102 protein-coding genes and 1 pseudogene (2 of these 103 cut by a window edge) are annotated in these 115,343 nt (G+C 55.4%); 54 read left to right on the top strand and 49 right to left on the bottom strand.

Annotation, left to right across the window (positions count from 1 at the left end; translation table 11 throughout):
- The 6 genes from HED22_RS04310 to HED22_RS04285 form a co-directional block, all read left to right on the top strand.
- On the top strand, positions 1-790 hold the 3' portion of the coding sequence (locus HED22_RS04310) for an ABC transporter substrate-binding protein (protein ID WP_167719492.1). The gene continues 764 nt to the left of window position 1, outside the view; the window shows 790 of its 1,554 coding nt (coding positions 765-1,554); its start codon lies off the left edge, out of view; its stop codon occupies positions 788-790.
- A gap of 85 nt (positions 791-875) precedes the next feature.
- Complete coding sequence (locus HED22_RS04305) at positions 876-1,853, top strand: ABC transporter permease (protein ID WP_167719489.1); 978 nt, start codon at positions 876-878, stop codon at positions 1,851-1,853.
- A 1-nt stretch (position 1,854) separates the two neighbouring features.
- A complete protein-coding gene (locus HED22_RS04300) occupies positions 1,855-2,688 on the top strand; it encodes an ABC transporter permease (protein WP_167719486.1) in 834 nt (277 codons plus the stop codon).
- On the top strand, positions 2,685-4,304 hold the full coding sequence (locus HED22_RS04295) for an ABC transporter ATP-binding protein (protein WP_167719483.1): 1,620 nt from the start codon (positions 2,685-2,687) through the stop codon (positions 4,302-4,304). The genes HED22_RS04300 and HED22_RS04295 overlap by 4 nt, the downstream gene beginning before the upstream one ends.
- Positions 4,301-5,206 carry a glyoxylate/hydroxypyruvate reductase A gene (locus HED22_RS04290; RefSeq protein ID WP_167719480.1) on the top strand — a complete coding sequence of 302 codons (906 nt, stop codon included), beginning with the start codon at positions 4,301-4,303 and terminating at the stop codon, positions 5,204-5,206. Before HED22_RS04295 ends, HED22_RS04290 begins: the two co-directional genes overlap by 4 nt.
- Positions 5,207-5,231: 25 nt before the next feature.
- Positions 5,232-6,623, top strand: a complete 1,392-nt coding sequence (locus HED22_RS04285) for an amidase family protein (protein ID WP_167719477.1) — start codon at positions 5,232-5,234, stop codon at positions 6,621-6,623.
- Positions 6,624-6,744: 121 nt separating this feature from the next.
- Here the strand turns inward: HED22_RS04285 and HED22_RS04280 are convergent, their stop codons facing one another.
- Genes HED22_RS04280 through HED22_RS04270 form a run of 3 tightly spaced genes read right to left on the bottom strand, consistent with a single transcriptional unit; the run spans position 6,745 to position 9,937 of the window.
- On the bottom strand, positions 6,745-7,932 hold the full coding sequence (locus HED22_RS04280) for a Xaa-Pro peptidase family protein (protein ID WP_167719474.1): 1,188 nt from the start codon (positions 7,930-7,932) through the stop codon (positions 6,745-6,747).
- A gap of 42 nt (positions 7,933-7,974) precedes the next feature.
- On the bottom strand, positions 7,975-9,135 hold the full coding sequence (locus tag HED22_RS04275) for a M20 aminoacylase family protein (protein ID WP_217701854.1): 1,161 nt from the start codon (positions 9,133-9,135) through the stop codon (positions 7,975-7,977).
- Between the two features lie 16 nt (positions 9,136-9,151).
- On the bottom strand, positions 9,152-9,937 hold the full coding sequence (locus HED22_RS04270) for an aspartate/glutamate racemase family protein (protein WP_167719471.1): 786 nt from the start codon (positions 9,935-9,937) through the stop codon (positions 9,152-9,154).
- 237 nt (positions 9,938-10,174) lie between these two features.
- On the opposite strand from HED22_RS04270, the gene HED22_RS04265 reads away from it, so the two are divergent.
- A complete protein-coding gene (locus tag HED22_RS04265) occupies positions 10,175-10,660 on the top strand; it encodes an Lrp/AsnC family transcriptional regulator (protein WP_167719468.1) in 486 nt (161 codons plus the stop codon).
- Here the strand turns inward: HED22_RS04265 and HED22_RS04260 are convergent.
- Both HED22_RS04260 and HED22_RS04255 read right to left on the bottom strand, forming a co-directional pair.
- Positions 10,657-11,868 carry a diaminopropionate ammonia-lyase gene (locus HED22_RS04260; RefSeq protein WP_217701853.1) on the bottom strand — a complete coding sequence of 404 codons (1,212 nt, stop codon included), beginning with the start codon at positions 11,866-11,868 and terminating at the stop codon, positions 10,657-10,659. The two genes, HED22_RS04265 and HED22_RS04260, sit on opposite strands and share 4 nt — an antisense overlap.
- 164 nt (positions 11,869-12,032) lie before the next feature.
- Positions 12,033-12,689 carry a TetR/AcrR family transcriptional regulator gene (locus HED22_RS04255; protein ID WP_167719465.1) on the bottom strand — a complete coding sequence of 219 codons (657 nt, stop codon included), beginning with the start codon at positions 12,687-12,689 and terminating at the stop codon, positions 12,033-12,035.
- A gap of 148 nt (positions 12,690-12,837) precedes the next feature.
- On the opposite strand from HED22_RS04255, the gene HED22_RS04250 reads away from it, so the two are divergent.
- Positions 12,838-14,874, top strand: a complete 2,037-nt coding sequence (locus tag HED22_RS04250; protein ID WP_167719462.1) for an NADH:flavin oxidoreductase — start codon at positions 12,838-12,840, stop codon at positions 14,872-14,874.
- Between the two features lie 50 nt (positions 14,875-14,924).
- Here HED22_RS04250 and HED22_RS04245 read toward each other — a convergent pair whose 3' ends face one another.
- Entirely contained in the window at positions 14,925-15,803 is an 879-nt protein-coding gene (locus HED22_RS04245) for a LysR substrate-binding domain-containing protein (protein WP_167719458.1), read from the bottom strand.
- Positions 15,804-15,951: 148 nt separating this feature from the next.
- Between HED22_RS04245 and HED22_RS04240 the strand changes: the two genes are divergently transcribed.
- The gene (locus HED22_RS04240; protein ID WP_167719455.1) at positions 15,952-17,193 is read left to right on the top strand and encodes an aromatic ring-hydroxylating dioxygenase subunit alpha; all 1,242 of its coding nucleotides are present in this window, start codon (positions 15,952-15,954) and stop codon (positions 17,191-17,193) included.
- Between the two features lie 4 nt (positions 17,194-17,197).
- Positions 17,198-18,265 carry a hybrid-cluster NAD(P)-dependent oxidoreductase gene (locus HED22_RS04235; protein WP_167719452.1) on the top strand — a complete coding sequence of 356 codons (1,068 nt, stop codon included), beginning with the start codon at positions 17,198-17,200 and terminating at the stop codon, positions 18,263-18,265.
- 24 nt (positions 18,266-18,289) lie between these two features.
- On the opposite strand, the gene HED22_RS04230 is transcribed toward HED22_RS04235, so the two are convergent.
- Positions 18,290-19,315, bottom strand: coding sequence for a GlxA family transcriptional regulator (locus HED22_RS04230; RefSeq protein ID WP_167719449.1), 1,026 nt, complete (start codon positions 19,313-19,315; stop codon positions 18,290-18,292).
- Positions 19,316-19,412: 97 nt separating this feature from the next.
- Here HED22_RS04230 and HED22_RS04225 point away from each other — a divergent pair, with 97 nt between their 5' ends.
- The 4 genes from HED22_RS04225 to HED22_RS04210 are packed head-to-tail and all read left to right on the top strand — an operon-like array spanning position 19,413 to position 24,537.
- Entirely contained in the window at positions 19,413-20,666 is a 1,254-nt protein-coding gene (locus HED22_RS04225; RefSeq protein WP_167719446.1) for a sarcosine oxidase subunit beta family protein, read from the top strand.
- Positions 20,667-20,677: 11 nt separating this feature from the next.
- The gene (locus HED22_RS04220) at positions 20,678-20,980 is read left to right on the top strand and encodes a sarcosine oxidase subunit delta (protein ID WP_167719443.1); all 303 of its coding nucleotides are present in this window, start codon (positions 20,678-20,680) and stop codon (positions 20,978-20,980) included.
- The gene (locus tag HED22_RS04215) at positions 20,977-23,970 is read left to right on the top strand and encodes a sarcosine oxidase subunit alpha (RefSeq protein ID WP_167719440.1); all 2,994 of its coding nucleotides are present in this window, start codon (positions 20,977-20,979) and stop codon (positions 23,968-23,970) included. The genes HED22_RS04220 and HED22_RS04215 overlap by 4 nt, the downstream gene beginning before the upstream one ends.
- Before the next feature lie 15 nt (positions 23,971-23,985).
- On the top strand, positions 23,986-24,537 hold the full coding sequence (locus tag HED22_RS04210; RefSeq protein ID WP_167719437.1) for a sarcosine oxidase subunit gamma: 552 nt from the start codon (positions 23,986-23,988) through the stop codon (positions 24,535-24,537).
- Between the two features lie 87 nt (positions 24,538-24,624).
- Here HED22_RS04210 and HED22_RS04205 read toward each other — a convergent pair whose 3' ends face one another.
- Complete coding sequence (locus HED22_RS04205; protein WP_167719433.1) at positions 24,625-25,827, bottom strand: M24 family metallopeptidase; 1,203 nt, start codon at positions 25,825-25,827, stop codon at positions 24,625-24,627.
- Positions 25,828-26,221: 394 nt separating this feature from the next.
- Between HED22_RS04205 and HED22_RS04200 the strand changes: the two genes are divergently transcribed.
- From HED22_RS04200 to HED22_RS04180, 5 genes are all read left to right on the top strand, one after another.
- Entirely contained in the window at positions 26,222-28,159 is a 1,938-nt protein-coding gene (locus HED22_RS04200) for a transglycosylase domain-containing protein (protein WP_167719430.1), read from the top strand.
- Between the two features lie 308 nt (positions 28,160-28,467).
- A complete protein-coding gene (locus tag HED22_RS04195; protein WP_254869752.1) occupies positions 28,468-30,348 on the top strand; it encodes a transglycosylase domain-containing protein in 1,881 nt (626 codons plus the stop codon).
- Positions 30,349-30,417: 69 nt separating this feature from the next.
- On the top strand, positions 30,418-31,686 hold the full coding sequence (locus HED22_RS04190) for an APC family permease (RefSeq protein WP_167719424.1): 1,269 nt from the start codon (positions 30,418-30,420) through the stop codon (positions 31,684-31,686).
- 252 nt (positions 31,687-31,938) lie between these two features.
- Positions 31,939-32,565, top strand: coding sequence for a hypothetical protein (locus HED22_RS04185; RefSeq protein WP_167719421.1), 627 nt, complete (start codon positions 31,939-31,941; stop codon positions 32,563-32,565).
- An 848-nt stretch (positions 32,566-33,413) separates the two neighbouring features.
- Complete coding sequence (locus HED22_RS04180; protein ID WP_167719418.1) at positions 33,414-33,842, top strand: hypothetical protein; 429 nt, start codon at positions 33,414-33,416, stop codon at positions 33,840-33,842.
- Positions 33,843-33,892: 50 nt separating this feature from the next.
- Here the strand turns inward: HED22_RS04180 and HED22_RS04175 are convergent, their stop codons facing one another.
- The 5 genes from HED22_RS04175 to HED22_RS04155 form a co-directional block, all read right to left on the bottom strand.
- Positions 33,893-34,261, bottom strand: coding sequence for a hypothetical protein (locus tag HED22_RS04175; RefSeq protein WP_167719416.1), 369 nt, complete (start codon positions 34,259-34,261; stop codon positions 33,893-33,895).
- 276 nt (positions 34,262-34,537) lie between these two features.
- Positions 34,538-35,716 (bottom strand): acetylornithine deacetylase, encoded by a 1,179-nt coding sequence (gene argE / locus HED22_RS04170; protein WP_167719413.1) that lies wholly within the window; start codon positions 35,714-35,716, stop codon positions 34,538-34,540.
- Positions 35,717-35,737: 21 nt separating this feature from the next.
- Positions 35,738-37,240 (bottom strand): tripartite tricarboxylate transporter permease, encoded by a 1,503-nt coding sequence (locus HED22_RS04165; RefSeq protein ID WP_167719410.1) that lies wholly within the window; start codon positions 37,238-37,240, stop codon positions 35,738-35,740.
- A gap of 18 nt (positions 37,241-37,258) precedes the next feature.
- Entirely contained in the window at positions 37,259-37,786 is a 528-nt protein-coding gene (locus HED22_RS04160; protein ID WP_167719407.1) for a tripartite tricarboxylate transporter TctB family protein, read from the bottom strand.
- Positions 37,787-37,838: 52 nt separating this feature from the next.
- On the bottom strand, positions 37,839-38,828 hold the full coding sequence (locus tag HED22_RS04155; protein ID WP_167719404.1) for a tripartite tricarboxylate transporter substrate binding protein: 990 nt from the start codon (positions 38,826-38,828) through the stop codon (positions 37,839-37,841).
- 189 nt (positions 38,829-39,017) lie between these two features.
- Here HED22_RS04155 and HED22_RS04150 point away from each other — a divergent pair, with 189 nt between their 5' ends.
- A complete protein-coding gene (locus tag HED22_RS04150) occupies positions 39,018-39,923 on the top strand; it encodes a LysR family transcriptional regulator (RefSeq protein WP_167719401.1) in 906 nt (301 codons plus the stop codon).
- Between the two features lie 83 nt (positions 39,924-40,006).
- Here HED22_RS04150 and HED22_RS04145 read toward each other — a convergent pair whose 3' ends face one another.
- Together HED22_RS04145 and HED22_RS04140 are read right to left on the bottom strand one after the other, a co-directional pair.
- Positions 40,007-40,636 (bottom strand): LysE family translocator, encoded by a 630-nt coding sequence (locus tag HED22_RS04145; protein ID WP_167719398.1) that lies wholly within the window; start codon positions 40,634-40,636, stop codon positions 40,007-40,009.
- A 27-nt stretch (positions 40,637-40,663) separates the two neighbouring features.
- A complete protein-coding gene (locus HED22_RS04140; protein ID WP_167719395.1) occupies positions 40,664-41,380 on the bottom strand; it encodes a M48 family metallopeptidase in 717 nt (238 codons plus the stop codon).
- Between the two features lie 218 nt (positions 41,381-41,598).
- Between HED22_RS04140 and HED22_RS04135 the strand changes: the two genes are divergently transcribed.
- Entirely contained in the window at positions 41,599-42,819 is a 1,221-nt protein-coding gene (locus HED22_RS04135; RefSeq protein WP_062953614.1) for an argininosuccinate synthase, read from the top strand.
- A 93-nt stretch (positions 42,820-42,912) separates the two neighbouring features.
- Positions 42,913-43,659 carry a tRNA pseudouridine(38-40) synthase TruA gene (gene truA / locus HED22_RS04130; RefSeq protein WP_167719391.1) on the top strand — a complete coding sequence of 249 codons (747 nt, stop codon included), beginning with the start codon at positions 42,913-42,915 and terminating at the stop codon, positions 43,657-43,659.
- A gap of 23 nt (positions 43,660-43,682) precedes the next feature.
- Here truA and HED22_RS04125 read toward each other — a convergent pair whose 3' ends face one another.
- Complete coding sequence (locus HED22_RS04125; RefSeq protein ID WP_254869751.1) at positions 43,683-44,132, bottom strand: MarR family winged helix-turn-helix transcriptional regulator; 450 nt, start codon at positions 44,130-44,132, stop codon at positions 43,683-43,685.
- 111 nt (positions 44,133-44,243) lie between these two features.
- Between HED22_RS04125 and HED22_RS04120 the strand changes: the two genes are divergently transcribed.
- Together HED22_RS04120 and HED22_RS04115 are read left to right on the top strand one after the other, a co-directional pair.
- Positions 44,244-44,711, top strand: coding sequence for a hypothetical protein (locus HED22_RS04120; RefSeq protein WP_167719389.1), 468 nt, complete (start codon positions 44,244-44,246; stop codon positions 44,709-44,711).
- A 342-nt stretch (positions 44,712-45,053) separates the two neighbouring features.
- A complete protein-coding gene (locus tag HED22_RS04115; protein WP_167719385.1) occupies positions 45,054-46,757 on the top strand; it encodes a methyl-accepting chemotaxis protein in 1,704 nt (567 codons plus the stop codon).
- A 97-nt stretch (positions 46,758-46,854) separates the two neighbouring features.
- Here HED22_RS04115 and HED22_RS04110 read toward each other — a convergent pair whose 3' ends face one another.
- From HED22_RS04110 to HED22_RS04100, 3 genes are all read right to left on the bottom strand, one after another.
- Positions 46,855-47,607, bottom strand: coding sequence for a hypothetical protein (locus HED22_RS04110; RefSeq protein WP_167719382.1), 753 nt, complete (start codon positions 47,605-47,607; stop codon positions 46,855-46,857).
- Positions 47,608-47,706: 99 nt separating this feature from the next.
- Entirely contained in the window at positions 47,707-48,432 is a 726-nt protein-coding gene (locus HED22_RS04105; protein WP_044830159.1) for an LrgB family protein, read from the bottom strand.
- On the bottom strand, positions 48,429-48,797 hold the full coding sequence (locus tag HED22_RS04100; RefSeq protein WP_167719379.1) for a CidA/LrgA family protein: 369 nt from the start codon (positions 48,795-48,797) through the stop codon (positions 48,429-48,431). Before HED22_RS04100 ends, HED22_RS04105 begins: the two co-directional genes overlap by 4 nt.
- Positions 48,798-49,049: 252 nt before the next feature.
- On the opposite strand from HED22_RS04100, the gene HED22_RS04095 reads away from it, so the two are divergent.
- A complete protein-coding gene (locus HED22_RS04095; protein ID WP_167719378.1) occupies positions 49,050-49,730 on the top strand; it encodes a DUF5343 domain-containing protein in 681 nt (226 codons plus the stop codon).
- A gap of 427 nt (positions 49,731-50,157) precedes the next feature.
- On the opposite strand, the gene arsC is transcribed toward HED22_RS04095, so the two are convergent.
- Both arsC and HED22_RS04085 read right to left on the bottom strand, forming a co-directional pair.
- Positions 50,158-50,493, bottom strand: coding sequence for an arsenate reductase (glutaredoxin) (gene arsC / locus HED22_RS04090; RefSeq protein ID WP_167719375.1), 336 nt, complete (start codon positions 50,491-50,493; stop codon positions 50,158-50,160).
- A 69-nt stretch (positions 50,494-50,562) separates the two neighbouring features.
- Positions 50,563-51,276, bottom strand: coding sequence for a regulatory protein RecX (locus tag HED22_RS04085; protein ID WP_167719372.1), 714 nt, complete (start codon positions 51,274-51,276; stop codon positions 50,563-50,565).
- A gap of 94 nt (positions 51,277-51,370) precedes the next feature.
- Here HED22_RS04085 and HED22_RS04080 point away from each other — a divergent pair, with 94 nt between their 5' ends.
- The 6 genes from HED22_RS04080 to HED22_RS19630 all read left to right on the top strand — a co-directional run bounded on the left by HED22_RS04080 (position 51,371) and on the right by HED22_RS19630 (position 57,630).
- A complete protein-coding gene (locus tag HED22_RS04080; RefSeq protein ID WP_167719369.1) occupies positions 51,371-52,180 on the top strand; it encodes an ABC transporter permease in 810 nt (269 codons plus the stop codon).
- A gap of 231 nt (positions 52,181-52,411) precedes the next feature.
- On the top strand, positions 52,412-53,569 hold the full coding sequence (locus HED22_RS04075) for an aspartate aminotransferase family protein (RefSeq protein WP_167720359.1): 1,158 nt from the start codon (positions 52,412-52,414) through the stop codon (positions 53,567-53,569).
- A gap of 33 nt (positions 53,570-53,602) precedes the next feature.
- Positions 53,603-54,520 (top strand): ornithine carbamoyltransferase, encoded by a 918-nt coding sequence (gene argF, locus HED22_RS04070; RefSeq protein ID WP_167719365.1) that lies wholly within the window; start codon positions 53,603-53,605, stop codon positions 54,518-54,520.
- 152 nt (positions 54,521-54,672) lie between these two features.
- Positions 54,673-55,644 (top strand): Hsp33 family molecular chaperone HslO, encoded by a 972-nt coding sequence (locus HED22_RS04065; protein WP_167719362.1) that lies wholly within the window; start codon positions 54,673-54,675, stop codon positions 55,642-55,644.
- Between the two features lie 125 nt (positions 55,645-55,769).
- Positions 55,770-56,366 (top strand): hypothetical protein, encoded by a 597-nt coding sequence (locus HED22_RS04060; protein WP_167719360.1) that lies wholly within the window; start codon positions 55,770-55,772, stop codon positions 56,364-56,366.
- 139 nt (positions 56,367-56,505) lie between these two features.
- Positions 56,506-57,630 (top strand): AraC family transcriptional regulator, encoded by a 1,125-nt coding sequence (locus tag HED22_RS19630; RefSeq protein WP_167719357.1) that lies wholly within the window; start codon positions 56,506-56,508, stop codon positions 57,628-57,630.
- Here HED22_RS19630 and HED22_RS04050 read toward each other — a convergent pair.
- The 7 genes from HED22_RS04050 to acs all read right to left on the bottom strand — a co-directional run bounded on the left by HED22_RS04050 (position 57,590) and on the right by acs (position 67,352).
- Complete coding sequence (locus HED22_RS04050) at positions 57,590-58,666, bottom strand: alpha/beta fold hydrolase (RefSeq protein ID WP_167719354.1); 1,077 nt, start codon at positions 58,664-58,666, stop codon at positions 57,590-57,592. The genes HED22_RS19630 and HED22_RS04050 overlap by 41 nt on opposite strands.
- A gap of 86 nt (positions 58,667-58,752) precedes the next feature.
- Positions 58,753-59,070 carry a hypothetical protein gene (locus tag HED22_RS04045; RefSeq protein WP_167719351.1) on the bottom strand — a complete coding sequence of 106 codons (318 nt, stop codon included), beginning with the start codon at positions 59,068-59,070 and terminating at the stop codon, positions 58,753-58,755.
- A gap of 14 nt (positions 59,071-59,084) precedes the next feature.
- A complete protein-coding gene (locus tag HED22_RS04040) occupies positions 59,085-59,939 on the bottom strand; it encodes a universal stress protein (protein ID WP_167719347.1) in 855 nt (284 codons plus the stop codon).
- A 17-nt stretch (positions 59,940-59,956) separates the two neighbouring features.
- Positions 59,957-61,447, bottom strand: a complete 1,491-nt coding sequence (locus HED22_RS04035) for a SulP family inorganic anion transporter (protein WP_167719344.1) — start codon at positions 61,445-61,447, stop codon at positions 59,957-59,959.
- Between the two features lie 311 nt (positions 61,448-61,758).
- Positions 61,759-63,924 (bottom strand): methyl-accepting chemotaxis protein, encoded by a 2,166-nt coding sequence (locus HED22_RS04030; protein ID WP_167719341.1) that lies wholly within the window; start codon positions 63,922-63,924, stop codon positions 61,759-61,761.
- 184 nt (positions 63,925-64,108) lie between these two features.
- Positions 64,109-65,191: a tartrate dehydrogenase gene (locus tag HED22_RS04025; RefSeq protein WP_167719337.1), complete on the bottom strand. Its 1,083-nt coding sequence runs from the start codon at positions 65,189-65,191 to the stop codon at positions 64,109-64,111.
- Positions 65,192-65,408: 217 nt separating this feature from the next.
- Positions 65,409-67,352, bottom strand: a complete 1,944-nt coding sequence (acs, locus tag HED22_RS04020; RefSeq protein WP_167719334.1) for an acetate--CoA ligase — start codon at positions 67,350-67,352, stop codon at positions 65,409-65,411.
- 535 nt (positions 67,353-67,887) lie between these two features.
- Between acs and rmuC the strand changes: the two genes are divergently transcribed.
- Both rmuC and def read left to right on the top strand, forming a co-directional pair.
- Positions 67,888-69,435: a DNA recombination protein RmuC gene (rmuC, locus tag HED22_RS04015; protein WP_167719331.1), complete on the top strand. Its 1,548-nt coding sequence runs from the start codon at positions 67,888-67,890 to the stop codon at positions 69,433-69,435.
- A gap of 315 nt (positions 69,436-69,750) precedes the next feature.
- On the top strand, positions 69,751-70,269 hold the full coding sequence (gene def / locus HED22_RS04010; RefSeq protein ID WP_167719326.1) for a peptide deformylase: 519 nt from the start codon (positions 69,751-69,753) through the stop codon (positions 70,267-70,269).
- Between the two features lie 61 nt (positions 70,270-70,330).
- Here def and HED22_RS04005 read toward each other — a convergent pair whose 3' ends face one another.
- Complete coding sequence (locus tag HED22_RS04005; RefSeq protein ID WP_254869748.1) at positions 70,331-71,251, bottom strand: methyltransferase type 12; 921 nt, start codon at positions 71,249-71,251, stop codon at positions 70,331-70,333.
- 128 nt (positions 71,252-71,379) lie between these two features.
- On the opposite strand from HED22_RS04005, the gene fmt reads away from it, so the two are divergent.
- On the top strand, positions 71,380-72,306 hold the full coding sequence (gene fmt, locus HED22_RS04000) for a methionyl-tRNA formyltransferase (RefSeq protein WP_167719320.1): 927 nt from the start codon (positions 71,380-71,382) through the stop codon (positions 72,304-72,306).
- Entirely contained in the window at positions 72,306-72,848 is a 543-nt protein-coding gene (locus tag HED22_RS03995) for a GNAT family N-acetyltransferase (protein WP_167719316.1), read from the top strand. The genes fmt and HED22_RS03995 overlap by 1 nt, the downstream gene beginning before the upstream one ends.
- A 3-nt stretch (positions 72,849-72,851) precedes the next feature.
- Here the strand turns inward: HED22_RS03995 and HED22_RS03990 are convergent, their stop codons facing one another.
- Entirely contained in the window at positions 72,852-73,835 is a 984-nt protein-coding gene (locus HED22_RS03990) for a LysR family transcriptional regulator (RefSeq protein WP_167719313.1), read from the bottom strand.
- A gap of 140 nt (positions 73,836-73,975) precedes the next feature.
- Here HED22_RS03990 and HED22_RS03985 point away from each other — a divergent pair, with 140 nt between their 5' ends.
- Entirely contained in the window at positions 73,976-74,158 is a 183-nt protein-coding gene (locus HED22_RS03985) for a hypothetical protein (RefSeq protein WP_167719310.1), read from the top strand.
- Between the two features lie 184 nt (positions 74,159-74,342).
- On the opposite strand, the gene HED22_RS03980 is transcribed toward HED22_RS03985, so the two are convergent.
- The 7 genes from HED22_RS03980 to HED22_RS03950 all read right to left on the bottom strand — a co-directional run bounded on the left by HED22_RS03980 (position 74,343) and on the right by HED22_RS03950 (position 83,632).
- Positions 74,343-75,632, bottom strand: coding sequence for an MFS transporter (locus HED22_RS03980; RefSeq protein ID WP_167719307.1), 1,290 nt, complete (start codon positions 75,630-75,632; stop codon positions 74,343-74,345).
- A 75-nt stretch (positions 75,633-75,707) separates the two neighbouring features.
- Positions 75,708-76,343 (bottom strand): hypothetical protein, encoded by a 636-nt coding sequence (locus tag HED22_RS03975; protein WP_167719304.1) that lies wholly within the window; start codon positions 76,341-76,343, stop codon positions 75,708-75,710.
- Positions 76,344-76,577: 234 nt separating this feature from the next.
- Positions 76,578-78,593: a TRAP transporter permease gene (locus HED22_RS03970; RefSeq protein WP_167719301.1), complete on the bottom strand. Its 2,016-nt coding sequence runs from the start codon at positions 78,591-78,593 to the stop codon at positions 76,578-76,580.
- Positions 78,594-78,598: 5 nt separating this feature from the next.
- Positions 78,599-79,105 (bottom strand): DUF1850 domain-containing protein, encoded by a 507-nt coding sequence (locus HED22_RS03965; protein ID WP_167719299.1) that lies wholly within the window; start codon positions 79,103-79,105, stop codon positions 78,599-78,601.
- Positions 79,102-80,067: a TAXI family TRAP transporter solute-binding subunit gene (locus HED22_RS03960; protein WP_167719296.1), complete on the bottom strand. Its 966-nt coding sequence runs from the start codon at positions 80,065-80,067 to the stop codon at positions 79,102-79,104. The genes HED22_RS03965 and HED22_RS03960 overlap by 4 nt, the downstream gene beginning before the upstream one ends.
- Before the next feature lie 458 nt (positions 80,068-80,525).
- Positions 80,526-81,935: a sigma-54-dependent transcriptional regulator gene (locus HED22_RS03955; RefSeq protein WP_368484470.1), complete on the bottom strand. Its 1,410-nt coding sequence runs from the start codon at positions 81,933-81,935 to the stop codon at positions 80,526-80,528.
- A complete protein-coding gene (locus tag HED22_RS03950; protein WP_368484469.1) occupies positions 81,932-83,632 on the bottom strand; it encodes an ATP-binding protein in 1,701 nt (566 codons plus the stop codon). The genes HED22_RS03955 and HED22_RS03950 overlap by 4 nt, the downstream gene beginning before the upstream one ends.
- 344 nt (positions 83,633-83,976) lie before the next feature.
- On the opposite strand from HED22_RS03950, the gene HED22_RS03945 reads away from it, so the two are divergent.
- The 9 genes from HED22_RS03945 to HED22_RS03905 all read left to right on the top strand — a co-directional run bounded on the left by HED22_RS03945 (position 83,977) and on the right by HED22_RS03905 (position 92,628).
- Complete coding sequence (locus HED22_RS03945; RefSeq protein ID WP_167719291.1) at positions 83,977-84,693, top strand: response regulator transcription factor; 717 nt, start codon at positions 83,977-83,979, stop codon at positions 84,691-84,693.
- Positions 84,694-84,784: 91 nt separating this feature from the next.
- Positions 84,785-86,434, top strand: coding sequence for a stimulus-sensing domain-containing protein (locus tag HED22_RS03940; protein ID WP_254869747.1), 1,650 nt, complete (start codon positions 84,785-84,787; stop codon positions 86,432-86,434).
- A 109-nt stretch (positions 86,435-86,543) separates the two neighbouring features.
- Positions 86,544-86,984 (top strand): HPr kinase/phosphorylase, encoded by a 441-nt coding sequence (locus HED22_RS03935; RefSeq protein ID WP_167719289.1) that lies wholly within the window; start codon positions 86,544-86,546, stop codon positions 86,982-86,984.
- A 31-nt stretch (positions 86,985-87,015) separates the two neighbouring features.
- On the top strand, positions 87,016-87,933 hold the full coding sequence (gene rapZ, locus HED22_RS03930; protein WP_368484468.1) for an RNase adapter RapZ: 918 nt from the start codon (positions 87,016-87,018) through the stop codon (positions 87,931-87,933).
- A gap of 18 nt (positions 87,934-87,951) precedes the next feature.
- Positions 87,952-88,356, top strand: coding sequence for a PTS sugar transporter subunit IIA (locus HED22_RS03925; protein WP_101246919.1), 405 nt, complete (start codon positions 87,952-87,954; stop codon positions 88,354-88,356).
- Positions 88,357-88,420: 64 nt separating this feature from the next.
- Positions 88,421-88,696, top strand: coding sequence for an HPr family phosphocarrier protein (locus tag HED22_RS03920; protein ID WP_167719282.1), 276 nt, complete (start codon positions 88,421-88,423; stop codon positions 88,694-88,696).
- A gap of 39 nt (positions 88,697-88,735) precedes the next feature.
- Positions 88,736-90,532 (top strand): phosphoenolpyruvate--protein phosphotransferase, encoded by a 1,797-nt coding sequence (ptsP, locus tag HED22_RS03915; protein WP_254869745.1) that lies wholly within the window; start codon positions 88,736-88,738, stop codon positions 90,530-90,532.
- Between the two features lie 306 nt (positions 90,533-90,838).
- Positions 90,839-92,134: an adenosylhomocysteinase gene (gene ahcY, locus HED22_RS03910; protein WP_167719279.1), complete on the top strand. Its 1,296-nt coding sequence runs from the start codon at positions 90,839-90,841 to the stop codon at positions 92,132-92,134.
- A 113-nt stretch (positions 92,135-92,247) separates the two neighbouring features.
- Positions 92,248-92,628, top strand: coding sequence for a 5-carboxymethyl-2-hydroxymuconate Delta-isomerase (locus tag HED22_RS03905; protein WP_167719276.1), 381 nt, complete (start codon positions 92,248-92,250; stop codon positions 92,626-92,628).
- 24 nt (positions 92,629-92,652) lie between these two features.
- Here HED22_RS03905 and HED22_RS03900 read toward each other — a convergent pair.
- Positions 92,653-93,597: pseudogene (locus tag HED22_RS03900) on the bottom strand (DUF294 nucleotidyltransferase-like domain-containing protein); the annotation flags it as partial.
- Positions 93,598-93,754: 157 nt separating this feature from the next.
- The gene (locus tag HED22_RS03895; protein ID WP_167719273.1) at positions 93,755-95,011 is read right to left on the bottom strand and encodes an HD domain-containing protein; all 1,257 of its coding nucleotides are present in this window, start codon (positions 95,009-95,011) and stop codon (positions 93,755-93,757) included.
- A gap of 294 nt (positions 95,012-95,305) precedes the next feature.
- On the opposite strand from HED22_RS03895, the gene HED22_RS03890 reads away from it, so the two are divergent.
- Positions 95,306-97,834 (top strand): PAS domain-containing sensor histidine kinase, encoded by a 2,529-nt coding sequence (locus HED22_RS03890; protein ID WP_254869744.1) that lies wholly within the window; start codon positions 95,306-95,308, stop codon positions 97,832-97,834.
- 72 nt (positions 97,835-97,906) lie between these two features.
- On the opposite strand, the gene HED22_RS03885 is transcribed toward HED22_RS03890, so the two are convergent.
- Both HED22_RS03885 and HED22_RS03880 read right to left on the bottom strand, forming a co-directional pair.
- The gene (locus tag HED22_RS03885) at positions 97,907-98,863 is read right to left on the bottom strand and encodes a D-glycerate dehydrogenase (RefSeq protein WP_167719270.1); all 957 of its coding nucleotides are present in this window, start codon (positions 98,861-98,863) and stop codon (positions 97,907-97,909) included.
- A 47-nt stretch (positions 98,864-98,910) separates the two neighbouring features.
- Positions 98,911-99,486 carry a hypothetical protein gene (locus tag HED22_RS03880; protein WP_167719266.1) on the bottom strand — a complete coding sequence of 192 codons (576 nt, stop codon included), beginning with the start codon at positions 99,484-99,486 and terminating at the stop codon, positions 98,911-98,913.
- Positions 99,487-99,662: 176 nt separating this feature from the next.
- Here HED22_RS03880 and HED22_RS03875 point away from each other — a divergent pair, with 176 nt between their 5' ends.
- Positions 99,663-100,274 (top strand): hypothetical protein, encoded by a 612-nt coding sequence (locus HED22_RS03875; RefSeq protein WP_167719263.1) that lies wholly within the window; start codon positions 99,663-99,665, stop codon positions 100,272-100,274.
- A gap of 81 nt (positions 100,275-100,355) precedes the next feature.
- Here the strand turns inward: HED22_RS03875 and HED22_RS03870 are convergent, their stop codons facing one another.
- The 4 genes from HED22_RS03870 to HED22_RS03855 all read right to left on the bottom strand — a co-directional run bounded on the left by HED22_RS03870 (position 100,356) and on the right by HED22_RS03855 (position 104,679).
- Complete coding sequence (locus HED22_RS03870) at positions 100,356-101,813, bottom strand: DUF4139 domain-containing protein (RefSeq protein ID WP_167719260.1); 1,458 nt, start codon at positions 101,811-101,813, stop codon at positions 100,356-100,358.
- Positions 101,814-101,993: 180 nt separating this feature from the next.
- Positions 101,994-102,479: a flagellar assembly protein FliW gene (fliW, locus tag HED22_RS03865; protein WP_167719256.1), complete on the bottom strand. Its 486-nt coding sequence runs from the start codon at positions 102,477-102,479 to the stop codon at positions 101,994-101,996.
- 117 nt (positions 102,480-102,596) lie between these two features.
- A complete protein-coding gene (locus tag HED22_RS03860) occupies positions 102,597-103,961 on the bottom strand; it encodes an adenylate/guanylate cyclase domain-containing protein (protein WP_167719253.1) in 1,365 nt (454 codons plus the stop codon).
- Positions 103,945-104,679, bottom strand: a complete 735-nt coding sequence (locus HED22_RS03855; RefSeq protein WP_167719250.1) for a Crp/Fnr family transcriptional regulator — start codon at positions 104,677-104,679, stop codon at positions 103,945-103,947. The genes HED22_RS03860 and HED22_RS03855 overlap by 17 nt, the downstream gene beginning before the upstream one ends.
- A 395-nt stretch (positions 104,680-105,074) precedes the next feature.
- On the opposite strand from HED22_RS03855, the gene HED22_RS03850 reads away from it, so the two are divergent.
- The 7 genes from HED22_RS03850 (at position 105,075) to aroQ (ending at position 111,921) form a co-directional block, all read left to right on the top strand.
- Complete coding sequence (locus tag HED22_RS03850; protein ID WP_167719247.1) at positions 105,075-106,100, top strand: DctP family TRAP transporter solute-binding subunit; 1,026 nt, start codon at positions 105,075-105,077, stop codon at positions 106,098-106,100.
- A 109-nt stretch (positions 106,101-106,209) separates the two neighbouring features.
- Positions 106,210-106,692 carry a TRAP transporter small permease gene (locus HED22_RS03845; protein ID WP_167719244.1) on the top strand — a complete coding sequence of 161 codons (483 nt, stop codon included), beginning with the start codon at positions 106,210-106,212 and terminating at the stop codon, positions 106,690-106,692.
- Entirely contained in the window at positions 106,689-107,957 is a 1,269-nt protein-coding gene (locus tag HED22_RS03840; RefSeq protein ID WP_167719241.1) for a TRAP transporter large permease, read from the top strand. The genes HED22_RS03845 and HED22_RS03840 overlap by 4 nt, the downstream gene beginning before the upstream one ends.
- Before the next feature lie 11 nt (positions 107,958-107,968).
- A complete protein-coding gene (locus tag HED22_RS03835) occupies positions 107,969-108,817 on the top strand; it encodes a shikimate dehydrogenase (RefSeq protein WP_167719239.1) in 849 nt (282 codons plus the stop codon).
- Positions 108,818-108,826: 9 nt separating this feature from the next.
- Positions 108,827-109,480 carry a GntR family transcriptional regulator gene (locus tag HED22_RS03830; RefSeq protein ID WP_167719236.1) on the top strand — a complete coding sequence of 218 codons (654 nt, stop codon included), beginning with the start codon at positions 108,827-108,829 and terminating at the stop codon, positions 109,478-109,480.
- Positions 109,481-109,561: 81 nt separating this feature from the next.
- Positions 109,562-111,433 carry a bifunctional sugar phosphate isomerase/epimerase/4-hydroxyphenylpyruvate dioxygenase family protein gene (locus HED22_RS03825; protein ID WP_167719233.1) on the top strand — a complete coding sequence of 624 codons (1,872 nt, stop codon included), beginning with the start codon at positions 109,562-109,564 and terminating at the stop codon, positions 111,431-111,433.
- A gap of 38 nt (positions 111,434-111,471) precedes the next feature.
- On the top strand, positions 111,472-111,921 hold the full coding sequence (gene aroQ, locus HED22_RS03820; RefSeq protein WP_167719230.1) for a type II 3-dehydroquinate dehydratase: 450 nt from the start codon (positions 111,472-111,474) through the stop codon (positions 111,919-111,921).
- A 121-nt stretch (positions 111,922-112,042) separates the two neighbouring features.
- Here aroQ and recR read toward each other — a convergent pair whose 3' ends face one another.
- The 4 genes from recR to HED22_RS03800 all read right to left on the bottom strand — a co-directional run.
- Positions 112,043-112,636: a recombination mediator RecR gene (gene recR, locus HED22_RS03815; protein WP_167719227.1), complete on the bottom strand. Its 594-nt coding sequence runs from the start codon at positions 112,634-112,636 to the stop codon at positions 112,043-112,045.
- Between the two features lie 86 nt (positions 112,637-112,722).
- On the bottom strand, positions 112,723-113,631 hold the full coding sequence (locus HED22_RS03810; protein WP_167719224.1) for an NAD-dependent epimerase/dehydratase family protein: 909 nt from the start codon (positions 113,629-113,631) through the stop codon (positions 112,723-112,725).
- A 374-nt stretch (positions 113,632-114,005) separates the two neighbouring features.
- A complete protein-coding gene (locus HED22_RS03805) occupies positions 114,006-114,329 on the bottom strand; it encodes a YbaB/EbfC family nucleoid-associated protein (RefSeq protein ID WP_167719221.1) in 324 nt (107 codons plus the stop codon).
- Positions 114,326-115,343, bottom strand: partial view of a DNA polymerase III subunit gamma/tau gene (locus tag HED22_RS03800; protein ID WP_167719217.1) — the 3' portion only. It continues 881 nt past the right edge of the window; 1,018 of the gene's 1,899 nt are visible here — the last part of the coding sequence; its start codon lies off the right edge, out of view; it ends in the stop codon at positions 114,326-114,328. The genes HED22_RS03805 and HED22_RS03800 overlap by 4 nt, the downstream gene beginning before the upstream one ends.

Here is a 115,343-nt window from a genome sequence, read left to right as displayed (position 1 = left end):
TCTGGCCGAAATGGATGGCGTCTGTGTGACTGAAAAAGGCTGGGAATTCCTCGCGCCGCTCGCATGGATGTGGATGAACAACCGCGAAGGTCCGACCGCAAACGTGAAGTTCCGTCAGGCTGTCATGTACGCCATGGATCGCAAATTCATGCGTGATGTCGTCTGGAACGGCTTTGGTACGGTCGCGACCGGTCCGATCGCATCGAGCACCAATTTCTATTCTGACGACGTCACCATCTACGATCATAACCCGGACAAGGCCAAGGAACTGCTGGCCGAGATGGGCTATGACGGTGAACCGGTCCGCATTCTGCCGCTGCCATACGGCGAAACCTGGCAGCGCTGGGCCGAGGCTGTGCGTCAGAACCTCAGCGAAGTCGGCATCAATGCCGAAATCGACAGCTCCGATGTCGCGGGCTGGAACGAAAAAACGTCCCAGTGGGATTACGATTTGGCCTTCACCTATCTCTATCAATATGGTGACCCGGCTCTTGGTGTGTCACGTAACTACACCGCTGATCGCATCAAGAAAGGCAGCCCGTGGAACAATGTCGAGGGCTACAACAACCCTGAACTCGACAAAAAATGGGCGGCTGCGGCAACCATGGTGAAACCGATGGAACGTGCCGATGCCTATGCCGAGATTCAGAAGGAAATCGTCGATGATGTGCCGGTTGCCTGGATGCAGGAACTGACCTTCCCGACCATCTACCGTTGCAACGTCAATGACCTGGTCACCACGGCCATCGGTATCAATGACGGTCCGCGTAACGCCTGGATTGAAAAATAAGTCTGTGGGCGGGCCGGTAACCGGCCCGCCTTTTTCCTGACACCCGCCAAGGCGGGACTTCCAATACGGGATGCTACGGGGACAAATGACCATATTCGCTGTCATCGTGTCGCGGCTTTCCAAGGCAATTTTGACCTTGTTGGCCATCGCGATTCTCAATTTTTTCCTGATCCATGCCGCACCAGGCGATCCGGCCGTTGTGCTTGCCGGTGAAGCCGGTGCCGCCGACGAGCAGATGATCGAACAACTGCGTGAACGCTTTGGCCTTGATCAGCCGCTTTATGTCCAGCTTGGCAAATATGTCGCAGGGATCGTCCAACTTGATCTCGGCTATTCCTTCCGACAGGGCGCACCTGTGGCAGAACTCATTGCCGATCGCTTGCCCGCCACACTGTTGCTGACATTGACCGCCTTTGTTGTCTCGCTTGTCATGGGGATCGTCTTTGGCGTCTCGGCTGCCGCCCGGGTCGGCAAACCATCCGATTCTGTTTTGACCACATTGGCGCTTTTATTCTATGCCACACCACTATACTGGCTGGCATTGATGGCGGTTTTGGTGTTCTCGGTATGGCTCGGTTGGCTGCCCGGATTTGGCTATGAGACAGTCGGTGCAAACTATACCGGATTTACCCGTGTCCTCGACATCCTCAGTCATCTGATTTTGCCAGCCCTGACACTCGGCCTGTTTTTCACGGCTGTTTATATGCGCATGGCGCGCGCTTCCATGCTGGAAGTCTCACAGCTTGATTTTGTCAAAACCGCCAAGGCCAAGGGCCTTTCCGATGCGGTCATTCGTCGCCGTCACATCCTGCGTAACGCTATCCTGCCGGTTGTAACACTTGCCGGTTTGCAGGCAGGCCAACTGGTCGGCGGGGCTGTTCTGACCGAAACCGTCTTTGCCTGGCCGGGCATCGGACGTCTGATGTTCGAAAGCTTGGCTGCACGTGATTACAACACGATTTTGGGCGTGTTCCTTGTCTCTGCCGCCATGGTGATCCTGTTCAACATTGTGACCGACATTGTCTATCGCATCGTCGATCCCCGTATCGGAGCCCGTAGCTGACATGTGGAAACGTTTCAGAAGCAATATGGGCGCCATGGTTGGTGTCGCCCTGTTAATCGCCGTTATTGTTGTCGCCGTGATTGCCCCCATGCTCTTTCCGCAAGGGCCGTGGCAGATGGTGCAACGTCCGTTCCTCGCACCGTTTGCCGTTGATGGTCTGCCGTTGGGCACCGATACGCTGGGCCGCAATGTCGCCGCACAGCTGGCTTACGGGGCGCAGGTATCCCTTTTGGTCGGGCTGGTATCAACCCTGGTCGCGCTGTTGATCGGTGTGCCGCTTGGCGCGTTGGCCGGATTTTATGGCGGCTATGTCGACGAAGGGGCAATGCGCTTTACCGAGTTTTTCCAGACCATCCCCAACTTCGCTTTGGCCATCGTGCTGGTGGCGATCTTTGAACCGACACTGACCTCGATCACGGTCGCAATTGCGATTGTCAGTTGGCCACCGGTCGCGCGTCTTGTGCGGGCCGAGGTGATGTCTGTCCGCACCCGCGAATTTGTCGATGCCGCACGTCTGGCCGGACTGTCAAAGCAACGCATCCTGATCCGTCAGGTGCTGCCCAACACGGTCTCGCCGATCATCGTCATGGCGTCGCTTATGGTTGCAACCGCGATCCTGCTTGAAAGCTCGCTCTCCTTCCTTGGGCTCGGTGATCCCAACGCAATGTCGTGGGGCTATATGATCGGGGCGGCGCGTACCGTCATCCGCACAAGCTGGTGGCTCAGCTTCTTCCCGGGCATAGCCATCGTCATCACCGTTTTGGCACTCAACCTGATCGGCGAGGGCTTGAATGATGCCTTTAATCCGCATCTGTCGCGAAAGGGCAAGGCATGAGCCAGACACTCTCAATTGAACGTCTGACCATCGGCCTTCCCGATGGTGCTGACCGCCCGTTTGCCGTCGAAAATGTCAGCTTCACCATCGACAAGGGCGAAATCCTCTGCGTGGTGGGGGAGTCCGGATCAGGCAAGTCGATGACGGCCAATGCCCTGATGGGCTTGCTCCCGCCCGGGGTTGACGTCAAATCCGGTCGGGCGATGTTTGAAGGCCGGGATGTTTTGCGTCTGTCCGAGGCCGAAAAACAGGCGATGCGCGGTGCGCAGGTCGCGATGATCTTTCAGGAACCGATGACCGCACTCAATCCTTTGATGCGCATCGGTGACCAGATCGCCGAGGTCTTCGCCGCCCATAACCTTTATACCCAGTCAGAGCGTCGCGCCCGCACGCTTGATCTGGTGCGCGAAGTCGGCCTGCCGGACCCGGAAAAGATCGTTCGGGCCTATCCGTTCCAGCTTTCGGGTGGTCAGCGACAACGTGCCATGATCGCCATGGCCTTGGCACTTGAACCCAAACTCCTGATCGCCGATGAACCGACAACCGCACTTGATGTCACGACCCAGGCCCAGATCCTGAAACTGATCCTTGATCTGCGCAAACGGCGTGGCATGGCGGTGATGTTCATCACCCATGATTTCGGCGTGGTCGCCGAGATCGCCGATCAGGTGATCGTCATGCGCGAAGGCAAGGTGGTTGAACGCGGTGATGCCGCCGCCGTTCTTGAAAACCCGCAGCACGAATACACCAAGCGTCTGCTCGATGCGATCCCGACCGGAAAACTGCCCGAGGCCCGCACGCTCAGCGAAACACCGGCGCTTGAAATCAAGAACCTGCGCAAAACCTTCCGCACCGGTGGTGGGTTGTTCAAACCCGTCCGCGAAGTCCATGCGGTCGATGATGTCTCGCTCACAGTTGCGCGCGGCGAGGTGCTTGGTCTTGTTGGTGAATCGGGCTCGGGAAAGTCGACATTGGGCCGCACGGCGGTCCGCCTTGTCACGCCCGATGGCGGGCATGTCATGGTCGGCGGTGTCGATCTTGCAGCGCTGTCTGAGGAAGAACTCCGCAAGCAACGCAACAAGGTCCAGATGGTGTTTCAGGACCCCTATGCATCCCTTAATCCGCGCCAGCGGATCATGGGGGCGCTGACCGATGGCCCGATCAATCGCGGCGTGCCCAAGGAAAAGGCACAGGCCAAGGCCCGCGAATTGCTTGAAATCGTTGGTTTGGGGGCTGATGCCGCCATGCGCTATCCGCACGAATTCTCCGGCGGGCAGCGCCAGCGCATCGGGATTGCCCGCGCATTGGCGATGGAACCTGAACTCATCATCGCCGATGAAGCGGTTTCGGCCCTTGATGTGTCTATTCAGGCTCAGGTGCTTGATCTGTTGCGTGAATTGCGCGAACGGCTGTCGCTTTCGATCCTGTTCATCACCCATGACCTCCGGGTTGCAGCCCAGCTTTGCGACCGTATTGCGGTGATGCAAAAGGGCAAATTGGTTGAAATCGGCCGGGTCGATGAAATCTTCCTGGCCCCCAAACAGGACTACACCCGTCAGCTTCTGGCCGCCGTGCCCGGGGCCGACTGGGCCCAAAGCCAAGAAGTGCCCGCATGATTGGTGTTCTTTCGTGCAGTAAACTCGATTTGCGCGACATTTATGGCGCGCATTTCGAAGCCCTCGCGCCCGAGCTTGACCTGCGCCTGCCCCACGAAATCGACCGGCCCGAAGATGTGACCTTCATGGTCACCTTCGTGCCGGCCGCGGATGCTTTTACGCCCTATCCCAATATCCGGGCGGTCTATTCAATCGGGGCCGGGGTGGATGCGATTATGTCCTGCCCGTCCCTGCCGCCGACTGTGGCGGTCCACCGGGTCGAGGACCCCGATCAGGCCCGCCAGATGGCAGGGTTCGCCGCCTTCCATGTGCTCTGGCATCACCGCAATATGGGCCAGTATCTCGCCAATCAGAAAATCAATAACTGGCAACGCCAGTTGACCGGTTTGTCGCCGCGCGCGCAGCGGATCGGTGTGCTGGGATTTGGTCATATGGGACGCGCGGTTGCCAAGGCGCTGACTGCATTGGGATACCCGGTCGCAAGCTATTCACGCTCTGCCCCGCAGCCGTCTGAAAACGGGGTCACGCATTACAGTGCGGGCCGGTTTGATGATTTCCTTGCCCAAAGCGACATCCTGATCAATGTCCTGCCGTTGACCGATCAGACACGCGGCATCCTTGGCACGGAAAACCTTGCCAAATTGCCCAAGGGGGCGGCTTTGATCCATCTGGGTCGCGGCGGGCAGGTCGATGAAGTTGCCCTTATTGATGCCCTTGATCGCGGCCATCTGTCGGGCGCATCGCTTGATGTGTTTGATGTCGAACCCTTGCCGTCCGATCACCCGCTTTGGACCCATCCAAAGGTGTTTGTCACCCCCCACGTGGCCAGCATCTGTGAACCGCAAACCACGGTTCTGTCGATCCGTCGGACCCAACTTGAACGAACGCCCCTCACAGCTTGACCCCAACTCAAAGGTAGCGCCGCCGATGACCATTGATCCCAACTCACTGTCCGCCCGTGAACTGGCCCGTCGCATCAAAACGGGGGAGCTCACGGCCACCTCGGTCATTCGCCACACCCTGGATCGTGTCGCGCGTATCAATCCGTCAATCAACGCCATCGTGCAGGACTGCGCGGCTGAGGCGATGAGAGATGCCGAACATCTCGATGCCCGCATTGCTGCGGGCGATGATGTCGGGCCGCTGGCCGGGGTTCCGGTCACGATCAAGGTGATCTCTGATCAGGCGGGTCATGCCACGACCAATGGCACAACACTGGCTGCCGATCTGATCGCAACCAGCGACAGTCCGTTTTTGCAAAACCTGCGCAGCAAGGGCGCGATTGTCATCGGGCGCACCAACACGCCGGCCTTTTCCTATCGCTGGTTCACCTCAAACAAGGTCCACGGCACAACGCTGAACCCGCATAACCCGGACCTCACACCGGGCGGCTCATCGGGCGGGGCCGGTGCGGCAACATCCGCCGGATTGGGCCATATCGGTCATGGCACCGATATCGCGGGTTCGGTGCGCTATCCGGCCTATGCCTGTGGTATTCACGGGCTGCGCCCGACCCATGGCCGCATTCCGATGTTCAATCAAACCGGCGGCGACCGCCCGATTGGCGCACAGCTGATGGCCGTGTCCGGGCCGCTTGCGCGTTCTGTTGATGATCTAAGGCTGGCCCTTGAAGGCATGGCGGGCTACGCCGCCGATGACCCATGGAGTGTCCCGATGCCGCTGCGCGGGCCGGATTTCAATCGCCGTGTGGCGCTCGTCACCCATCCGGGCGGGATCAAGACTGATCCGCGCATTGTCGCTGACCTTGAACGCTCCGCTGAAATGTTCCGCGCCGCTGGTTGGACGGTCGAAACCCCTGACATCCCCGAAATCCACGAGGCGGTTGAACTGCAGATTGACCTGTGGCTGTCCGATGATCATGCGGGCAAACTGGCCGCCGCCCGTCAGGAAGACGATCCCGGCGCGATTGCCCTGCTTGAACATTACGCCGATCGCGCCAACGCCATTGATCTGGCCAAGTTCAGCCAGCTTTTTGTCCGCCGTGCAGCCCTTGTCCGCGCCTGGCGCGCTTTCCTTGCCGACTATCCCGTCGCCCTGATGCCGGTGTCGGCCGAACTCCCGTTCCGCAAGGACGAGGACCTTGAAGGATCGGCCACCATCGCCCGTCTGTGGGAATCCCAACTGCCGCAAATCGCCATCCCGCTGCTCGGCCTTCCGGCCATCTCAATCTCCACGGGTGTTAAAAACGGGATTCCGTCCGGCGTGCAACTGGTCGCCGCGCCTTGGCGCGAAGACATCTGTCTGACCGCGGGCGAAGTCCTTGAGCAGGGCTTTGGCCTGCCCCGGATGACGTTCTGATATGAAAACGTAACATCGGCAGTTATTCGAACTCTAAAAATGCGGCGCTTTCAACTCGGAAGGAACAAGTATTTGCTTGCTTATGGCGACACGGTCGCATTCAGCCAACTTGGCGCATTCCTCAATTTGGCACTCGGTTCGGAAGATTTTGCCATGTTCGTTTGTGCAGAAGTTCGCACCCATCCGCGGTGATCACGATGTTTTCTTCCTGAACCATCATTTTGCCCGGTGCGAAGCTCATGCCTGGTTCGAGGGTCAGGACCATGCCCGGTTCGAGCTGGGTGTCGCCACCTTCCTGAAGCGATGGCCATTCGGTCAGTTGCATGCCAAGGCCGTGGCCCATTCGGCCCACCGAATTGCCAAGAGCACCGACCTTTCTCAACTCGTCGGACATGGCGCGCCAGATGTTGCCGGTGGTGTTGCCGGGCGCGGCGGTCTTAAGACCCGCCTCGGTGGCAGCATATACAGCGTCGTAGGCATCAAGCGTTTGAGGATCGATTTTGCCGAAGGCGAAGTTGCGGTCGAAATCGCTGAAATACCCATCGAAATTCGCACCGGCATCAATGATCAGAACATCGCCATCGACCAATACTCGATCCGTCGGGCCCATGATGATGTTGTCATATCCGCCCGGACCGGATGCCGCGATCAGATATGGGCAACTATCAGCGCCCAGCCGCAGCATTTCGATCTGCATGGTTTTGCAGGCGTCCCGTTCACTCATGCCGGGTTGAATGGTTTCGCGCAGGAAATCGAAACCGGCTGCCGTGACTTCGCAGGCAAAGCGGATTTTTGCAATCTCGGCCTCTGACTTCACCGCGCGTATGGTGCGCATGAGAAGGCTGATATCAACGATCTCGTGACTGCCAAGGTTTTGGCAAAGCTGTTTGAAGTTGTTGGCGGGCATGCGCAGATGGCTTTCCGGCCCCATCATCGCGCCGATTTTTCGGTTGCTGCCGGCCGCAGTTTTGAGGGTATCGGTAAGAAGGCTGATGCCATCATCTTCCGGACGGGGGGAAGGCCAGCTTCGGACATCGTCGATCCAGGTCTGGTCAAACCCGGCCACACCGATTTCGGGCACAACGGCAATCGGCTTGCCAGCCGCCGGGATCACCAGAAACCACGGTCGCGTCGGACTTTCCCAGAACTGTGATTTGAAGCCGCTGAAATAACGAAATTCAGGTTCGGTCGAGACAAACAGTGCGCCGATATTTTCCATGGTCATAAATGCCTGCAGGCGTTTTGTGCGTTCTTCGAACTCAGCGTTGGTAAACCCGCGGGCAGGCGGGATCAGTTTACCGGTTTCCATCCTTGAGGGCTCCTGCGTTTGGGTGGCCAGGTGATCACGCGATCAACCCAGAATGTCTTCGACGAGTTGCACCCAGTATTCTGCGCCCTTGGCAAGGATGCGGTCATTGAAATCGTAACTCGGATTATGAAGCGCGCAGCCACCAACCTTTCCGGTCCCGTTGCCGATCAAGGCATAACAACCGGGCTTGACGCGCAGCATGCTGGAAAAATCTTCGGAGATCGTCAGGGGAGCGCACTCTGACACCACATTGTCTGCGCCAAAAACAGCACAAGCCGCGTTGATCGCCTTGGTGGTTTGATCAGCGCTGTTGATGGTCGAATGAAAGGTATTCTTGAAGTGGAATTCATATGCAGCCCCGGCCGCCTGACACGTGCCCGCAACGATGCGTTCCATGGCATCCCTGATTTTTGCAAGGCTGTGATCGGTAAAGCAGCGGCAGTCGCCCTTGATGGCGACTTCTGAGGGGATGACATTGACTGTACCGTTGGTGATGAATTCAGTTGCGGAAATCACAGCAGGTTCTTCGGTGACGCTGAGATTGCGCGAGACGATTGTCTGAAGGGCAAGGATGATTTGGGAACCCACCACAATCGGATCGACACCCCGATGGGGCATGGCGGCGTGACCACCAATGCCCGTGACCCTGATTTCAAAGCTGCTTTCGCTGGCCATCAGTGAGCCGGGACGGACGGTAAAGGTGCCTTCAGCCTGGCCCGGCATGTTGTGAAGACCATAGACCTCATCGATGGCAAAGCGTTCAAACAGGCCGTCATCAATCATCGCCTGTGCGCCTGCGCCATGTTCTTCATCAGGCTGGAAAATGAAATGCGCTGTGCCGTCAAAGTTCTTGGTTTTTGCCAGATGGGCAGCGGCCCCCAGAAGCATCGCCGAATGCCCGTCATGGCCGCAGGCATGCATCTTGCCATCATGAACAGAGCAATAGGGTGTTGTGCTTTGCTCGACAATGAAAAGGGCATCCATATCGGCGCGCAGGCCCACAGATCGATCCGAACTGCCATTGCGCAAGACCCCGACAATGCCGCTGTGTCCGATACCCCTAACGGTTTCAATCCCGAAGTTTTCAAGCTTTTCGGCGATAAAGTTTGAGGTCAGGGGCAAGTCAAAGCCGCATTCCGGATGGCGATGCAGGTGTTGGCGCCATGCGGTCATGTCTTTGATCAGGGGCATATCAAGGGGCATTCAAATGTCCTTTGTCTCAGGCGGAGGCCGTGTTTGGCGCAGTTCCAAGATGATCGCGCATCAGGGTGCCAAAGCCCGATACCGGCTTTGGATAGTTCATCAGTTTCAGGCTGTGCCAGGCAAGAGCCTGATTGGAGCTGATCACGGGTATGTTCAATAGGGTCTCGAGATCTGCAATCAGGGTCGATGCCCGCAAGGCAGTACAGGAAATGAACAGAAGATCAGCCTGCTTGGCACAGGTTTGAAGCGCTGCGGTTTTGATGTCTTCGGGGGTTATGAAGGTCATCGCGGTGTCGTCTTCAAATCCGAAACCGGCCATGTTGATGACTTCTATCCCAAAGGATTCAAAAAGGGCTGCAACATCGCGGTTTACCGGTTCGGTATAGGGCGTGAGGATCGAGATTTTCTTTGCCGACAGGGTATTAAACGCGCTAGCAGCCGCAGTCGCCGGATTGGTCACCGGGACGCCGGGATGGACTTCCTGAATAAGGCGGGTGACTTCATCAACGCCGATGGCAATAGCCCCCGACGTGCACGCGTAAATTACCGCATCAAGATCAGTGCTAGGCAGGATTTTATCGGCAGCATCGCGAATGCCAGGTGTCATGCGTCGCAGGTTTTCAATCGTCAGCGGGTTATGGTTTCGAACCCGACTGGTAAAGAAGCGGACATCTGTTGGATAAAGCTGCTTCAAATCGGTTTCGATATTGAAATCGGTCGCCAGCGATATCAGGCCAACCCGACCGCCCGGAGCCAGGTGGTCCAGTGGTTTTAGAGGATTGATTGTCGCAAAGGTGGTCATTTCTGATGAAAACCCCAAAAGGGAAGCCTAAACGTGATGGGCGTCCCTGACATGGATGCAGAACCAGAAGGCTAGCGCAGTCTGGTGCGGGAATTCTTACAATCTCTGCGCCATTGTGCCGAAAAGCTGCATTATTTGCCGGAATATGATCGGCAAAAGGGGTTTACATTGCAATCAAAGCCCGCACACTGAACGGGATGTGTCGGATCGGCCGGCCGGATTTTTCAGGTGTTTTCAATGAGCAACGCCCCCACTGGCAAGATTGACGGCTTTGATGCGAAAATCCTTGAGATCATCCAGAAATCAAATCGGGCAACGTCCGATCAGATTGCCGAGCAGGTATGCCTTTCGCCTGCCGCCGTTCAGCGGCGCATCAAGAAAATGCGTGAACAGAACATCATCAGTGCCGAAGTCGCGGTGGTGAATGCCAAGGCGGTTGACCGAAATGTCACCGCCATCGTGCAGGTCACCATGGAACGCGAACAGCTTCATCTGCTTGATGAATTCAAGAAAACCGCGAAAAACCATCCGTCTGTTCAGCAGTGCTATTACGTGACGGGCAGTGCCGATTTCGTGCTTGTCGTCACCGCACGTGACATGGATGAATATGAAGACTTCACCCGCGAAGTTTTCTTTGAAAACAACAATGTCAAAGGCTTCCAGACCAGTATTGTCATGGACAATGTGAAGGTTGGCCTTTCCGTGCCGGTTGAGATCGATTAAGCCTGCGCAGGGTCACCAACAAGGCGTTCATACATTTCCGGATCAGTTGCACCTTCTGTCCCGATGACAAAAATCTTGCTGTCTGGCCCAAGGCCAAGCGCTTTGGCAAAGGCCGGGTCTTGCGAAGCCAGAATTGCAGCCCCCAGACCGGCAACGGCGGATTCGCCCGCCTCAATTTTCGGATCAGCCTTATAGCCATGGGCAAGAAGTTGCATCACAGGGGCGACCATGTCTTCGCTTAATGTCATGAAGTCATCAGCCCCGTTGGACAGGATTTGCCAGCCGAGAAGCGACACCTCGCCGCACGCAAGCCCCGCCATCAGTGTTTCAAGATCCCCGTCGACGGCAACCGGGTGGCCGGCCTTGGCGCTTTCCTGCAGGCAATTGGCCTGTTCGGGCTCGACCACAATGATGCGCGGGCGTTTTTCGCCCCAAAGGTCCCAGAAATACCCTGTCACGGCAGATGCCAATCCGCCAACACCGCCCTGAATGAGTACATGTGTCGGGATGTCGCCATCCATCTGCTCGACAGCTTCGGAAAGCATAACGGTATAGCCAAGGGCGACATCCTTGGGGACCTCCATATAGCCTTCATAGCTGGTGTCTGAAACGATGATGCGGCCCTTTGATTTGGCTTCGCTGTCGGCCAAGCGGACCGATTCGTCATAATTGCCTTTGATACGGATGACTTCGGCGCCAAAGGCTTCCATCGCCTGTTTGCGGCCCTCGGACACGTCGCGATGAATGTAAATCACGCAGCCACAGCCAAACATTTGCGCGCCCCAGGCAACAGAGCGCCCGTGATTGCCATCGGTTGCGCAGGTGATGACGATTTCCGATACCGTGTCCCTATGTTTCCCCGCCAGAATGTCGGAGACCGTCGGGCGGATACCGGTTTTGTCTTCGATGATCGCCTGAAGCTGCCTTGCAACGGCATAGGCCCCGCCCAGCGCCTTAAAGCTTTTGAGGCCAAACCGGGTTGCTTCATCCTTGTACCAAATCTCGCCAAGCCCGCAGTCGTGCGCGAGGCTGGAAAGGCGATGAAGGGGTGTTGGCTGATAAGACGGCCAGGCAGTGATGTTGTCGATGGCTTCGCGCGATTTTGCGACGCTGATAACGGCCTTCTGGGCGTCGGAATAGGCGTTTTTCCGATTTGCCAACGGGTTTGCAAAATGGGTCATGGACCCTTCGACGCTGATCATGCTCATCACTGCCCTCAAATGTTCAAGACGCAAAACCATCAATGGTGGTCCGGTGCATGACATTCTATTGACCAGCTATGCGGATTTTCCTTTGAATCGCGATCAAATCCGATGCCCGCCATCAGTTTTCAGGCAAAATTGATGCAAACCGTCAAAAGGAGGATGCCCGTTCAAGCTTCGAAATTGTGCCGGGCGTAGAAGCGGTTGAGTTCGTTTTGCGTCGGAGCCTGTCCACAGAATGTTTCGACATAGCCCGGAATGCGGGCCATTCGCACAGCAATATCTTCGTTTGATTGCATGGAGATATAGCCGATCTGCACCAGATAAATCGTGCGCGCGCGGACATCAGCCATGCGGGCATCCTGCCCGAAACGGGTGAACAGTTTGGCAAGCGCATCAAGGCGTTGTTGATCAGCCTTTTCAATCTCGGCCATGACATCGGATGACTGGACCGCCCAGCTGCGCACCGCAAATTCAAGACGTGCGTCAAACAGATCAGCCATCAGCCAGCAATCAATGATGTTAAGCATCGCTTCCGAAACGGTTTCGGCATAGGCCTCTGCCTGTTTGATCAGATTGCCGGTGTTTTTTTCGCGCCAAAGATCAAGCAACGCGCCGAGCAATTCCTTCCGGTCCTTGAAAAACCAATAGAAGCTGGTGCGTGACAGGCTGAGGCGCTTTGCCAATGGCTGAATCTTTACACCATCCACCCCGGTTTCAATCAGGGCGTCATAGGCCGCGTTCAGCCAGATCTCGGCCGATCCGCGCCATCCACTATTTTGCCCGGCGTTGGTTTGTCCGGCGGTATTTTCAATCTGTTCTTCCATGGACCTGTCCTTAGCAAACTGCCCGAGTCCGGACAAGTACAGTGTACATCAATGTATCTGAAACATACACTAGTGAACTTAAAATTGACATATCTGTACATTTTTGAATATCGTCATGGTCAGAGAGTTCAAACCCGGAGCCCCGCACATGTCCAATGATCCACTTCTTCAGCCTTATCAGCTTAAACATCTGACGCTGCGCAACCGCATCATCATGACGTCACACGAACCGGCGTACCCCGAGGACGGCATGCCCAAGGACCGGTACCGCGCCTACCATGTGGAGCGTGCCAAGGGTGGGGTCGCCATGACCATGACGGCAGGGTCGGCCGCGGTGTCCAAAGACAGCCCGCCGGTCTTCAACAACCTGCTGGTCTGGAAGGACGAGGTCGTTCCGTGGATGAAAGACCTGACCGATGCGGTGCATGAACAGGGTGCTGCAGTCATGATCCAGTTGACCCACCTTGGTCGCCGGACGCGCTGGGACAAGGCAAACTGGTTGCCGGTGGTATCGCCCTCGCACAGGCGCGAAGCAGCGCATCGTGCCTTCCCGAAAAAGATGGAAGACTGGGATATCGAACGCATCATCAAGGATTATGCTGATGCCGCCGAACGCATGAAGGCCGGCGGCATGGACGGGATCGAGCTTCAGGCATACGGTCATCTGATGGATCAGTTCTGGTCGCCGCTGACCAACGAACTTGATGGCCCTTATGGCGGCAGCATTGATAACCGACTGCGTTTCACCTTTGACGTCCTGACCGAAATTCGCAAACGCGTTGGTCCCGATTTCATTGTCGGTGTGCGCTATACCGGGGATGAATGTATTGATGGCGGCTTGACCCCGTCCGATGGTCTTGAGATTTCCAAGCGGCTCAAAGACAGCGGCATGGTCGATTTTCTGAACGTTATTCGTGGGCGTATTGATACCGATGCTGCGCTGACTGATGTGATTCCGATTCAGGGTATGGCCAATTCACCGCATCTGGATTTTGCAGGTGAAATCCGTGCTGCGACCGACTTCCCGACCTTCCATGCCGCCAAAATCCCCGACGTGGCAACCGCGCGTCATGCAATTGCATCGGGCAAGGTCGATATGGTGGGCATGACACGTGCCCACATCACTGATCCGCACATCGTGCGCAAGATAATTGAAAAGCGCGAAGATGAAATTCGTCCGTGCGTCGGGGCAAACTATTGCCTTGATCGCATCTATCAGGGTGGATCGGCCTATTGCATTCATAATGCGGCAACCGGGCGTGAGCTTTCGATGCCCCAGATCATCGAGGCTGCTGAAACACGCAAAAAGGTCGTTATTGTCGGATCCGGCCCGGCGGGCATGGAAGCTGCGCGTGTTGCCGGCGAACGCGGCCACGAGGTTGTTGTCTATGAAGCGGCCCCCAATCCCGGTGGGCAAATTCGCCTGACAGCGCAGAACGAACGCCGCCGCGAAATGATCAGTATCATCGACTGGCGTATGGCAGAATGCACCCGTCTTGGTGTGACCTTCCATTTCAACACCTGGGCCGAGGCCGATGCGATCACGGCGGAAAACCCGGATGTCGTGATCATTGCCACCGGTGGGATGCCTGATACCGAGGTCCTGTCAAAAGGCAATGATCTGGTTGTTTCGACCTGGGATATCATTTCGGGCGACGTCAAACCGGGCAGCAATGTGCTTGTCTATGACGATGCTGGTGATCATGCCGGTTTGCAGGCAGCCGAACTGATTGCCAAATCAGGTGCCAAGGTCGAAATCATGACCCCGGACCGTGCCTTTGCGCCCGAAGTCATGGCCATGAACCTTGTGCCCTATATGCGGTCCATGCAGAAGCTTGATACCACCTTTACCGTGACCTATCGTCTGGAGGCGGTGGAAAAACAGGGTAATCAACTCGTCGCGCATATCGGCAGCGACTATGGCGGTGTGGACAAGCAGCGGGTTGTTGATCAGATCGTCGTTAACCATGGCACCATTCCGCTGGATGACATCTATTTCGACTTGAAACCGGGATCGACAAACCTTGGCGAAATGTCCCATGACCAACTTCTGGCCGGTCAGCCGCAATCAGTTATGCGCAACCCGGAAGGGGACTATCAGCTTTTCCGGATCGGGGATGCGGTATCGGCACGTAACACCCACGCCGCGATCTATGATGCCTTGCGTCTGTTGAAAGACGTCTGATCTGAAGGGCAAGCGTGGCTCATTGCTGCGCTTGCCCTTACGTCTTCATTTCAGGTGGCATCAATCAGCCAGTCGACAAAGATGCGGGCCTTTTCCGATGCGCGGGGATGGACGCGTAAATAGAACCCCATTGGAGACCGGATTTCATCCGGTACCAGCTTGATCAGGCGTCCGTCTTCCAGCAGCGGTCCGACCAGCTCGTCCCAGCCAAGCACCGCGCCGACGTCATCCTGGGCGGCTTCGAGCGCAATCGTGTAATTGTTGAGCTTAAAGCTGCGCCCCTTTGGTGCAGGGCGACCCAGCGCACGAAACCAGTCGGTCCATGTTGTCCAGTCGATTTCCTCGTAATGCAGGTGGATCAAGGGTGCGCGAAGCAGATCATCAATCGTTTTGATGTTTTGTTCGGCCTTGAAGGCTGGCGTTCCGATGGCAGCAACGCGGTCCTGAAACAGCTTGTGGTATCCCTCGGCCCCATCATCGGGGTTGCAGTAAAGAATGCTGAGATCGCAATGCCCGGTCATGCCCGGGACATCCGAGACAATTTGCGAAACCGTGATATCGGGGTGAATTTTCCAAAAAGCAGCAATCTTTGGCGTAAGCCAGAGTGAACTGACCGCCGTTGTCGTTCTGATCGTGACATCGACTGTTTCGGGTTGATCACGCAGCTGCATGACCGTTTCAGAAATGGTTTCAAATCCTCTTTGAAGGGCGACAAGAAGGTAGGCGCCTTTTTCTGTCAGCTCCACTCCGCGATTGCGGCGGATAAAAAGTGCACTGCCAATATCGGCTTCAAGCGCCTTGATCTGGTGGCTTACAGCGGCTGGTGTAACATTCAGTTCTGCCGCCGCATCCTTGAAGCTCATGTTGCGGCCAGCAGCTTCAAAGCAGATCAGAGCATTGATCGAAGAAAGATCATAAGGGCGGGCCACCGGACTCTCCCGAAAATACGACAGGCATGTCATCTGAGTTTTTCAGATTAGTTGAACTAAACCAAGATGAAAATTAATGCCGTTGTAAAACATGGCATGAAGTCCACACTTTTGGTTGCTTCAAAACATCAAGAAACGGATTTTCGCCATGCCCGTCACCCCGCATTCAGTTCAAGAGCTTCTGGCACGCCGCGTTCCCGGCTATTCGCTGGAACAGCCGTTCTATACGGATCCGGCGATCTTTGCGCTGGACATTGAAAACATTCATTACAAGCAATGGCTGTTTGCGATCCCGGCATGCGAAATACCCAAGGCGGGCGATTACGTTATCTATGAGGTCGGGGCCTATTCCGTCGTGATCGTGCGGGGCAATGATCAGGTGGTGCGCGCCTTCCACAATTCGTGTCGCCATCGTGGGTCGGTTCTGTGCAAAACCAAAAAGGGCCGGAATCCCAGACTGGTGTGCCCTTATCACCAATGGACTTATGATCTTGATGGCAAGTTGCTTTGGGCCCGCGATATGGGACCGGATTTCGACACTTCAAAGTTCGGGTTAAGCGCCGTTCATTGTCGGGTGATCAGTGGTCTGGTTTATATCTGTTTGGCCGAAAATGCCCCGGATATTGAACCGTTTGCCAATGCCGCAGAGCGATATCTTGCGCCGCATGATCTTGAAAATTCCAAGGTCGCGTTTGAAAGCACGATTATCGAAAACGCCAACTGGAAGCTGGTCTGGGAGAATAACCGGGAATGCTACCACTGCGGGGGGAATCACCCGTCGCTTTGCCGGACCTTCCCGGAAGATGCACGTGCGATTGGCAGTACAGCAGATGGTGTGGTGGCAAGCGTACTTGATGATCACGTCGCCCGGTGCGAGGCGGTTGGTGCGCCGTCGGCCTATCAGATTTCTGAAACCGGGGAATGGCGGCTGGTGCGTGTGCCGCTGCTGGGCGAAGCTGAAAGCTATACGCTTGATACCAAGGCGGCGGTCAGTCTGCCGAACTCAAGCATCCCTTTCAAGAATGCAGGATCGCTTTTGAAGTTCCATTACCCTTCAACCTGGAACCATTTCTTGTCCGATCATGCGCTTGTATTCCGGGTGACCCCAATCAGTCCGACGGAAACCGAAGTCTGCACCAAATGGCTTGTGCATAAGGACGCGGTTGAAGGCCGTGACTATGATCTTAAGCGTCTGACGGAAGTCTGGCTTTCGACCAACGCCGAAGACAAGGAAGTGGTCGAAAACAATCAGCGCGGCATTGCCACACCGGCCTACAGGGTTGGACCATATTCCGAAATCCAGGAAGCCGGCGTTGCCCAGTTTGGCAACTGGTACGCGAAAATGCTGGCTGACGGACTTTCGCAAACCAGTTTGGTCGCGGCGGAGTAGGGCGATGTCGGTACTTGAGAAACCAAAACTTGCCTTCTGGTCGGACTCCGAGGAACTCGAATGCGTTTCCTTCCTGCCCGAGGCCCCCAATGTCATGACATTTTGCTTCCAGTCGGTGTCTGGTGCCTTGTTCAGCTATGATCCCGGTCAGTTTTTGACATTGGAACTGCCAGTCGCGGGCGGGCCGCTTTATCGGACCTACACAATCTCGTCCTCGCCATCGCGGCCGACGTCGCTGACTGTTACGGTCAAGGCGCAGCCGGGTTCGGTTGGGACGCGCTGGATGCTTGATCATTTGCGACCGGGAATGCGCATTCGTGCCAAGGGGCCATCCGGCAGCTTTTCGCTGGTCAACCATCCGGCTGAAAAATACCTTTTCATTTCGGCAGGGTCGGGCATCACGCCGATGATGTCGATGACGACCTATTTGTATGATGCCGGACGTGATCCCGACATTGTCTTTGTCAATTGTGCAAGGCGACCGTCAGAGATCATCTTTCGCGAGCGACTTGAACACAGCGCATCACGGATCAACGGCATTGCCTTGAAGTGGGTGGTCGAGGAAGAAGACCCCTACAAACCATGGACCGGGTACCTTGGTACTTTCAATCAGTTGATGCTGGGCCTGATGGCGCAGGATTACCTTGAACGGGAAGTGTTTTGTTGCGGACCGGAGCCATTCATGCAGGCCGTCCGCGAAGTGCTTGTCGGACTTGGCTATGACATGGACCGCTATCATCAGGAAAGCTTCCATGCGCCGACACTTGATGTTGAAGATGTGCCTGATGATGTCGTCCCGGACGAGGAAAGCAAGGCCGTCATCGCATTCACGGCATCTGGCATCACCGCCAATTGTACGCAAACTGATACCGTGCTTGCCGCGGCACGTGCCGCCGGGCTTGTGATCCCGTCAGGTTGTTCGATGGGAATCTGCGGAACCTGCAAGGTTCGCAAGACGGAGGGCCAAGTTCACATGGTCCATAATGGCGGGATTACCGATGATGATATCGAGGAGGGCTATATTCTGGCCTGCTGTTCGAACCCGATCGGGCAAGTCACCATTGATGCCTGACGGCTGATCGGCCGCGTGCAGTTGTCAGGGCAGGGCGGCCGGAACCGGAATGGTGTTGCGGTATTCTGACGGGTTCATGCCGATCTCGGCCTTGAAGGCATGAATGAAATGCGACGCATCGCAAAAGCCGGTGCTCAGCGCGATCTGGGTCGTGGTCTTGTTCGGCTCACCAAGTAACTTTTTGGCAGCATCTAGCCGGATGCGCAGTGCTGCGCGTGATGGGGAAATGCCGATGTCGGCATTAAACGAACGTTCAAGCTTGCGGCGTGTCACGCCAAGTTTTTCGGCCATTTTGGCGACTGTTTCAGGCGACTCGATATTCTGACGCATACGCAATAGCGCCTTTTTGACCAGCGGTTCACGGGCGACCAGATCAGTCTGAAAGCCCGGCTGGGGGTTTTCGCCGGTCATCGCCTCGTTGATGATCATGATGCTGAGGCTTTTGGTCGCGGCCGTGCGCCCGATATGCTTTTCCACCACCCAGGCGGCGAGATGGGCCGCGCCATGCCCGCCCGAGCACGTCAGGCGGTCGCGATCGACGACAAATATCTGATCGGAAACCGGCTGGGCGGCTTCGAACCGTTCGACAAATTCGTCATGGTGAAACCAACTGACACAGCAACGATACCCTTCAAGAAGACCGGCTTCATAAAGCGCAAAAACCCCGGTGCACAAGCCGATCAGGTTCTTGCCCCGGGCCGCAGCCGTCTTGAGATAGGCAATGCAATCGGATGAAAACCCGCCTTCTTCTTGAATAAGGCCCCCGACAACCACGATATAGTCGTAGTCACCGGCATTGCGCAGGCGCGTGTCGGGTTGCACCTTGACCCCGCAACTCGATCGCACCGGGTTCATGGTATCAGACAGCACCGTCCAGTCGCAGTGAATGGGCCGAGAACGATCCGCTTCATCAGCTGCGAGGCGCAAAACATCGACAAAGCTTGCAAACGCTGTCAGCGTGAAATTGTCCGCCAGCAGGAAGGCGACGCGAAGGCGCTTTTTTGCAAGGGGTTTGCCATGGTCAGAGCCAGGGTTCGAAAAAGAGTTCATGGCAAAAATATACAATGAATTTGTCGCAATTATCCAGTCCGCAAACCAAGGACATTGATAGAGTTCCGGCAATGGTAAATCGGGGGATCGTATAATCATGACCCATTTTTCTGCGCTATCGCTTATCAAGAACGCCCTTAGCGGCCAAAAGAACTGGGAGCCGCAATGGCCCGACAGTGAACCGAAGGCCGAGTACGATGTCATTATCGTCGGCGCGGGTGGTCATGGTCTTGGTGCGGCCTACTATCTGGCCAAGGAACACGGCATCACCAATGTCGCGGTGATCGACAAGGGTTGGCTTGGCGGTGGCAACACCGGCCGTAACACCACGATCATTCGTTCGAACTACCTCTACGATGAAAGTGCGAAGCTTTATGACCACGCCCTTGATCTGTGGGATGGGCTGAGCCAGGAACTGAACTACAACGTGATGTATTCGCAGCGCGGCGTTCTGATGCTGGCGCATAACGTTCATGATGTTCAAAGCTTCCAGCGCCACGTACATGCCAACCGTTTGAATGGTGTGGATAACGTCTGGCTGTCCAAGGAAGAAGCCAAGGAATTCTGTCCGCCGCTCGATATTTCGCCAAATGCGCGCTATCCGGTCGTCGGTGCTGCCCTTCAGCGTCGCGCAGGCACGGCCCGCCACGATGCAGTGGCATGGGGTTATGCCCGTGGGGCCGCTGCACGTGGTGTTGATATCATTCAGAACTGCCCGGTAACCGCCATTCGCCGTGGCCCGGATGGTCGTGTGACCGGCGTTGAAACGGCCAAGGGCTTTATCGGCGCGAAAAAGGTTGCTGTTTCGGCGGCTGGTCATACCTCGGTCGTGATGGATACCGCAGGTGTTCGCATGCCGCTTGAAAGCTATCCGCTGCAGGCGCTGGTGTCCGAGCCGATCAAGCCGATCTTCCCCTGTGTTGTCATGTCCAACAGTGTGCACGCCTATATCAGCCAGTCTGACAAGGGTGAACTCGTTATTGGTTCGGGCACCGACCAGTATACCAGCTATTCCCAGCGTGGTGGTTTGCCGCTGATCGAGCACACGGTTGCTGCGATCTGCGAGATTTTCCCGATCTTCAACCGCATGCGCATGCTGCGCAAATGGGGTGGTATTGTTGATGTGACCCCGGACCGATCCGCCATCCTTGGCAAGACGCCGGTGCCGGGTCTTTATGTCAACTGTGGCTGGGGTACCGGCGGGGTCAAGGCAACCCCGGGTGCTGCCCATACACTGGCATGGACCGTGGCAAAGGATGATCCCCATCCGGCCAACGCGCCCTTCACCCTTGAACGTTTCAGCACCGGCCGTCTGATTGACGAAGCCGCTGCTGCCGCTGTTGCGCACTAAGGAGACCGGACATGCTTCTGATCCATTGCCCCTATTGCAATCAGACCCTGCCGGAGGCGGAATTTACCTATGCCGGTGAAGCCCATATCGCACGTCCGGCCGACCCATCGTCGGTCAGTGACGAGGAATGGCGCGATTTCCTGTTTATCCGCACCAATGTGAAGGGCCCGCATTATGAACGCTGGCGCCACTTCCATGGCTGTGGTCGATATTTCAACGCTGTGCGTGACACCGTCAGTGACCGGTTCCTGATCACCTATAAAACCGATGATCCCCGTCCTGAACTGTCCAAATTGTTGGAGAAATCGAAATGAGCAGCTTCCGCGTTTCCGGGCGTGGTCGCGTCGATCACACCCAACCGATCCAGTTCACCTTTGATGGCAAGAAAATCAAAGGTTTCAAAGGCGATACCGTGGCATCGGCCCTGCTGGCCAATGGCATCCACCTGATGGGTCGTTCGTTCAAATATCACCGCCCGCGCGGCGCCGTAACCGCCGGTTCCGAAGAGCCGAACGCACTGGTCGGTACCCGCCGTGGCCCCGGCCGGTTCGAGCCGAACACCCGCGCAACCGTCCAGGAAATCTGGGACGGCCTGCAGGTCAACAGCCAGAACCGTTATCCCAGCCTGTCCTTTGACATTGGCGCGATCAATGACAAGGCCTACATGCTGTTTTCCGCCGGGTTCTATTACAAGACCTTCATGTGGCCGAAATCCTTCTGGGACAAGGTCTATGAGCCGTTTATTCGTGCGGCGGCCGGTCTTGGCGTATCGCCGACCGAACCGGATCCGGATCACTACGCGTCGCGCTATTTGCATACTGATGTGTTGATCATTGGTGCCGGTCCTGCCGGTCTTGCCGCCGCCCTTTCGGCGGCGCGTGCCGGATCGCGTGTGACCCTTGTTGATGAAAACCCCGAAGCGGGTGGATCGCTTCTGTCCGAGCCGTCGGCTCAGATCGAAGACATGCCGGCATGGGACTGGGTTGGCAAAACTGTCGCCGAACTCAAAGAGCTTGGCGTCAAGCTGATGACACGCACGACCGCAATTGGCTACTACCACCAGAACATGGTTGGTCTGTGTGAAAAGCTGACCGACCACCTTGCCAGCCCGGACGGCGAAACCCCGCGCGAACGTATGTGGCGTGTCCGTGCCAAGCAGGTTGTTCTGGCGCAAGGTGCACTTGAAAAGCCACTGGTTTTTGATGGCAACGATCGCCCGGGCGTGATGCTGGCCGGTTCCGCCCAGACATACCTGAACCGGTATGGCGTGCGGGTTGGTGACAAGGCTGTCATCCTCACCAGTCACGACAGTGCATGGTATGCGGCCTTTGATCTGGCAGACGCTGGCACCACCATTGCCGCGATTGTTGATACCCGCGCCGAACCGAATGCCGATCTGGTTGCCGAAGCGACCAAACGCGGTATTCGCATCATGGCTGGTCACACCGTTACCGGAACCGAAGGCCGCCTGCGCGTCAAATCGGTTCGCGTCAACCCGGTCACCGGATCGTCGGTCGGTGCGCCCGAAGTTATCGGCTGTGACTGTCTTCTGATGTCTGGCGGCTGGACGCCGTCACTGCATCTTTTCTCCCATACCAAGGGAACGCTTGCCTGGGACGAGGAACGTCAGACCTTCCTGCCTGATCACAAGGCAGAGGAATGCGAAATCGCCGGTGCAGGCCGTGGCCTGTGGGGCATTGAAGCCGTCTTGAATGATGGGGCGGCAATGGGTGCTGCAGCCGTCAAAAGCCTTGGTAAGGACATTGCGCCTGCGTCTTATACAGTTGCCAATGATCGCCCGGGAACGGGTGTCAGCCACAAGGAACTGCCGACCGATCTGGATGCAGGCAAGGCCCGTGCCTTTGTCGATTACCAGAACGACGTAACCGCCAAGGACCTGCGCCTTGCGGTGCGTGAAGGCATGCGTTCAATCGAACATGTCAAACGCTACACCACCAACGGCATGGCAACCGATCAGGGCAAGATGTCAAACATCAACGGCCTGAATATTGCCTCTGACGCACTGGGTGTGCCGCAGCCGAAAGTCGGTCTGACGACCTTCCGCCCGCCTTACACCCCGACGACTTTCGGGGCGTTTTGTGGTTATCACAAGGGCAGTCACTTTGAAGTGACGCGTAAAACCCCGATTGATAGCTGGGCCGAAGAAAACGGTGCCGCCTATGAGCCGGTCAGCCTGTGGCGCCGTGCATGGTACTTCCCGAAAGACGGCGAAGACATGCATGCCGCTGTTGATCGTGAATGCCGTGCAACGCGCGCCAGTGTCGGAATCTTTGATGCATCGACCCTTGGCAAGATCGAGGTGGTCGGCCCTGATGCGGTGGAGTTCATGAACCGCATGTACACCAACCCCTGGACCAAACTGGCACCGGGCCGGGCACGTTATGGCCTGCTTCTGGGCGATGATGGTTTCATCCGTGATGACGGTGTCATTGGCCGTCTGGCTGATGATCGTTTCCACGTCACCACCACGACCGGCGGTGCCGCGCGTGTTCTGAACATGATGGAAGACTACCTTCAGACTGAATGGCCGGATCTTGATGTCTGGCTGACCTCGACAACGGAACAGTGGGCAACCATTGCACTCAACGGTCCGAATGCCCGCAAGGTGCTTGAACCGTTTGTCGAAGGTCAGGACATGTCTGACGAGGCCTTCCCGCACATGTCGGTTTCGGAATGCCGCGTTGGCGGTTTCCCGGCACGCCTGTTCCGCATCAGCTTTACCGGCGAAGTCGGCTTTGAGGTCAACGTGCCGGCCCATGCCGGTCGTGCCCTTTGGGAAATGCTGTATGAGGCTGGCAAGAAATACGATATCTGCCCCTATGGGACCGAAACCATGCACGTGCTGCGTGCCGAGAAGGGCTATATCATCGTTGGTCAGGATACCGATGGCACAGTCACCCCGCATGACGCCGGGCTTTCCTGGGCAATTGGTAAAATGAAACCTGATTTTGTTGGCAAGCGCGGTCTGGCCCGTCCCGACCTGGTTGCCGAAGGCCGCAAGCAGCTGATCGGTCTTCTGACCGAAGATGGCAAGACCAAGCTTGAGGAAGGGGCGCAGATCGTTCTTGATCCGAACCAGCCCAAGCCGATGAAAATGGTCGGCCATGTGACATCAAGCTATCACAGTGATGCCGCAGGTCGGCCGATTGCCATGGCGCTGCTTGAAGACGGTTTTAATCGCATGGGTGAAACCATTTACATTCCGATGCCTGATCGTGTGATCAAGGCGCAAGTCACCGGGACCGTATTTTACGATCCTGAAGGCGCACGGTTGAAACTCTAGGCGGGGAACAGAAAAATGACGGTACTCACACACGCATTTACGCCAGGTCCTATCGTTGCGTCCGGCCCGGTCAAGCTGACCCTGCTGGAACCGGTTGCCCGCTTCTCGCTTCGTCTGCGTGCGGCCAACATTCCGACCGTGGCCAAGGCACTCGGTGTTGATTTGCCAACTACGGTTGGTGAACGTGCGGCCAATGGCACTACCGAGGCGATCTGCCTTGGCCCGGATGAATGGATGATCATCGCCAAAACAGACGATACCGATAAGTTGGTTTCGGCCTGTGCCGATGTCTATGCGTCGGCAACACACAGCCTGACCGAGGTTTCCGCCCGTGAAATCACGGTCCGGATCGAAGGTGATCGTGCGGCAGAGTTGCTCACTATCGGCTGCCCGCGCGACATCGACAGCATCCCCGTCGGCGGCGGTTGCCGTACGGTGATCGACGGTGTCACGGTCGTGCTGTGGCGTGATGCGGACCAAAGCTTCCGCATGGATATCTGGCGTTCCTTTGCCCTGCACATCATCGATCTGTTGTATACCGGCAGCAAGGAATTCGCTGCGGAATAACTGACCTATCAGGTATCCACTATCGAAATTAGGCAAGGGCCCGCATTCGCGGGCCCTTGCCTTTAGTGCATTTGGGTTGGGTAAGATTTAGCCGACAACGTTGAATTCCGGGCCATAGGGATAGCCCGTAATGTTTTCATTGCCGTCTTCGGTAATGACGAGGATGTCGTGTTCGCGGTATCCACCGGCCCCCGGATTGCCTTCGGCAATGGTCAGCATCGGTTCCATGCTGATCACCATGCCCGGTTCAAGTTTGGTGTCGATATCTTCGCGCAGCTCAAGCCCCGCTTCGCGGCCATAGTAATGCGACAGCACGCCAAAGCTGTGGCCATAACCAAAGGTGCGATATTGCAGCAAATCGCGCTCTTCAAAGAAGGCGTTGATCTGCTCTGTCACGTCCGCACAGGACGCACCGGGTTTCAGCAGGCTCATGCCATATTCATGGGCGGCCACATTGGCTTCCCAGATTTTCAGGCTGGCATCATCGACCTCGCCGACAAACATCGTGCGTTCAAGCGCTGTGTAATAGCCCGAAATCATCGGAAACGTATTAAGCGACAGGATATCGCCGCGCTGAAGTTTACGCGATGTCACCGGGTTATGTGCCCCGTCGGTATTGATGCCGGACTGGAACCACACCCAGGTATCGCGATATTCCGCATCCGGGAACCGCTTGGCGATTTCAAGTTCCATCGCATCGCGCCCGGCCATGGCAACATCAACTTCGCGCACACCTTCCCTGATCGCATCCTTGATGGCATAGCCACCGACATCGGCAACCTGCGCGCCATGGCGGATCAGGGCGATTTCGGCGGCTGATTTATGCATGCGCTGGCGCATGGTGGCAGGCGCAATGTCCTGGCTTTTGAATGGTTTCAGGAACTCATCCAAAAGCGCCTTTTGCGCGAGGCTGATATGATCGCCCTCAAAGCCGATCACCTTGCCCGGTCCGGTCACCGACAGGATGGCGCGCCAGTAATTGTTTCGCGCCCAGTCGGTATAGGTGATGTTATCGCCATGGCAGCGTCGCCACGGTTGCGCGGCATCGATACCGGCACTGATCGTGACACTTTCGGATGGCGTCACGACAAGGCCGTAGGGCCGACCAAAGGCGCAATACAAGAAGCCCGAATAATAGGCGATGTTGTGCATTGAGGTGAAAACGCAGGCTTCAACACCCGCGTCATTCATGATCTTGCGCAGGCCCGAAAGACGGGCGTCATATTCCGCGGCCTCGAACGGCAGCACGCGGTCACCTTGGTGGAAACGGTAAAATTCCGGACGATCCATAAGCGAGTTCCCTCTTTTACGCGCTGCGCATCAGAAGGGACGAAGACCTCCCCTTGTGCAAACAGCGACAAAGCAAGATCCCGGCGTTCAGGATATGTGTGGTGATGGTTCGGGCGCGTGTCCTAAATCGTGATCACGCTGGCGACGCCATCGCCTGCCCTTGGAAGACTATTGTGGATCGGGTCCTGTATTGGCAAGCAAATTTTACGCCCCCCATAGCATTGATCACAGACACCCCCGTTTTGGCGGCTTACGGTCGGGGAACTGCCGGTCGGGCAAAGCGCTCGTTAGGAGGGCACCTCATACGTTTGTATGGTTAAAAGGACTTTCTTAACAGCTTGGCGCTTTACTGTCAGACAGGCACATAAACACGGGCAAAAAACGGACACTTTGCGTGGCAGAAGAAAACGAAAACGGCGAAGACGAAAGCAACGAAGGCGGCAGAACAGCTGCCAAGGCGGCGATGAAACGCATCGCCGACAAGGAACTGCGCGAAGCCCGTCGGCGGCAGCGCCGCAAACGCATGATCCTGACCGTTTTGAGCGTGTCGGTGGTGTTTCTGACCATTTTCGGCCTCGTCTATTCGATCAGCTCCAGCCTTGATCTTAGCCGCAACATGGTCCGCAGCCCGGAAATCCGCATTCTTGGCTATGACGGGGCGCTGCTTGAAACCATCAAGGGCCGCTATAGCCAGGACGTCTCGCTGACCACCTTGCCCGAACGGCTTCAGAACGTTTTCGTTGCTGCGGCTGATCCAACTTTCTTTGACCATTTCGGGGTCTCGGGTGTCGATTTTGCCCGCATCTTCAGTACCGAAGGCGGCCCCGGTTCGACGATCACGATGAAGGTCGCGCGCAGCTTCTTCAAGACCAAGGATAGCGGCCCCGGCCGCCATATGCAGGAATTTATCGTCGCCCTGTGGCTGGAATGGAATTTCAGCAAGAAAACCATTCTGCGCAGCTACCTTGAACGCGCCTATGTCGGGCGCGGTATTTTCGGCATCTCGGCGGCATCCCGGCTTTGGTATGGCGGCCCGGCAGAACGCATGAGCCTGCATCAGGCCGCGGTTCTGGCCGCTGCCATGAGCGATCCGGAAACCTTCAATCCGCTGTTTTATCCGCGCGAAACCGCCGAAGAAGCCAACAAGATTATTGCCCGCATGGCCGAGTACAAATTCCTCGAGATCAACCGCGTCTCGGCCCTGACCCTGCTGGAGCCGAAACTCGACGTCCAGTACGAGGAAAATGTCCTGTCTGGCTATCTTGTGGATATGGTGCTCGAAGAAGTCGCTGATCTTGTCGGCTATAGCAGCCGCGATATCGATGTCGTCACCAGCATCGACTGGACAATCCAGAACATGGCGCAGGAAGTTGTCCCCGAAGTCGCCAGATTGCGCAACGAACCACGCGGGGCGGCGCAAACCGGTCTTCTGTCGATCAGCCCCGAAGGCCGCATTCGCGCCCTGATTGGCGGGTCGGATTATTCCCCGTTCCAGCGCAACCGCGTCACCGAGGTCCGCCGGTCTGCCGGGCGGATGATGAAGATCGCGACCTATTATTATGCGCTTAACCAAAACAGTGATCCGGCCCAGTGGGTCCGCGATAACCGCATGGCGGTGGGCGGCTGGCGGCCGCTTAATCCCGATCACGACTACAAGGGCATGATTTCACTGCGCGAGGCGTTTGTGCGCGATGTCAACACAGTGCCAACCAATCTGGCCGATCATTACGGCCTTCTCAATGTTCGCCAGTATGCCCATGACATCGGCATCAAGAGCCCGCTTTCAACGGATATCCGCACCGTGGTCGGGCTTGACCCAATCACGATCAGTGATGTCACGGCCATCCATGCCCTGCCGCAAAATTCGGGCAAACCGGCCCAGATGACCCTGATCAACCGGGTGTCCTATACTGGCGCAGATAGCAGCCCGCCGGTATATCAGCGCGTCGACGCCGTGCAGGAAAAACGCCTGACCGATGAGGCCATTCAGGCATCTTACGTTCTGTTTGCCAGTGTGACCGATCCGCAGGTCCGCCTTGATCGTCCCTTTGCCGGCTATGGCACGGTTGCCGGTGGGCGGTCTGATGCCTGGTATGTCGGCTTCTCGTCCGATCTGATCACGACCGTCTGGGCGGGCAATGATGATCGCTCCCCCATGGAGGTTCGCGGTGAGGTAGAGCTTGCGTCTTTGTGGCGGTTATTTATGCTGGAGGCGCACGACGGTTTGCCCATCCGTTCCATGGTGCGTGCATCTTCCGAACGCCGGCGTGCCGGCGATGGTGTCAAGGACCTCTGGAAATTGGGCCAGCGCGAAAGTGCAAACGGCTCATAATAGATAAAAAAGTCGCATAGCGGGGAGACGGGGGACTCCCTCCTCGGTTGGGACATAATGATTAAAATACGCCGGAAAAAGCGGCGCGATCGCCTGTCGGATGCAATTTGGGATTGCGTGCACAAGATGGGTGGGCTTGCGTGTGCAAAACCCGGACCAGACCGATAGGTGCGTTTGTGGCGCAAAGAGAATTCAAAAGACAAAAAAGTGTCCGTAAGGGATCAAAGGGATCGAAAGGTTCCAAAAAGACCAAAAAACGGGTCAGAAGCTCAGGCAAGAAAGGCAGTCTTTTTGCCCGTCTGGGCGATATGATCCCGGGGCCGGAGGCGATTGCCAAATTTATCGTTCTGGGCTCGATCTGGGTCATGGTTCTGGGCGGCGGCGTTGTCGCCTATTACGGGTATGGCCTGCCAGACAAGGTCAGCTTTGATGTCGCCAGCGAACGCAAACCATCCATCCGCGTCATCAGCATTGATGGCAAGAATCTGGCCGCCTATGGCGACCGCTACGGCAACCCGGTCGAGGTCCGCGACCTTCCGGAATATGTCGGTCAGGCCTTTGTTTCCATTGAAGACCGCCGTTTTTATGACCATTTCGGGATTGATATCGTTGGCATCACGCGCGCAGCCTGGGCCAACCTGACCGCAGGCCGCATTGCTGAGGGCGGCAGCACCATCACCCAGCAGCTCGCCAAGAACCTGTTCCTGTCGCCCGAACGGTCCTTTGGCCGCAAGATCGAAGAGGTCCTTCTGGCCTTCTGGCTGGAATTCAAATTCGACAAACAACAAATCCTGTCGCTTTATCTCAACCGGATTTATTTCGGATCGGGCGTTTATGGCATTGATGCCGCGGCCCGCCATTATTTCGGTACGGACCCAAGGCGCCTCAACCTCTATGAGGCCGCCGTTCTGGCCGGTTTGCCCAAGGCACCAAGTCGCTATAACCCGATGGTCGACCCCGAACTTTCGGCCGAACGTGCCAATGTGGTTTTGGCGGCCATGGCATCGACCGGGGCACTGACCAAGGCGCGCGCTGAACGCGCCAAACAGACCCGGGTGCGCACCACGCGCTCTGCACAGGCAGGGCCGGGTGTTCGGTATTTTTCCGACTGGGTGCTTGATCGGGTGCGTGATTATGTCGGCTATGTCGATCAGGATCTTCTGGTGCACACCACGCTTGATTCAAGGCTTCAGGAAATCGCCGAGGAAAACCTCCATCGTGCGCTCGAAAGCAACGGGGCCAAGGAACACCATGTCGGTCAGGCGGCCCTTTTGGCGATGACGCCTGACGGGGCGGTGCGCGCCATGGTCGGCGGGCGTGACTATTATGAAAGCCAGTATAACCGCGTCACACAGGCCCGCCGTCAGCCGGGCTCGGTGTTCAAGCTGTTTGTCTATCTCGCCGGGCTTGAAAACGGCCATGGGTCAAACGACTGGATGCGCGATGTCCCGATTACCATCAATGGCTGGGAACCGCGCAACTTTGATCGCAAGCATCACGGCACCATGTCGATCCGCGATGCGGTGGCGACCTCAAACAACACCATCGCCGTGCAGCTGGCCCTTGAAGTCGGACTCGACAAGGTGATCAAGAAGGCCCGCGACATGGGGGTTTCATCGGAACTGAAAGCCGAACCCAGTCTGGCACTGGGCACCAGCGAAGTTTCGATGCTGGAACTCACCGGCGCCTATGCGATTGTTGCCAATGGCGGCTTTGCCGTCTTCCCGCACGCGGTCAGCAAGATCACCGGCAAGGGCGGCGAAGTGCTCTATGAGCGCACCGATGAATTCCCTGGCCGTCTGATGAACCCGCTGCATGCCGGGGAAATGAACAACATGCTGGCCGCTGTGGTGTCCAAGGGCACCGGGCGCAACGCCATCATCGACCGCCCATCGGCGGGCAAGACCGGCACGACCTCGGATTACCGCGATGCCTGGTTTATCGGTTACAGCTCCGACCTTGTCGCCGGGATCTGGATGGGCAATGACGATGGCAGCCCGATGGATGAACAGGTCACCGGTGGTGCCCTTCCGGCCGCCCTCTGGCGGGATTTCATGCTCCATGCCCACCAGAACATCCCGGTCCGATCCCTTGGCAAGGCCGCACTCGCACGTTCGAAAAAAGTGGGCGAGGATGAAAGCTGGCGCGACTTCACCAAAGGTTACAGTTCCGGCAATAGCAAGCAGTAACCGCGCTTTCCATGGATGGGAAAAGGGGGCGCCCCTAAATTTCACGTCTTGGACAAAGGCTGCACAACGATGACTGTAACCGTACCCAAGCCCCGAGCGACAAAGTTAAAGCGGCGCCTGTCCTTGATATTGGTGGTGCTGTATGGCTTGGGCGTTACCATTGGTGCGGGTATCTATGTGCTAATCGGCGAGACCGCCGCCCAGGCAGGCATTTATGCGCCAATGGCCTTTGGTTTGGCCGCTATGGTGATGGCCTTTTCTGCGGCGACTTTCTCTGAATTTGTGGGTCGGTTGCCAGTTAGTGCCGGTGAATCCGCCTACGTTCAGTTTGGCTTTGGGTCGCGCATGATCGCCCTCATTGTCGGCTGCATCGTCATGCTGGCGGGGATTGTTTCATCAGCGACGATCAGTCTGGGGAGTGCGGGATATCTTGCGGCACTCCTGACCCCCGTCGTGGAAGTCGATCGCGCCTGGCTGGTCCTCTTGATTTTGCTGTTTGTTGCCCTGATCGCGTGTATTGGCATCCTCGAATCTGTGGCGTTCGCCGCCTTATTTACCGTGATCGAGATCGGCGGCCTGATTGCAATTATCGCAGGCGGGTTTTTAACCCAGCCTGACCTGATCAGCCAATTGCCAAGCGTCGTGCCAGATACCCTGGATGGCGAGGTATGGGCAACCGTCCTGAGTGCCAGTCTTCTCGCCTTCTTCGCATTCATTGGCTTTGAAGATATGGTCAATATCGCAGAAGAAGTACGTGATCCCGAACGCACGATGCCGCGCGCCATTTTCATAACGCTGGTGATCGCGACATCACTTTACTTTCTGGTGGCCGCCATCGCGGTTCTCAGCGTTCCACTTGACGAATTGGCGACATCGCGTGCCCCGCTCGGTCTGGTGTTTGGCGCCGTAACAGATTTACCGGCAGCCGTGGTCAGCGCCATTGCGATCATCGCGACGTTCAACGGCATCGTTATTCAGGTGATCATGGCAAGCCGTGTTCTTTACGGCATGGGCGATCAGGGAACCATTCCGGGTCGGCTTGGGCGAATTCTTGCCTATGTGCCGGAACGAACAGGAACCCCCGTTACCGCAACCGCCCTCGTGGCAATTATCATCGTTATTTTGGCGCTGAACTTCGATATCTCCGGGCTGGCAACGCTGACCTCGCAATTGATATTGGCCGTATTCGTGATGGTTAATCTGGCATTGGTGCGCGTCAAATGGCGCGAACGCAAAGGCAGCATCGACCCTGTTGGCACGCATATCTTTCAGGTGCCAATCATGGTGCCGGTGCTTGGCGCTGCTTTAAGCTTCTGTCTGCTGGTTTTTGGTCATTAGACTTTCGGGACGACCGCTCGAATGCATTGCAGATTTTGATGTTCAAAAATAAATCTGTCCCCTTTTTCCTTTAATTTCTATCCAACCACATCCTGATTGACGAAATTCCGTCGAGGCGCAAAGCTGGGCATCTCGACTGGAATGCCTCCCTGATTGCGCCCGAAGGCCCGTGTTTTTCATCAAACGCGGACCTTTTCTTTTCAGAGTTGTTGTGCTCCACTCAATAAAACCGATGGGTTGCAGGGGAAAAGGATGAACTTTTCAACAATCAGATCTGGCCTTGGGACTGTTTGGCATAAAGCATGGTGGGTTATAGTGGGCTTGGCAGGTGTGCTAATTGACAGGCTCTTGTCCGCCATCTTCAATGCTATTTCGGATGACAAAATCCTATCCCTTACTCTCTTTGCTCTAAGCTTTGCGGCTGATCTGATTGCTGAATTTTGGTCATGGCTGAGTTCGGATGCTGAAATCCCAGTCGCTATTGTGTTGCTGTTTTCTCTTTCGATCATAGCGAATGTGATTATTCTCGTTGCATGGCTTTATCATCAATCCAGAGCCAGTGGATTTGACTGGTCTGATCCAAACGAAGTAAAGAAACATTATATTACAGACAGTTGGAAGGATCTAATCTGGACTTGGAAATGGAACGGGGTCCAGATTTTTGGGCATCCAAATCCCCTTTGCCCGAAATGCAAAGGAGAAATGGCGGACAGCATTGCATTTCGTCAAATGGAGTGCATAAACTGCAATCATAAGTATTCAATACCGCAGAAGTATAATAGCTCTCTTGATCTAATGCGCCATGCTGAAGCAGAGATATATCGAAGAATTCGAACTGGTGAATTCATCGATATCGTGAAAAAGCAGCAGTCCGAGTAACACTGAGTTTTGGCTGCCGCCCGCCCCAAAAAAGAATGGGCCGCCCGGAGGCGACCCATTCCATTAAACTGCGCCGATCAGCGCACGAAGACCGTTGGTCAGCCCGGTCAGGGCTTTAATCAGTTCAACCAACTGTTTAACCATCGGCAGCTCCTTTCATGGTTGCTGCAGATGCCCCGGCGACGTCCGAGTTTATTGACTTTTCTGTCAACAAGGTCGATATTTCGCTTCTCAAGTCTAGATACCGACCGCATCTGCGGTTGTCGTAAACGTCGCATCGAAAGGTGCGGCGTTTTCGTCGTTATAGGCATAATGTTCTTTATTTTGTTTTGTAGAGAAATAGCGTGGCATCTAATTATGAAAACAAAATTAACGTAAAGAACCGCCCTTAATGTATCGTTAACTTTCTTTATTTGTGGATATTTGACACTGTTTCCACCGTAAAAATTATTCTAGATAGCATGCACAAGGTAATGCTAAGTATTAAGCAGGACAGGGCCAAAAGATGGCCCGATGCGGGATTAGTTCGACACACCCGTTTTTACCATTTGGTCGCGAAAAGAATTTGCTGCGCTCGGCTGTACATGCGGTTGTGGTCGGCGCAATGTCGTCCTGCTTTGGCAGGATATCTGCAAACGCCACATTGGGTTCCATACACCAAAAGAGATACAAAAAAGGCTGCGCTGCAATAAATGCGGCGCAACCCCGGTTGATGTCATGTTGGTCACTTATGATCAACTGCCTAACTGGATATATTGCTCAAAGACAAATTGACGACCTTGAGTTGACCACGGAAACATTCACTCTATCTTGATCGCAGACTAAATATAATTGCGCCATGGAGGCGCATGTTCGAAACCACTGAGATCAGGAGATCAAATAATATGCCTAACCTACCACCGTTTACAATCAACGCAATTGCTGACAGGGGTGATACAAAGAAAGAGCGCCTTGTTTTAGTTGCAAATCGTCTAATCCAAGAAGGTTCAAAATTCCTGATATTTGACAACACTTTTGACCAGCAAGGAAACGTTTCAAACCGTAACCGGCATTTGTACGGTCTGAAGCTCAAGGAAGATGTCTCGAAAGATGATTTTGTAGTCCTATATACAAAAAAAGGACTTTTCAAGACCTCTACTAGTAAAGACAGTGAGAAATTACATCATTTTTACTATTGGGGACTTGCCGAAAGTGTTTGGAATAAGGACGAAGACGAGGTCGTCCACATTGTTGACGCATCTCAGATAAAGACAAAGAAGTTCGACGCTGTAAAATGACATCCAATTATGAGGGAGGGGCATTACAACCACGACCCTCATCAATCTGGCTAGCTGTTTTCGCCAGTCTTTCCAAGATTATCCGGAAACGTAATCACATTCTCGCCCGTCATGTCGTTCAACCCTTCAAGGGCCGCCATGATCGGGCGGATTTCGTTATTGTGGAATACCTCGGCGGCGTCCTGAATGCTGCCGTAGCCACCGGCATTGACCGGCACGATGCCAAGCAGTTGCGGCGGGACACGATGAGCTGCCAGAATGTCATCGCGGGTGACGTTTTTCATACTGGCAAATTCGTCTTTGGCCGCGACCTCTGAAAGCGGCATGATCTGAATACCGTCCTTTTTGCCGTTCGGACTGTAATAAAACAGATTGCGGAAATTGCCTGGTCCCTTGGCATCCTTCATCGCTTTACGCATGGTATCGGAGAAAAAAAGAGGACACGGAGAAAAAAAGGGGACAAGAAAAAAAGGGGACCGATTTATTTTTCCTTATTTCCGCTAGAACCATAAAAAAAAGACCGGCATCGCTTTCACGAGCCGGCCTTGAGTTTGGCTTGCTATGACCACATCGGGGGGGATGTGGCCGGGAGTTTCTCACCTGTCAGAACCCCGTTGATGCAGCATCGGGTTGGGAGAGATTCTGCTGCGGGGTGCCAACTGACAGTGCGGGTGGCGCATCGTCATGGTGAGATATCAGGCCGCGATGGCCTGATCGGTGAGCGCTTCGAGGAAGTCCAGGCATTCCTCGATCTGCGAAATTTCAATGAACTCGTTGGGCTTGTGGGCCTGCTGGATGCTGCCCGGGCCACAGATGATCGACGGGATGTTGCCCTGCTTTTCAAACACGCCGCCTTCGGAGCCATATGACACCTTGCCGGAAATCTCCGGGATGACATTGCGCACATACTCAAAGCCTTCGGCATCAGTGCAATCGCCCATCCCTGGATAGGAAAAGATCTTCTCAAAGCTAAACCCGGTGTCATCCGCCTTGGCCTTCATCTCGGCATCAAGGGTGTCCATGATGGTGGCTTGCAGATCAGCAATCACGGCTTCGGCGTCATGGTCGGGCAGATGGCGGATTTCAAAGGTGAATTCGCAATATTCCGGGGTGACGTTGGTCGCCGTTCCGCCACTGATCGTGGTGGTCAGCATCGTGCTGTGCGGCACGGTGAAATCATCGTCAAACGGGCCGGTTTCTTCAAACGCGCGGGCTTTCTCGGCAATCAGATTGATCGCACGTGACGCATATTCGATGGCATTGACGTGATTGGGCGCAAAGGAACTGTGGCCAGCCGTCCCGGTGACCGCCACCCGCATCGAATATTTGCCTTTCTGCCCGTTGATCACTTTCATGTCGGTCGGCTCGCCAATCACTGCCAGACGCGGCGGCGTATCCATGGCGGCCAAATGATCCACCATCGATCCAACACCGATGCAGCCGACTTCTTCGTCATAGGACAGGCACAGATGGAACGGGATGGTCAGATCACGTTTGACCAGTTCCGGGATCATCGCCAGCACACAGGCCGAAAAACCCTTCATATCGGCCGATCCGCGACCAAACAGTTTGCCGTCCCGTTCGGTCAGCTCAAAGGCCGGGCTGATCCAGGTGGTTTCAAGCGCCGGCACCACATCGGTATGACCCGAAAGCGCGATGCCTGGCATCCCTTTGGGGCCGATGGTCGCCAGAAGGTTGGCTTTTTCCCCGGTTTCGTCATGAAACAGGGTGCTTTCAATGCCGTACTCGGCCAGATAGTCACGGACGAAATGGATCAGACCGAGATTCGAGTTCTTGCTGGTCGTGTCGAACGCCACCAGCTTGCCAAGTAGATCGATGGCATGATGGAGACGGGACATGTTTGGTTTGGACATTTTTTCTTCTCGTTACTCGGATCAGGAGGCAGATGACGCATCGGCATTGCGGTTGTCGCGCCATTTCTTCCATTCGCGGCGAATGGTCAGAATGACGAACAGAACGGTCAGGGCAAAGAAGCCCCAGGAAATCCATGACTGGAAGAACACACCCAGATCACCGCGCGAAATCGCAAGCGACCTGCGCATATTGTCTTCAAACATCGGACCCAGAATAAAGGCGATCAGGAACGGGGCCGCCGGGATGTTCAGCAACATCATGGCAAAACCGACCACACCCATGACCAGAAGGACGGTGACATCAAACGGGCTCGCTCCGATGGAATAGATGCCATAGACGCACAGGATCAGAATGCAGGGCAAAAGCAGCGTCTGGGGAATGCGCGAGATTTTGGTAAACGCCCCTGCCGTTGCCTTGCCTGCGATAAACAGGAAGACGGAACTAAACAGGATGCCGATAAACAGCGCATAGACATCACCGATATTGTTCTGGAACAGAAGCGGACCCGGTGTGAGGCCATGGATCATGAACGCACCCAGCATCACACCGGTAATCACATCGCCCGGCACACCAAGCGCCAGAAGCGGGATCATGGTCGCGCCACATGAACCGTTGTTGGCAGACTCGGATGCGGCAATGCCTTCAAGCTCGCCTTCGCCGAACTTGTCCCCGTTTTTCGACGTCCGGCGCGCCTCGCTATAGGAAAAGAATGCAGCCGTCGACGGGCCAATCCCCGGAATGGCACCCAGGATCACGCCAATGATCGATCCACGGAAAATCGATTTGATCGACCCGCGAACTTCCGAAAGGGTCAGGCGGTTATCGCCAAGCTTCATGGCAGCCGCGTTATCTTCCGGGCGGAAGACGACCATTTTGATCAGTTCGGGCAGGGCAAACAGGCCGATCAGAACCGGCACCATGCCAAGACCCGATTTCATGTCTTCAGACAGAGCAAACCGGAACGAGCCATACATGTCCTCGCCAACGGTTGCCAGCAACAGGCCCAAACAGGCCGAAATGATGCCCAGAACCAGCGAACGGCCCGAAATACTTGCCACAATGGTCAGTGAAAACGCCATCAGCATGAAGAATTCCGGCGGACCAACGCGCAGGGCAAATGTCGCCAGCGGAATGGCCAGGAAGAACAGCGAAATGTTTGAAATAAAGTCGCCGATACAGCTTGATACCAGCGCCATATTAAGCGCCTTGCCACCCTTGCCAGCGCGCGCCAGTGGATAACCGTCAAGTACCGTACAGGCCGCCGATGCGGTACCCGGTGTTTTGATCAGGATGGCGGAGATCGATCCGCCATAGGTTGACCCTTTATAGAGCGCCACCAGAAGAAGGATGCTGGTGACCGGCGGCAGATAAAACGTAAAGGGCAGTGCCAGCGTCACGGCCATGGTTCCGGTCATGCCCGGAATGGCACCAATGATCACCCCGGCCCAGATCCCGGCAAACATCGCCAGAAAGTTCGGTAACGTTGCGACCGCCTCAAAGGCGTAAAGCAATTCATTCCACATAACGGTTGGGGCTCTCGGTTAAAGTGTTACGAGGTCAGAAAGGCTCAAAGACAACAGCTTGCCTTCCGGAAACGGCGTGTGCGTGACTTTGGTAAACAGCAGATACAGCAAGACCGGGAAGATGATCGAAAGCCCGATCATCCAGAATTTGCGCTCGAAATTGCCCGTCATGATGAACAATGCCCCCAGCAGCAGAACTGTTGCCGGGACAAAACCGATCAGCGGCATGCCATAGACAAAGGCAGCAAACACGATCAGCACGATGACGAAACGCATCAGATGGGTCTTGTTGCCAAGCACGCGGTTGCCAAGGCTGCTGACTTGATTGCGACTGGCTTCGCGCATCTTCGGAAAGGCCAGAACAAGGGCAAGTACCCCCATCACCAGCCCGATGACGGCGACCACGCGGGGCCACATATCCGGCGGCGGGGCAAAGCCCGGAATGAAAGACGGAACCTTCACATAGATCGGGATCAGAACGAACAGGATGACGGCAAAGAATACCGTTGCCACCAATCCGGCATAGAAATCGCGATTTTGGTTCATGGTTCCGTCTCGCATCAAAAGTCTGAACTAAACGACGTTAAAAAACGTCTGCTTACTGGATGTAGCCGAATTTCTTGGCCATGCCGTTGTAAAGCTCGAACTGGCTTTTAACGAAGGCCGCCGGGTCCTGATCACCAATGATCGAGGTCGAACCACGCTTGGCCGCAAGATCAAGCCACTGTTCATCGGTCGCGACTTTGCCAAGGATTTCGGTCCATTTGGCAACGACGTTTTCCGGCAGGCCTTTGGGCGCATAAAGACCGCTCCAGCCGCCAACCTGACCGGCCTGGGCATAGCCCAGTTCCTTGGCGGTCGGGACGTCCGGCAGGCTTGCCATACGTTTCGGCGAATAAACCATCAGCGGGCGCATTTTACCGGCTTCGATGTGGGGCATCAGGGAACCGGCAGCAATCGCCAGGAAGTCAACGTGACCGCCAAGAAGGGCAGCAGCCAGGGCAGAGCCGCCTTTATATGGCACGAGGGTGGAAGCGGTCAGCGGGTCCAGACCCACATCAGACAGCAGTGCCTGAACCGTAAAGCCGTCAATCGCGGTGGGGCCGGATGCGGCGTAGGTGGTGGCACCATTGCTGTCTTTGATTTTGGCAATCAGCTCATCGATGGTCTGGATCTCGGAATTTGCATTAACAGCCAAAATCATCGGGGTTGCTTCAAGCATGCCAAGGAAGGTGTAGGCATCCCAGCCAACCGGGCTGTCGGTGTAGACCGCCGGATACAGCGCCATGCCGACACGCGATAGAAGAAGGGTATAGCCATCCGGGTCTGCTTCGGAAACAAAGCGTGCGCCGTTCATGCCGCCATTGCCGGTCTTGTTGACCACAACAACCGGCTGACCGCCGGTATAGTTGCTTGCGGTTTCTGCCAGCGCGCGGGCTGCCAGGTCAGATGCACCGCCAGCACCATATGGTGCGACCAGCGTCACGGCTTTTTCAGGATAGGCGTCAGCCTGGGCGGTGGAAATCATGGTTGTCGTCGCAAGGATGGCGGCAGCTATCCCGGCTGCTTTCTTGAGCTGTTGAAACATTTTCATGTCTCCCTGGGTGGTGGTGGCAGGATTGCCGAAGCTCTGACTTGGAGTCACTCTGTCATTTATTTTTGTGCCTTCCTGCATAAACAAAGCATAACTGGTGACGCAAAAAATTAATTCCAGTATAACTAATCTACATACTGAACGGCGTTTTACCGCTGAAATCCTGATTTTTGGGGAGGCAACGTGAACCTGCGTGAACTTGAAAGTTTCAATGCCTTTATGACCCACGGTTCTGTTACGCGTGCAGCACAGGCGATGAACATCTCGCAACCGATGGTCAGTCGCTTGCTGAACAGCTTTGAAAAATCGGTCGGCTTTGAGCTGTTTACCCGCAAGCGCAATCAGCTGATCGCGACCAGCGAGGCCCAGCAGTTTCATGCGACCGTGCTGCGGTCGTTGAATGCATTTCGCGAAGTTGAAACCCAGGCGCGTGCGATTGCCAATGATCAGCTTGGCGCCATCCGCATCGCTGCTCAGCCGATCTATGTCGACACCTATCTGCTTGATGTTGTGGCAAAGTTCAAACAAAGCCACCCCAACGTTTCGGTCAGTATTACCGATACGGGGCTTGAGGGCATGTTGGACATGATTGCCACCCGCCAGTGCGACCTTGGCATTGGCATTACCCTTGATCTTCAGGACCCCGATGTTCTGGTGACACCCTTGGCGCAATCGCGCGCGGTTTGTCTGATGCCGGTCGATCACAGGCTGGCGAAGTTCGAGACCATCGACATTGATTTGCTGCGCGGCGAGGACTTTGTCGAACTCTCGATCGGCTCACCCTTGCGCACCAAAATTGACTATATCTTCCAGATTGCCGGCTGGCCGCGCAAAATCGCGGTCGAGGCCCGCACCATCCGCACGATCTCGCGTCTTGTCGAACGCAATGTCGGCATTTCCGTCAGCGACCCGTTTGCCGCCCTTCTGGTCGATACCGACAAGGTGGTCGCCCGCACCCTGACCCCCACCATCGAATGGGATGTGGCGCTGTTTACCTCGTCACGGGAACTCAGTGCGGTCGAAAAAAGCTTTCTGGCATTTTTGCGCGCCGAATTGCCAAATCTGCGCGCCAGTGGCTGTATTGTATGAGGATTTGTTTTGGCCGGATTTCCAGCGATATTTGGGAATCGGGGCATTATTCACCAAATTTGAATAATGGCCGTCATTATTCACTATTTCCGGTCAAAGGCCAGCTTGGCCGCCAACCCCAAAAAGATGCAGCCGGTGACGATCTGAAACCCCCGCGCAATTCGGCTTGAACGCGCCAGAATCTGGCCAAGTTTCCCGGCAAAACTACCGACCAGACAATTGATGATTGTGCCGCCGATATTCAGGATCAGGCCAAAAATCAGAAACTGCCCCAAAACCGACCCGCGCGACGCATCGACAAACTGCGGAATAAACGCCAATACAAAGACAATTATCTTGGGATTGAGCAGGTTCACCACAATGCCATCCCGCCAGGCACGAAACACCCCGGAACGCTTGGTTTGTGCGGGTTTCAGGGCCGGGTTGCCGGATCGAAATGTGCTGATCGCCAGCCACACCAGATAGGCGATCCCCGCCCAGCGCAACACATCAAGGGCTATCGGATGGGCCGCGACAAGGGCCGCCAACCCCAACCCGGCCAATGCCGTGTGGATCAAGGACCCCGTGGCAATCCCGATGCTTGCGGCATTGCCCGCAGCCGGACCGGATTTAATCCCCTGACCCAGACAAAACAGCATGTCATTGCCCGGCGTCATGTTCAGCGCCAGGGCCGTGGGGATGAAAATTGCCAGTGTTTCCAACGGGATCAGCATCTGTGGCGTCCTTTATCTTCCGGTCTGCTAGCTGCCCGCGCCATAGCGGTGCAGGGCCGGGCCGTTTTTCTTAAGCCAGTGTTGCTGCTTTTTCGACGGGCCATAAAGGTCTTCGACCACGGCCCAGAACCGCGCGGAGTGGTTCAGTTCCTGCAAATGCGCAACTTCGTGGGCGACGACGTAATCCAGAACATCTTCCGGGGCCAGCACCAGCCGCCAACTGAACGACAGATTGCCAGAGGATGAACAACTGCCCCAGCGCGTGCGGGTATCTTTCAGCGAGATGCGATTGACCTTTTTATTGATCATGTCGGCATAGGCATGCGCACGCGGGGCAATTTCAAGTTTGGCCTGCTTTTTAAGAAAATCGGTCACACGGCGGTTGGTGTGTTCGGGCTGGCCCGACACCCAGATGACGCCGGCCTCAACCCAGACGCCGCGTTTGGCATCGGGGACGGCGCGAATGGCGTGGTCATGGCCCATGAAGGGAATCCACGCACCGGGCATGAACTGCACCCGTTCGGGCAGGCGGCTCATGTGGGCTGTGACCCAGTCGCCATGCTGATGAAGCATCGAAATCGCCATCTTGCGCGACACCCCGTTGGGCACGACGATTTCGACCCCGTCAAAACTGGGATCAATGCGCAGTTTGAGTCGCGTCGCACGCGCACTGGGGCGTAACCGGACCGGCAGCGGGCCGATTTGGGGCAGATCGATCTCGGTTTCTTCGGTGTTCTTAAGCATTCGGCGCGGATTTTTCCAAAACAGAGACAAAAAGTGCGATCTTTTTGTGCCTTTTTGCGGCCAAGCCCATCTTGGGTCTTGCCCCCTAGTAGTGTTTTCCTATACTCCGCGCTCAAGGTCTAGGGGCGATTTGCGACATATGAGTTGCAGCCCCGACGGGACGCAGGCGTTGGGTGCCGCGCCCTGCATTACATCGGAAGAAGAAAGGCGTCACTCCCATGAGCGATCAGGTCAAAAAGGTCGTCCTTGCCTATTCAGGCGGTCTGGATACCTCCATCATCCTGAAATGGCTTCGCGAACAGTATAACTGCGAAGTCGTAACCTTCACCGCCGACCTCGGTCAGGGCGAAGAGCTGGAACCGGCCCGTAAAAAGGCAGAGATGTTCGGCGTCAAACAGATCTTCATCGAAGATCTGCGCGAAGAATTTGTCCGCGACTATGTCTTCCCGATGTTCCGCGCCAATGCGCTTTATGAAGGTGTCTATCTTCTGGGGACCTCGATCGCGCGTCCGCTGATCGCCAAGCGCCAGATCGAGATTGCCAAGGAAGTCGGTGCTGATGCGGTGTCGCATGGTGCCACCGGCAAGGGCAACGACCAGGTCCGTTTTGAGCTTGGCTATTATGGCCTGAAGCCGGACGTCAAGGTGATCGCGCCGTGGCGTGAATGGGATCTGAATTCGCGTACCGCACTTCTGGACTTTGCCCAGAAACACCAGATTCCGATTTCGGCCGACAAGGCCGGTGGCGATGAGCCGCCCTATTCGACCGATGCCAACCTTCTGCACATTTCCTATGAAGGCAAGGCGCTGGAAGATCCGTGGGTCAAGCCGGACGAAAACATGTTTGTCCGTACCGTTTCGCCGCAGAACGCACCCGATGCGATCACCACGATTGAAATCGAGTTCGAAAAAGGTGACCCGGTTGCCATCAATGGCGAACGCATGAGCCCGGCGACCTTGCTGACCAAGCTCAACGAGCTGGCCGGTAAAAACGGTATTGGTCGTCTGGATCTGGTGGAAAACCGCTATGTCGGCATGAAGTCGCGCGGCGTCTACGAAACCCCGGGCGGCACGATCCTGTTGACCGCGCACCGTGCGATGGAAAGCATTACGCTTGATCGTAACGCCGGTCACCTTAAAGACGAGCTGATGCCGCGTTATGCCGAGATGATCTATAACGGGTATTGGTGGTCGCCGGAACGTCAGGCCCTGCAGCGCCTGATCGACGACACTCAGCGTTCTGTCAACGGCACCGTGCGCCTTGACCTTTATAAAGGCAACGTCACCGTCACCGGCCGCAAGTCGCCGAATTCGATCTATTCCGAAGAACACGTCACGTTCGAAGCTGACACGGTTTATGACCAGCATGATGCAGAAGGCTTTATCAAGCTGAATGCGCTGCGCCTGCGTCTTGGCTATGGCAATGACGATCTGAAATAATCACGCAGACTTTGTGTGAGACAGAAACGAGGGGCCCATTCGCCCCTCGTTTTCTTTTGGATCAGAAGACATTCCGAAGATATAAATCAGCCCATGCAGCGCTATAAATGCACCGTCGAATATGATGGCCGCCCCTATCACGGCTGGCAGTACCAGGACGAAGTGATTTCGGTTCAAAAGGTGTTTGAAACCGCAGTCGAAAAATTCGTCGGCGAATTCGTGCGCGTTTATGTCTCGGGCCGGACCGATGCCGGGGTGCATGCGTTAGGCCAGGTGGTGCATTTCGATCTGCCGAAATACTACCCGGCAGAAGCGGTGATGAATGCGATCAACCATCACCTGAAACCCGATCCGGTGGCGGTCAAGGAATGCGTTGAGGTTTCTGAGGACTTCCATGCGCGGTTTTCGTCAAAGAAACGATACTATATGTATCGCATCATCAATCGCCGGGCACCGCTGACCTTTGAGGCGGGGCTGGCCTGGGGGGTTTATAAGCCCCTTGATGTCGATGCGATGAACGAAGCCGCCCAACACCTGATCGGGACATTTGATTTCTCATCATTTCGCGCCAGCGAGTGTCAGGCCAACAGCCCGATCAAGACACTTGAAAAGCTTGAAGTCAGCCGCGGGACCGAAAATCCGCTTGAAATCCGGGTTCATACCGAAAGCCGGTCGTTCCTGCATCATCAGGTGCGCAATATGGTCGGAACGTTGGTTCTGGTCGGCAAGGGCAACTGGAAGCCGATTGACGTCAAGCACGCGCTTGAGGCGTGTGATCGTGCCGCGGGTGGCCCAACCGCGCCCGCCGACGGGCTTTATTTCGTCAAGGTCGATTACTGAACACGAATCCGACTTTGGACTTGTTATGGTTCAGACGGATCGTCTGCCTGTGACAGGGTTGCGGTGACCTTGCCGAGGGCTTCCATGAAGACGCGGCGTTCCAGACTGTTTAAATCCGACAATGCGGTTTCGTTGACCTGATCAACGATGGTTTTGATCTCGTCGGCGCGGGCAAGCGCCGCCTTGCTTAAGCGGATATGAGTGATCCGGCGGTCATTGCTGTCTTTTTCGCGGACAATCAATCCATCACGATCCATGCGGTTCAGGGTCGCGGCCATGGTGGGTTGTTCAATGCCAGCACCAAGGGCGAGTTCCTTTTGAGTGCGCGAACCACCATCGGCGAGGGCAAAAAACACCGGTAAATTACCGCTGCTCAGACCCAGGGGTTTGAGTTTGCGGTCAATCATGCGGGCAAACAGGCGGGCCGCCCAGTTGGTCATATAGCCAGCAGATCTATGGCGGGTCAGGGACATCGGGTCTCCAGTGCTTCGGGTAGATACATAGCTTGCTATGTAATACATAGTATGCTATTTAAATACGTGTGGCGCCACATCGCAATCATTGATCATCAAAGAGAGATTCCGATGTCCACACATACGTATCGCCCCTTATCGATCCTGCACCGCATTGCCGGTGGCATTGCCCTGTTGCTGATCACGACTTTCTGGGTTTCGACCGTGATTGTTGAGCTCCGCGGTAATGTCGCAGAGATTCTCCTGGTCAAGACCGCGATTGCCTATGGCCTGTTGGCTTTGATCCCGTGCCTGATGGCAACGGGGGCATCCGGTTTTCGGTTGTCAGGTGGCAAGAAGGCAGGCTTGCTTGGCGTAAAGCTGCGCCGGATAAAAATCATCGCAGGCAACGGTGTTTTGTGTTTGATGCCATGCGCCATATCGCTTGCCGTAATGGCCCAGCACGGGCGTTTTGACGTCGTGTTTGCGGTTGTTCAGGGGATCGAGCTTTTGGCCGGGGCGATCAACATCTATTTGATCGGTCGCAATATCCGCGATGGCATGCGCCTTGTGCGCCCTGCTGGCATCCCGGCTGGGTAAGGTTCCTGTGAATGGGATTTGCGTGATGTCATCGGGTTGCAGATTGGCGCATCACTTTTCTCTCACGGTCTATTGAACCGCTCTTCAGTTCAATCTTCGAGCACAGAACTTTGTCCGATGGTATCGGTAAAACCCGGTTTCCGACGTCCTGCAAATGGCGAGGAGATCGGGTTATTCGCGTTTAAGTCATTGTGATTCAAGGTTTAGCTGTATACCGAAGTTTAACCTATGGTATTTAATACAATATAATGGATACCTGTTCGAACACTGAACTCTTGATCAATCAACGTTGTCTGATGTGCTCAGACGATGAATATGGCGCGCCATTCGAAGGGAGAGAGAATGTCGAAGAGTCTCATTTTTAAGGTGGCCCTGGCCGCCGTTGCGATCCTGATTGCAGGCATCGCGCTTCTGGGCTTGCTGATCATGCAGCGCATCGATGACAAGGTGGCAAGTGACAGCCTTGAATCACAAAAATTGAACCTGCGTGTTGCAGCCACCATTTTTCAGGATAATTACCCCGAATTTTCGATGAAGATCAGTGAAGATGGTGAAACCACTGATCTTGTCATTCCCGAAATTCCCGACCTGTCATCACATGAACTGATCGACTCGATTGGGGCTGCGACCGGCCAGACCGCAACGGTGTTTGCCTACGTTCCGGCCGAACAGGACTTTGTGCGCGTTTCGACCAACATCATCAAGCCGGACGGTAAACGTGCGGTGGGTACGATGCTGGGCAAGGGCAGTGCCGCTTATGATCCGATCATGTCGGGCAACACATTCCGCGGCGAGGCGCTTATTCTTGGTACGGAATATGTGACACAATATTCGCCGATCAAATCGCCGTCAGGCGACACGCTTGGCATTCTCTATGTCGGGATCAAAAAGGCCGAGGTCGCGGCAGTTGCGGGTGAGATCGAAACCCGGATTGCCATTGTTGGTATCATCGTTGCCATCGCATCGGCTGTTTTGCTGACACTTCTGCTGCGCTGGCAGCTTGGCCCGCTTCGCGATCTGGGTCAGACCATTTCCCGGTTTGTCGAACGTGATTTTTCCGAGGAAGTTTCCTTTACCGACCGCACCGACGAGATTGGCGTGATCGCCAACGGACTTGTGCGTTGGCGCGAAACGGCCGAGAAAATCGAAGAAGCCGAAGCTGCCCGAAGCGGCGCCGAAAAACGTTCCGAAGAGGCACGTTTGGAACAGCGTAACCGTCTGGCCCATGAACTTGAACAATCCATTGGCCAGATTGTCGCGTCCGTGCGCCAGTCTTCCAGCGGTATGCAGAAATCGACCGAGTTGATGCGCGAATCTGCCAATCATTCGCTGAACCAAAGCCAGCGTGTGTCCGAGGCCGCCAATGAATCGGCGCAAAGCGTTCAAACGGTGGCTGCTGCGACCGAGGAGCTTTCGGCATCGATCAGTGGTATCGGTGATCAGGTCCGTGAATCGACGGCGATTGCAGAAACTGCGGTCGGTGAAGCATCGCGGGCCAACGAGATGGTTGGTGGACTGGCCGAAGCAGCCGAGCGCATTGGTGAGGTTGTCAGCCTGATCAATGACATTGCTGCTCAGACCAACCTTCTGGCACTTAATGCCACGATCGAGGCGGCCCGTGCCGGGGAAGCCGGCAAGGGCTTTGCGGTTGTTGCACAAGAAGTGAAAAACCTTGCCAACCAGACCGCCAAGGCAACCGACGAGATTGCCCAGCAGATCGGCGGCATTCAGGACGAAACCAAGGTCACGGTCGAGGCGATTGAGAAGGTCACGCATACGATTTCGTCGATCAACGAGATTGCCACGGGCATTTCATCAGCGGTGAGCGAACAGAACTCTGCCGTCAGTGAAATTGCCAACAGCGCGACCAGCGCATCGTCCGGATCAAACGAGGTCGTCTCCAACATCAACGAGATTCACGAAGCTGCAGCCAAAAGCGGGGCTGCTGCCAGTGAGCTTGATGAGAATGTTGGGGCCATGGCAAAGCAGATCGACAGTCTGCAAAAGACCGTCTCGGACTTCCTGTCGCAATTGCGCGCAGGCTGATCAACCAGGTTCCGCGACCGCAAGGCTTTCGCGTTGTTAACTAAAAAAGGGTGGGACGTGTCCCACCCTTTTCGTTTGAGTTCCATATTGGGCTTCGTCAGGCGTAACCAAAAAACTTGAACAGCTCGGTTTCTGCGGGGAGCTCTACCTTATCGATGTCAGGGAATTCCTTACGCCAAATTTCTTTGGCGTAATAATTGCGGTAATATGCGGAATCCTTGCCAGCTTCCTTGGTCGACTTGGTCAGTTCCTGAAAGTTCTTGGCTGGATTTTTCAGGTGCGGACGCAGTCGCTCGAAAACACCTTCCTGATCGGTGACAAAATCCTCGAACTTGATGATCGTATAGCCGATACCTTGTGCGTCGAGCTTTCCCATCAGATCTTGGTAAGACCGGAGTTTTTCGACATAAAGATCAAGCGGCTTGAAGGTTTTGCCGTTTAGGTTGTCGCGAATCACCGTTTGCCAGTCCATTTTGGCGAAAGCGACCAGGTTGTCCGGTTTGGGTGTCAGGATGTGATAGGGCTTCTGGAACAGGCCGATCAGCCATGAAAGCGGGTGGCGCGTCGTGAACACGAAATGGGCATCAGCGGTGATGGTGCTTGTGTCAAAGTAGGTTGCAGCGTGTTTCCATTGCTCGAGAATCGGGCGGCCTTTGAAGGCCGCGTCGATCAACTGTTCGGACCCCTTTTTTGAAATGCCCAGTTTCATCATTATCGCAAGGTTCTTGCGCGCGTCCGGGGAAATTTCGGCCAGAACGCTTGGATAAACGATAGAGCCGGAATTACCGCGAATAACCGAAATCAGGGCGTTGGTGCCGGTGTTGCGTTCGCCAAACACCTTGATGTTCATGTCCGTTTCCTTGCGTCATGTGTCGGTTGTTGCGGTTCTTAAAGTTGGCCAGTTGCAAGCATTCCGGTTTTAAAGAAGTCTTTCAAGGATGATGGTGATTTATCCGAATATCCAGTGCCAGAGAAACGGAATGGTCAGCGCGGTGGCCAGTGTATTGAGGCCCATGGCAAGGCCCGAAAAGGCGCCAGCCGTTTCATTGACCTGAAAGGCGCGCGCCGTTCCGATGCCATGCGATGCCACACCCATGGCGAAACCGCGTGCGCGCCAGTCCTTAAGACGTGCCATATTCATCACCATCGGACCAAGGGTCGCGCCGACAATGCCGGTGGCGATCACGCAAACAGCGGTCAGGGCCGGGACACCACCAATGTTTTCGGCGATCCCCATGGCGACCGGGGTGGTGACCGATTTCGGGGCCAAAGATGCCAGCGTTTCAGGACTTGCCCCCAATGCCCAGGCAAGGATCACGGTGCTGGCACTTGCGACCAGTGACCCGAACAGAACCCCAAAGGCAATGACGGGAAGCGCACGTTTAAGCGTTTCGGTCTGGCGAAATAGCGGCACGGCCAGTGCCACGGTTGCCGGACCTAACAGGAAGTGGACGAACTGCGCCCCTTCGAAATAGGTCGCATAGGGTGTACCGGTCACTTTAAGCAGCATCGCAATCAGGGCAATGGCGATGACCACCGGATTGCAGATCGGGTTGCGGTCGCTTTTCTGATACAGCCAGAAACCGATGGCATAGGCGACAAGGGTAATGGTGAGACCTGTGAGGGGTTTGGCCGACAGGTAAACCCAAAGCTGGGTGATATCGGTTTCGTTCATTGCCCATCCTCCAGACGTTCGCCCGGTTTGGCTTTGGGCAGCAGTTTGGACATCAAGAACGCGGTCAGAACCATGGTCAACAGGGTGGAGATGACAAGTGCGGCCGTAATCGGCAGCCAATCACCCTTGAGGCGATCCATCTGGGTCACGACCCCGACCCCGGCGGGGACAAACAGCAACGAGAAATGGATCAGCAGATTATCGGCCGCATCGGTCAGCACCTTGGGTGGTTTGCGTTTGATCAGAAGACCGATAAACAGCAAGACCAGTCCAATCACCGGACCGGGTACCGGCAGATCAAACAGTTCCGAAACCACTTCGCCAAAGAGCTGGCAAACAAGAATCAGGGCAAAAGCAGCAATCATCAACAACCTCCCCACAGGTGCATGCGTATTTTTCTGCGCAAGGCATAATACGTCTGGAGGCGTTCTACCTTTGTTAATTATGAAAAACGCCCGTGCCGATGCGGCACAAAACTTATTTCGGCATAATACTTTTCAGAGAAAGCAAAAGATATTTCGCCGAATTTCGAATCAATTTGATTTGTGTGTGGCGATTTGGTATTTAGGACAGAGCCACACATAAAACAATCATGGTGATTTATGGGCGATTCTCAGGTGTCAAAGTCTGCTCCGTATGCCACATTTTCTTCTTTCGTCAACTTTTCCAATAAGTTGCGAGAAGATGGTGTTCCCAATAGGATAGACAAGACTGTTTTCGGAGCCGCATCCGGAAGCGTTATTTATAGCACAATATCTGCGCTGAAATCGTTGGACTTGATCGACGAAAACGGAATCCCTTCAAAACAATTTGTCGAGTTCGTCAATGCCTCTGACGAGGATCGAAAGCAAATACTGAGGGATATTCTACGAGTTGGCTATTCATCGCTGTGGGATAGTTCAATTGATCTAGAAACTGCCACTGCCGGCCAGTTCGATGAGCACCTACGTGAAGTATATGACGTTAAAGGCTCTACAGTAGATAAGTCAGCTGCATTTTTCATCTCTGCAGCAAACTTTGCGGAGGTTCCGCTATCTTCGCATTTGAAGGCACGCAAACCAATTGCGTCTTCGTCGTCTTCTAGAAAAAGTTCCAAACAGAGAAAAAAGAACAATGGCAACGATCTAAAAGCAGAGAACGAGTTGCCAATTCAACCTCCTGCTCCAGCAAAGCCGTTGGAACATCAGTTGGTTGATCTAATGACTGAAGATGACTTGGACGCTGATGTCAAAGACGCAATTTGGAAGTTGGTTCAGTACCTAACTGCCAAAAGAGCAAAAAGTAATGGTTTTGATTAGAGAATTTGCGCCACGGAATCTGCTTGGCGGCCGTTCCGTGGCGCTTGAACCGCTAACATATGGAGGTCGGCAAGGACCGTTATGCCTTTGGTTTTAAAAGCTCAACATTAGCATCCATTTTGGTTCAGAAGCCCAAGATTGGATACCGTATCAAGCCTTCGGCAAGCATTGTGCATGCCTTAAGTGCCCATTAATTATGCACTTTTTCTTGCCGATTTCAATTCAATTCCGTCAATAAGGAATTTGTTGATGCAAGAAAGCCGTGTTTTCGTGCGAGCCTATGAGCGTTTCCGTTTCGGACATCGCGAGTATGTTTGCGCACATACGCGTCGCTGGCCTCGCCAGTTGACGTTTAACTTCTAAAAGTCTTGGAAGGTGGGGCCGCCCCACCTTCCGCCAAATGTCGGCGGCACTCCAAGCCTCAGCGTTACAAAATTTCCAGAACGTTTTCCGGTGGACGACCGAGAACAGCCTTGTTGCCATTGACCACAATCGGGCGTTCAAGCGCGCGCGGATGGGCGCACAGGGATTCGATCAGTTCATCACCGCGCAGATCGGCAATGCCTTCTTCGCGGGCTTCTTTCTTGCGCAGGATGTCTTCGGGTTTCATGCCGAGCATATCGAGAATTTCGCCAAGTTCCTGCGGGGTCGGCGGGGTATCGAGATAGGCGATGACATCGGGCGTAATGCCCTGTTCTTCGATCAGGGCCAGGGTCTGGCGCGATTTCGAGCAGCGCGGATTGTGGTAGATGCGGACCATCATGATGGGGTCTCCGATCAATAAGTGTCAGGATGTCATTGCCTTAAGTGATACCCGGCTTTGGGGGCGCAATCAAATCCCGTCAATCATCGACAGCAGGTCCTCGAGTTCCTCGATCTCGCTATTGATGATGCGGGTTGCGGTGTCATAGCCAAAGCCCTGGCGGGCGAGGGCAGCCATATCCTTGTCGCGTTTTTCTTCGCGAATATCGGGTCTTCGCCACGGGCCAAGACGGCGACGCCGCGCATAGGCGGCCGCCGCGGCAATGTTGGGATCGGTGCCACGCACTTCCTCAAAGGCCGCGTCTTCGGCCTCGGCGCGAAGTTCGCTGAGTGCGGTATCAATCTGGTCGCTTGCGATGCCGCGCGATGACAGATCAGCGGCAATCACACGAAGGGCCTTGCCCCGGCGGAGCAACGATCGCGCCCGTCCCTTGGCATAGGCATCGTCATTGATGAAGCCTGCCTTTTCGCAGGCAGACAGAACCGAATTCATCCATTCGACAGCTTCGTCCGGGTCGGTGCCATATTCGGCAACAGACAGGCGGATTTTGCCGCGCATCAGTTTTTCTAGCCGGGCGCGTGAGGCGGCAAAGCGTTCAAGATACCAGGTGGCATAATTCATCAGATAGTCACGGGTGACCTTGCGCGGGCGTTTGGGTTCGCGCGGGGTTTTGGCGTTTTTGCCGTTTTGGGCCTTGGCACTGGCAAAACGGGCATTGCCGCCGGGCTTTTTTTGCGCGCCAGATGCTACTGTTTCCGGGCTTTGACGCTGTTTATCGATCATATCAGCCGTGATGAATGAATACGCACCCTTGCAAGGATGCCCCTACTCTCCCTATTTTACGCGCAATTGTCTGCATTTTTCCGAAGGAAATTCCATGAACGAGTCAGAGCAACGTGCTCTTGCCCCGCGTCATATGGGGGCTGTGAACTGGCTTGGACTTTGGACACTTTATGCCAAAGAAGTCCGTCGGTTCCTGAATGTGTATCTGCAAACCGTTGCAGCACCCGTTGTCACCAGCCTGCTGTTTCTGGCTGTTTTCTTACTCGCCCTTGGGCGTGCGGTTGAAACGGTTAACGGCATTTCGTTTGCCACCTTCCTTGCACCGGGTCTTGTGATGATGACCATGGTGCAAAACGCGTTTGCCAACTCATCAAGCTCGATCACGATTGCCAAGGTACAGGGCAATATTGTCGATGTTTTGATGCCGCCACTGTCGGCTGGTGAAATGGTTGCCGGTTTTGCCTTTGGCGCGGTGACGCGCGGAATGATGGTTGGTCTGGTGACCGCCGTTTTCATGTCCTTCTTTGTCGAGGTCGGCATCCATAATATCTGGGCGATCCTGTATTTCGGCATTTCGGCATCGCTGATGCTGGCCCTTTTGGGGATTGCTGGTGGCGTCTGGGCGGAGAAGTTTGACCATATCGCGGTTGTGACCAACTTTGTCGTCACCCCGTTATCCTTCCTGTCAGGCACGTTTTACAGTGCGGAAAGCCTGCCGGAAGCCGGCCAGGTTCTGGTGCATTTCAACCCGTTCTTCTACATGATTGACGGGTTCCGCTATGGCTTTACCGGGATTTCGGATGGCACGATCATGACCGGGGTCGTCGTCCTTGCGGCGGTCAATGCAGCACTTTGGCTGCTGTGCTATCGCATGATCAAAACGGGTTACAAGCTTAAGGCATAGTCCCGGACCCGATAGCCAAACCAAAAAGGACGGTATCCTGATATGGATGCCGTCCTTTTTCATTTTGATGACCATTTTAGAATCCGGAACGTACGTGCTTTTGCGGCGTTGACAGGGGGTATGAATCTCTTGATACTCCTCGGCTTCCCGGTATTCTGCTGGACCCTGACCAATTGGTCAGGAATTTGATTTTTACCCGAAATAAGGAATAAAGAAGTGATTACTCCCGTCATGCCGACCTACGCGCGGGCCGATCTGGCCTTTGAGAAAGGTGAAGGACCTTATCTCTATGCGCAGGACGGCCGACGATTCCTTGATTTCGGGTCGGGCATTGCCGTCAATACGCTGGGGCATTCGCACCCGCATCTGGTTGAAAAACTGACCGAGCAGGTTGGCAAGCTTTGGCATACGTCGAACCTGTATCAGATGCCCGGTCAGGAAAAGCTGGCCAAGCGGCTGGTTGCCAACAGCTTTGCCGATGCGGTGTTTTTCTGTAACTCGGGTGCCGAGGCCAATGAGGCCGGCATCAAGATGCTGCGGCGTTATCAGCATGTGTCGGGCAATCCGGAAAAGAACCGTATTCTGGTGGCGACCAATGCGTTTCATGGCAGAACGCTTGGCACCCTGACCGCAGGCTATAGCGAGAAATACCGCGAAGGTTTCGGTCCGATGCCTGATGGCTTTGACCGGGTGGCGTTTGGCAACCTTAATGAATTGCGCAATGCGATCACGCCCAATACCGGCGGGATCATCCTTGAGCCGATTCAGGGGGAAGGTGGCATTTGCCGTCCGCCGGAAGGGTATCTTGAAGGGGTGCGCAAGGCGGCCGATGAATTCGGCATGCTGGTGATGTTCGACGAGGTCCAGACGGGCATTGGCCGGACAGGCAAGCTGTTTGCCTATCAGTGGTCGGATATGGAGCCTGATATCATTTCCTCGGCCAAGGGGCTTGGCGGGGGCTTCCCGATCGGGGCGTTGCTGGCCAATGAAAAGGCAGCAGCTGCCTTTACGCCGGGCATGCATGGCACGACATTTGGCGGTAACCAGCTGGCGACAGCGGCGGCCAATGCGGTGCTGGACGAGGTCCTGAAACCCGGTTTCATGGATCATGTTCTGGAAATGAGCCGCCTGATCCAGGATGGCCTTGAGGTGATTGAACGCAAGCACCCGGGCTTTATCGAAGAAGTACGTGGCATGGGCCTGCTGTTGGGGATGAAAACCAAACCGGCCAATGTTGATGTTGTTGCCAAGCTGCGTGAGCACAATCTTTTGACGGTGCCGGCCGGCGACAATGTGGTGCGTATCATACCGCCACTGAACATCACCAAAGCCCATGTTGACGAAGCGCTGGTTGCCATTGATGCAGCCGCAGCAGCCCTTTGCAAGTAACCTGCAAATAAGGGCGCGTAAGGAAGATTTATGATGACTGATATTCGCCATTTTCTCGATCTCGACAAAATGTCGGCAAGCGACCTTCAAGACATTCTCGCCCTTGGCGACTCTGAAAAGGCCGGGAACGCGCCGTTTGGTGCCAAGCCGCTTGCGGGCAAGACGCTGGCGCTGATTTTTGAAAAACCATCGACCCGTACGCGGGTGTCATTTGAAGTCGGCATGCGCCAACTTGGCGGTGACGTGGTGACCCTTGATGCCGACAGCAGTCAGCTTGGCCGTGGGGAAACCATTGCCGATACGGCGCGCGTTCTGTCACGCTTTGTCGATGCGATCATGATCCGGACCACCGATGAATCCAAACTGCACGAACTGGCGGAATATGCCACCGTGCCGGTGATCAATGGGCTTACCGATCAGAGCCACCCGTGCCAGATCATGGCCGATCTGATGACCATCAAGGAACACAAGGGCAAGCTTGAAGGCCTTAAGTTTGCCTGGGTTGGGGATGGCAATAACGTCTCGGCCTCGTTCATTCATGCATCGCCGAAATTCGGCTTTGCGCTGGATATGGCCTGCCCGGTTGGCTATCGCCCCAATCAGGGTCTGATTGAAACCGCCAATGCCGAAGGCGGCAACGTGCGTCTGACCGATATGGACAGCGCGTTGGCCGGTGCCGATGTGGTGGTGACCGATTGCTGGGTCTCGATGGGCGATGAAGATTACGACGCCCGCATGGCGGCGCTTTCGCCCTATCAGATCAACGAAAAAACCATGGCACAGGCCAAGGATGATGCGATCTTCATGCATTGCCTGCCGGCCCACCGGAACGAGGAAGTCACCGACGCGGTGATTGACGGGCCGCAGTCGGTTGTGTTTGACGAGGCGGAAAACCGCCTGCATGCGCAAAAGGGCGTTCTGCTTTATTGCCTGAATGGCTTGCCATCCTGAACCTTGTGATTAAATAAGGTTTTGTGCATTCGTAAGGGGCGGCTTTGGCTGCCCCTTTTGCCATGCGGTCGGGTGATGGTTTGAATCGCCTCGACAATGCGGGGTCGGTGTTGTTATACGGCCCCCAACCTTTGAAATACCGGAAAGCGAACATGCAGATTGCTGTCGATTTTTGCCAGCCCTTCACGCTGGATCATTCCAATATCCGTGGCCGCTTCACGCGCCTGGGCCCGACGGTGCAGACCATCATCGGGCAGCACACCTATCCGCCGCTTGCCAATCACTTGCTGGGCGAGATCATCGGCCTTGCGGTGCTGTTGTCATCGTCGCTGAAATATGAAGGCCTGTTTACCCTTCAGACGTCGTCCGACGGGCCGATCAGCATGCTGGTGGTTGATGTCGACAGCGATGGCAATGTGCGTGCCTGCTTGCGCGTGGATGAAGAGCGCCTCAATACCATGATTGCCGAGGAAGAAGGCGGCGAAGATGCCCTTCGTGGTCAGGTTCTGAAACTGATGGGGCGGGGGCATATCGCCTTTACGGTCGATCAGGGTGACGAGCATGATCGCTATCAGGGGATTGTGTCGCTTGAGGGCGAGACGCTCGCGCAATGTGCCGAGGCTTATTTCCGTCAGTCCGAACAGCTTGAAACATCGTTCAAGATCGAAGTCCATCGCGGCGAGACCGCAGATGACTGGTGGGTTGGTGGCTTGTTCCTGCAAAAGATGCCGGTCAGCGCATCAGGCGATGCCGCCACCCCGGAAGAGGCCGAAAAGGTTGCCGAGGACTGGAACCGTTCGACCATCCTGATGGCCAGTGCAACCGAGACCGAGCTTGTTGATATTTCGCTTTCGGCCCATGACCTGATCTGGCGTTTGTTCCATGACGAGGAACCGCGCGTGTTTGATCAGACCGAGCTTCGGTTCAAATGCCGTTGCTCGCGCGAGAAGATCGAGGGTGCGCTTGTGACCTATCCGCTGGAGGAGCTTCTGTCGATGCGCGAGGACGATACCGGCGAGGTCGGCGTGTCGTGCCAGTTCTGCAACACGCGATACGGCTTTAACGAGGCTGATTTGCGCCAGCTTAAGGCTGACGCGCCCGAAGAAGGGTCGCCGAAAATCTGATAGCGGCAAGGCGCATTGCTGTGACCCGCATCGTCACAGCCTTGCCTTAATCCTAAAGCAACGTCACCATGGCACTTATCCGCCGTGGTGGCGTTGTTTTTTTATAAGCAAAGGAGATCGAAGACATGACGGTTTTGTCCATCAAGGGCCTGCGGGCCGTCGTTGCCGGGGCGGCACTTGCGCTGATGACAGCCTGTACGAGTGGCCCGGTCGCGACCTATCCCGATGTGACATGGCGCCATCTTGATCCGATTGTCTTTGCTGCCGGTCCGATTGAAAAACTTGCGGCCTGGTCGGATAACGCCGAAGGATCGATCCAGTCATCCTTGCCGTTCAATCTTGGCCGCATGGCAATGAACTGGCCCGATGACCGCATCCAGACCGCCGGCACCAGTGATATGCTGCGTTATAGCGTGACCGAAGCCTCAGTGACCTCGAACGCACTTAAAACCACTAAGGGCATCAAGGGTGTGTTTACCGATGATCAGTCCGACAAGATTGATCTGAAGGTGGCCGCAAAGCTTGAATTGCTGGATGCCAATGGCGTGCAAAAGGGTGAAGTAAGTGCGATGGCCGAACGGTCGCGCACCCTTCCGGAATCCATGTCAGTGGCAGAGCGCGAACAGGCGATTTACGACGAAACCACAGCCCTTCTGATGGATCTGGATCGCGAACTGGAACGCCAGATCAACAATAATCTGGGACGTTTCCTGCTGCACTGATCGGTTTCGCAACATACTTTAAGATCCAAAGACTGCGACGGGAGATAGATCGTCGCAGTCTTTTTTTGTTGCCTGCCTCGGCGACACGCGGGACAAACATAAGGTTACCTGTGCCAGTTTCCAGATTGTGCCGAGCCTTATGTTTGAAATCCCGTTGCCGTTTGTTGTTGCCTTGTTGCTGGCGATTTTGCTGGTGCGGTTGATCCTGCGCGGACCGGGCGGGCAAATCGGTCGGAGCCTGCGGATCTTTGTGGCGGCCAGTTTGGCGCTGGTGGTGATGGTCGGGTTGCGCTGGCAGTTTGACCTGATGGTTTTCCGGTTCTTGCGGCCGCTATGTGCCGCGATGCTGCCGCCGATTGCCTGGATGTGCTTTGCCGCACTCGGAGCGCAGGAAAAATTACGATCCAGATGGACGTGGATGCATATTATTCCGGTTTTAATCATTTTTATCGCCAGTGTGACCTGGAGTAGATGGCATATTCCGGTCGATTTCCTGATTTCGGTGCAATTTTCCGGATATGGTATTGCGTTGATGGTTCTGGCCAGCCGCGGCGAAGACCATTTTGCGCAGGCACGGCTGGGCGATGTCGGATCGGTTCGGGGCATTGTTGCCGTGGTTGGCGGGGCGCTGATCTTTTCGGCCTTGGTCGACGGGTTGATTGCCCTTGATTTTCGCAACACCCAGGGCACGCACGCAGCCGCCATTGTCGGGTACGGCCAATTGGTTGTTCTGGTCGTGCTGGCGATCCTGATGACGCGGTTGGGGCGGTTAAGCCCGCAGTCTGTAACCTCGGACGGCACCGGGACAGCACCGGCACAAGATCATGATCGTCAGGCAGATCAGGATATCGGGGAGGATGATGCGATCCTTGCCGCCATTGATGATGTCGTGATCGGACAGCATTTATATCGCGACCCTGATCTGACATTGGATCGGCTGGCACGCCGTGCGGTGATCCCGGCACGGCAGATTTCCGGGGCAATTAACCGCCGGTTTGGCCGCAATGTGTCACAGGTGGTCAATGAATACCGGATTGCCGAGGCGCAAAGCCTGCTGCGAAAAACGGAAAAGCCGGTAACCGAAATCATGTTCGAATGTGGTTTTCAGACCAAATCGAACTTTAACCGCGAATTTTTGCGCGTCACCGGTATGGGGCCACGGGCATATCGCACCGCGGACCCACATCCCGATGAGCGGCAATCAGATCAGCCGTTTGGTCCGATCAGGAAGCTGTTTTCACAGAACGCAGGAAGTCGAGAATAAGGGTGATGGTCTGTTGATGCAGGTCTGATCGATCCGTTGCATCATCGCCGTCGAGGCAAATGATGCCATCGCCGGGAACCTCGTTTTCAAGCAGTATCGCGGCATTTGGTTTGCATTGGGGCAGGAAGCTGAAATGCGCGGCACCGGGCAGGTCATGATATTGGGTCAAGTCGCGCCGCATGAATTCGATCAAATAGCCCGATTCAAGTTCCATGGGGATTTTCGGATTGGGCGCACCGGCGGCAATGACCAGAACCGGGATGTTGATGGCAGCCAGACTTTCCGGGGTGAACCCACGGGCAAGCCCAAGATCAAGCGAGATCGCAGCACGAATGCGGTTGTCCTTAAGGTCGTTGGCAAGCTTTGCGCGTTCCGCAGGCACGCGACCCACTTCAAGTTCCGTGATGCCATCACAGGCGGCGAGTTCTGGATGCTGTTTGCATTCGCGATCCATGCGGTCCATGTCGAGGCGCGCACCGGCAAGCTCAAGCGCTGTCCACCCGCCCAGCGAATGACCAATCACCGTGATGTTGGCCGCGTCCAGATGGGGCGACCATGCCGGGTCATCGGTAAGCGATGTGATCAGGTGGCTGATATCGCGTGGACGGAGCCATAATGCCGATCCGACTTCGGCGGTGAGATCGCGGCTGGTGGTGCCGGGGTGATTGATGGCGGCAACCACATAGCCCGCCCGGGCAAGGGCCACGGCAAGCCATCCCTGATTGCGCCAGTTGCCACCAAAGCCGTGCGACATCACAACCAATGGATGGCGTCCGTCCTGAATGCTGGCATCAGGCTGCACGATCTGACCGAAAAAGATCGGGTTTTCGCCGATGCGTGTTGGCGGGTTTGTATCCGCCGTCGGATACCAGATCGCACCGGCCAAGGCGCGGTCGTTGTCATTGGCGGCGATGGTGAGTTCTCGGAAGCCAGCGGCAGGGGTGTTCTGCGATGCATGTGACGGGAAGGAAATGACAAGAACGGCCAGAATGGCAAAAGCCGTCAGGGCAAAATTGGTTGGGGCAAAACGCAGCATGTTTGGGTCCTTTGTACAAATCAAATCATGCGATGAGCTTTACCGGTCAGGTGTCGTTTGGCGTCCTAGATCGCGATCAAGGACGTTTAGAGCAGTTTCCGTTTAGATCGAACCGTTTCGCTGGAGGCATTCTTCTGTCCTGCAAGGAAAGGATCACCGAGCGTAGCGGTGCTACGTTCAAGATCCTTGACGCTGCGGGGCAGAAGAATGTCCCGGCCCGAAGGGTTCGGTTTGGCGATGTTTTGCGGCGTTACACCGCTTGAACGATGCTCCGCATCGCCCTTGCGCGCTGTGCCTTGCCAAACAATTCGCCAAACACGAACAAAACGCTTCGATCTAAACGGAAACTGCTCTAAGGCATAAAAAAGCCCCGGCCGATGGCCGGGGCTTGGTATTTGATCCATGATCAGGATACGTTTTAGCGGAACATCATCACCGGCACATGGCAGGACCGCACCATTTCGGTGGTGGTGCTGCCGATGATCAGGTTGCGGATGCGCGAATGGCCGTAGGCGCCCATGACCAGAATATCGATGTTTTCCGCTTCGATCTTGTCCTTGATGACCTCTTCGGGTTCGCCCGGAACGATACCGGCATCAACCTCGTAGCCTGCCTTGCGCAGGATGGTGGCGGCTTCATCAAGTTTTTCCTGCAGCGAGCTGGTCGGCTTTCCAACCGACAGCAGCGTGCAGGGCAGGCCGGTAAACAGCTTGCCCTGTGCGATATGGCGCACCGCCTTCATCGCACTTTCGCCGCCATCAAAGGCAATCAGGAACTTGTTGATCGGTTTGAACGCGCGCGATGCGACAAGGATCGGTTTTTTGGCCGCACGGACCACACGTTCAAGGTTCGAACCAAGATGCAGCTTGGCAAAGTCGGCGGCTTCCCCGCGTTTGCCGACAAGGATCAGATCGGCATCGCCTTCGAACTCGGCAATGGTTTCGATCAGATCGCCATGGCGCAGCTTGGTGGTGACGGTTTCAAGGCCCTTGTCGGTCAGGCCGGTTTTGGCTTCTTCAAGCAGAAGACGACCGCGTTTGAGTTCGAGCTTGTTTTTCTGCTCGTCGAGATCAGCCAGTTCCTTGAGCAGGGCCGAACGGGCACCGAGTTTGAGATTGCCGCTCAGATCTGCCGGTTCGGAATCGGTGTTGCGCCGCCCCAGAACATGGAGCAGTTCGACCGAGGCCTCGGTACGCTCTGCCACCCAGCGGGTCAGGTCGCATACACTTTGCGAATAGCCTGATCCGTCAATCAGTGCGATCAGATGTGTCATGGATCGTTCCCCTGTTCCTAGTGGCCCATCAGGCGTTCAAGCGCGCCGGGCTTATCGTGGATGGCCAGTTTATCGACGATTGTCTCGCTGGCTTCATTGAGACCGATCAATTCAACCTCGGCCCCTTCACGGCGGAATTTGAGCACGACCATATCAAGGGCTGCAACACTTGAAATGTCCCATATATGTGCGTGGCTGACATCAATCGTGACCTTGTCGAGTGCTTCGCGGAAATCAAAGGCCTTGGTGAAATCTTCGACCGAGGCAAAGAAGATCTGGCCGCGCACTTCATAGGTACGATGCGTGCTGTCCTCAGACAGCGTGCTGGTAACGCGGAAAATCTGCGCGATCTTCCAGGCAAAGAAAATGCCCGACAGCAACACACCGACCAGAACGCCGATTGCGAGATTGTGCGAGCCAACCACCGTGATCACGGTCGCCAGCATGACAATCGATGAGCTGCGCGGATGGTCCTTGAGGTCCTTGATCGACGACCAGCTGAATGTGCCGATGGAGACCATGATCATGATGGCAACAAGGGCGGCCATCGGAATGATCGCCACCAGATCGCCCAGCACGACAATCAGGATCAGAAGGAAAATCCCGGCCAGGAAGGTCGACAGACGGCAACGACCGCCCGATTTCACGTTGATCACCGACTGGCCGATCATCGCGCAACCGGCCATACCGCCAATGAAGCCGGTAAAGAAGTTGGCGATCCCCTGACCATAGCATTCGCGCGTACGGTTCGAACTGGTATCGGTCAGATCATCAACGATCTGGGCCGTCATCAGACTTTCAAGAAGACCCACAGCCGCAACCGCTGCCGAGTAGGGCAGGATGATCAGGAAGGTATCAAGGTTGAGCGGTACATCCGGGAAATAGATCGCCGGGAAGGCATCGGGCAGCGCGCCCATATCGCCCACCGTGCGCAGATCGGCATCAATAAACAGCGACAGACCGGTCAGAACGACGATGCAAATCAGCGGAGACGGGATAACCTTGGTGATGCGCGGGAACAGATAGATGATGGCAAGGCCGCCTGCGACCATCACATAGGTCATATAGCTGACATTGGTCAGTTCGGGCAGCTGGGCCATGAAGATCAGAATGGCCAGCGCGTTGACAAACCCGGTCATCACCGATTTGGAAACAAAGCGCATCAATGAGCCAAGACGCAGCGCACCTGCCAGCATCTGAAGGACGCCGGCCAGCACGGTAGCGGCGAGCAGATAATCCAGCCCGTGTTCACGCACAAGCGATCCCATCAGAACCGCGGTGGCGGCGGTGGCGGCCGAAATCATGCCCGGACGGCCGCCAAAGATGGCGGTGATCACGGCAATCGAGAAGGAGGCATAAAGCCCGACCTTCGGATCAACACCCGCAATGATGGAAAAGGCAATGGCCTCTGGGATCAGGGCCAGCGCAACGACAAGGCCCGAAAGCACATCGGCGCGAATGTTGCCAAGCCATTCAGCCCGCAAACGCGGCAAAAAATCGCTATTCACAGAAAGTCTCCGTCTCGGTCAAGCCCGACTTTGCACCCGACTTTGCAATGGGTTGTCCCCCGGGCTGAAATGTCATCAGGTGGTCAACTTGATCCCGTCAGCCGGAAATTCAGCGACAGGTCTCCCCAAGACCATCCTGTTCGTTGCTGCATCGCAGCAGGCTGTACCTATACCAATTTAAAGATCGGCACAACCGTGACACGGATGTGCCGGGGCTTTTTGGTCATGGACGCGCGGGCAAAAAAACTGCCGGGAACGGAAGTCCCGGCAGGTGCAGTCTGGCGGAGGCCACATAACTTTTGCGCATACGGTTATCCGGCGGCGCGGTCGTCGGTCTGTATGGCTGCGAGGAACTGGTCGATCTCGTTGCGCAGATTTTCTGCCTGCACCGAGAGTTCATTTGCCGCATTGGTCACATCGTCGGTCGCGTTTTCACTTTTGCAGGCGGCACTTTGAACGCCATTGATGCTATCGAGGACGTCGCGCGTGCCCTGTGCGGTGTCGCGGGCGCGCATCGCAATGTTGTTGGTGGCCTCGTCCTGCTGGGTTACGGCCCGGGCAACCGTATTGGAGATCGTGTTGATTTCGTCAATGACTTCGGAAATATCGCGCATGGCGGTAACGGATTCCCGGGTTGCTTCCTGAATTTCTAGGATCTGTTCGCTGATTTCGCCAGTCGCACGGCTGGTTTGGGCGGCAAGGTTTTTGACTTCGTTGGCAACCACAGCAAAGCCTTTGCCGGCTTCGCCCGCCCGCGCGGCCTCGATGGTGGCATTAAGCGCAAGCAGATTGGTCTGGGATGCAATGTCACTGATCAGCGTGATGACTTCGCCGATTTTGACTGTGCTTTCCGACAGGCTTTGCACCAGTCGGTTGCTATGTTCTGTCCGTGTCACAGCCCCTTGGGCAATTGTGCTTGATGTATGAACGTGATCGCCGATTTCCTTGACCGAGGACGAAAGCTGGGTTGCTGCACTGGCAACGGAATTGATGTTGTCAGCGGCACGTTCGACAATTGTCACGACACCGCTTGCAAGACGGGTGGTATCGGATACAGCGTCTGACATGACATTGGCGGTATTGCCCATCGATTCAGACGCGTGGCAAATCGCCTGGACCACATTATCTGCGCGGGTGCGGAAGGTGTCGACCGCATCGGCGACCGCGTTGGCGCGGGCAAGTTTTTCGCGGTTTTCCTCTTCGCGCTGACGGGTCAGGCGATCATTTTCCAGCAAGCTTTGCTTGAAGTTGCCCAAGGCCTGCATGATTTTGGCGATGGCATTGTTGCCCTTTGTGTCCGGGATGTCCGCATCAAGCTGGCCGGCCGCGAGTTTTTCCATCATGCAGACCGCGTGGGTAAGTGGCCCTGTGATGCCACGTCCAAGCAACCAGCCAACAATGGTGGCGATGGCGGCAACAATGACAAGGATCAGCAAGGATGCGTTGCGCATATTGATCGTCGGTGCGAACACTTCATCGGCAGAAACTGTCGCAAGAAGGGCCAGCCGGGATCCGAGAATTTCAAGCGGGGTATATGCCGAAACCACCTCTGCCCCGTCGAAATCATCAACCGTCATTGTGCCGGTCTGACCCGCAAGTGCGAGGTTGACGGGGGTTGCCTTGATTTCACGCGAGAGGCTGGTTGGTTCGGTCATCAGGCGGGTGTCATTACGCATCAAGCCGTCTTTACCCACCAGATAGGTGTCGCCGGTTTCGCCAAGACCCTGGGCAGCTTGCAATGTGCTGTTGATCCGATCAACCGTGATACGCACCGCCATGACCCCGATCAGGTTCGATCCGGCTTCATCGTAAACCGGCGCGGCCATAAAGGCCGAAGGTTTGCCGTCTGCAAGGTCATAGTGGGTGAAATCGACGAAACTGACGGTGCCGGGTTTTGCATCACGGGCGGTGGCAAAGACCTTTCCCAGACCGGATCGGGCATAGGTGTCCTTGGATAAATCGACGGAAAAGTCGTCGGTCTTGGAGACACTGTACAGGACACTTCCCTGTGCGCCGATCAGATAGATATCGCCGTAGGATCGTTCGCGGCGCAACTGTCGCAGCCAGGGATGATATTGTTTGTGAATGTCTGAATAGGTCGACCCGTCCGGTGCCTGATCAAGCATGTCACGTTCGGCGGCACTATGAGGATTCTGATCAATATAGAGATGTTGCAATGTGGCCATCGCATTGCTGCCCAGATCAGACCAGGCGAAATCAAAGATGGTGATCGACTGGCGCAAGGCGGGGCTGGACGATTGTAAAACCAGATCCTGTTCGATGGATCGGAAATAACCATCAAGCTCGCTTTGACGGGCACTGACAACGGCGGAAAGTTTTTCGGTGGCACCCATATTCAGGGCATCGCGCGCAATCAGATAACTCGAAAGGGCGGTGGCCGCCGCAGCGATGATTGCCAAAATGGCGATTGTGGTCGGGATGACGCGACGCAAAGATATAGATGCAAGGAACGACACCTGACCCTCCTGACCAATTTTTGGAATGAGTGTTCAATTACTCAGTAATGCAAAAAATTGGTCCGGCGAATTCAAATAAGTGTGTTTCGGTTGTGATCCTTTGTATGGGTCAAGCGACAAATGCCTGATCCCTGCTTTAACGGGATCAGGCATCTATGTGGCCGGATTTTTGATCGACGCGAAATCAGGCGTTGTCGCGAAGCGCCTTGGCGATCGCCGTGCCGCAGGTGACGGTGTCGGCCTTGCCGCCGAGGTCGGCGGTGCGCAGGTTTTCATCGAGCAGGACGGCTTCAATCGCGCGCATGATGGCGTCATGGGCATCGGTGTGGCCCAAATGATCAAGCATCATCGCGCCTGACCAGATTTGACCGATGGGGTTGGCAATTCCCTTGCCCGCGATATCGGGGGCAGAACCGTGCACCGGCTCAAACAGGGACGGGAATTTGCGTTCCGGGTTGATGTTGCCCGATGGCGCGATGCCGATTGTGCCGGTACAGGCCGGGCCAAGGTCAGACAGGATATCGCCAAACAGGTTCGAGGCCACGACGACGTCAAAGCGATCAGGGTTCATGACGAACTGGGCGGTCAGAATATCGATATGATATTTGTCCCAGGTGACGTCGGGATAGTTTTTTGCCATTTCGATCACACGTTCATCCCAATAGGGCATGGTGATCGAAATGCCGTTCGATTTGGTCGCCGAGGTCACATGTTTGCGCGGGCGTTTCTGGGCCAGCTCGAACGCGTATTTCAGGATGCGGTCAATGCCGGTCCGCGACATGACGGTTTCCTGAATGACGATTTCGCGATCCGTGCCGGGATACATTTTGCCCCCGACCGAGGAATATTCCCCTTCGGTATTTTCGCGCACGACATAGAAATCGATATCACCCGGTTTGCGACCCGCAAGGGGTGAGGGCACACCAGGCATCAGTTTGGCCGGGCGCAAATTGACATATTGGTCAAAGTCGCGCCGGAACATGATCAGTGATCCCCACAGCGAAATGTGGTCGGGCACGGTATCGGGCCAGCCAACGGCGCCAAAGAAGATCGCATCGTGGGGTTCGATCTGTTCGCGCCAGTCATCGGGCATCATCTGGCCGTGCTTTTGATAGTAGTCGCACGAACCGAATTCGAACTCGTTGAAGGTCAGGTTGAGGTCAAAAACCTCTGCTGCGGCCTTAAGCACGCGAATGCCTTCTGGCATGACCTCTGTCCCGATGCCGTCGCCGGCGATGACTGCGATTTTGTGGGTGGGGCGTGTCACGGTGGTGTCCTCCGCTGAAGGGTCTTTTGGGGTGGCTTTTTGGTTTGGTGATTATTGCGTTGATACGACTTTACGTCGAGCCCCGGAAGCGATCCGCATTACAGCCGGCAAACAAGAAAGGCCCCTGCAAAGCAGGAGCCTTTCCCTGTAAGGGTATCCCGGCGACGCGAAGCCGCCGGAATTGGGTCGTTCAACAGTCGCTCTTGGCGATTCTGTTTTAGCGATTTTGGCGGTTGTCGATCAGATCATCGACAACGCCCGGATCGGCCAGGGTCGAGGTGTCGCCAAGCTGATCATATTCGTTGGCAGCAATCTTGCGCAGGATACGGCGCATGATTTTGCCCGAACGGGTTTTCGGCAGACCCGGCGACCATTGCAGGAAGTCCGGGCTTGCAATCGGGCCGATTTCCTTACGGACCCATTTGACCAGTTCCATGCGAAGCTCTTCGGTCGGTTCTTCACCGGCATTGAGCGTCACATAGGCATAGATGCCCTGACCCTTGATGTCGTGCGGGACGCCAACCACGGCAGCCTCGGCCACCTTGGCATGGGCAACCAGTGCGCTTTCGACTTCGGCGGTGCCCATACGGTGACCCGATACGTTGATCACGTCATCGACACGACCGGTAATCCAGTAGTAGCCATCTTCGTCACGACGGGCACCGTCACCGGTGGTGTAGACGTTGGCAAACGTGCTGAAGTAGGTCTGGATGAAGCGTTCATGGTCGCCATAAACCGTACGCATCTGACCCGGCCAGCTGTCCTTGATCACAAGGTTGCCGTCGGTCGGACCCGAGAGTTCCTTGCCTTCGTTGTCAAGAAGGGCCGGCTGAACACCAAAGAACGGCAGGGTTGCCGAACCCGGTTTAAGGTCGGTCGCGCCCGGCAGCGGTGAAATCAGGATGCCGCCGGTTTCGGTCTGCCACCAGGTATCAACAATCGGACAGTTCCGTTTGCCGACATGCTCGTAATACCATTCCCAGGCTTCCGGGTTGATCGGCTCGCCGACCGAACCAAGGATGCGAAGGGATGACAGATCGGCCTTGTTCACGAAGCTTTCGCCTTCGCGCATCAGGGCACGGATCGCGGTCGGTGCGGTGTAGAAGATGTTGACCTTGTGCTTTTCGCAGACCTGCCAGAAGCGCGATGCGTCCGGGTAGCTCGGCACACCTTCAAACATCAGGGTCGTCGCACCATTGGCCAGCGGGCCATAAACGATATAGCTGTGGCCGGTGACCCAGCCGACATCGGCCGTGCACCAGTAAATGTCGCCTTCATGATAGTCGAAGACATATTCATGGGTCATCGAGGCGTAAACGAGATAGCCACCCGAGGTGTGCAGAACACCCTTCGGCTTACCGGTCGAGCCCGAGGTGTAAAGAACGAACAGCGGGTCTTCGGCGTTGACTTCGGTCGGCGGGCAGTCGGTGGATGCTGCTTCGCAGACTTCGTGATACCAGACGTCGCGCGCATCGTTCCAGGCAACGTCCTTGCCGGTATGCTTGACGACGACCATCTTTTCGACCGACTTGACGCCCGGATGAGACAGGGCTTCATCCGCATTGCGTTTCAGCGGCACCGAACGGCCGCCACGCAGACCTTCGTCCGAGGTGATGACGACTTTCGCACCACAATCCTCGACACGGCCGGCCAGTGCTTCGGGCGAGAAGCCGCCAAAGACGATGGAGTGGATCGCACCGATACGCGCACATGCCAGCATGGCAACAGCGGCTTCGGGGATCATCGGCAGATAAATGACAACGCGATCACCCTTGGCAACGCCCATCGATTTCAGCGCATTGGCGAAACGGCAGGTGCGCTCGTAGAGATCGCGGTAGGTGATGTGTTCGGAGACGTTGGGATCATCGCCCTCGAAAATGATGGCGGTCTGATCGCCGCGCTTTTCAAGGTGACGGTCAAGGCAGTTGGCCGCAACGTTCAGCGTGCCGTCTTCGTACCACTTGATGTAGAGGTCCTTGGCATCGTAGCTGACGTTCTTGACGGTGCTGTAAGGTTTGATCCAGTCAATGCGTTTGCCATGTTCGCCCCAGAAGCCTTCCGGATCCTCGACCGACTGTTTGTACATGGCGTCGTATTTGGACTTGTCGATCAGGGCGCCCTTTGCGATGTCGCCAGGTACGGGATAAACGTTCGCAGACATATGTGGCCTCTTGTTCGTTTCCTGTGTCACTAGGTCGGCACCGGGGCGTTTTGATGCCTTTTCAAGAGGGGCTCGAAAAGGCATCCGTCCGATGCAGTAATTTCGTTGCGGTTCAGAACCTGCCCTGCCGCCCTGCCCGGCCTGATTGTTTCTGGCGGACTTGGGGATGGCAAAGTCGGACCTGTCGCTTGCGCCCTATGCTAGTGCGCAGAGAGTAGGGAGGGAATACAACTTAAGACGGGGGCGGTCCGGGACGGTTTCGCGTTGATCGGGGCGTTATTTGCCCCTTCTTTGCGCACCGTATTACGCGACATCGCCCAAATACCCGGCGTGGTTGCGTATCCTGGCCGCTTTGGCTGTTGTGCCTTGGTTCTATTCCCTTATCCATTTGATATATATTTGAAATTTGCGACCTCGCCAGTGAAGTTGTTTACATTTTTTTCGAAGATGATGGCGCGGACATGGCAGTTCGGTTCTGGATTTGACGGAACAAAACAGATACAAAGAATCCAGTACGCAATCGAATGGTGGGACAATGGATCCGATTTCTCTGGCCGTAGGTGCATTTGGCGCATCTGTCTTGGCATTTGTTTTCAGCATCATGATGGTCAAACGCATCAAGGATGCCACTGAGACCGAGACGGAGTCGCGCACCGCCCTTTTGGCGTCCCAGCTTGAACATGCGGAAAATACCCGGCGCGACCTTGCGACCGAGGTCGCACAGATGCGTGAAAAACTCTCCGAAGCGTCAGAAAAGCGGGCCATTGCCGAAACCACGGCCAACCGGGTGCCCATCCTTGAAGCCGAGATGAAGGAATTGCGCACTGCCCTTGATCAGTGGCGTGAAAAGGGATCAGAGCTTGAAACAGCGCTTGAGAAAGAGCGCGAGGCGGCGAAAGAAAAGCTCGAGATGCTTGAAGACGCCAAGACCAAGCTTCTGGACAGTTTCAAGGCGCTGTCGTCCGATGCGCTCAAGGTCAATAACGATGAGTTCATGAAGCTTGCGCGCGAGAATTTCTCGCGTCTGCAGGAAGGGGCCAAGGGCGATCTTGAAAAACGCCAGCAGGCAATTGACGGGATTGTAAAACCCATCAAGGAACGCCTTGAGGCCTTTGACAGCAAGGTTAACGAGCTTGAAAAAAACCGCAAGGAAGCTTACGGCGAGCTGCGCGAGCAGGTCGGGACCCTGGTGCAATCGCAAAACAAATTGTCCAAGGAAACCCAGACGCTGAGTTCGGCCCTTCGGTCGAGTTCGTCGGTCTCGGGCAAGTGGGGCGAATTGCAGCTTAAGCGGATTGTCGAACTTGCCGGGATGCTCAAGCATTGTGACTTTGACGAGCAGGTGCATTTCAATACCGACGAGGGCGTGCAAAAGCCCGACATGGTCATTCACCTGCCCGGTGGCAAAAACATCGTGGTCGATGCCAAGGCCCCGACATCGGCCTATCTTGAGGCGATTGACGAGAAATATGACGATGACCGGCGCGAAGCGCTGATGGCGACCTATGTCACCAATGTGCGCAAGGTGATTACGGATCTTTCGAAAAAGTCCTATTGGAAGTCGGTCGACAGCCCGGAATTTGTTGTGCTGTTCCTGCCTGGTGAAAGCTTCTTTTCGGCCGCCCTTGAACGCGACCCGCGCCTGATCGAGGACAGCTTCCGCGATGGCGTGATCTTGGCGACGCCGACGACGTTGCTTGGATTGCTTAAGGCCGTTTCCTATGGCTGGCGACAGGAAGCGCTGGCCGAAAGCGCGCGCGATATCAGTGAAATCGGCTTGCAGCTTTATGACCGTCTGGGTGCGCTTGCCAAGCATTTCAGTTCGATGGGCAAGTCGCTTGAAAGCACGGTGAAGCATTACAACAAGACGCTGGGATCCCTGGAGGGATCAGTTCTTGTTTCGGCGCGCAAGCTTAGGGAAAAGCATATCGTTGCCGACGACCGCACAATCGAGGAACCGGCCGCCTCGGAAACCCATGTGCGCGAAATCACCAAGATGGAATTGCTGCCCGGGCCAGAGGATGCGGCGGACGGCACAAGCAACGAACCCAAGGACAACACCAAGGACGATGCACAGGATTGATGCATCGGTTTTTGGTGCCGTCCAGGGGGCCGGCATGGCAGCTATCACCGGCAAATCGGGCTGCTTGCTTGACTTGGGCGTGGGGAAACCTTATCTCGAAGCGCGAAATTAGATATAATCATAGGAGGGTCAGGTCCCCCTAATTTGATTTGAATGGCAGGCGTTATATTTGTGATCTCCTAGGAAAAGCCCGCAGTGCGGGGGAGGTCTCCCGGATAAGGGGTTTGACGCAGGAGCGCGCAAATCAGGTGAACCATTTAAACCAAATTAGGGGGACCTGACCCTCAAACCAGTTCGAAACCGGATCAGAGACCCATGGCCCTGCGTGAAATTCTTATTGTTCCAGACCCGCGCCTCAAGAAGGAGTGCGCGCCGGTCGAAAAAGTGGATGATGAGATCAAGACCCTTCTTAATGACATGCTTGAAACCATGTATGCGGCACCGGGCATTGGCCTGGCGGCACCGCAGATCGGGGTGATGAAGCGTGTGGTCGTCATGGATGTGTCTGACGACAAGGACAAGCCGGAACCGCTGAAACTGATCAACCCGGAGATCATCTGGGAGTCTGAGGAAACCTCAATCTATCAGGAAGGGTGTCTTTCGATCCCGGAACAATATGCCGATGTCGAACGCCCGGCCGAAGTCGGCATGCGCTATATGGATGAAAACGGCGAAACGCACGAGATCGAGGCGGACGGATTGCTTGCGACCTGCATCCAGCACGAGATCGATCACCTTGATGGCGTCTTGTTCACCGATTATCTCAGCGCGCTTAAGCGCAACATGATCATCAAGAAAGTCCAGAAGCTACAGAAAACCAAAAAGTCTGCTTAAGGCTTCTGATCCGCGACCGCATTCGAAGGGCCGGTTTTCCGGCCCTTTTGTTTTGCGCGCCTTATGGGTGGCGAGGTTTGATGTCGGCCGGATCGAGCCCGACAATCCAGCCTTCGCGTTCCAAAACGCTTGGTGTTCGGGGCAGATGTTCGGGACGGCGTCCGTCGGCAATTTCGATGAGACCCATCACGCCGATCAGGGCGTCAAACGCGTCATCCTTGCCGTGATCCGGGCCAAAGCCATCCTTGATATCGTTCCAGACAGCATCCCTGATTTCGATGCCATTAGCGTGGGCATTATCGCGGAGTTTGTGCAGGTAGTGCTCGCGGCTGTTCTGATTTGATTTAGTCAACTCACTTTTTGCATCAAGCCAACCATAAATTTCGCCGGGATAGGTTTCAATCAGGGTGACGCCGGGGGATTTGCAAAGAGTTTCGAGATCCCCCATGAAGGGCCAGATGTGAAAACCATCGGCGTAGCCCGGAAGAATCAGGTGTTTGAGGCCGTGCAGCATGCCCTTGCCGACCTGATTGGCCCCCAGCGTCCAGAAGGACGGGCAGGCGGCAGTGCGCTTTCTGGTGGGAAATTCACAGTCGCGATGAAGTGCATTGAAATCTGCCAAACCCAGCGCCTTGATCAGATGATCACGAGTGACACTGCCCTTTGCACCGGAACTTTGTGGGTAGAATGGCCGTATATGGCGGATTTCATCCGGTGATTGGCAAACATCAAAGAATTCCCGCCACTGATCAGTTTCAAGAAGGCTCAGCAGAGCTTTGAAGTCTTTGACATTCGCGCCGTTATACCATGCGTCCACAAAGCCAATCGGCATATCAAGGCCAAGCCAGACCGGGTTTTGGGCGCCGTGATCCGACAGGGACCCGCGAAACTGGTTTAGCATCCCGACCGGCTCGATCGTGTGGATTTCCCAGCCGGTATCGGATCGGCGGGCCTTGGCGACCCAGCGGCCTTTGGCCGACATGCTCCAATCCGCATGCCAGATATGGCTGACCGGGTATTTGGGCGATTGAGGTAAGGCTTGGCTTGTCATTTGGGCAGGATAACGCCAAATTGCCGCCAGAAGAGTCAAAAGATGAATGGACGAATGATATGACCAAGCTGCGCATTGCCTTTATGGGAACCCCGGACTTTGCCCTTGTGGCGCTGAAGGATCTGGTGGCCGCGGGGCATGATGTCGTGTGCGTCTATTCGCAGCCGCCCCGCCCGGCGGGTCGGGGGCACAAGGAAACGCCAAGCCCGGTGCATGCCTGGGCGGCTGATCAGGGGATTGAGGTCAGAACCCCGGTGTCGCTGAAATCACCCGAAGAACAGCAGGCCTTTGCCGATCTTGATCTGGATGTTGCGGTGGTCGCGGCCTATGGCCTGATCCTGCCGAAAGCCATTCTTGATGCGCCCAAGCACGGGTGCCTGAATATTCACGCATCCCTTCTGCCGCGCTGGCGCGGGGCGGCCCCGATCCAGAGGGCCATTCTGGCCGGTGATGATGCGACCGGTGTCACCATCATGCAGATGGATGTCGGGCTGGATACCGGGGACATGTTGCTGATTGGCGAACTGCCGATCACGTCCGAGACCTATGCCAATGCCCTGCATGATGATCTGGCGGCACTGGGCGGCAAGTTGATTGTCGAGGCGCTTGAAAAGCTGCCGAACGGAGAGCTTGTTGCAACCAAGCAGCCGGAAGACGGTGTGACCTATGCCGCGAAGCTGGAACGGGCCGAGGCCAAGCTTGACTTCAATGAGGATGCCGCCGCCCTGGAACGCAAAATCCGCGCCTTTACGCCGTGGCCGGGCGCCTATTTCGAACTCGGTAAAGAACGTATCAAGGTGCAGGCGGCCGAGGTGGTTGATCAGTCCGGCCCGGTGGGCGAGATCCTTGATGACAAGCTGACGATTAGCTGTGGCACGGGTGCACTGCGCCCGACGCGCATTCAGCGTCCGGGGAAATCGGTGGCGGATGCCGAGGCGGTGCTGCGCGGTTATGACAAGCTGGCCAAGGGGGTCAAGCTGGGCTGATGGGAAATGTTTCGACGGATACGGTCGGCGATGTGACGATTCGCCCGGCCTTTAACCGTGATGGCGATGGCATTGCCGAACTGATCGCGCTGGTCTTTGCCGATTATCCGGGCTGCGTATTTGATCGGGCGGGGGAATTTCCCGAACTCGATGCGATTGCCGATGACTTCAAGGCCGATGATGGCCGGATCTGGGTTGCCGTCGATCACAGCGATCGGGTTTTGGGCTGTTTTGGCGTCAAATATGATGCAAGCACCCGTGAAGCTGAACTGCACAAGGTTTATCTGCATCCCGCTGTTCGCGGGCGGGGTATGGCGCAAAAGCTGATGGCCAAGGCACTGGCGTGGCTGGGGCAGACGCATCCGGAATGTGAAAATGTGATGCTATGGACCGATACGCGGTTTGAAGCCGGTCATCGATTCTATGAAAAATGCGGCTTCGCCCGGACCGGGGAAAGCCGCATTCTTGATGATCTTTCCAATTCGTCAGAACTGCAGTTCCAATTTGACTTTGCCGCCTATCAGAAGGCCCTGCAGTTCTAGGACTTATTTCCCGAGATCGCGGGCGGTTTTGGAAGTGTCGGTGGTGCCGTCGCTGTTGCGGCGTACGGCACGCGCATCGCGGAAGCCGAGCTCCCACGGTGGGACCGGGGTGAATTTTTCGGCCAGGAAGTCGACAAAGGCGCGGACCTTGGGCGACAGGTGGCGTTTATGCGGATACACCGCCGAAATCCACGCCTGATCATGGACATATTCGGTCAGGACCGGGGTCAGGCGGCCGGTGCGGATGTCTTCATGCACGAGATATTCGGCCAGTCGCGCCATGCCAAGCCCGGCCAGAACCGCTTCGTGGAGCACATCACCGTCATTGGCCGAGAACGAGCCCTGCGCACGGAAAGACACGTGGCCATCCGGGGTTTCGAAGTGCCAGTCATTGAAGCTTTCGCGCGATGACAGATGCAGACAGTTGTGGTTTTCAAGTTCCTGTGGCTTGCGCGGGATGCCGTTCTTTTCAAGATATTCCGGCGATGCCACGATCATGCGGCGGTTGACCGCATATTTACGCGCGATCAAGGACGAGTCCTCAAGCGCGGACAGGCGAATGGCCAGATCATAGCCATCGTTGACCAGATCGGTGAATTTGTCATCAAGTGTCAGTTCGATCCGAACATCGGGATAGCGTGCGAGGAATTCAGGGATCAGCGGCACCACCTGCATCTTGGTAAAGGCGACCGATGCGTTGATCCGAAGCGTCCCGCGCGGGGCGGCATAAAGCTGGGTGACGACTTCTTCGGCTTCTTCGATCTCGTTCAGGATCGTGCGGGCGCGTTCGTAAAAGGCACGGCCTTCCTCGGTCAGGCTGAGCTGGCGTGTGGTGCGCATCAAAAGACGTGCACCCAGGCGGTCCTCAAGGCGCGAGATGTATTTCGAGACGGCTGACGGTGACAGGCGCATTGTCCGGGCAGCGGCCGAGAAGCTTCCTTCCTCGACAGCATGGACAAAGATTTCCATTTCCGCGGCGCGATCCATATTTCGAACTTCCTATTTATGACGATAGTTCACAAGTAATGTGCATATTGAGGGAATTCTCATTCCCAGTAAAGAAAATTAGATTGGGTTCATCGAGAGCGACATGGCGTCGCAACGAACGAAATTTTAAGGAGGTCACCATGGCCACTTACGAAGAAATCACCAACCGTTACATCTCCACCACCGAAATCGAGGCAGGTGTACGTAAAGGTCAGCAGCTGCGCGCTGAATTCGTAGGCTCCTTCTTCCGCAACCTGTTCAAAGGTTCCGAGAAATCAGCCGACGTAAACCATCCGGCGGGCACCGTTGGCGGTGCTGCCTAATCTACCTTCTAACTGCATGCGGTTGAGCGCTGATTGATTTTCCTCCCCAAGAGGTGCTCCCGCAGGCAGCGACGACGAACTACGGTTTCTATCTAGCGTCTTCCTCCCTATTTGACGCTGTTTTCCCGACTGGCCCGGTCACTTTTGTGATCCGGGCCATTTTTTTTGGTCCAGGGTCGGGATCCTAGCTTTCTTTGGGCGCGATATTGGGCGGCACATAAAAGCCCGGACGTTCGGAGAACCAGGACCCGACACTGACGATCAGGGATGCGATCAGGGTCATGAGCAGCATCATGGCAATCGAGATGTTGGCGGCAAACATCCAGCCATAAATCGCCGGTCCCATTGCCGATGCCAGAACCATCACAGCCGTCAGGGTGCTGCGCACCGCCCCGATTTCATCAAGTGGCACCAGTTCCGGTATGATGGCCGTGCGCAATGTCGTGGCAAACCCGGTCGTAACCCCAACCAGCCCCATATAGATCAGGATCGCCCATGGCACGGTTGTCAGTGCCAGAATGGCGATCCCGGCCATCATCGGGATCAGGTGCCAGGGAAACAGGCGACGGGCCGAATGTTTGTCAATCAGCGGACCGCTGCCAAACGCACCCAACACCGATGTAATGGCAAAAACCGTGAACCCGGCGGCAAACCAGCCGAGATCAATGCCCTTGTGATTGGAAATTGCCCCCTGATGGAAAAACAGCGCGGTCATGATTAGCGGGGGTGCGGCCAGCATCGGCATGCAAAACCAGACATAAAGCGATTTGAACAGGCGCGGATGATCAGTTTTGGGGGTGCCTGAAGGGGACTCGGTGCTTTCCGCGCTGTTCGGATCAGGTGCGGCGGCGGTATTGGCCGATTCGTTTGATTTTGCTGGTGCCTTGCGGAACTTCGCGTCGCTTCGAATAAGCCAGATCGCAACTGGCAGCAAAATGATCAGAATAAAGGCGGCCGACCCGGCATAGGTATATCGCCAGCCAAAGGCGGCAATCAGGGCCAGCAGGGTGGCGGGCAAGATGGCCTCTGCCAGGGGGAAGCCGAAACTGGCAATCGCCAGCGCACGTCCGCGATTTCGTGAAAAATAGCGTGCGATGCCGGTCATGCTGACATGGGTCATCAACCCCTGGCCTGCCAGACGCAGTACAAAAAGGGCTGCGATCAGCATCCAGACATTGTCAGAAGCCGCAATCAGCACACAGCCCAGTGCAAGCAGGGCCATGGTGGCAAGGCTGTAGGACAGGATATCGACCTTGTCGATCCAGCGCCCGACAACCGGCAGGCACAGCGCACTGGCAATGGTGATGCCGGCATAGATATTGGCAAACTCGGTTTCATTTAGCGCAAGACTGGCCGAGATGAAGGGGACAAACAGCGCGACGAGAAACGTCTGCCCGAACGAGGAGCCGAAACTGTGCAGCGCGCCAAAAGCCAGTTGGCGCGGGGCTTCTCTAAGCAAGATCAGAAATTGCATGCGAAACCGCAGTTCTAGGATCAATTAGTTTACGGAGTATGGGTGTGGGGGGCAAACTAAGCCAAATCATGCGCTTTACTGACACAGTTTTCTTAAGGAATGTAAGAGAATTTCGAGCTCCTCAAGGTCTTCGATTAGTTGTGTGGGGGCTGTTAGGGTTACTTTGTTTCGTTCAGCTATAGCGTTTCTCCAGCGTTCTGTTCCAGAGTCTAGCTGGATCGCTGTGATAATTAGTCTTATTTTTTCTTCTTGTAGTGCAATGTCAGTAAGGGCTTGCACTATCGGTTTTGACAAGTCACCTCCGTCAGAAATTTCTGCAAAGCTACGCCAAATGCGTTCCAGTTGACTTTTAACAAAGAAAACGGACTCAGAAGTTAAGTGTCGACGATATTCTAACACTTCTTCGGGAAGCTGGTCGTATTGCTCAGATGCATCTTTGCAGATCTTCGCAATTGCTGGAAAACCAGATTGGTTTTTCAGGATTTCTGGCATATCCGGCGCGTCTTTATGTTTACGTTTGAGTAGATTCTCGACATTTTCAATCGCCCGAATGGAGAACATTCTGATTCGGAACAGTTGCCTTTGTCTTGTGTGTTGTTGATCAACATATCGCTGCAACATGAAAAGTCCGACAGCGACACCAGCAGCGATGCTGCCACCTAGAAATGAACCTAGATCAAAGCCTGTGTTTAATGGAAGCCATTCAGCCATTCGGCGATATCCGAGGATATCGGTAAAAAATATTGGCGAAAGGATGCCTCCCACAACAGTGCCGCAAGCTAGTAGCTTTAGCTGATCGTTCCATTTCAAATCGATGTTCCTGTCACCTTTTCAATTTGGGTAAATTTATAGGCTCTAATGAATAGTGACAACGATTGAGCAAGAAAAAGCCCGCAAGCAAGAAGCTTGCGGGCTTTTGGTTTCCCTTGAGGAGGGATTTGTTATCTAGCTTGCGGCGGCGACCGGTGTCGGGCCGTTCTTTTTGCCCTGCCACCAGTTAAAGGCAAGGACCGCAAGAAGGACGAGGGTACCAGCGACTTCCGCGCGGAAGTCCGGATAGAACACCCCGATGGTTGCCGGCACGATGATGATCCGCGAGAACAGATCCATCGGCGCAAACAGATAGCCTTCAAGCGCTGCAGCAAAGGCTGCCAGACAGAGGATGGCGGTAAAGCCTGTCCACAGGACGATCTGGATTGAGCCGCCTTCAATGATTTCCGGGTTAAACACCATGAAGGCCGGGATCAGATAAAGACCCTTGGCAAACTTCCACGCCTGCACACTGGTTTCCATGGGACTGGCGTTGGCGATGGCAGCCCCCGCAAAGCCCGCCAATGCAATGGGCGGTGTGACGTTACTATCCTGCGAGTACCAGAAGACCACGAGATGGGCGATCAGCAGCGGAATGCCGAACTCGTTGGAAAGGGCCGGGCCAACCAGCACGATCAGAACGATATAGGATGCCGTCACCGGCAGACCCATCCCGAGGATCAGGCTGGCGATCAGGACCAGAACGAGGGCCAGAACGATGTTGCCGCCCGAAAACGCGATCATCATCGAGGAGAATTTCAGGCCAAGACCGGTCAGGCCGACCACGCCGACAATGATGCCTGCGACCGCACAGGCCATCGAAACGGCAACGGCGTTTTTCGCACCCAGCTCAAGAGCGGCAAGCGTGATGGCAATACCCTTGCGGATGGCAGCAACCAGTTTGTCGTGGCTTGGTTTGTCGCCCTGTTGCGGAGCGACGAAGAAGAACCACAGCGCATAGCGCAAAGCCGCAACCGCCATGACCGACAGGATGGCCCAGAAGCCAACGCGCATTGGCGAGATATTGAGCACCAACAGGTAAATCAGAATGCCCAGTGGCAGGATGAACTGCCAGCCTTCCTTGAGAACCTCTTTCCAGTCGGGAAGTTCTTCGACCGGCATGCCGCGCATACCCTGTTTGAGCGCAACGATGTGCACGAACAGATAAACCGTCCCGAGATAGAGAATGGCCGGGAAAATCGAAACCAGCACGATTTCGAGATACGGCACCTGGGTATATTCAGAAATCAGAAACGCACCCGCGCCCATCAGCGGCGGGGTGATCTGACCACCGGTAGAGGCTGCTGCCTCGACACCGCCGGCCTGTGCCGGACGGTAGCCGAGCTTTTTCATCAGCGGAATGGTGAAAGCACCGGTGGTGACAACGTTGGCAATGGCCGACCCACTGATCGAACCCATGCCAGCCGATGCCAGAACGGCGGCCTTGGCCGGACCGCCGGGCTTTTTGCCCGTGGCAGCATAGGCCATGTCGATAAAGAATTTGCCCGCACCGGTGACTTCAAGGAAGGCACCAAACAGCACGAACATGAAGATATAAGTCGCCGCAACCCCCATCGGCAGGCCATAGATGCCTTCCTGACCGAGGTAAAGCTGACCGACGAGGCGATCGATGCTGGCGCCACGATGCGAAAGGATCCCGGGCAGCCATTCGCCAACCCAGGGCAGGGCGCCACGCGGACCGGACAGGGCATAAATGATCGCGACAATACCAATCACGGTCATGCCAAGGCCAACGGCACGGCGGCTGGCCTCCAGCACGGTGACGGTGGCGATCACGCCAATGATCAGGTCGGTGTCGCTCCAGAAGCCGGCGCGATTGATGATCTCGTCAAGATAGAAGGACAGATAGAAGCCCGTGGTGAAAGCACCGGCAAGAAAGGCGATATCAATCAGCCAGCCAAGTGCGCCACGCTTTTTGTTGCTGCCAAATACCGGGAACATCAGGAAGGCGAGGAACATCACGAACGCAAGATGGATACTGCGTTGATAGAACAGGCCAAGCGGTTCGATCCCTGCGCCATACATCTGGAAGAGAGAGAGCGCAACGGCAACAATCGAAATTGCAAGCAAGACCAGTTTGGGCTGCGGCAATCGATCCGTCATGGAAGGCAGCGGTGCCTGTTCAGACATGGGACTTATTCCTCGGTATCAAGGCGGATGGTGACACGGGTGTGCTCAGCCATCTTTGAAAGGTTGATTTCGTCACGGTCGGTGACGATGCGATGATTAACCGCAAGTGAGCCCACACGTAACACATAGGCGTTGTTGCGCACAGGCTCGTCGATATCTTCGATCCAGTATCCGCCGCCTTCTGCGCTGGTCAGAATACCGCGACCGGGATAGTGACCAAGTCCTGCCGCGAAGTCGGGCTGATAGGCGCGATGGAGAACCATCTTGCCCAGATCGTCGACATAACAATCAATTACGCCATCACCGGTTACAGAGTGGTTCCAATACAGGCACCAGCCGGTCTGACGCGGAATTTCGGTTCTGGCCAGAAGCGACCCGTCCTCACCGATCACCTCAAGATGATCAATGACGGTGCCGGGTTTGACGTGGTCCTGATAGGTCGGACCCGCACACGCTGCTGTCAGGAGAAGAAGGGCGGCCAAAACTGGCCGCCCCAACATATTCAAGATCATGGATAGAGCTGCGGCGGAACCGGGTTGCCGGTTTCTTCGTAGTAACGCAGCGCGCCCGGATGCATCGGGATCGGGGTCGAGTTCAGAGCGAAGTCAACCGTGGTGTCGTTTGCAGCCGGGTGAATGGCGATCAGCTCGTCGACGTGTTCGAACAGCGTCTTGGTGATCTGATAAGCCAGTTCTTCATCCATTTCTTCGTTCACGAACAGAACGTTCGGGGTCGAAACGGTGTTTACCGGTGCTTCGACGCCTTCATAGATGCCGGTACGCAGGGCGTAGGCAGCGAAGGTCGGCTCTGCATCAAGGGCAGCAACGATTTCTTCGTCGGTCAGCGCGATCAGCTTGATGTCACGCGTGGTTGCGAGGTTAAGGATCGAGCTGGTGGGCGGACCAACGCTCCAGAAACCGGCATCGATGTCGCCATCACGCAGCGCATCAGCGGTTTCGTTGAAGTTCAGGCGCTGTTCTTCGATGTCATCATAGGTGATGCCATTGGCGTTCAGAACGGTCTGGGCCGAAACTTCGGTGCCCGAACCCGGTGCGCCAACAGAAACGCGTTTGCCTTTAAGGTCGGCAAGGCCGTTGATGCCGCTGTCGGCCATGGTGACGATCTGAACTGCGTTCGGATAGATCGACGCCAGAGCGCGAACGTTATCAAGGGTGCGGCCTTCGAATTTGCCGGTGCCGGTAAAGCCGGCATAGACGGTATCAGCCAGGCCGATTGCGATGTCACTGTCGCCACGGGCGATCAGGCCCATGTTTTCAACGGATGCGCCGGTAACTTCGGCAACGGCACTGGAGCCATCAACATATTTGGTGATCAGTTCCGCAAGGCCACCGCCATACGGATAATAGGTGCCACCGGTACCACCGGTTGCGATTGACAGTTGCTGTGCCGACGCAGGTGCGGCGGTCAGCATCATGGCTGCGGCTGCTGCAGTAAGCAGAGTACGGAGCTTCATGAGTAGTCCTCCCTTGGGTTAACACTCTTAACGACGAATAGATCCAAAAGATCTTTTCAGAATATGGCTCTTCATGTTCATGCATGACCCGTTATCCGGGCCTGTTGTTTTTGGGTCCCTGCGGCCACCTGATCAGGATCGAGCCAATAGGTGCCGATCAGATGCAGGGCGCAGTTCAGAACCAGGTTTGAGGGGTGAGTTCAGACAGCCATCTATTCCGTCCGAATGGGACAGGCTGTTAGATTTCCTCCCTCGAGGTTTTCGTTAGTTTATCATTTTGGGATTAATGTCTGCAATGAGTATGCCAAAGCGACATTAAAAATAACAATTAAAAATCAATAACTTAGAGTAATTCAATTTGGCAATTCGGCATAATCTTGCCGATTTACCAAAATCAATCGGCGGAATCTTGCCGATTTGCTGCAAGTGCGAATGAATTATCGCATTGCAACAAACACTTAAGCCGGTTTGTCTCGCCGGATGTTGAGTTTTTTCATTTTTTCATTGAGCGTTCGGCGCGGAATGTCGAGTTCTTCCATCACCGATTTGACATTGCCATCATGGCGATCAAGGGCATCGCGAATGATGCGTTCCTCGAATTCGCGAAGCTGTTCGGCAAGGGCCAGGTCGCTTGATTGTGTGGGCGGTTGCTCAAATCCGCCCTTAAACAGGCGTTTGAAGCGTTCCTCGGGGCTGCCGACGAGCAGGACATAGCGTTCGGCCATGTTTTTAAGTTCACGCACATTGCCCGGCCATTCATGGGATTTGAGTTGTGCGATCAGAACCGGTGTGACGCGCTCGTAGGGGCGTTCGAACCGTTCGGCCGCCCGTTCGGCGAAGATATCAAACAGCAGGGCGACATCATCCTGGCGTTCGCGCAAGGGGGCGATGGACAGTTCGAACGTGTTGATGCGAAACAGCAGGTCTTCACGGAACTTGCGTTCGGCGACAGCCGTAACCAGATCCTCGTTGGTCGCACAGATCAGGCGAAAATCGACTTTTACCGGCGCGTTGGAGCCCAGCCGCACCACTTCGCGCTGTTCGATGACGCGCAACAATTTGGCCTGAAGGGCGAGCGGCATGCTCGATATTTCATCCAGAAACAGCGTGCCGCCAATTGCGTGCTCGATCCAGCCGATTCGTTGGCCTGCGGCCCCGGTAAAGGCGCCCTTTTCATGACCAAACAGTTCGCTTTCGGCCGTGCTTTCGGGGATGGCAGCACAGTTGACCGCGACGAATTTTTCATCGTGCCGGTCGCTCAGGTCATGGATGGCGCGTGCGACGAGTTCCTTGCCGGTTCCGGTTTCGCCGGAAATCAGCACCGGGACTTCGGTCGGTGCGATATTGGCAATTTCATCCTTGAGATTGCGCATGGCCGTTGAATTGCCGATCAGGCGCGAATCAAGGCTGCCGCGGTTGGCGATCTGACGACGCAGATTGCGGTTTTCAAGCACAAGGCGGCGCTTTTCGATGGCGCGTTCGAGGCTTTCGACAATGTCTTTGGGTTCGAACGGTTTTTCAACGAAGTCATAGGCGCCGCTTTTCATTGCCTCGACCGCCATGGGGACATCGCCGTGACCGGTCATGAGGATGATCGGAATGTCAGGGTCGGCGGTCAGGACCGAGCGGGTAAAGGTAATGCCATCAAGTTTGGGCATTTTGACATCGGTCAGGATTACCCCGGCAAAATCGGGATTGATATCGTGCAGGGCTTCGCGGGCGTCCTCATACACCGTGACATCGAAATCAGAAAGTTCCAGCCATTGGGCAAGGGAGACGCGCATGGCTTCGTCATCATCGACAATGATGATGTGCGGTGTGATCTGTGGTGCGACGTCACTGTCTTGCGCGCGGTCTTTGGTGGTCACGGTGTTTTACCCTTGAGTAACGGCAGGCGGACTTCGAAACAGGCCCCGGCGGTATCGGTATTATAGGCTTTTATGCTGCCGCCGAAGTCCCGCACAATGCCATAAGTTACCGAAAGTCCCAATCCCACGCCCTGACCGGGATCCTTGGTGGTGAAGAACGGATCAAACAGAAGCGACAGGGTTTCGTCGTTCATGCCCGGTCCGGTATCGGTAATGCGCATGATGACATCAGTTTCGGTGGCAGACAGATCAATATGAATGCGCTTGGCCGCACTGCTTTCCATGGCATCAAGCGCATTGCGGATGATGTTGACGCAAATCTGTTCGATGCGGACAAGGTCGGCGCGGATCACCAGCGGGGTTGCGGGCTCGGTACGTTCAAGGCTGCATTCTTCCTGCTGTAATTGCGGGCTTAGCAGTTGCAGGGCGTTATCAAGGGCCACCTTGAGATCGACCGGTTCAAGCACACCGGTGGATTTGCGCGAGAATGTCTTGAGCTGGCCTGTGATCGCGCCCATGCGTTCGGTGAGTGCGGAAATTTGATTGATGTTCTGATCAAGCTTTTCGGTTTTGCCGCGTTCGATCATCAGCTTGGCGCTGGCGCAGAACGTCCGGATGGCGGCAATCGGTTGGTTGATTTCATGGGCGATGGCGGCCGACATCTGGCCAAGAGCTGCGAGTTTACCGGCCTGCACCAATTCGTTCTGGGTGCCGCGCAGTTCTTCTTCGGTTTTGCGCCGTTCGGTGATTTCTTCTTCGAGGCGGGTGTTAAGCGCCTGAATGCGCTCAAACTCAAGCGCTTCGCGCTGGGAAGCCAGTTTGAGTTCGCGTTCGCGCAGAAACAGAATCACCAGAATGATCATGCCCCCGGCAATTACCGCGATCAGCATCACGGCACCTTGGCGGTCGGTGACCTGATCCATGGATGTCAGATAGAAAATCCGCCAGGCACTGCCACGGATCGGTTTGCTGTCAAACAGGTAGCGTTGACCATCAATGGCAACGATGCCCGATCCCTTTGCCAGTTGCCGCCCGACATTAAGCGACGGCAGGGTGCGGCCGGGATATTGACGATTGCTTTCAATCCGGGCGCGATCAGCGGGGGACAGAGGGGAAAGGGTTTTGTATTTCCAGTCGCCGTGACTGGTCAGTGTTATGACGCCATCGGCATCGGCGACAAAGACGGTTTCGCCGGCGTCCTGCCAGTTCTGTTCGACTTCGTCGAGTTCGAGTTTGACCACCACCACCCCGATAACCGTGTCGTTTTGGCGGATCGGGTGTGAAATGAACAGGCCAGCACGCCCGGTTGTCACCCCGATGCCAAAGAAGAAGCCTTCTTTGCCCGAGATCGACTGACTGAAATAGGGACGGAAGGAATAATCTTCGCCAACAAAGCTGTCGGGCGTGTTCCAGTTGCTTGAGGCGACGGTTTCGCCGTTTTGATCAAGAACATAGAGGGCAGCGGCGCCGGACTGGTCATTGACCTGTTGCAGGTAAATATTGGCGGTTTGCGCGTTTCTGCGATTTTCAATCGCACGCGCCACCTGATGATGGCGGGCGACGACATAGGGCAGATACCGATAGCGATCAATGGCGGCACGCAAGGAGCTGTCATAAAGTGCCAGCCGGGCTTCGCCGGTGGTTTCAAGTTCGCGAATGGTCAGATTGCCGGTCGAACTGACAGCCGCCCAGATCACGATGGCGGAAATGAAAGTCCCGGCAAAGATCAGGGTTCCGCGGCTGAAATTGCTTAACCAGTAGAAAATCGCGACCTCCCTAGGTCCTGGCCCTAGTCATCAGGGATCAATTTTGGTTGCCGGGCGTTTGGCCTGAACTGACATGTTTACGCCAATGCCAAGATTGTTAGGGTGTGGCGCGATATAAAGTCAACAAATACGGCCGTGACGGCAGGCTGATCGGGCGTGTATTTGAATGGCCTTATTTATGCCGCAAGCCGTTATTTTTTCGCCACATTGAAATGTAAATTGTATAGTCACCACACGAATGAGTGAAATGTCTCTGTCCAGTAGATGAGGTCCAGGTGAGTAAGATCGCACTTGTTGATGACGACCGGAATATCCTGACGTCTGTTTCGATGGCGTTGGAAGAAGAAGGATATGAGGTTCTGACATATTCTGATGGTTCGGAAGCACTTCATGCCATCACGAAAGAAGAGCCTGATCTGGCGGTGCTTGATATCAAGATGCCGCGCATGGACGGACTGGAGCTTCTGACCCATCTGCGCAAGAAAACCGAAATGCCGGTGATCTTCCTGACATCCAAGGATGATGAGGTCGATGAGCTGACCGGCTTGCGCATGGGAGCAGATGATTACATCAAGAAACCGTTTTCGCAGCGTTTGCTGATTGAGCGTATCCGAACCCTTCTGCGTCGTGCGGAAATCATGCGTGCCGGGGGTGTCCGCCCGAGCGGATCTGATGATGTCGTGCAACGCGGTGACCTGGTGCTTGATCCGTCGCGCCATATGTGCAGCTGGAAAGGTCAGCATGTTAACCTGACCGTGACCGAATTCCTGCTGATTCAGGCGCTGGCGAAACATCCGGGCCATGTGAAAAACCGCGATCAGCTGATTGATGCGGCTTACGGCGAGCATATTTATGTCGATGACCGTACCATCGACAGCCACATCAAGCGCCTGCGCAAGAAGTTCCGCGAGACCGACAAGGAATTCAAGGAAATCGAAACGCTGTATGGTGTGGGGTATCGTTATCGCGATACTGCCACGGTGGCGAGCTGACCAGAGATTTTCTGACGCGCCGAAGCGATTGACTTCGGCGCGCATTCTTTTGCGGGCCCAATTGGCCTTGGGCCGGTTATTGCAGGTTTGAATGAGCGATCTTGGGACTGGTGATCACGACCAGAACGCAGGTCCGTCCGAACACCGGACGACACGGATAGAGGAACGCCACGGGCTGTTTTCGCCTTTGACCTGGCGGATTCTGGCCGTTAACGCACTGGCGCTTTTCGTGCTGGTGGCGGGTATCCTGTATCTGGGCCGCTACAAGCAGGAACTTATTCATTCCGAACTTGAAGCCATGGCCGTGCAGGCAGAAATGTATGCCGCGGCCCTTTCGACATCGGCGGTCAGTTCGGGCGATGACGCAACCAACCGGGTGAAAATCGAAGTGGCGCGCGAAATGGTGCGTCGTCTTGTCGGGATCACCGGGGCGCGTACCCGCCTGTTTGCCACCAATGGCAGCCTTTTGGCCGACAGTCGCAATATCCAGTCGCTGGGTACGGGCACCATTCAGGCCGAAGAGCTTCCGCCGCCCGGCGAAGAAGATGCCTTTGCCGATATCATGCGCAAACTCACCGACGGCGTGTTGACCCTGTTTGAGGGTGAACAACCCTTGCCGCTTTATGTTGATCCGCCGGTTGCCAGTGCGGCGGATTACCCGGAAGTGCGGGCAGCCTTGGCAGGCTATTCGCGCGGGGTTGTCCGTGTGGACAGTCAGGGGCGTCGGGTTTTGTCAGTGTCGGTGCCCGTGGCGCGCTTCAAGCAGGTTTTGGCATCGGTGATGCTGACCAAAAGCGGCGAGCCGATTGAGAACGCCCTGCATGCGGTGCGTCTTGATATCCTGAAAATCTTTGTTTTTGCCTTTGGCATCACGGTGTTGCTGTCGATCTATCTGGCAGGTGTGATTACAAGGCCGTTGAACCGGTTGGCGCGTGCGGCCGAACGGGTTCGGCGCAGCAAAAACCGCCAGTTTGCCATTCCCGATCTGTCGGGGCGGCGTGATGAGATCGGCGATCTGTCGACCACGCTGCGCGACATGACCGAAACGCTTTGGGATCGCATGGATGCGATTGAACGGTTTGCCGCCGATGTGGCGCACGAGATCAAAAACCCGCTGACCTCGTTGCGATCAGCCGTGGAGACCGCCACGCGGCTTAAGGATCCGGAACGCCAGCGCCGGCTGATGGAAATCATCGCCGAGGATGTCCAGCGGCTTGATCGTCTGATCAGTGATATTTCCGACTATTCACGTATGGATGCCGAGCTGTCGCGCGCTGAAAGCGAAGAAGTCGATCTGGGTGTGCTGCTTCATACGTTGGGTGAGCTTTATAATGCCGATGTCGATGGTCCGCGCATCAAGGTTTCGGTCCCGGAAAACCTTGATGTCCCGGCCCTTGAAAGCCGTTTGACACAGGTCTTCAGAAACCTGATTTCCAACGCGATTACCTTTACCCCGGAAGGGGGCGAAGTGCGTGTGCGGGCATGGCGTGACAAGAACTGGGCGGTGATCACGATTGAGGATGATGGTCCGGGGATCCCGCCGGGCAAGGAAGAGGCGATCTTTAACCGGTTCTATACCGAGCGCCCGTCGACCGAGAAATTCGGGCAGCATTCGGGCTTGGGGCTTTCGATTTCCAAGCGAATCATTGCGGCCCATAACGGCGAATTGACGGCACAGAATCGCGTGGTTGATGACAAGGTCAAAGGGGCGGTGTTTACCATTCGCCTGCCGCTTGATTAAGTTTTTTGCCGCCAAAAAGCGCACTTTTCCTATGCGGGAGGTTAAGTCGATCACGCTTGCGGCGTTTGGGGTTTGACAACCCAACGTCTGCCAAGCATCGTTTTTCATTATGTCCCAGCTTCATGCAAATTGTGTTCGGATCGGCGCCCATGCGGTGCTGGTGCGCGGACCATCCGGATCGGGAAAGTCCGGGCTTTCGCTGCGTTTGATAAAAGCGGGCGGCTTTCTTGTATCCGATGATCGCACTGACCTTGTGGCACGTGACGGGCGTTTGATTGCCAGTGCGCCGGAACCAATTGCCGGATTGTGCGAAGTGCGTGGCATCGGGATTGTGCGCGGCCTGCCGCAAAAGTCCGAGGGTGACGTGCGGGTTCTGATTGATCTGGGCGTTGACCCAACACAGGTCGAACGCATGCCTGAGCCGGAATATGAAGAGTTTTGTGGCATTGCGGTGCCGCGTTGGACATTATGTGCATCCGATCTGGCCATTGAGGCAAAGATTGGAGTAGCTTTGGCGCTTGCGACGGGTGAGATGACACTTGAACCGTAATCCACAGGAATCCACTTTGCAGAAAACTCCGGTGAATTCTTCTGAGAGCCACAATAACGCCCTTGGCGCGTTTGATGGCAGAAGCGGACTGGTTCTTGTCACCGGTGTATCTGGTGCCGGACGGACGACCACGCTCAAGATTTTGGAAGATTTCGGCTTTGATGCGGTCGATAACCTGCCGCTTCGGATGCTTTCCATGCTGGTGCCAAGTGATTGTCGCCCGGAACAGCCGATTGCGATTGGCCTTGATATCCGCTCACGTGATTTCGGTGTCGATCAGTTTGTCGAGATTGTCGGTCGATTGCGCAACCAGACGGGCATGGACCCGTTGATGATCTATGTCGATGCCGATACGGCTGTGTTGCAGCGCCGCTTTACCGAAACCAGACGCCCGCATCCGCTCAGCCATGACCGGCCGCTGGTCGATGCGATCGAGCATGAAAAACGCCTGATGGCGCCGATTGCGGCGACGGCGGATATGCGCATTGATACATCGCGGCTGAAGTCAGCCGAGCTTCGCAAGATCCTGCAGGATCAGTTTGATATTGGCGAAACCGAAGGCATGGCGATCTTTGTGCGCAGCTTTTCGTTCCGTCAGGGCGTACCGGCAGAAGCCGATCTGGTTTTTGACGTTCGCTTTCTGCGCAACCCGCATTATGATCCCGAGCTTCGCCTGATGACCGGGATGAATGCGGCCGTCGGGCACTATATAGAAGAAGACCCGGACTTCGCCGGGTTTGTCAGCCGCCTGAAGGCAATGCTGGAGCCGATTTTGCCGCGTTATGCGCAGGAAGGTAAAAGCTATCTGACCATTGCGGTCGGATGTACAGGTGGTCAACATCGTTCGGTTTATATCGCGCGGTTACTCAATGACTGGATTGCCGATCTGGGATATGACACACATCTCAGCCATCGGGACAAACCGGACGAGCCGACCTCGGGGGAGTGATAAAATGGAGAAAACTGCATGATCGGGATGGTGCTGGTCACCCACGGCGATCTCGCGAAAGAGTTCGTATCTGCCTTGCAGCATGTTGTTGGCGAACAGGAAAATGTCGAAGCGGTCTGTATCGGACCCGATGACGACATGGAACAACGCCGTTCGGACATTCTCGCCAGTGTCGAAAAGGTCGACAGTGGCAAAGGTGTTGTGCTGTTGACCGACATGTTTGGCGGTACCCCGTCCAATCTGGCGATTTCCATTATGGAACAGGCAAATGTCGAAGTGATCGCAGGGGTTAATTTACCTTTGTTGATTAAACTCGCATCTGTTCGCATCGACGGCACCCTGGCCGAAACGGTCAACGCGGCCCAGGATGCGGGGCGTAAATATATCAACGTTGCGTCGCGTCTGCTGAGCGGCGAGGAATAAGTCGGCAACAAAAAGAACAGGGCCGGATGCACGGGGACAACGCATCTGGCTTGCGGGGACATAGATGGCGCAGAAGGAAAAACGCATTTTAACAATCAGCAACCAGCGCGGATTGCACGCGCGGGCGGCTGCAAAATTTGTTAAACTGGCAGGCGAATTTAAATCGAGCATCATGGTCCGCAACCGCGGTACCGAAGTATCGGGTGTGTCGATCATGGGGTTGATGATGCTGGCAGCATCCATTGGCACCGAGATCGAGGTCGAGGCGACCGGCCCGGACGCCACGCAGGCAATTGATGCGCTTAATGAACTGGTCGATGCCAAGTTCGATGAAGAATAAGACCCATCCGACCGTAAATGGATAAGGCTCTTACGAAGCTTGCAAGTTCCTCCGACAGACCAAACCGTTTCAGATGAAAACACCACGGGCGTCCGGCGGGTCATCACCGGGTTGGGCGCATCGGGCGGGATTGTTATCGGTCGTGCCTTTGTTCTGGACCGCCAGATCATTCAGGTCAGCCGCACACCGATTGCGGATGATGCCGTAGAGGCCGAATGCAAACGCCTGCATGATGGTGTTGCCGAAAGTATTGATCAGCTCAAACGGCTGAAATCCCAATCATCGACCAAAGAAAGTGCCGCATCCGAGGAGCTTGGCTTCCTGCTGGATGCCTATATCCACATGCTGACGCAATCGCGCTTGGTGCGCGGGGCCGAAGAACTGATCGTTTCCAAAAAGCTCAATGCCGTGCATGCGGTCAGCGACGTGATTGACGCGATTGCTGATCAGTTTTCAGGCATGGATGACAGCTATATCGCGGCCCGTGCGACCGATATCCGCGAGGTTGGCCTGCGTCTGATGCGCTGCCTGATGGGGGAAACCGACCGGGTGGCTGACAAGGCCCCCAAGGGATCGATCCTGATTGCCGAGGATGTCAGTCCGGCCGACATGGCGCGGTTTGAACCCGGGCAGCTGACTGCCTTTGTGACCGCGCTTGGCGGGGCCGAGGGGCATACAGCCATTATGGCCCGTTCGCTTGGTATTCCGGCGGTTTTGGGGGCGGCAGACATCATTCGCGGTGTCCGCGGCGGTGATCAGATCATTGTCGATGGTGGGCGCGGTGAAGTGATCATTTCACCCACTGATGCCGATATCCAACATTACACCCAACGCCGGGCTGACTGGCTGGCCGCACGTGAAAAGCTGGCAAGCCTGCGCGATGTGCCATCCGCCACACGCGACGGGATTGATATCGATCTGCATGCCAATATCGAATTGCCGATTGAACTATCCGCCGCCCTTGAAAACGGGGCGAGTGGCATTGGCCTTCTGCGCAGCGAGTTCATGTTCATGAACAAGGACTATCTGCCAGACGAGGACGAGCAATACGCAGAACTGGCTGATATCGTCAAACGCATGGAAGGCAAACCGGTCACCATCCGTACACTTGATGTCGGCGGCGAAAAACTGGCCGTCGCGCTTCAAAATGAAATTGGTTCTGGTCCGAACCCGGCACTTGGATTGCGCGGGGTGCGGTTATCCTTGCGCAAGACCGACCTGCTGGAAGCCCAGTTTTCTGCCATCCTGCGCGCATCCCTGCATGGGCCGGTCCGGGTTCTGATCCCGATGGTGGTCGGTGTGCATGAAATGACGCGGGCGCGTCAGATTTACGAGGCAGTGGCCAAACGCCTGCGCAAGGACGGTCACCCGATTCCCGAAGCCCTGCCGCCACTGGGGGCCATGATCGAGATTCCGGCGGCAGCACTGGCGGTCGATACGCTGGCGCGTGACAGTGATTTCTTTGCCATCGGGACCAATGACCTGACGCAATACACGCTTGCGATTGATCGCACCGATGATCAGGTAGCGGGGATGTTTGATCCGTTGCATCCGGCTGTATTGCGCCTGATCCGCGATGTGATCAAGGTTGCCGGCGAGCGTGATATTCCGGTCAGTGTTTGTGGTGAGATGGCCGGTGATCCGCGCTATGTGCCCCTGTTTATCGGATTTGGTTTGCGCAATCTTTCGATGTCACCGGTCAATATTTTGTTGGTCAAACAACGGTTGCGTCGCCTTGACAGCCGCAATTCCGAACATCAGGCCAACCGCGTCATGGAGCAATGGGACTCAGCGCGCATTGCCATGATGCTTGATGACTTTAACGACCTCGCCTGACAAATCCCGCCAGTCATAGCTTGTTCTGATCAACGTGCATCCCAACATAGGGGGCAGTTTCATGCCCGTTATGTCCTTGTTTGTCCCTGCCTGTAATGGCGCGGATTCCAAGGCATGGCAGTGCGTCGGCCGGTCTTGATTTGTGCAGGATGCAAATTCACACAAAAAAGGACTTGAAAACAATATAAAGATATCTTTATATGTGACCTATCGCGGTCAGGGATAGGACCGCAACAGAATTTATCGGCGTATCGGCGGGATAGAAATCCCATGCGGATGCGCCATTCCTGTTTGATTGGAGACGATATGTCGAACTTTACCGATTACAAGGTCGCGGATATCTCGCTGGCTGGTTGGGGCCGCAAGGAAATCGCGATTGCCGAAACCGAAATGCCGGGCCTGATGGCGCTGCGCGAAGAATATGGCGCGGCAAAGCCGCTTGCTGGCGCGCGCATCGTTGGCTGCCTGCACATGACCATTCAGACTGCAGTTCTGATTGAGACCCTTACGGCACTTGGTGCGGAAGTTCGCTGGTCTTCATGCAACATCTTCTCGACCCAGGATCAGGCTGCTGCGGCGATTGCAGCTGCTGAAATCCCGGTCTTCGCGTGGAAAGGCGAGACCGAGGAAGAATTCTGGTGGTGCATCGAGCAGACCATTGCTGGTCCGGACGGCTGGAAGCCGAACCTGATCCTCGATGATGGTGGCGACGTTACCCAGCTGATCCACGAGAAATATCCGGAACTTCTTGAAGACATCAAAGGTCTGTCGGAAGAAACCACTACCGGTGTGCATCGCCTGTATGAAATGGCGAAAAAAGGGACGCTCAAGGTCCCGGCAATCAACGTCAATGACTCGGTCACCAAGTCGAAATTCGACAACCTGTATGGCTGCCGCGAATCGCTTGTTGATGGCATCAAGCGCGCAACCGACGTGATGGTTGCGGGTAAAATTGCCGTTGTTGCCGGTTTCGGCGACGTTGGCAAAGGTTCGGCCGCGTCCATGCGTAGCCAGGGTGCACGTGTTCTTGTGACTGAAATCGATCCGATCTGCGCATTGCAGGCCGCGATGGAAGGTTACGAAGTCACCACCATGGAAGACGCAGCCCCGGTTGGCGACATTTTCGTCACCACCACGGGTAATATCGACATCATCACCATCGACCACATGCGTGCGATGAAAGACCGTGCAATCGTTTGCAACATCGGTCACTTCGATTCCGAAATCCAGATCGGTTCGCTCAAGAACTACAAGTGGGACAACGTCAAGCCGCAGGTCGACGAAGTCGAATTCCCGGATGGCAAGCGTCTGATCGTTCTGGCCGAAGGCCGTCTGGTCAACCTTGGTTGTGCAACCGGTCACCCGAGCTTCGTGATGTCTGCGTCCTTCACCAACCAGGTGCTGGCCCAGATCGAGCTGTGGAAAAACCACGCGAATTACGAAAACAAGGTTTATGTCCTTCCGAAACATCTTGATGAGAAAGTTGCAGCCCTGCACCTTGATCGTCTTGGCGTGAAACTGACCAAACTGTCGTCTGAACAGGCCGAATATATCGGCGTTCCGCAGGCTGGTCCGTTCAAGCCGGAACACTACCGTTACTAATTGGCATCTGCCGATTTACATCAAAGCCGGTCTGCTTGTTCAGGCCGGCTTTTTTTGTGCTGATCTCACAAAATGCTGATACAACTGGTCGCCAGAACCAATCGGATTGAACCATGCCGCAGCTTGAAATCGAATATTCTGCCCAACTGCCAATAGGCGACGAATTGCGCAAACTGGCCGTTGACCTGCATTACGTGATTGCCCGCGAAGCCGATGCGGAACTGGGGTCCTTCAAGACCCGGATTACGCCGTTGGAAAATGTCGTGATCGGCGATGGCGATCCGAAAAATGCCATGGTGCATCTGGATATCCGGTTGCTGTCTGGCCGGATCAATGCGGTGAAATTTGCGACCGGCGAAGCCGCCCTTGCTGCCCTGATCGATCGGCTGGAATGGCTGGTTGGGGGACATAAGGTACAGTTTACCGTCGAGGTACATGACCTTGATCGGGAAAACTATTTCAAGCATGTCACAGATGGCGGGCGCGGTGCCTGATCAGGCACCGGATTGGATGGGCGGTTACATCAAAAGCGCTTCGTGGATCGGGTGATCCGGTCCATAGCGATCATTGAGCAATTTGATCAGTTCGCGTGAGAAGCCCTTGCCGGCATCCAGCAGGGATCGCAATTCCGTATCATTGCGATCATGCGGACCGACACCATCAAGGCGCGCCCGCACTTCCGGATCAGAAAGCTCGCGCAGGAAACGGTCATAAAGCTCCAGCGCCGGCAGGCTTTTTTCGCCAAATACGGTTTGTAGTCGCGTGATGGGCGGAAGCTGTAAAAGTTCCGACAGTTTTTCGCGTTTACCGGCATAATCACGTCCTGCGGTTTCTGCTGCTGCGATAATGCCGCCAAAATAAAGCATCTTACGTGAGAAAACGAGTTTCAGGCGTCTTGGCGCCCAGGCCTTGCTGGCGTCGCCTTCGCGGGTCTTGATTTCAAAATCGACGCTGATCGTACGGTAGTAACGGATTACGTCATTGACCAGAAAACGCGCAATAGAGTCCCGGGTGACCGAACTGGTGACGTAGTTGGCGATCAGATCGTCAAAGAATTTGCGTTTGCCCGCCTCGTTATAAAGCCACTCACATTCCAGCAAAAACAGCAGGCGCCGGGTGGTGATCGAGTTGGTGTCGCCATCAAGACCAATGCGATTAACCAGTTCCTCGGCCGTGATATAGGACGAAAACGGGCCGTTCACGGCTGGCTTCTTGGTGACCATCTTGCCAAGGATGTCAGCGACCTGCTGATGCGGGGCCTGACGGCGTTCTGCTTCGCGGCCAATGATAAAGTAATCAAGATCGGATTGATCGGATGCCTCGTGCCGTCCATAGGACCCGGTGACCACCACGCAAAATGTATCCCCCGACAGGCTTTTGCCCAAGGCGTCGCGCATCTCGGCCAAACGGGTGGCCGAGTAGTGCTGATTGGTTGCGATGGTTTGCGGTAACAGGATCGGATTAGTTCCTTGCTGCGACTCGTTGAAAACGGCCCGAACTGATCATTCCCTATACTTTAAAGATTAAAAGGGCGTTTATCAGTTTCTGGTTGAGTATCGCGAAAATCCGGTTGTTAGTGCCATCCGGACCAAAGTTGCAGTCGTGCCTGACGCGGTTTTGTCAGTCAAACAGACTTGCCGCAGCTGCTTGTTGGGCCGGATCGGTCAGGCTGCCGACACGGCGCAGGAAGGAATGCTTTTCCTCGTAATAGCGTTTGGACAGATCAGCAAAGCAGCGGACTTCGACATCGGTGTTGATATGAAATTCACGACGCGGGACTTTGGCCTCGTGCAGGTCAAGGGTGCTGGCCGATGCGCTGATTTGATGGTCAACCGCGTCGGCAACGCCATCGAGTTCGATGCGGTTTTTCAGACTGTGCAGGAATTTCTTGAACGCCGGATGGCTGTTCAAGAATGCCTTTTCGGTCAGCAGGAAATCATCGGCGGCAAAGTCCGGCGCGTTTTTGACAACAAATTCGCGGCACAGATGGTCGGTGGCAAAACACATCGGACCAAAGATGAAATTGCGATAGATGTCTTCCTTGAGCTGCCAGAACTTGTCCAAGCGCTTAAGCGACTCTGCGTCCAGTTTGACCGCAGCTTCGAGCAACAGGCGCGGATGGCAATGCACATGATTGGGATGGACGTAGGTTTTGGTGCGGCTGATGCCTTCCAGCGTGTCGATATTGACCGGGCCGGAAAAAAGGGCGGCATGCGGGTGATCGGACTTTTTGGATAAAAGCGCGATGACTTCGTCCGGGTCGACCCCATGCTTGACCAGCAGATGATTGACCGACAGGTCCAGCGCAACTTCACCGGTGATGATCTGATTGGTCAGTTGATGGTGGTTGCGGTTAAAGCGGCGGGCAAATTCCGGTTCCAGCGTGTGCGAAAACGGGCCATGGCCGATATCATGCAACAGGGCCGCTGCCCCCAGCAGATCGCAATCTGCATCCGATAGCCCCATCAAACGGCAATAGCGTTGCGACAGCAGGGCCACACCGATGGTGTGGTCATAACGCGAATGACGGATATTGGCCGGACGTCCATTGGGATGGAACAGATAGTCGATGGCGCCGAGAAACGAGATTTCGCGCAACCGTTCAAACGCGGGTGATGCGATCAGTTTTTTGTGCAAGGGCCGGTCAAAGGCCGAGGCGATCTGGGCGCGTTTGAAATGGTAGTTATATTGCGGCACATCGCGAAAAAGCAGTTCCCATTCGGCGATGTCATCGGCATTGAAATTGGTGTCAAACAGATCGCCGATTTCCGGTTTGGGCTTTGCAGCTGCCTTGAGCGCGGCAGAGTCCTTTTGTGGCGCAGCAGGTCGTGCCTCGGCGCGCGGTGCAAAAAGATCTAGCTGCGGTTTTGGGCTCATCTTGGAAATGACGGGTACGTCTTGTCTGTTGTTAAAGTGGTCCCGCACACATAGCCCGATTCAAAAGCCATGTCATCGCGGTTTTTCCGCAAGATTTCTCTATGGAACACGCCATCAGACAAGGCTGTTGCCGCGATGATGCGAAACGGTGGTAAAAGTACCGCGTTTTCACCATAATAATAGCTCATAAACACAAACGGTTAACAACACGTGACACGGCAAGCATCCGAGCAAGCTTCCAGACAGGTTGGAGCAGACAAGAAGGCAGTGGCGATTTTGCGCAGACTGCCTGATTTGACGCGTCCCGACCTTTGGCTGCGTGCAGGGTCGATTGTTGGTGCGCTGATTCTGTCCGGCACGGTACAGGCCCAGGAAAAATTCCGCCTGAACACCGATGCAAACGGGGGCGCAGGTGCTGCCCAGACCGCTCAACCCGATGGCATTGGCGCAACGATTTTCGGAAGCCTGGCTGGCCTCAGTGATCGTGATTGGCTGGTGGTTGGATTAGCCGCAGCGGGTGGTGCGGCGATTGCCGGTTGGGTTGGCTGGCGATTGTCGTTGCGTATGCGCCGTCATCTTGAAGAAGTCGAAGATCACGAACATGAATTGGCCGGTGAGACCGAGCTTTTTACCCAACTTCTGTTTGCCGGTCCCGACCCGGTTTACTACTGGAGCCGACAAGGCTTTGCCGAGGGGGCCAGTCCGGCTCTCAAGCGTGCCTTTCAGCTTGGTCAGGATGGACGGTTTCCCGATCTGCTGGATCTATTGCGCGATGACGATGCCGATGCGCTGAAAGAGCGCGTGCGGAACCTTAAATCCGGGCATGACCGGTTTGAGCTTTGGGTAACCACCCTTGATGAGCGCAAATTTCATGTTACGGGCATGGCGGCGCGCAAGGATCGGTCATCGGATGTGCTGGCGCATGGTTTGTGGTTCCGGGATGAAACGCGTCATTCACGCGAACGCGAAAGCCAGTTTGGCGATTTCCAGCTGCTTAAACACGAAGTATCGGATCTGCGTCAGTTGCTTGATAGCCTGCCGTTTCCGGTTTGGCGCCGGGATGGCGAGCTTCGCCTGATTGATTGCAACATGGCCTATGCCGATGCGGTCGAACAGGGCAGCATTGAAGATGCGTTGGCGGCACAGGCGGAAATCGGGGCCGGGGTGATCCCCGATCACGGACGGTCCTTGGCGGCATCGGTTCAGCGCAATCGTGAAAGTCTGACGCGTGATTTTCATGTCGTCATTCGCGGTGATCGCAAATTGTTGCGCATTACTGAAATGCCCGCTGGCGGTGGGGATGAACCAGACGGCCTCATCGGCTTTGCGATTGATTGCACCCCGGTCGAAGAATTGCAGTCTGATCTGTCACGCCATATCCGCGCCCATGCCGAGGTGCTTGAAAACCTGGGTACGGCGATTGCGGTTTATGGCGGGGACAAGGGGCTTATTTTCTTTAACACCGCCTTCACCAAGCTTTGGGACCTTGATGACGAGTGGCTGTGGACCGAGCCGACCCATGATGATGTTCTCAGGCGCCTGCGCGATGAACGCAAGCTGCCCGAAGTTGCCGATTTTACCCAGTTCCGCAATACCGAAAACCAGCGTTTCACCGATCTTCTCAAACCTGAAGAAGACCTGATGCATCTGCCAAATGGCATGACGCTGCGGCGGTTCATTTCGCCGCATCCGTTTGGCGGTTTGATGTTTGTGTATGAGGATGTGACTGACAAGCTGGTTCTGGAAAGCTCCTATAACACCCTGATTGCGGTTCAGCGCGAGACGCTTGAAAGCCTGCATGAGGCGGTTGGCGTGATCAGCGGTGATGGCCGGTTGCGCCTTTACAACCACGGTTTTGCCGATCTGTGGGGGCTTGAAAGCATGTTCCTGGATGCCTCCCCGCATCTGGGCGATGTGGTCGAGAAAACCAAGGAATACTGGCGCGAACGCGACGACTGGGAAAAATTCAAAAACCGCATGGTCGCGCGCATCACCAACCATGAACCGATGAATGGCCGCTTGGAACGGGCCGATAATTCGATTGTTGATTTCGCCATCGTGCCGCTGCCCGACGGGGCGGTGATGATGTCCTATATCGATGTCACCGACACCATCCGGGTCGAACGTGCGCTTCGTGAACGTAACGAGGCTTTGCGCACCGCCGATCAGATGAAGTCGGACTTCATTTCGACGGTATCGCGCGAACTGACCAAACCGCTTGATCACATCAATGGCGAGTCTGATCGTTTGATCCCGCATCTGACCGGCAATGTCGCGCGGTCGGTTGAAACCATTCGGACCGAAGCACAAAGCATGCTGGCCCTTGTTGATGACATGCGCGATCTGGCGACCCTTGGATCGGGGCAGGTCGCACTTGAACTTGATACCGTCGACCCACGGCGTTTGCTGCGATCACTCGAAGCACTGACGCGCGCACGTTTGGCGGAACTGAATGTATCACTGCGCCTTTATTGTTCGCGTCAGATCGGCTGGATGGTGGCCGATGAACGCCGCCTTAAACAGGCGCTGTTTATTCTGGTGACCAATGTGCTGCGCACCGCCCCTGAAGGCAGCGAGGTTTCTGTGATTGCGCGTCGGCGCGGTGAGGACATCGAAATTTCGATCTCGCTATCGGACGAAGCACCGCAGCCGATGCTGTTTGAAGGCCTGCGCGATGGGGAAAGCCCGTCAGCCCGCCGTGCGCTGGGTATGGCAATGGTGCGGGCCGTGGTCGAAATCCATGGTGGTCGCGTGAAGATCAGCCGAGATGGCCGCGAAATCGCCTGTATACTGCCAGCCGGCGAGGAAAGTGATCTCGGCTAAAAGCCGATCATGTTCTGATACGAAAAAAGGCGCCAGTTGGCGCCTTTTGTTTTGCGTGCCGACTTGCGCAGATCAGACCGTAAACGGCACGTCCTTGCCCGCGATAAAGGCATCGATGTTATCAAGGGCGCGGAAGCCCATGGCATTGCGGGTTTCGACTGTGGCCGATCCCAGATGCGGCAGCAGGAAAGTGTTTTTAAGATCGCGATAGGCCGGTTCGATGTTCGGTTCACCGGCAAAAACATCCAGCCCGGCTGCGGTCAGCTTGCCCGATTTAAGTGCGGCAATCAGATCCTGGTCATTGACCACATCGCCGCGCGCGGTGTTGACGATGATTGCGCCATCAGGAAGCTTTGAAATGAAGTCGGTATTGACCATGCCGCGTGTTTCAGGGGTCGAGGGGCAATGCAGCGACAGGAAATCGCAATGGGGCAAAAGGCCATCGATGCTGTCGTGATAGGTTGCGCCCATTTCCTGATCTGCGGGCAATTGGCGGCGATTGTAATAATGGATATCCATATCAAAACCGCGTGCGCGTTTGGCAACCGCCTGCCCGATCCGGCCCATGCCAACGATGCCCAATTTCTTGCCAGTCACCTGCGTTCCCATTAAGTGGGTCGGACGCCAGCTTGACCATGTGGCGTTGCGGACTTCTGCCTCGCCCTCGCTGGCACGACGTGCAGCGCCCAGGATCAGGAGCCATGCAATATCAGCTGTGGCATCTGTCAGAACGCCCGGGGTGTTGCCAATGATCACGCCTTTTTTCTTGGCGGCGGCCAGATCGATATGATCGGTCCCGACCGAGAAGGTGGCGATGATTTTTACACTGTCGGACAGTTGATCAAAGAACTCAGCATCAATCGGATCACCAACCGAAACAAGTGCTGCTTCCGCGCCATGACAAAGCGCCAGAATTTCGGCACGGGTCAGGGGATCGTCGTCTTCCTGGGTGCGGATGTCGTAACTTTCAGCGGCGCGCTTGGCAACGGCTTCGGGCAGTCGGCGGGTGACGGCAAGAACGGGTTTCATGGTGTGTTTCTCCCTGAAGCGATTTTGTTTTTAAGGTTTGTATGCCCCTAGAATAACTGCCCGACGGCCAGACGGATACCGATGGATGTGATTACCAGCGACAACAGGAAATCGGCCAGAACAATGGTACTGGCGGTCGGGATCGACACCGACAGGGTCAGCTTGGCGATATAGACGCCATAAACCAGTGTTGCGATCACCGCGATAAAGACAAAACCACCGGCACCCAGTGAGGGGAACAAAACCCCGAGCATCAAGGCGGCCAGATACAGCCCCATCTGCAAGACGCTTGCCCAGTTATAGACCGTGATGAAAGCGATATAGCGTTCCGCCCGGCCCAGCATCGGGATGACGTGGAACATGATCAGTGGAAAGGCGACCCATTTGATGACATAGGCAATGACCTCGACCAGCATATATCGCATTGCCGGGAAATCTTCTGGGGCGTCAAAAATGTCGTTCCAGCGCAAAAAGGCAAAGGCCGGAAACACGATGGCGGCTGCCAGGAATGAGCGCCAAAAGCCATCGATCGAAAAGTTAAAAAATCCAAGACCTTGTTCGTCGCCACGGGCAAGGCGCCATGTGCCGTAAAGGGCGCGCAAGGTTTCGTTGGGGGTACTCATTCAGGCTTGTTTCCGGGCTGTGGGGCAAAGCAGACACCAATGTGTCTAGCATCTTTGGACAACAGTCAAACAGCTTATCCCCGAATGGCCGTCCTTCACAAGGTGGGGTTGCCAAACGTCTTTTCCCTGCACGGCCAGTTGGGCCTTTGGCGCGGAAAAGAGGTGGCAGGATCAGGATGACGGACAATACGGACGAATTTGCGTTGCGCTTGTCCTATCTTGAAAAGGCCGATCCCAATTCGCTTGCGGTCGCGCGCCTGTATCTTGAAATGGCCAGTAATCACGCCGCCGAAGAACGTGCCGCAGCATTGGAGATGTTTGATGCCGCAGACGCGATTTTTTCCCGCCATTTGCCAACCGCGCGTGATGCGGCGATGGCGGGTTTGGCGCTTAGCCTGAACAACCGGGCTGCGCTTGAGATCGAGGCCGGGGAATGGGAATGGGCAGTTGATGCTGCCTGTCAGGCGGTGGAACTGCGCAAGGACCGGTTGCGTAATTGCGTCGGGCGCAAGGATGATCGCGAACGGCTTGACCTGGGGTACTCGCTGGCCGCCCTTGTTCTGGCCCTGCAAGGGGCGGGGAAGCTTGAGCTGGCAAGCGATGCAGCCCGTGACGGGATTGAGGTGCTTGGTGCGTTTGCGGGCATGCGCAATCAGGATGCGTTCATTCTGTTAACCAAGCTGATTTGTATCTATGCCGATCTGTGCAGCCGGACCGATCAGTTGCCTGACGCCGGGGTGCTTTTGCCGTTGGCCAAGGCGTTTTATGGCGCGCGTGGCAAAAGCTAAGGCGAGGCAAGCCCACCAAAGCAAAACGGCCACAAGGAGCTATCCCTGCGGCCGTTTGTGTTCTTGGTCGGGTCGATATGATCAGCGGGTGCTGGCCACAGACCAGGTGAGGGTGACGTCGCTATTTGCCGGAACGTCGATTTCCCAGCTGACCTGACCGGGTTGTGGACGTTCGTGCTTGTGGCTTTCGGCGGTCACCTTCCAGTCAGTTGGCAGGTTTTCGCGGATCGTGACGGTTTCAGCGCGATCACTGGTGTTGCTGATCGTCCATTCCAGATCGGCTTTGACTTCGTCCGGCAGGTTCGGGCGTGCCTTGCGATCAAGTGATGTCACATTGCGGGTACCTGTGAGGTCGCTGGCTTTGCCCAAGCGCAGGGTCGCATCACGACCAACCGGGGTGAGCGAAATCATGTCTTCTGAAAGATAGCCGGTATCACCTGCCGGGGTTTTGGCATAGATGCGCACGATGCCATCGGGCCACGGGCTTTTGGTGTCTTTGCCGCCTTCGTTGGTGATCTCGATTTCAAGGTTCGGGCGCATAAAGGTTTCCGAGCCGTTCTGTCCCATGTTGTAGACGTTGCTTGATGCAGCAAAGATGGCGTGGCGTTTGACCGGCAGAACCTGCGGATCAAGCAACGGCAATATCACCGTATCGCCATCCTGCATCGAAAGCCCGTCAAACGGACCATAAACATGCAGGTTTTCAAAGCTTGCACGATCCGGGGCGCCCGCTGCTGGTACCGCACCATCGGCCATGGCAGACATCATCATTTCAGTACGTGCAGCCTTGACCATCGGAGGCTGCTGAACCCGGTTGGGGTCGCCGGCAACCAGACGCAAGGACGCATTCTCGTAATCGCTTCCCGATCCGTTCATGACCCTGGCAATTGCCGTAAGCTTGAGGCTGTTTTCCGCGCGATCATAATAAGCGGTATAGGACGTATTCCAGCCAATCCCGTCCAGAAGGTAAGCCATGGATACATGATCAAGGGTCGTGCCGCTTATGATGTCGGCATCAAGGGTCGGGCGGGTGGTAAAGCCATCTGGCAGTTCGGAAATAATCACCTGATCAAGCGGAATCTGTTCCAGCCCCGCATCAGTCTCGATCAGCGCAACATGAGTGACCGCGATCAGTGTTCCTTCGATCAGGTCATCATCGCGGCGAATGGTGACAGACTTGCCGATCTGGTCGCGCAGCAAATCGTCAATCGCGTTTGATCCGTTGCTGCGATTGCGCAACGACGTCCAGACAAGGTCTGCGTCCTTGGCGGTGCCCAGCAGGAAGGAGTCATTCATGATGGTACGCGGCAGGCCATCAATGCGAAGGGTGCTTTGGCCCTCGGGGATGGCGGCATCGCGTTTCTCGGCAATCAGTGACAGATTGCCGGGATAGACGGTGAGTTGCAGGCTGGTGCGGTCATCCGCGGACAAATCAACCGACGGGCTTTGTGCGCGGGCAGGTTCGATATCCGGTCCGAAAAATACCGCCGAGCCCAACAAAGCGGCCAGTGCGAAACGATTACGCAATGCTGCTGACATTCCCGATCCCTTTTTGTGATGGCGTCTAAGGTCCTATTTTTACACCGCTACCTTTGCTTGAAAAAGTGGCGGGATCAAGGACATATGGGGACGATTTCAAGAATGGTCGGGGATTAAAGGAGCGGCTCAAGCGCTGCTGTCCGCGCTTGTTGTGTATAGGCTCGCGAATTGAAAGCGTGATCAGTCCAGTGTGTGATGGAACGAGTAGCCACCGGCTTCGGGCAAGTGATGCTGGAACGCTGCCTGGCGGGACGTATCAATAATGATTGGGGCGCGCAGATTGACCGACATGCTGACCGGGCCGTCATCAGGTTTGTGCAGGGTCACGATCAGCAAAACCGCACCATCTTCCTTTTTGATGCCGTGAATGGCAAAGGCCTGTTCAAGATGTTCGGGGCGGATCGTATCGCTTTCAAGGTTATAGGGCGCGACGATAAAGGCCAGTTCCGGTTCGGTCAGGCACTGCATCAAAAGAAAGGCATTGCCGCTGTCGCCCGGGAAGCTGGCCAGGGCGAAAACGTTATGATCCGGAAAGCCCTTGAGACCGGCGGGGAAATAAATCGCCTTGTCCCAGACAAATTCCCGTTCGCCAAAAAGGGTGGTCAGTTTTACGGCGGACGGGACGGCATCCGTGGCCGTTGTGTTCGAGCCTTTCGTGGTCGCCATTGCGTCCCCCTTGCTGATCTCTAATCAAGCTGTCGAAGAATTATCAAAGCATTTTGGATCGGCATGCCTATTATTCAAGGGTTTGGCAGGCCAGATAAAATTCTATCAGCCGTTTATTTAGCAGCCGTTAAAGAAAACCCTGACAGGCTCACTAAACCCTTTGACCTGAATAGTTTGCGTTTGTGCATATCGGGTCAGCAGGATTGGTGCAGCAATTGGCGTTTCGCTGTGCAGGCGATTGGCGAATTGTTCGCTCATGACGGTGTCGCTGTCGAGTTCACGCGTGGCCTTTTCAAGGCGGGCAGCCAGATTGACAGTGGCCCCGATCACCGCCGGGGTGACGGCTTCGCGTTGGCCGATATCGCCGACAACAGCCGGGCCGAAATTAAGACCAACCCCGATCTCAAGTGGCGCATCGCCATTTGCAGGGTCCTGTGCCTGCCATTCGGCGACCTGGGCGATAATTGCCTGCGCTGCACAGAATGCATTGGCCGCAGGGTTTTCGAGATCGTCAAAGGCTGCGAAACTTGCCATCACCGCATCACCGATATATTTTTCAACAATCCCGCCATAGGCGCCGATTTGCAATGTGGTGATCTGGTGGAACTGGTTTAGGAACCGCATGACTTCCTGCGGATCGCGCTTTTCGGCAAAGCGCGAAAAGCCGATGACATCAGCAAACAGAATAACGCAGTCGCGGCGTTCACCGACACGTATCGGTTCATCACGATCGGCCAACTGATCGGCAAGGGCGGTGGGGAAATATCGGGCCAGATTGCCATGTGCACGTTCGGATGCGGCGGACTGGTTGATCAGAACGCGCAACCGCGAAACCATCACCGCACAGGCCAGCGTAAAGACAATGACAATGATTACCTGTTCGGCAAGGGCCGAGATATCGACGAATTCCGGCAGGTTATAGGTATCAATGATTTCCTGCTGGCTGGGGCTCCATTCATCGCCGAAATGCTGGGATACGATCACGCCAGGGCGTGTTATCAGCCACCAGATCGCGCCACACCATGACAAAAACAGCCAGAATCCGAACCACAGGATCAGGCGCGGTGAAAAGGTCATGATGATGATGGCCATCATGATCATGGAAAAGACCACGCCACGGTCGCGCACAACAAAGCCGTATAGCCATGCCGGATGATCAATCAGCGGATTAAGCGGATCGGGCACAACCGAGACATAAACAATCAGCACGGCATCAATGACGGCGAGCAGATAGATCATCCAGTATGATTTTCCGCCGCGAAAGGCGACGAAAAGCTGAACGAAAACGCCGGGAATGAACCAGCCAAGCACCTCAAGCAGGGTATAAAGCTTGCCGGTCGGGGAATCGGGTTTGCTAAACAGCAGCAAGATGAACGCAAGAAGACAGATGCGTAAGAATGCAACAACGATCAGCCCGCGTTTTTCTTCGCGGGCGACAAGGCGTTCAAAAATTGTCTCGGAAGGCTCAGTTTTTGACTGCATCAGCAAGAAGTTGTTTCAGCCCTTCGCTGTCCTTGACGACCAGTCGACCATCGCGACGCGTGATCATTCCCTGTTTTTCAAGTTCGCGCAGTTTCTTGTTCACCGCTTCGCGGGTGACACCCAGCATCAGGCCCAATTCCTGCTGCGACAGCGGCAGTGCGATGCGAATGCCTTCCGGGTCGGGGCCGCCATGACGTTCGGCCAGCCACAGGATACGCTTGATCAGACGTGCGGTGAGATCAAGGAAGTTGGCATCTTCAAGAAGATCGCTGACCCAACGCAGACGACGGCACAGAAGGGCCGTGATGTGACGGCGCAGCGGGGCTTCGCGGTCAAAGATTTCAAAGAAATCATCACGCGATATGAACAGGGTTCGGGTCGGGCCGACAGCACGTGCGGTTGCCGTGCGCGGTTCCCCGTCAAGCAATGCAATCTCGCCGAACACCGCACCGGGTGCCAGAACGTTGAGTACGATTTCCTTACCGGTTTCCGATACCGATGAAATGCGAACCTTGCCCGCCTCGACGGCATAAAGTCCGTCTGCCGGTGCGCCTTTTTCAAACAGCAAATGGCCGTCATCAAATCGGCGCACGGTGGCCTGGTTTGACAGCTGTTCGAGCAGTTCGGGATCAAGGTCCTCGAACAGGAAGCTGCCTGCCAGAATGCGCGAAGCAATTTTTGCAAGTTGCGGTGATTTGGGGCCGGTTACACTGTTCACTTGTGTCACTTTAAAAATGGTTTCGTTTCAGCGGGCGAATCGAAAGATTTGAATGCCAAAGTAGCACAATTTTCCTGTTTTACAGCAAGCTGTTTTACAATTGGCATCGGACAATTATGCCCGCCGAATTCAGACTTACTTCCCCAGACCGGGGACCTTGAAGCATCGCTTTTTGTCAGGGGTTTGGCGATTAAACAGAAGCGCAATGGGGGATTTTCAGCATTTGGACAGCGGTCGAAAGCAGTGGTTTATGCGACTTATGGCTAAAATATAGAACGTTTGACAAAATCTCCTATGTTTTTTAAATTATCCTAATTCCGAACAAAGACCGCAAAAAAGCAAGAGTGTCCAAAGCAACCTCGGTCTGCGGAAGTCGTTTTTATCGGGAGGAAGTAATGAAGTTGATTTCCAAAGGTGCCTTGGTTGGTGCCGTGTCTATTGCTGCTGCGTCATTCGGGTTTTCCGCGCAGGCAGCCGACGTTACCCTGAACTTTGCCCATGTTGACCCGGCAGAGTGGACCACCTCGAAAAAAGGTGCCGCGTCACAAGTCTTTAAGAACATTGTCGAAGCAGAATCCGCTGGCCGTATTGAGGTCGGGCTGTTCCCGGCCGGTGCGCTGGGTGGTGAAACCGATCTGCTGCAGAATACCCAGGATGGCACCCTTGCCATGTCGATGGTGTCCGGCCCGTTTTCCAAGATCTGCCCGGAAGCAGCCGTTCTTGATATCCCTTATGTTTTCCCGAATGCCAATGTTGCCTGGAAAGTTCTTGATGGGGATTTCGGCGAGGAACTTGCCAAGCATTGCCTGGAAAAGACCGGCTTGCGGACCCTGGCATATGGTGAAACCGGTTTCCGTAACTTCACCAATTCCCAGCGCGCTGTTGCCGAGCCGAAAGACATGGAAGGCATGAAAATCCGTGTCATGACCGTTCCGCTGTTCGTGGAAATGGTCAAGGCGCTTGGCGGTGAACCGACCCCGATTCCGTGGCCGGAAGTTCCGACCGCGCTGACCACCGGTACGGTTGACGGGCAGGAAAACCCGATCAGCGTGATCTATGCCAACAAATTCTATGAAATGCAGAAATACCTGACGCTTGACCGTCATGTATATGGCACTGATTTTATCGTGATCAACGAAGCAACCTATCAGAGTCTTTCGGAAGCTGATCAGGCGCTTCTGCGTCGCGCAGCCGGTGTTGCATCGACTGTTGGCCGTTCGATCCAGCAGTTCAACTCTGCCGAAGGTGTTGCCAAGCTGGCAGAGGAAGGCATGGAAGTAACCACGCCGACTGCCGAACAGCTCAAAATGTTCCGTGATGCTGCGCAGCCGGCTGTGATCGAATGGCTGTCGGGTCAGATTGATGCCGCGTGGATTGAAAAACTGCAGACTGCCGTTTCCGAAGCCGAAGATTCGATGTAACAGGTCTTTGGCAGGCCGGGTGCTCCTCCTTGCATCTGGCCTGCCCTTTTTTCCCGCCACTGTGCTTTTGCGAGCATAATACAGTTTTCAGAGTGATCCGGGGGAACCCATGCAACGCGCCGAGAATGCGTTTAAGCGTTTGCTCGCCGGACTTTCGGGGCTCAGTATCCTCGTTGTCTTTGGTGTTGTTTTTGCCGGCAGTGTCAGCCGCTATCTGTTTTCTTCCCCGCTGCAATGGAGCGAAGAAGTCGCGAAATACGCGATGATCTATGGCTGCATGTTCGGTGTGGCCTATGCCTATCTGCAGGGTTCCCAGATTACATTCAGTATTGTCGTCGATACCGTCCCCGCGCGTTTTCGCCGCAGGCTTGCCATCATTGTTGATGCCGCGACGTTGGTTCTGGGGGCTGTCCTTGCCTATGCCGGTTATACCTTTGCCGCAAAGCGTGGCGGCATCGTGGCATCGGGCATCGGGATCCAGATGTACTGGGCGCAAATTGCCATCACCGTTGGCGGTGTTTGTCTGGTGATTGCCGCGATCTTGCGACTTGCATCCTATCTCCAAAAAGCGCCGGCCGGGGATGAAACATGATTACGGGCATTACCCTTCTGGCACTGCTGGCCATTGGCGCACCGGTTGCCTTTGCAATCGCGCTTGGCCTTGTCGCCTATATCAGCACCGGCACCTTTGGCCTTGATCTGCTGCCGCAGCGCATTTTTGCCGGGATGGACAGTTTTACCATTTTGGCCATTCCGCTGTTTGTTCTGGCAGGTGAATTGATGAATGCCAGTGGCATTACATCGCGTGTGATCAATCTGGCCAATGCGCTTGTCGGCCACGCCAAGGCCGGTCTGGCCCAGGTCAATATCTGGTCGTCGGTGATCTTTGCCGGACTTTCGGGCTCGGCTGTTGCCGATACATCCGCCATTGGCCGTATCTTTATTCCGTCAATGGAAAAGGAAGGCTATCCGCGTGATTTCGCCGCCGCCCTGACAGCGGCATCGTCTGTCATCGGCCCGATTATTCCGCCGAGCATTCCTGTGATTATCTATGCATTGATCACCACCAATGTTTCGGTGCCGGCACTGTTCCTGGCTGGTATTGTTCCTGGTGTTCTGCTGGCGATTGCGCTGTCGGTTTATGTGCGGTTCTTTGTAAAGACGCATGCCAAGCCGCGTGAACGCATGAATATGGGCGCCAAGCTCAAGGCACTATGGAACGGCCTTATTCCGCTGTTCATGCCGGTCTTTGTCATCGGGTCGATCTTGGCGGGAATCGTCACCCCGACCGAGGCCGCGAGCTTTGCGGTGTTCTATGCGCTGGTTGTTGGCCTGTTCGTGTTCCGCGAACTCAAACCGGGCGACTTGCCGGGCATCTTTGGCGGTGCGATGCGCGATTCTTCAAGCATCCTGATCATTATGGCAACGGTTGCTGCTGCAAACTGGTTCATGACCTTTGCCGGTATTCCCCAGACCATCAGCAAGTTCGTTCTGGGCTATGTCGATAGCCCGGTGACCTTCCTGATCCTGATCAACCTGATGCTGCTCGCGGTTGGTCTGGTGCTTGAAGGGATTGCTGCGATGCTGGTGCTGGTGCCGATCCTGCATCCGATTGCAATCAGCCTTGGCATTGATCCGACCCATTTCGGGATCATCGTGATCTTTAACCTGATGATCGGCCTGATCACGCCGCCAATGGGACTGTGTCTGTTTGTCGCAGATGCGGTGGCCGGTGTCGGGATGGCACGGATGATCCGCGCCATCATGCCGTTCTTTATTGTCGAACTGATGGTGTTGCTGATCATCACCTTTGTTCCGGGCATCGTTACGTTCCTGCCCGATCTGTTTGGATTTTAGGATACCTGTCCATGTTGAAACTCGGTCTTATTGGTAAAGGCATTTCGCGGAGCCAGTCGGCACGGCTGCACGTATTGCTGGGCCGTATGTGCGGTATGGATGTCACGTACGACTATCTCGACAGCGAGGTGATCAAGGATTTCGATCTGATCAAGCAACTGACCACGTGTGCACAAACCGGCTACGCCGGGGTCAATGTGACCCACCCATATAAAACAAGTGCGCGCAAACTGATCACCCCGCGCAAACGCCTGCCCGAGGCACTGGGATCGGTGAATACGGTTGTTTTCCGTGAAGATGGCTGGCGCGGCGATAACACCGACTTTGTCGGCTTCATGCGCGGGTATCGCGGCAAGTTCGGCGATGCAAATCCGGGCATGGTTTTGCAGATGGGTGCCGGGGGGGTTGGGCTTGCCACCGCCTTTGGCCTGCGCGGGCTTGGGGCGGACAAGATCCTGATCCATGACAAGGATGTCGCGCGCGGCGAGGAACTGGTGGCAACAATGGTTGCGGCCGATGCCAACGCGATCTTTGTTGGTGAAGATGACCTTTCTGATGCGGTGCGAACGGCTGATGGCCTGATCAACTGCACGCCGGTTGGCATGAACCAGTATCCCGGCTGCCCGTTTGATACTGATCTGTTTGGCGGCCAGAAATGGGCGTTCGATGCCGTTTATACCCCGGTCGAAACCGCTTTTCTGCGTGCAGCGGCGAAATCGGGGATCGAGGTCATGACCGGCTTTGAACTCTTCTTCTTTCAGGGTATTGAAGCATTTGAAGTTTTCAGCGGGGCAGAAATTGATGCCGACGCTGCGAGGGACGAATACTTCAATGCCTATCCGGAGGCATTGACAGGCTAGGGGACGATCATGAGCACCAGCACAGTTGCCGAGACAGTCTATAACGAAATTCGCGATGACATTTTGTATGGCGAATTGCAGCCGGGCGTGAAGCTTAAGCTTGAGGCGCTGCGCGAACGTTATAGCGTCGGCGTCAACACGTTGCGTGAGGTGCTTAACCGTCTGGTAGCGTCGGGCTTTGTCTTTGTTGAAGGCCAGAAGGGCTTCCGTGTTGTTGAAACGTCCCCGTCCAATTTCATGGAACTGACGGCGATGCGCTTGTTGCTTGAACGCGATGGTCTGGCGGCCTCGATCAAGCATGGTGATGTCGAATGGGAAGCCCGCGTGGCGGCGGCCCATCACAAGCTTGCCGCCGTTGAAAAGCAGATGCTTGAGCAGGATAGCCGCGAACTGACGGTCCGCTGGAGCCAGTATGACCGCGAATTTCATCAGGCGTTGATTTCGGCCTGTGGATCAGACCTGCATATGCGGTTGCACCGTGAGATTTTCGATCAGTTCCGCCGCTATGTGGTGATCGAACTGAAAACCCATGGTTTCCGGGCACAGGAAATCATCGATGAGCATCGCGAAATCTTCGAACTGGCACTCGCACGGGATCTGGATGGCGCGATTGCCAAACTGACCGACCATATTGAAACCTACCGGCGCCGTTCACAGCATTGATCTGCGCGCAGGGCTCGTCCCGCGATTGCAGCATCCTTCTGTGAATGTCCCGGTGCCCCACACGCATCCCGGAGGGATAATATGCTGACCTCAATTGCCACAGTTTCACTGTCGGGCGATCTTCAGGAAAAACTCGATGCCATTGCTGCCGCCGGCTTTGACGGGGTCGAGATTTTTGAAAATGACCTTCTGTCCTTTGACGGGTCGCCAGAAGATGTTGGCAAGACGATCCGCGATCTCGGCCTGAAGCTGGTCACCTTCCAGCCGTTCCGCGATTTCGAAGGCATGCCCGAGCCCCAGCGCACCCGCGCGTTTGAAAGGGCCGAGCGCAAGTTTGACCTGATGGAAGAGCTGGGGACGGATCTTTTGATGGTCTGTTCCAACGTATCCCCGCATTCACTGGGCGGGCTTGATCGCGCTGCCAAGGATCTGGCAGAGCTTGGCGATCGTGCCGCCAAACGTGGCCTGCGTGTCGCGTTCGAGGCGCTTTCATGGGGCAAGCATATCAGCGACTATCGCGACAGCTGGGAAGTCGTGCGTCGCGCCAATCACCCGAATGTGGGCTTGGTACTTGATACCTTTCACATCATGGCGCGCAAGGTGCCGCTTGATGCGATTTCATCCATCCCGGGTGACAAGATTTTCCTGGTTCAGGTCGCCGATGCCCCGACCCTTGAAATGGATGCCCTGTCCTGGAGCCGTCATTTCCGCTGCTTCCCGGGGCAGGGGGACTTCCCGCTCGGTGAATTCATGCGCAACCTTGCGATGACCGGTTATGACGGGCCGCTTTCGCTTGAGATTTTCAACGATCAGTTCCGATCCAGTTCGACCAAGAACGTTGCGAAGGATGGTTTGCGATCACTGATTTATCTTGGTGACGGCATTGAAGGTGTTCAGGTTGGCGAAAATGGTACGGCATTGCCGCCCAAGGCACACGCCAAGGAAATCGGCTTTGTCGAGTTCGCGGTGGAGGAAGAAAACGCTGAAAAGCTTGCGACCCTTTTTGCCGCCCTTGGATTTGAAAAACGCGGTAGCCATAAAACCAAGGCCGTAACCTGGTGGAAGCAGGGCGACATCAACCTTGTGATCAATTGCGACAAGGATGGCTTTGCGCATTCCTATAACATCGTGCATGGCCCGTCGGTCTGTGCGGTGGGGCTTAAGGTCAATGATGCCAAGGCGACCATGGATCGTGCGCAATCCTTGCTTGCCGCCCCATTCAGTCAAGCGGTTGGCAAAGGCGAAATTGAAATGCCGGCCATTCGGGGCGTGGGTGGCAGCCTTGTTTACTTCCTTGATGATCACAGCGAATTGTCGCGTATCTGGGATGTCGAATTTGAATCCGCCAAAACCGCCGAAGATGCCAAGGCAAAACTGCGGGCGGTCGACCATGTTTCATACTCGATGCAGTATGAGGAAATGCTGACCTGGCTTCTGTATTTCACCTCGATCTTTGATCTTGGCAAAATGCCGACCCTTGATATCCCGGATCCGGGCGGGCTTGTGCAAAGTCAGGTGGTACAAAGCGATGCGGTGCGTTTGATCCTGAACGGCTCACAAAGCCCGCATACCCAGCATTCCCAGTTCCTCAATGAATTCTTTGGCAGCGGTGTTCAGCATCTGGCGTTTTCAAGCGACGATATCTTTGCATCGGTTGATTATTGCATGTCGAACGGGGTCGAAATTCTGCCGATCCCAGAAAACTATTATGACGACATCGAAGCGCGTTTTGGCTTGGAGCCAGAACTGCTTGATCGTTTGCGTGCACGCAATATTCTTTATGATCGCGATGATGAAGGCGAATATTATCAGGCCTATACGCGAACCTTTGCCAACCGATTCTTCTTTGAATTGGTTGAGCGTCGCGCGTATCGTGGCTTCGGGGCGGCAAATGCGCCGATCCGGCTTGCGTCACAGACACGGATGAATCGCCGTGGTGAGGCGGCGAAATAACCACACGGCCCCAAGCGGATAAAGGCGGGAACAAGGAAATGAGCGTGCAGGAAATTCTAGTCATCAACGGACCGAACCTGAACCTGCTGGGGCAGCGACAGCCAGAGATCTATGGCTATGACACGCTGGCCTCGATCGAGGAAAAGTGTGCTGTGCTTGCCAAGGAACTTGGCGTTTCGGTGCGGTTTGGCCAGTCCAACCACGAAGGTGCGATCATTGACATGATCCACGAGGCGCGCACGAAATCAGGCGCGATCGTGATCAATGCCGGGGCCTATACCCACACCTCAATCGCGATCCATGATGCGCTCAAGACCTTTGAGGGCTATATCATCGAGCTGCACATTTCCAACCCGCATGCCCGCGAGGAATTCCGCCACACCAGCTGGATCAGCTCAGTCGCCGATGCGGTGATGGCCGGTGCTGGTGCCTATGGCTATGAGCTGGCAACCCGCCTGGCAGCAGAGAAGATCAAGGCTGCATCTTAGGACGGGATTATCCAATCCTTCGGCCGCGTAGTTCTTTAATTCCAGCTGTAAATGGTTTGAATAATAGCGACACAGGCTTTGCAAAGACATTAAGGGCGGCTAAGGCCGCCCTTTTTGCTGACTAGACCGAACTTCTTGAACGCAAGGCTGCTGCCAGCGTGCCGTCATCAAGATAATCAAGCTCGCCGCCAACCGGTACGCCATGGGCAAGGCGGGTGACCTTAACCCCGGTTTCGATCAGCCGTTCGGTGATATAATGCGCTGTGGTCTGGCCATCGACCGTGGCGTTGGTGGCAAGGATGACTTCGGATACGCCATCTTCACGCACGCGATTGACCAAGTGATCAATCTTGAGGTCATCTGGACCAACACCGTCAAGTGGTGACAGGGTGCCGCCCAGCACGTGATAGCGTCCCTTGAACGATGCCCCGCGTTCGAGTGCCCAAAGATCCTGAACTTCCTCGACCACGCAAATAATATCCGTGCTGCGGTTGTGATCGGCACAGATATGGCAGGGATCGGTGACATCGATATTGTCGCAATTGCTGCAGGTCGTCATGACCTCGGCCGTTGCATGCAGTGCATCGGCCAACGGGATCATAAGCGTCTCGGGTTTCTTGAGCATCTGCAAAACCGCACGCCGTGCCGAACGCGGCCCAAGGCCAGGCAGGCGCGACAGCAGCTTGATCAGATTTTCAATTTCCCGTCCGGTCATAGTGATCCCGTTTTCTAGTCCCTTGAAAATGAGAGACGAAATTGAATGCGACGGCATGCAAAACGCAATTAAAGAGTTGCAGTCTCTTATGTATAATCCGCTGGTGCAGTGTTGGCATCAACGCATCCGGTGGCATTGACGTCAATTGTGCTCTCGAACTCCAGATCCTCGTATAGCTGTTCATAAGCAGCTGCATGTCCAATAGCTGTAAGAGCAAATCGCATCAGTGACTTCGGTACATAAAAAAGCTTCTTTTGTGCTCCTTGTTTCAACCTTATGCTCTCAACAAGTTCACGCGTTGAATATGTACGAGAGTCTACGATCAATTCAATGCCACGCGCCGGTATCTTCCCCTCGCATATTTGCAATGCAAGGTTCGCAACGGTGTCAACTGCGATCATAGAACGTGTGTTTGAAGTGCCTGCAAACGGGAGTGGAAGCGAGGTTTTAGCAAGTCTTGAAAGCAAGCCAAATTTGCCAGGAGCATTCCTTCCATAGGTTAACGGCAGCCGTAAAATAGATACGTCGATTGACCCCGTTTTACTATGATACAGAAGGTGTTTTTCACAATTGTACTTGGAGTGCGCGTATCTCGATATGGGATTTTCGCGATCGTTTATTGTTATGACACGATCACATGAGTGTTCGCCGTAAACGCCTACTGTGCTGAGAAAAATAAATTTTTTGACTCCAGCTTCCAAGCATTTGTTAAAAAGAATCTTGGTTGCTTCTTCGTTCAACCTGAAGATCTCGTTTTTGTTTTTGCTTTTGTTGTGTGCGACTGCGGCTGCATGGACGACGACATCAATGTCGCGAAGACTTTCTACCTTCAGTTCGCTCGCGCGTGACAAGTCAAAGTGAACACTGCAAACCGGTTGGTTTTGTTCCGCCCTACGCTGCAAACTAAGGATATTGTGCTTCGCATTCTGGCATTTTTCTAGAATTGCTGACCCGCAAAATCCTGAGGCACCCGTAATCGCGATATTTATTGTCATATTTCGTGTGGCCGCCTGAGAAAATAGCTGATTTGTATCGGGTTTTGATAGCAAACGATCAATTTGTCTATGAATAACCTGATCTGTTGTCTTACGGCGAATGCATTATGCAGAGAAGAGCTAATTTTAGTTGAACAGGTAATCTCTCAATTCGTTTCGAGCGGAAAAATATACGGTGTAACGATGCTATTAGCATCAACGGGGATAACAACCAAATACAAGTCTGCCAATACTTGGCGGAATGTCTTCCGCGTTGCATTGTTAAAACTCGCTTTGTGAGCCCCAGAAAACCGATGGACTATTGAAGAAATCGGCCGAGCGCCCTGTGGGCTCGGCCCAGCTAGGTTGCTGCTTCCGCAAGTGTTTTCTGAAGGTTAAAACGGCAGTTTGAAGCCTTCAGGCAGGTTCATGCCGCCAGTGACGTCTTTCATCTTGTCCTGAACGGCGGCCTCTACCTTGACCTTGGCGTCGTTATAGGCGGCCACGATCAGGTCTTCGAGGACTTCAGTGTCGTTCGGGTCGACGATGCTTTTATCCAGTGAAAGGCCGCGCATTTCGCCTTTGCCATTCAGCATCACCTTGACCATGCCCGCACCGGACTGACCTTCGATTTCAAGTTCAACCAGTCCTTCCTGCATTTCCTGCATTTTGGACTGCATCTGCTGGGCCTGTTTGAGCATCCCTGCAAGGTTCTTCATAGCTCGTCGTCTCCTTCGAGATAAAATGCGTCGTCATATACGGAACCGCTTTCGTCCTCTTCACCCTCAGGATTTTCCTGTCCGGGTGGCAGATGGACGGCCACGATTTTTGCTTTGGGTAAACCATCAAGAATGGCCCTGACCAGCGGATCTTGCGAGGCATCCGCCTTGCGCTGTTCAAGGGCTTCAAGTTCCTGTTCCTTAAGTGTCGGTGCGCCTTCTTCGCGCTCCGACACGCTGACCAGCCAACGTTGCCCGGTCAGGCCATTAAGCGCCTTGATCAGCTTGGGAGACAGGTCCGATCCAGCCCCGCGTGCCGGGCGAAATTCGATGCGACCCGGCTCGTATTTCACCAGATGCATATAGTTTTTGACCTGCATCGAAAGGCCGGTGGTTTCGCGGTCCTTGCCAAGCAGTTCGGCAACTTCTTCGAATGTTTCGGGCATCTTGGCATAGACAGGCTGTTCGACCTGTTCGGGTTCGCCAAGCGGGTCTGGCCTGCGCTGTGCCACCGCAGATGCACCGCCGCCACCATTGACCACCTGCATGCGCGGGCCCGGTCCGCCGCTACCGCCACTGCCACCACCATTGCCACCGCCTTGCGGGGCGCTGCCGCCGTTTCCGGCATTGTTCATGTCCTGACGGAGCTTTTTGATCAGATCGCCAGGCGGTGGCATCTCGGCTGCATAGGCCAGACGGATCAGGATCATTTCGGCCGCCTGAATGGGCGATGGCGCAATGCGGGTTTCTTCAAGGCCCTTAAGCAACATCTGCCAGGCACGCGTCAATTGCGGCATGGCGAGCTTGGCGGCGATTTCCTTGCCGCGTTCGCGTTCAATTTGTGACACACCCGGATCATTGGCGGCATCGGGCGACAGTTTCACACGTGTCAGCCAGTGGGTGAGGTCCAGCATATCCTGCAGCATTACCGGCGGATCGCCACCAAGGGCATATTGCGCACCCAGAAGTTCAAGCGCCTCGTTAATCTCGCCCTTCATGGTGAAATCAAACAGA

Source organism: Thalassospira sp. HF15, from assembly GCF_011806525.1.
In the GTDB taxonomy this organism is placed as follows: domain Bacteria; phylum Pseudomonadota; class Alphaproteobacteria; order Rhodospirillales; family Thalassospiraceae; genus Thalassospira.
The sequence above is the reverse complement of the archived record's forward strand: the minus strand, read 5'-3'. Positions and strand labels throughout refer to the sequence as shown.

Coding starts and splice junctions, on each gene's coding strand:
- HED22_RS04305 (WP_167719489.1), top strand. CDS start 876: ATGACCATATTCGCTGTCATCGTGTCGCGGCTTTCCAAGGCAATTTTG.
- HED22_RS04300 (WP_167719486.1), top strand. CDS start 1,855: ATGTGGAAACGTTTCAGAAGCAATATGGGCGCCATGGTTGGTGTCGCC.
- HED22_RS04295 (WP_167719483.1), top strand. CDS start 2,685: ATGAGCCAGACACTCTCAATTGAACGTCTGACCATCGGCCTTCCCGAT.
- HED22_RS04290 (WP_167719480.1), top strand. CDS start 4,301: ATGATTGGTGTTCTTTCGTGCAGTAAACTCGATTTGCGCGACATTTAT.
- HED22_RS04285 (WP_167719477.1), top strand. CDS start 5,232: ATGACCATTGATCCCAACTCACTGTCCGCCCGTGAACTGGCCCGTCGC.
- HED22_RS04280 (WP_167719474.1), bottom strand. CDS start 7,932: ATGGAAACCGGTAAACTGATCCCGCCTGCCCGCGGGTTTACCAACGCT.
- HED22_RS04275 (WP_217701854.1), bottom strand. CDS start 9,135: ATGCCCCTTGATATGCCCCTGATCAAAGACATGACCGCATGGCGCCAA.
- HED22_RS04270 (WP_167719471.1), bottom strand. CDS start 9,937: ATGACCACCTTTGCGACAATCAATCCTCTAAAACCACTGGACCACCTG.
- HED22_RS04265 (WP_167719468.1), top strand. CDS start 10,175: ATGAGCAACGCCCCCACTGGCAAGATTGACGGCTTTGATGCGAAAATC.
- HED22_RS04260 (WP_217701853.1), bottom strand. CDS start 11,868: ATGAGCATGATCAGCGTCGAAGGGTCCATGACCCATTTTGCAAACCCG.
- HED22_RS04255 (WP_167719465.1), bottom strand. CDS start 12,689: ATGGAAGAACAGATTGAAAATACCGCCGGACAAACCAACGCCGGGCAA.
- HED22_RS04250 (WP_167719462.1), top strand. CDS start 12,838: ATGTCCAATGATCCACTTCTTCAGCCTTATCAGCTTAAACATCTGACG.
- HED22_RS04240 (WP_167719455.1), top strand. CDS start 15,952: ATGCCCGTCACCCCGCATTCAGTTCAAGAGCTTCTGGCACGCCGCGTT.
- HED22_RS04235 (WP_167719452.1), top strand. CDS start 17,198: ATGTCGGTACTTGAGAAACCAAAACTTGCCTTCTGGTCGGACTCCGAG.
- HED22_RS04230 (WP_167719449.1), bottom strand. CDS start 19,315: ATGAACTCTTTTTCGAACCCTGGCTCTGACCATGGCAAACCCCTTGCA.
- HED22_RS04225 (WP_167719446.1), top strand. CDS start 19,413: ATGACCCATTTTTCTGCGCTATCGCTTATCAAGAACGCCCTTAGCGGC.
- HED22_RS04220 (WP_167719443.1), top strand. CDS start 20,678: ATGCTTCTGATCCATTGCCCCTATTGCAATCAGACCCTGCCGGAGGCG.
- HED22_RS04215 (WP_167719440.1), top strand. CDS start 20,977: ATGAGCAGCTTCCGCGTTTCCGGGCGTGGTCGCGTCGATCACACCCAA.
- HED22_RS04210 (WP_167719437.1), top strand. CDS start 23,986: ATGACGGTACTCACACACGCATTTACGCCAGGTCCTATCGTTGCGTCC.
- HED22_RS04205 (WP_167719433.1), bottom strand. CDS start 25,827: ATGGATCGTCCGGAATTTTACCGTTTCCACCAAGGTGACCGCGTGCTG.
- HED22_RS04195 (WP_254869752.1), top strand. CDS start 28,468: ATGATCCCGGGGCCGGAGGCGATTGCCAAATTTATCGTTCTGGGCTCG.
- HED22_RS04190 (WP_167719424.1), top strand. CDS start 30,418: ATGACTGTAACCGTACCCAAGCCCCGAGCGACAAAGTTAAAGCGGCGC.
- HED22_RS04185 (WP_167719421.1), top strand. CDS start 31,939: ATGAACTTTTCAACAATCAGATCTGGCCTTGGGACTGTTTGGCATAAA.
- HED22_RS04180 (WP_167719418.1), top strand. CDS start 33,414: ATGTTCGAAACCACTGAGATCAGGAGATCAAATAATATGCCTAACCTA.
- HED22_RS04175 (WP_167719416.1), bottom strand. CDS start 34,261: ATGCGTAAAGCGATGAAGGATGCCAAGGGACCAGGCAATTTCCGCAAT.
- argE (WP_167719413.1), bottom strand. CDS start 35,716: ATGTCCAAACCAAACATGTCCCGTCTCCATCATGCCATCGATCTACTT.
- HED22_RS04165 (WP_167719410.1), bottom strand. CDS start 37,240: ATGTGGAATGAATTGCTTTACGCCTTTGAGGCGGTCGCAACGTTACCG.
- HED22_RS04160 (WP_167719407.1), bottom strand. CDS start 37,786: ATGAACCAAAATCGCGATTTCTATGCCGGATTGGTGGCAACGGTATTC.
- HED22_RS04155 (WP_167719404.1), bottom strand. CDS start 38,828: ATGTTTCAACAGCTCAAGAAAGCAGCCGGGATAGCTGCCGCCATCCTT.
- HED22_RS04145 (WP_167719398.1), bottom strand. CDS start 40,636: ATGCTGATCCCGTTGGAAACACTGGCAATTTTCATCCCCACGGCCCTG.
- HED22_RS04140 (WP_167719395.1), bottom strand. CDS start 41,380: ATGCTTAAGAACACCGAAGAAACCGAGATCGATCTGCCCCAAATCGGC.
- HED22_RS04135 (WP_062953614.1), top strand. CDS start 41,599: ATGAGCGATCAGGTCAAAAAGGTCGTCCTTGCCTATTCAGGCGGTCTG.
- truA (WP_167719391.1), top strand. CDS start 42,913: ATGCAGCGCTATAAATGCACCGTCGAATATGATGGCCGCCCCTATCAC.
- HED22_RS04125 (WP_254869751.1), bottom strand. CDS start 44,132: ATGTCCCTGACCCGCCATAGATCTGCTGGCTATATGACCAACTGGGCG.
- HED22_RS04120 (WP_167719389.1), top strand. CDS start 44,244: ATGTCCACACATACGTATCGCCCCTTATCGATCCTGCACCGCATTGCC.
- HED22_RS04115 (WP_167719385.1), top strand. CDS start 45,054: ATGTCGAAGAGTCTCATTTTTAAGGTGGCCCTGGCCGCCGTTGCGATC.
- HED22_RS04110 (WP_167719382.1), bottom strand. CDS start 47,607: ATGAACATCAAGGTGTTTGGCGAACGCAACACCGGCACCAACGCCCTG.
- HED22_RS04105 (WP_044830159.1), bottom strand. CDS start 48,432: ATGAACGAAACCGATATCACCCAGCTTTGGGTTTACCTGTCGGCCAAA.
- HED22_RS04100 (WP_167719379.1), bottom strand. CDS start 48,797: ATGATTGCTGCTTTTGCCCTGATTCTTGTTTGCCAGCTCTTTGGCGAA.
- arsC (WP_167719375.1), bottom strand. CDS start 50,493: ATGATGGTCCGCATCTACCACAATCCGCGCTGCTCGAAATCGCGCCAG.
- HED22_RS04085 (WP_167719372.1), bottom strand. CDS start 51,276: ATGATCGATAAACAGCGTCAAAGCCCGGAAACAGTAGCATCTGGCGCG.
- HED22_RS04080 (WP_167719369.1), top strand. CDS start 51,371: ATGAACGAGTCAGAGCAACGTGCTCTTGCCCCGCGTCATATGGGGGCT.
- HED22_RS04075 (WP_167720359.1), top strand. CDS start 52,412: ATGCCGACCTACGCGCGGGCCGATCTGGCCTTTGAGAAAGGTGAAGGA.
- argF (WP_167719365.1), top strand. CDS start 53,603: ATGACTGATATTCGCCATTTTCTCGATCTCGACAAAATGTCGGCAAGC.
- HED22_RS04065 (WP_167719362.1), top strand. CDS start 54,673: ATGCAGATTGCTGTCGATTTTTGCCAGCCCTTCACGCTGGATCATTCC.
- HED22_RS04060 (WP_167719360.1), top strand. CDS start 55,770: ATGACGGTTTTGTCCATCAAGGGCCTGCGGGCCGTCGTTGCCGGGGCG.
- HED22_RS19630 (WP_167719357.1), top strand. CDS start 56,506: ATGTTTGAAATCCCGTTGCCGTTTGTTGTTGCCTTGTTGCTGGCGATT.
- HED22_RS04050 (WP_167719354.1), bottom strand. CDS start 58,666: ATGCTGCGTTTTGCCCCAACCAATTTTGCCCTGACGGCTTTTGCCATT.
- HED22_RS04045 (WP_167719351.1), bottom strand. CDS start 59,070: ATGGATCAAATACCAAGCCCCGGCCATCGGCCGGGGCTTTTTTATGCC.
- HED22_RS04040 (WP_167719347.1), bottom strand. CDS start 59,939: ATGACACATCTGATCGCACTGATTGACGGATCAGGCTATTCGCAAAGT.
- acs (WP_167719334.1), bottom strand. CDS start 67,352: ATGTCTGCGAACGTTTATCCCGTACCTGGCGACATCGCAAAGGGCGCC.
- rmuC (WP_167719331.1), top strand. CDS start 67,888: ATGGATCCGATTTCTCTGGCCGTAGGTGCATTTGGCGCATCTGTCTTG.
- def (WP_167719326.1), top strand. CDS start 69,751: ATGGCCCTGCGTGAAATTCTTATTGTTCCAGACCCGCGCCTCAAGAAG.
- HED22_RS04005 (WP_254869748.1), bottom strand. CDS start 71,251: ATGTCGGCCAAAGGCCGCTGGGTCGCCAAGGCCCGCCGATCCGATACC.
- fmt (WP_167719320.1), top strand. CDS start 71,380: ATGACCAAGCTGCGCATTGCCTTTATGGGAACCCCGGACTTTGCCCTT.
- HED22_RS03995 (WP_167719316.1), top strand. CDS start 72,306: ATGGGAAATGTTTCGACGGATACGGTCGGCGATGTGACGATTCGCCCG.
- HED22_RS03990 (WP_167719313.1), bottom strand. CDS start 73,835: ATGGATCGCGCCGCGGAAATGGAAATCTTTGTCCATGCTGTCGAGGAA.
- HED22_RS03985 (WP_167719310.1), top strand. CDS start 73,976: ATGGCCACTTACGAAGAAATCACCAACCGTTACATCTCCACCACCGAA.
- HED22_RS03980 (WP_167719307.1), bottom strand. CDS start 75,632: ATGCAATTTCTGATCTTGCTTAGAGAAGCCCCGCGCCAACTGGCTTTT.
- HED22_RS03975 (WP_167719304.1), bottom strand. CDS start 76,343: ATGGCTGAATGGCTTCCATTAAACACAGGCTTTGATCTAGGTTCATTT.
- HED22_RS03970 (WP_167719301.1), bottom strand. CDS start 78,593: ATGTCTGAACAGGCACCGCTGCCTTCCATGACGGATCGATTGCCGCAG.
- HED22_RS03965 (WP_167719299.1), bottom strand. CDS start 79,105: ATGATCTTGAATATGTTGGGGCGGCCAGTTTTGGCCGCCCTTCTTCTC.
- HED22_RS03960 (WP_167719296.1), bottom strand. CDS start 80,067: ATGAAGCTCCGTACTCTGCTTACTGCAGCAGCCGCAGCCATGATGCTG.
- HED22_RS03940 (WP_254869747.1), top strand. CDS start 84,785: ATGAGCGATCTTGGGACTGGTGATCACGACCAGAACGCAGGTCCGTCC.
- HED22_RS03935 (WP_167719289.1), top strand. CDS start 86,544: ATGTCCCAGCTTCATGCAAATTGTGTTCGGATCGGCGCCCATGCGGTG.
- HED22_RS03925 (WP_101246919.1), top strand. CDS start 87,952: ATGATCGGGATGGTGCTGGTCACCCACGGCGATCTCGCGAAAGAGTTC.
- HED22_RS03920 (WP_167719282.1), top strand. CDS start 88,421: ATGGCGCAGAAGGAAAAACGCATTTTAACAATCAGCAACCAGCGCGGA.
- ahcY (WP_167719279.1), top strand. CDS start 90,839: ATGTCGAACTTTACCGATTACAAGGTCGCGGATATCTCGCTGGCTGGT.
- HED22_RS03905 (WP_167719276.1), top strand. CDS start 92,248: ATGCCGCAGCTTGAAATCGAATATTCTGCCCAACTGCCAATAGGCGAC.
- HED22_RS03895 (WP_167719273.1), bottom strand. CDS start 95,011: ATGAGCCCAAAACCGCAGCTAGATCTTTTTGCACCGCGCGCCGAGGCA.
- HED22_RS03885 (WP_167719270.1), bottom strand. CDS start 98,863: ATGAAACCCGTTCTTGCCGTCACCCGCCGACTGCCCGAAGCCGTTGCC.
- HED22_RS03880 (WP_167719266.1), bottom strand. CDS start 99,486: ATGAGTACCCCCAACGAAACCTTGCGCGCCCTTTACGGCACATGGCGC.
- HED22_RS03875 (WP_167719263.1), top strand. CDS start 99,663: ATGACGGACAATACGGACGAATTTGCGTTGCGCTTGTCCTATCTTGAA.
- HED22_RS03870 (WP_167719260.1), bottom strand. CDS start 101,813: ATGTCAGCAGCATTGCGTAATCGTTTCGCACTGGCCGCTTTGTTGGGC.
- fliW (WP_167719256.1), bottom strand. CDS start 102,479: ATGGCGACCACGAAAGGCTCGAACACAACGGCCACGGATGCCGTCCCG.
- HED22_RS03860 (WP_167719253.1), bottom strand. CDS start 103,961: ATGCAGTCAAAAACTGAGCCTTCCGAGACAATTTTTGAACGCCTTGTC.
- HED22_RS03850 (WP_167719247.1), top strand. CDS start 105,075: ATGAAGTTGATTTCCAAAGGTGCCTTGGTTGGTGCCGTGTCTATTGCT.
- HED22_RS03845 (WP_167719244.1), top strand. CDS start 106,210: ATGCAACGCGCCGAGAATGCGTTTAAGCGTTTGCTCGCCGGACTTTCG.
- HED22_RS03840 (WP_167719241.1), top strand. CDS start 106,689: ATGATTACGGGCATTACCCTTCTGGCACTGCTGGCCATTGGCGCACCG.
- HED22_RS03835 (WP_167719239.1), top strand. CDS start 107,969: ATGTTGAAACTCGGTCTTATTGGTAAAGGCATTTCGCGGAGCCAGTCG.
- HED22_RS03830 (WP_167719236.1), top strand. CDS start 108,827: ATGAGCACCAGCACAGTTGCCGAGACAGTCTATAACGAAATTCGCGAT.
- HED22_RS03825 (WP_167719233.1), top strand. CDS start 109,562: ATGCTGACCTCAATTGCCACAGTTTCACTGTCGGGCGATCTTCAGGAA.
- aroQ (WP_167719230.1), top strand. CDS start 111,472: ATGAGCGTGCAGGAAATTCTAGTCATCAACGGACCGAACCTGAACCTG.
- recR (WP_167719227.1), bottom strand. CDS start 112,636: ATGACCGGACGGGAAATTGAAAATCTGATCAAGCTGCTGTCGCGCCTG.
- HED22_RS03810 (WP_167719224.1), bottom strand. CDS start 113,631: ATGACAATAAATATCGCGATTACGGGTGCCTCAGGATTTTGCGGGTCA.
- HED22_RS03805 (WP_167719221.1), bottom strand. CDS start 114,329: ATGAAGAACCTTGCAGGGATGCTCAAACAGGCCCAGCAGATGCAGTCC.